This is a genomic window from Microbacterium forte, from assembly GCF_031885415.1.
Lineage (GTDB): Bacteria > Actinomycetota > Actinomycetes > Actinomycetales > Microbacteriaceae > Microbacterium > Microbacterium forte.
Map to the genome: position 1 here is coordinate 171682 of NZ_CP116871.1, position 112121 is coordinate 283802.

Genomic DNA, 112121 nt, shown 5'->3' on the forward strand with positions numbered 1-112121 from the left:
GAGATTCCGGACGGATCGTCCTCGCAGCAGCATCCGCCACGACTCCTGCGAGACGACATGACCTACCCGCGTTCCTCCTTCGGCCCCGCCGCCGACCAGGCTGCCTCCGTCGCACCGAGCCCTCGGTTCCCCCAGATCGAGCGCGAAGTGCTCGACTTCTGGGAGACCGACCAGACCTTCCGCGCCTCGATCGAGCAGCGCGAGGGCAACGACGAGTGGGTCTTCTACGACGGCCCGCCGTTCGCCAACGGCCTGCCGCACTACGGGCACCTGCTCACCGGGTACGCCAAGGATGTGTTCCCCCGCTTCCAGACCATGATCGGCAAGAAGGTCGATCGCGTCTTCGGCTGGGACACGCACGGTCTGCCCGCTGAGCTCGAGGCCATGAAGCAGCTCGGCATCACCGAGAAGAGCCAGATCGAAGAGATGGGCATCGACGTCTTCAACGCGAAAGCGAAGGACTCGGTGCTGAAGTACACGCACGAGTGGCAGGACTACGTCACGCGTCAGGCTCGCTGGGTCGACTTCGAGCGCGGGTACAAGACGCTCGACCTCGGCTACATGGAGAGCGTGCTCTGGGCGTTCAAGACGCTGTTCGACAAGGGGCTCGCCTACGAGGGCTACCGGGTGCTGCCGTACTGCTGGCGCGATGAGACCCCGCTGTCGGCGCACGAGCTGCGCATGGACGACGACGTCTACCAGAACCGTCAGGACCCGTCGGTCACCGTCACGTTCCCGCTGACCGGCGCGAAGGCCGAGGCCCTCGGACTCACCGCCGTGCGCGCGCTCGCCTGGACGACCACGCCCTGGACCCTCCCCACCAACCTCGCGCTCGCCGTGGGACCCGACATCGAGTACGTCGTGCTCCCGGCAGGTCCCGGTGGAGCGGCGGACGTGCACCAGATCGCCGGAACGGCGGATGCCGCAGTCGAGGCGTCCTCTCATCGCTACCTCCTCGCACGCGAGCTGCTCGGCGGCTACGTCAAGGACCTCGGCTACGAGAGCCTCGACGACGCGCTCGCCGCTGTCGACGCGACGGTGCGAGGAGCCGACCTGGAGGACGTCACCTACGACCGACTCTTCGACTACTACGCCGACGCCGAGACCTACGGCACCGAGAACGCCTGGCGCATCCTGGTCGACGACTACGTCACCGTCAGCGACGGCACCGGCATCGTCCACCAGGCTCCGGCCTACGGTGAGGACGACCAGCGGGTCGCCGGTGCCGCCGGCATCCCGACGATCCTGTCGCTCGACGACGGCGGGCGCTTCCTGCCGAACGTCACAGACGTCGCCGGCCAGCTCTGGATGGATGCGAACACGCCGCTCATCCGTCTGCTCCGCGCCGAGGGACGACTGCTGCGCGAGCAGAGCTACGTGCACTCGTACCCGCACTGCTGGCGCTGCCGGAACCCCCTGATCTACAAGGCCGTGTCGAGCTGGTTCATCCGTGTCACCGACATCAAGGACGACCTGCTCGCGAACAACGAGCAGATCACCTGGGTGCCCGAGAACGTCAAGCACGGCCAGTTCGGCAAGTGGCTCGAGGGGGCGCGCGACTGGTCGATCAGCCGCAACCGCTACTGGGGCTCGCCGATCCCGATCTGGAAGAGCGACGACCCGGAGTACCCGCGCATCGACGCATACGGCTCTCTCGAAGAGATGGAGCGCGACTTCGGCACGCTGCCGCGCAACCCCGAGGGCGAGATCGACCTGCACCGCCCCTACATCGACGACCTCACGCGTCCGAACCCCGACGACCCCACCGGCAAGAGCACGATGCGCCGCATCGAGGACGTGTTCGACGTGTGGTTCGACTCGGGTTCGATGCCGTACGCGCAGGTGCACTATCCGTTCGAGAACCAGGAGTGGTTCGACACGCACGCACCCGCCGACTTCATCGTCGAGTACATCGGGCAGACGCGTGGCTGGTTCTACGTCATGCATGTGCTGTCGACCGCGCTCTTCGATCGTCCGGCCTTCACCGGTGTCAGCTGCCACGGCATCGTGCTGGGCAACGACGGCTACAAGATGTCGAAGTCGCTGCGCAACTATCCGGATGTCTCCGAGGTGCTCGACCGCGACGGCTCCGACGCGATGCGCTGGTTCCTCATGTCGAGCTCCGTGCTGCGCGGTGGCAACCTCGCGGTCACCGAAGAGGGCATCCGCTCGGGCGTCCGCGAGTTCCTGCTTCCGCTGTGGAACTCGTGGTACTTCTTCGCGACGTATGCGAACGCGGCCAAGCCGGGCGGCTACGAGGCGACCTGGCGCACGGACTCGACCGACGTGCTCGACAGGTACATCCTGGCTCGGCTCGGCGACCTCGTGCGCGACGTGCGGGCGGACCTCGAGGGACTCGACTCGACGACGGCGTCCGCTCGTCTGCGCGACTTCGCCGAGGTCCTCACCAACTGGTACATCCGCCGCTCGCGCGACCGGTTCTGGGAGGGCTCGAACACCGAGGCCTTCGACACGCTCTACACCGTGCTCGAGACGCTGACCCGCGTCGCGGCTCCGCTCGTGCCGCTCGTCAGCGAGCGCGTCTGGCAGGGGCTCACAGGCGGACGCAGCGTGCACCTGCAGGACTGGCCTGACGCCACCGCGTTCCCCGCCGCCGACGAGATCCGGAATGCCATGGATGCCGTCCGCGAGCTCTCGAGCGTCGGCAACGCGTTGCGCAAGAAGGAGAAGCTGCGCGTGCGTCTGCCGCTCGCCCGCCTCACGGTCGTGTCACCGCTGGCAGGGACGCTCGGCCAGTTCGAGGACATCCTCCGCGAGGAGCTCAACGTCAAGTCGGTCGAGCTCGTCCCGCAGTCCGAGACGACTGCCGCGGACTACGGCATCAGCCACCGGCTCAGCGTCAACGCGCGTGCCGCCGGCCCGCGGCTCGGCAAGAACGTGCAGACCGTGATCAAAGCCGCGAAGGCAGGCGACTGGTCGGAGAGCGACGGCGTCGTCACCGCGGGCGGTATCGCTCTCGAGCCGTCGGAGTACGAGCTCGCGCTCGAGACCGCCGGTCGTCCGGAGGGCGAGGCTCTCGCCCTCGTGCCGACGGGGGGCGTCGTGCTGCTCGATACGCAGACGACACCCGAGCTCGAAGCGGAGGGACTCGCCCGCGACGCGATCCGCGTCGTGCAGGAGGCCCGCAAGAACGCTGACCTCGACGTGAGCGATCGCATCGTGCTCGCGCTCAACGTGAGCCCGGGGGACGCCGAGGCGCTGCAGGCGCATGCGGAGCTGATCGCAGGGGAGACCCTGGCTGTGGCGTTCGCTGTGCAGGCCACCGACGAGATGAACGCTCTCGTGCAGGACGTCACCAGCCCGGGAGGCGGCGTGTTCCGCAGCGGGGCGACCGCGCTGGGCGCCGACAAGCGTCCGATCATCGTCACGATCGACACGAACATCGAGGAGCCGAGCGCATGAGCGCACGTGACAGGGCGGATGCCGTCTACGAGACGCTGCTGAGCCGCGCGGGGGAGCGCTGGGTGCAGCCGCGCAAGGAGCGCACCGCGCGCATCCTCACCTACCTCGACGACCCGCAGCGCACCTATCGCGTCGTGCACATCACGGGGACCAACGGCAAGACGTCGACGGCTCGGATGATCGAGACTCTGCTTCGGGCGCACGGGCTGCGCACCGGGCTGTTCACGAGTCCTCATCTCGAGCGCTTCACCGAGCGGATCATGATCGACGGCGAGCCGATCGAGGATGCCGCTGTCGCCGACGCGTGGGATGAGATCGAGCCCTTCGTCGAGATCGTCGACGCCGAGCTCGAGGCCGCAGGGGAGGAGCCGCTCACGTTCTTCGAGCTGCTCACCGTGCTCGCCTTCGTGGCCGTGGCCGATGCCCCTGTCGACGTGCTCGTGCTCGAGGTGGGCATGGGCGGCGAGTGGGACTCGACCAACACGGCGGACGGCGACGTGGCGGTCTTCGCGCCCATCGACATCGACCACGCGGATCGTCTCGGAAGCACGATCGCCGAGATCGCGACGGTCAAGGCGGGGATCATCAAGGAAGGCGCGGCCGTCGTCTCGGCGCAGCAGCCCGCAGAGGCCGCTGAAGTGCTGCGTCGCGTCGCCGCCGAGAAGAACGCCACGATCGCGTTCGAGGGTGAGGAGTTCGGGCTTGCCGACCAGAAGCTCGCCGTCGGTGGACAGCTGTTGACCATCCGCGGACTCGCCGGCGCCTATGTCGAGGAGTACCTGCCGCAGTACGGTGCTCACCAGGGGCACAACGCCGCCCTCGCGGTCGCCGCCGTGGAGTCGCTGATCGGAGGCGGCGAGCAGCCGATCGCCGCCGACATCATCTCCGAGGGGCTCCAGGGAGCGACCTCGCCCGGACGCCTCCAGCTGCTGGGGATCGCTCCGACGGTGATCGTCGATGCCGCGCACAACCCGCACGGCGCCGCCGCGCTCGTTCTCGCGATGGACGACAGCTTCGACTTCGACGAGTGGGGCGTCGTGCTGGGTGTGCTCGCCGACAAGGACGCCGCCGGCATCGTCGCGAAGCTCGCACCTGCAGCAGCGCACGTCTTCGCCACCGCGCCGGAGTCCGACCGCGCGAGCGACGCGGATCTCATCGCCGACCTCGTCGAGGCGACGGGACAGCGTGCGACCGTCCATCCGACCCTCGCTGAGGCTGCTGATGCCGCACGGGAATGGGCGGCATCGTCCGATCGCCGAGCCGTCGTGATCGCCGGGTCGGTCGTGCTCGCCGGCGAGGCGATCGCCCTCGCCGAGGCAGAGGACTGGAAGTCCGGGTGGCGCGCATGACCGCCGTCTCCCCGTCTGCGCGTCCTCCGCGTCCGCCCCGCACGCTCGTACAGAAGCTGGCGCCGATCGTGCTCGGGTTCGAGTCGATCGTCGTCTTCCTCGCGGGCCTCACGGTCTTCGGTCTGAAGTCGCTGCCTGCCGGCATCCCGCAGTGGTGGGGGATCGTCGGCGGCGCGGTCGTGGGACTCGCCTGCATCGCCGTCGCCGGGATGATCACGAAGCCCTGGGCGATCACCGCAGGGTGGATCCTGCAGGTCGTCATCGCGCTGGCGGCTATCCTGGTGCCCGCGATCCTGCTCGTCGTCGTGGTTTTCGGCGGCATGTGGGGGTATGCGACGATCATGGGGGCCCGATTGGACGCACGACGTCCTGACGGGCCCACGACCGAGACTCAGACAGAGAGTGAATGACATGGCCACCGAAGAAACCCTCGTCCTCGTAAAGCCCGATGGCGTCGCCCGCGGCCTCACGGGCACGATCCTGGCTCGCATCGAAGCGAAGGGATACTCCCTCGTCGACATCCGCCTGGTCGAGCCCGACCGCGACCTGCTGGCCGAGCACTATGCCGAGCACGAGGGCAAGCCGTTCTACGAGCCGCTCCTCGAGTTCATGCTCTCAGGGCCGTCCGTCGCGATCCGCCTCGCGGGCAACCGCGTGATCGAGGGCTTCCGGTCGCTCGCCGGCACGACCGACCCCACCACCGCCGCACCCGGTACGATCCGTGGCGACTTCGGTCGCGACTGGGGCCTCAAGGTGCAGCAGAACCTCGTGCACGGCTCGGACAGCCCCGAGTCGGCCGCACGCGAGCTCGGCATCTGGTTCGACTGACCGATCCGCTCACGACGAAGCCCGCCGCACGAGATCGTGCGGCGGGCTTCGTCGTGTCAGGGGTGAGGACTCAGAAGATGATGCGCGCCATCTCGCCGAGGAAGTCGAGACCCTTCAGCTGAGCCATCACGATGATGATCGCGTAGGCCAGGATGGTCGCCAGCGGAACCCAGACCATGAGCTTGTCCGCACGCGCCTGGGCCTTCTCGCTCTTGGTGAACGTGCCGTTCCGAGTGAGATGCAGCGTGGTTGCGAAGAACGTCGGGATGGTCACGGCCCAGGTCACCATGCACCACGGGCACAGCACTCCGAGGTTCGATGCATACAGGCTCTGGCCGATCAGCCAGCAGACGAGTCCGAATGCGAACGTGATGCCGGCGCCGAACGCAGCCCAGAACCAGCGGGGAAAGCGGGCTCCAGCGAGGATCGCGACCCCGACGACCAACGGCGCCATCCACCCGGTCAGTCCGAGCAGCGGGTTGGGGAAGCCGAAGATCTCGCCCTGCCACGAGCCCAGGTTCTTGCTGCACTGGATGAAGGGGCTGACGTCGCAGGCCAGGGCATCGGTCGGGTTCTCGAGAAGCACGAACTTCTCGACCGTGAGCTGGAAGGCGGCGAACCAGCCGATGACGCTCGCGATGATCAACCACACGGCATAGACGACGGGGCGGGTGCGCTGCTCGCTCATGTCTGGATTCTCTCAGCGATCGCTATGTATCGGGCGTGAGCGCGCCGGAGAAAACGACTCAGTGCCCCGACGATGCCGCGAACCGGCGCACTTGGTGCGATAATGGCCTGTGATGCATCGCTCGATCCTGTCGCGGCGGGCATCGACGCAGACTTCGGGGCCGTATGCCCCTCGTGATCAGAGCCATGAGCCGGTCGCACACCGAATGAGTTCGCGGCACCTGCGGGTGCCGCATGAGAGTTAGCGGAACACGAAGTGTCCGCGCGAGGAGCAAGCCAGAGATGGCCGATGACAACAATGACTACGACGCCCCTACCCTCGACTTCTCTGCGGATGCTGACGCGCCCGCAGAGGTAGTCGCCGACGCTCCGGAGGCCGACGGCACGTCCGATGCTTCGGAGGACGGCGCGGGTTCGACCGCTGAGCCCTCTCCGGCGGAGGAGACTCCTGCTGCGGATGCTCCTGCTGAGGATGCTTCTGCTGCGGATGCTCCTGCTGAGGACGCACCTCCTGCGGAGGCTTCCGCCGAGGCAGTTCCTGCCGCTGAGGCTCCTACTTCTGCCGCTGACGCTCCTGCCGCTGACGCTCCTGCCGCTGACGCTCCTGCCGCTGACGCTCCTGCTGCTGACGCTCCTGCCGTCGACGCTCCCGCGGCCGAAGCCTCTTCTGAAGAGACCGCTGCTGAGCCTGCCCAGGAGAAGCCCGAGGCGCCCCAGCCCCTCACGGCCGTGTCGCTGGGGCTGCTGCCCGAGGTCTTCGTCTCTCAGGTATCGACGCAGCTGCACTTCTACGCTCCCGAGGTCCTTCCGCTCCCGGCCCGTCCGGGCCGCGAGCGTGTGTTCGACCGCATCGCCGAGCGGGAGCCGGAGGAGCCGGCCGGCCGCCGTGGCCGCCGCCGTCGCGGTGGTTCCGACGATGTCGAGCCGCGCGAGCCGCGTGAGCAGCGTGACGAACCTCGCCAGCCCCGCCAGCGCGTCGTCGAGTACATCACCGAGCCCAAGGCGATCAAGGGTTCCACGCGCCTCGAGGCGAAGAAGCAGCGCCGTCGCGACGGACGGGATGCCGGTCGTCGGCGACCGGTCGTCACCGAGGCGGAGTTCCTCGCGCGTCGTGAGTCTGTCGACCGCAAGATGGTCGTCCGTTCCAAGAACGGCCGGACGCAGATCGGCGTCCTCGAAGACGGCGTGCTCGTCGAGCACTATGTCGCGCGCAACCAGGATGCCTCGCTGATCGGCAATGTCTACCTCGGCCGCGTGCAGAACGTGCTGCCGAGCATGGAGGCCGCGTTCGTCGACATCGGCCGTGGCCGCAATGCCGTGCTCTACTCCGGCGAGGTCGACTGGGATGGCGTCGAGACCGGCAACCAGCCGCGTCGTATCGAACTCGCGCTCAAGGCGGGCGACCGCGTCCTGGTGCAGGTCACCAAGGATCCGATCGGCCACAAGGGCGCCCGTCTGACCAGCCAGATCTCGCTTCCGGGTCGCTACCTCGTGTATGTGCCCGGCGGATCGATGAACGGCATCAGCCGCAAGCTGCCCGACAACGAGCGCACGCGCCTGAAGCGCATCCTCAAGGAGGTTCTCCCCGAGTCCTCCGGGGTGATCGTCCGCACGGCGGCCGAAGGTGCCACCGAAGACCAGCTCACTCGCGATGTTCAGCGGCTCACCAGCCAGTGGGAGCACATCCGCAAGCAGGTCGAGAGCCAGCAGGCGCCGGCGCTGCTGCACGCCGAGCCCGACCTTCTGGTCAAGATCGTCCGCGACGTCTTCAACGAGGACTTCACGAAGATGCTGATCCAGGGCGAGGACGCGCAGCGCACGATCCGCGCCTACCTCGAGAGTGTCGCGCCTGATCTGCTCGAGCGCGTCGAGTCGTACGAGGACGAGAGCGATCCCTTCGATGTGTTCCGGATCACGGAGCAGATCGAGAAGGCGCTCGACCGCAAGGTCTGGCTGCCGTCCGGTGGCTCGCTGGTCATCGACCGCACCGAGGCCATGACGGTCGTCGACGTCAACACGGGAAAGTTCGTCGGCTCGGGCGGAAACCTCGAAGAGACGGTCACCAAGAACAATCTCGAGGCGGCGGAAGAGATCGTCCGCCAGCTGCGTCTGCGCGACATCGGCGGCATCATCGTCGTCGACTTCATCGACATGGTGCTCGAATCGAACCGCGACCTCGTGCTGCGCCGCCTGATCGAGTGCCTCAGCCGTGACCGGACGAAGCACCAGGTCGCCGAGGTCACGTCGCTCGGCCTCGTGCAGATGACCCGCAAGAAGCTCGGCCTCGGCCTGCTCGAGACGTTCAGCGAGGCGTGCGACGTGTGCGCCGGTCGCGGCGTCATCGTGCACCACGACCCGGTCGTGAAGCACCGCTCGAGCAGCAACGGCAACGGCAACGGCAACTCGCAGTCCAACCGTCGCCAGCGCGGCGGCAACGGCCAGTCGCAGAACTCGGCGCCCGCCGCGGTGACGACGCACAGCATCCCCGAGGGGGCGAAGTCCGCGCTCGCGCAGATCGCGGCCTCGACGCGCGTTCCGAACGCCGACGAGCCGACGGAGGTCGTCGCTCCCGCCGCGGAGACGACGACGGAAGCCCCCGCCACGCAGGAGCGAGCCAAGAAGCCCCGCAAGAAGCGCGGATCCGACCGCAAGTCGCCCAAGTCCCCGGCTGAGGCGCTGCTCGATTCCGTGCTCGATGCGCTTCCCGAGCCGAAAGCTCCGGGGCAGGGACGCGGTCGTCGCCGTGTCTCCACCGCCGCGCTCACCGGCACGCCCATCTCCGTGAACTCGGAGCCGTCAGCGCCGGTCGCGGGCGGGGACTCGCAGTCCTGAGGCGATCAGTCGCCTGACCAGCTCCTTGCCGCCGACATGCTGTGCGCCGGCGGCGAGGAGCCGGGGGATGAGCTCTTCGGGGACGTCGTAGTGGTCGAGGTCGAAGGCGCGTGCAGGAACGTCGTGCGACCTCGCGAAGGCGTGCAGCTCCTGCAGGCTGTCGTCGCTGACGAGATGGGCCCACAGGCGCCCGTGTGCGGGCCAGATGGGGTCATCGACGAGAACGGTCATTCGTTCAGCGTATGACCGGACACACCAGGCGGCGCGTTTTGCCACAGTGTCCTGCATCCGGTAAAGTAGTCCCTTGGTGCGTATGCCGCGTCGTCCTGGACGGTCGAAGCGGAGAGTCTTGCGTTCGTGCCCGTCGCCCAGCGTCGCATGCAAGCAACAGTCTTCCCGTGAGATATCGGAGCCGCGAGCTCCCCAACGAAACAGGTATGAAGTGGTTTACGCAGTAGTGCGCGCCGGTGGGCGGCAGGAGAAGGTCGAGGTCGGCACGATCGTTCAGCTCGACCGTGTCAAGGCTGCCCAGGGCGAGAAGATCGAGCTGGCCGCAGTGCTGCTCGTCGACGGCGCCTCGGTGACCACCGACGCCGACTCGCTGGCGAAGGTCAAGGTCACGGCAGAGGTCATCGGCAACCTCCGCGGCCCGAAGATCATCATCCAGAAGTACAAGAACAAGACCGGCTACAAGAAGCGCCAGGGCCACCGTCAGGAGCTCACGCGCGTCAAGATCACCGGCATCAAGTAAGACCGAGGAGACCAGGACATGGCACATAAAAAGGGCGCAAGCTCCACCCGTAACGGTCGTGACTCCAACGCTCAGCGACTTGGCGTCAAGCGCTTCGGTGGACAGCAGGTTCTCGCCGGCGAGATCATCGTCCGCCAGCGCGGCACGCACTTCCACCCCGGCGTGAACGTCGGCCGCGGTGGCGACGACACCCTGTTCGCTCTGGCCGCCGGTGCGGTGCAGTTCGGCGCGAAGGGCGGCCGCAAGGTCGTCAACATCGTCGCCGCTGCTGAGTGATCACAGCACGACAGTAGTCATGCGATTCGGGGCGGGCTTCGGCCCGTCCCGAATTTGCGTTTTCGGCGGGACATGTGTTCCCGGCCGAATCGCCGGCCGAACACTCGGTTCCGGCCGAGTTCTTTATTGAGGAGAGAGACATGGTCAGTTTCGTCGACACCGTGACGCTTCACCTGCGTGCGGGCAAGGGCGGCAACGGCTGTGTCTCGGTGCACCGCGAGAAGTTCAAGCCGCTCGGCGGCCCCGATGGAGGCAACGGCGGTGACGGCGGCGACATCGTTCTCATCGCCGACACCCAGACGGGCACGCTTCTCTCGTACCACCACTCGCCCCACCGCAGCTCCGGCAACGGCGGACCCGGCATGGGCGACCACCGTGCAGGGTTCATGGGTGAGGACCTCGAGCTTCCCGTTCCCGTCGGCACCGTGGTCAGGAACGCCGCCGGTGAGGTTCTGATCGACATGATCGAGCCCGGCGAGCGATTCGTCGTCGCGAAGGGCGGCCATGGCGGACTCGGCAACGCCGCACTGGCGACGCCGAAGCGCAAGGCGCCCGGATTCGCGCTTCTGGGCACCCCGGGAGACGAGGGCGATGTCGTCCTCGAGCTCAAGACCGTCGCAGACGTGGCTCTCGTCGGCTATCCCTCTGCAGGCAAGTCCAGCCTGATCGGTGCGATCTCGGCGGCCCGCCCCAAGATCGCCGACTACCCGTTCACCACGCTCCACCCGAACCTCGGTGTCGTGCAGGCGGGGGAGTCGCGCTACACCGTCGCCGATGTCCCCGGACTCATCGAGGGAGCGAGCGAGGGGCGTGGTCTCGGACTGGAGTTCCTCCGCCACGTCGAACGCTGCACCGCACTGCTGCATGTGCTCGACTGCGCGACGCTGGAGCCCGGTCGTGACCCGATCTCCGACCTCGACGTCATCCTCGGCGAACTGGCCGCGTACGAGGTCCCCGAGGGACAGACTCCGCTGCTCGAGCGCCCCCAGCTCATCGCGCTGAACAAGATCGACGTGCCGGAGGCCCGCGACCTCGCCGATCTCGTGCGTCCGGACCTCGAGGCTCGCGGATTCCGCGTCTTCGACATCTCCACCGTCTCGCACGAGGGCCTGCGCCAGTTGACCTATGCGCTCGGCGATATCGTCGACGCACACCGCGCAGAGCTCGCCGCGACCGAGGTCCCGCGTGAGCGCGTCGTCCTTCGCCCGCGCGGCCCCAAGAAGGGCTTCGAGATCCGAGTCGAGGGTGGCAGCTACGGCAACATCTATCGCATCCTGGGCGAGAAGCCCGTCCGATGGGTTCAGCAGACCGACTTCCAGAACGAGGAGGCCGTGGGTTATCTCGCGGATCGCCTCGAGAAGCTGGGCGTCGAAGACGAGCTCTTCCGCCTCGGTGCAGTGCAGGGATCCACCGTCGTCATCGGCGAAGGCGAGAGCATCGTCTTCGACTGGGAGCCGACCATGACGTCTGCGGCCGAACTCATGACGGCGCCCCGCGGAACCGATCCCCGCCTGGCGCCCAACGCCCGTCGCACCACCTCCGAGCGTCGTGAGAACTACTACGAGCGCATGGATGCCAAGGCCGAGGCTCGCGCCGAGGTCGAGGCTCAGCGGCTCGCGGCCTACCGCGAGGACGGGGAGTGACCGCTCGCACGAGGGCGGATCTCGCCACAGCCTCGAGGATCGTCGTCAAAGTCGGGTCCTCATCGATCAGCGGTGAGTCGTCATGGCGGATCCCCGTTCTGGTCGAGGCGCTGGCCGCGGCGCACGCGCGCGGAGCAGAGGTGATCCTCGTCTCCTCCGGAGCGATCGCCACAGGCATTCCGTTCCTGCGTCTCGACGCCCGCCCGACCGACCTGGCGACGCAGCAGGCCGCGGCCGCGGTCGGACAGAACATCCTGGTCTACCGCTATCAGGAGTCTCTGCGTCGCTTCGACATCGTCGCGGGGCAGGTGCTGCTCACGACGGGCGACCTCGAGAACCCGACCTCGCGCAGCAATGCTCGGCGGGCCATGGAGCGACTTCTCGGTCTGCGCATCCTGCCGATCGTGAACGAGAACGACACGGTCGCGACGCAGGAGATCCGCTTCGGCGACAACGACCGACTCGGAGCGCTCGTCGCGCAACTGATCGAGGCCGACGCTCTGGTCCTGCTGAGCGACATCGAGTCGCTCTACACCAAGCCGCCGTCCGACCCGACGGCCGAGCCCATCGACGTCGTCGCCCCCGATGCCGATCTGTCGGGACTCGAGTTCGGATCGACCGTCGTCAACAGCGTCGGCACCGGAGGAGCCGCGACCAAGGTCTCGGCCGCTCGCCTGGCTGCCGCGTCCGGGATCGGCGTGCTCGTGACGAGTGCCGACCTGGTCGACAAGGCCCTCTCCGGGGCCGACATAGGGACCTGGTTCGAACCCGCGCTCTCTTAGACTGGGCGGATGACCGACCAGACCCCCCAGACGCGCCTGGAGCTCGCCAAAGAGGCGTCCCGAGCCACGGCCAGGCTGACCAGCGATGACAAGGCCCGGGCTCTCGAGGCCATCGCGGTGGCTCTCGAGCAGAATGCTGCCGCGATCATCGCGGCCAACGGTCGAGACATCGAGCGAGGTCGGTCCGACGGCATCGGAGAATCGCTGATCGACCGGCTGCGCCTCGACGAGAAGCGCGTCGCCGCTCTCGCCGCGGCAGTCCGCCAGGTCGCGGCCCTGCCCGACCCCGTCGGTCGCGTCGTCGGAGGGCATCGGATGCCCAACGGCGTGGCGCTGGAGCAGGTGCGGGTGCCCTTCGGAGTGGTCGGCGCGATCTACGAGGCGCGTCCGAACGTCACCGTCGACATCGCCGCGCTCGCGCTGCGCTCGGGCAACTCCGTGGTCCTGCGCGGTGGCAGCGCCGCACGAGAGTCGAACACCGTGCTCGTCGAGATCATGCGCGGCGCGCTGCAGGCTGCGGGCGTCACGCCGGAAGCGGTGCAGACGGTCGACGACTTCGGTCGAGACGGCGCCACGGCATTGATGCACGGACGCGGGTTCATCGACGTGCTCGTGCCCCGGGGCAGCGCGGGCCTGATCGAGACCGTCGTGACCGAGGCCACCGTCCCCGTGATCGAGACAGGCGCAGGCAATGTGCACATCGTGCTCGACGAGAGCGCTCCTGACGACTGGGCGCAGGACATCGTGGTGAACGCGAAAGTGCAGCGTCCCAGTGTCTGCAACGCCGTCGAGACGGTGCTCGTGCTCCGTCAAGCCGCACCGCGGCTCGTGCCGCTCGTCGCGAGCGCACTGCAGAGCGAGGGAGTCGCGATCCACGGTGACGACATGGTGGCGGGGCTCGTCTCGAACGTGATCCCGGCGACGGAAGACGACTGGGCGACGGAGTACCTCAGTCTCGACATCGCGATCAAGGTCGTCGACACCCTCGACGATGCGCTCGACCACATCCGTCGCTACAGCACCGGGCACACGGAGTCGATCATCACCACCGATTCGCGCAACGCTGAGCGATTCCTGGCCGAGGTCGACTCGGCGGTCGTGATGGTGAACACGTCCACTCGGTTCACTGACGGGGGAGAGTTCGGGTTCGGCGCCGAGGTCGGCATCTCGACGCAGAAGCTGCACGCGCGAGGACCGATGGGGCTTTCCGAGCTGACCAGCACGAAATGGCTGGCGCGTGGGGCAGGGCAGACGCGCGGCTGAGGGCTAGACTAGGGGGCGCTGTGGCTCTTCGTGAGTCATGCCCGCCAGCCACGAAACGGAGTCAGGATGAACCTCGTCGCACAGATCGCGATGGTCGCTGCCGAAACCGAGCACCACGGCAATGTGCAGCTCGAGACGCTGATCTTCGGCGTGATCGCCATCATCGTCTTCGCCTTCCTCGGCCTGGTCACGCTGTCGTACAAGAACGTCGCCAACCGCCACTCCGCCAAGGCCGACGCCTGGGCGGCGAAGCACGGCAAGGACGGCCACGAGGCAGGGCACGGCCACTAGGCCCGTATGAACGACACGACCTCGCGTCCTGCGCGCATCGGTGTGATGGGCGGCACCTTCGACCCCATCCACCATGGCCACCTGGTCGCCGCGAGCGAGGTCGCCCACTCCTTCGATCTCGACGAGGTCGTCTTCGTCCCCACCGGACACCCATGGCAGAAGTCGGATGTCACCCCCAGCGAGCATCGCTACCTGATGACGGTGATCGCCACTGCATCCAACCCGCAGTTCACGGTGAGCAGGGTGGACATCGACCGTGAGGGGCCGACCTATACGATCGACACCCTTCGCGACCTGAAGGAGAAGCGCCCCGACGCAGAGCTCTTCTTCATCACCGGTGCCGACGCCGTGGCGCAAATTCTCAGTTGGAGGGACCATGATGAACTGTGGGAGTTGGCCCACTTCGTCGCGGTCTCGCGTCCAGGACACGTTCTAAGCACTGACGGCCTCCCCAGCGACAACGTCAGCCAACTGGAGGTGCCGGCGCTGTCCATCTCGTCGACGGCCTGCCGCGTGCGGGTCCGCGACGACGAGCCGGTCTGGTACCTCGTCCCCGACGGAGTCGTTCAATACATCGCGAAGCATCATCTGTATCGGAGCAAGGCATGAGTACATCGGATCAGCAGGGTCACGGTCCGCTGACGCGAAAGCAGCTGCGTGAGATCCGGCTGACGGGTTCCACGCCGGTCATCTCGGTGGAGGAGGCTGCAGCTGCGGCTGCCGTCGCGGCTCCACCCGTGCCGCCGAAGCCAGAGGCGCCCGAGTCGACCACGGTCGAGCCCACCCCGCCGGCCCGGTCAGGCGCGAGCGACACCGAGGGGGAGACCTCCCACGGGACTGTGGGGCTGACACGTCGACAGGTTCGCGAGCGCGAGCGCGCCGCGACGGGATCGGTTCCTGTCGACGAGTCCGATGCTCCTGAGGGATCGGCCCCCGAGAATGCGGCCGAAGAGACGCAGCCCGTCGAGCCCGCATCCGAGCCGAAGACCGAGACTCCCGCGTCCTCTGCATCCGATGATGATGACGAAGACGATGACGACACTGCTGTCGAGGGCCTCCCCGCTCCCGTCAGTGCTTCGACGTCCGTCGAGGCCACGGATGACGACGCTCAGACCGCTCCCGAAGCGGGCGACACCTCTGCGGCCGTGGCCGAACTCGGCATCGACGCAGATCCGGCCGATGCGAACGACGACGTCCTGGCCGATGTGGCCGAGTCCGATGACGTCGACATCGCCGAAGGGGAGCGCCCGACGGTGAACTCCGCCTTCGGGCAGGAGCTGCTCACCGACGGCGCAGAGACCCGCAAGCCCTTCTCACCGTCGTTCGACGAGCTTCTGACCGTCGGTGACTCGACCGGATCGCAGCATCTGGCTCCGAACACGCTCATCTTCAACCCCTCCCCGGGAGACGGGTCGCTGTCTGGCCCGGTCGCCTCCACGGGGGAGATCCTCGTGACCGGCTCGTACGAACTGCCCAAGGGCCTCGGTTCGCAGGGTCACGCGCACGGCACCACAGACGGCAAGGATGTGGACGCCGTGCTGATCGACGGCGAGCTGCCTCCGGCATCGTCGCCCACGCCGATCGCCGCCAGTGCGGCCGTCAGCACCATCAAGCCCGCCGGTGAGGTCATCCGCCCACCCGCCCCCGAAAAGGGCAACAAACTCATGCTCATCCTCGCGATCGTGGCGGGTGGTCTTGCGCTCGCGCTGGGCGTTTCCCTGATCGTCGCCTTCAACTCGAATGTGTTCTAATGCAGTCACCTGAAACCGCCGAAGAGATGCTCCAGCTCGCGGCCGACGCCGCCGTCTCGAAGGGCGGTGAAGATCTCGTCGCCCTCAACGTGTCGGAGCCTCTTCCGCTCGTCGACATCTTCCTGCTCGTCACCGGAAACAGCGAGCGGAACGTCGCCGCCATCGCCGATGAGATCGAGGACAAGCTCATCGAAGCCGGCCACAAGCGGGTCCGCCGTGAGGGTCGTGCGGAGGCCCGCTGGGTGCTCCTCGACTTCGGCGACCTGATCGTGCACGTCTTCCACCAGGAGGAGCGGGTCTACTACGGCCTCGAGCGCCTGTGGAAGGACTGCCCTGTGGTGCCGTTCGAGCTCGCAGACTCCGCTGCAGCAGACCGCGACTGACATGAGCGTCCACCTGATCACCGGTGCCGGTTCCGGCATCGGCTCCGTCGTCGCGCGCCGACTGCTCGATCGGGGCGATCAGGTCGTCGTGCTGGCCCGTGATGCGGGGCGCGCCAAGGAGATCACCGCGGCGCTTCCGGGCGCATCGGCGATCGTCGGTGACCTGGCACAGCCCGGAAGACTGTCATGGGCGCTGTCGAAGCAGGCGCTTCCCGAACGAATCGACTCGCTGATCCATGCAGCGGGCGTCGTCGACCTCGGGCCGGTGGCCGACCTGGCGGCGAACCTGTGGGAGCGTCAGCTCGCCGTGAACCTCGTGGGGCCCGCAGAGCTGACACGCCTGCTGCTGCCGCTGCTGCGTGTCTCCGGTGCTCGAGTGGTGTTCGTCAACTCCGGCGCGGGGCTTCACGCGCACGCAGGCTGGTCGGCGTACGCCGCGTCGAAGCACGGGCTCAAGGCTCTCGCCGACTCCCTGCGGGCCGAGGAGGCCGAGCACGGGGTGCGGGTCACCTCGATCTATCCCGGTCGCACAGCGACGCCCATGCAGGAGCGCGTGCACCAGCAGGAGGGGCGCGACTACGATCCGGAGCGCTTCATCACGGCTGACTCGGTCGCGACGACGATCCTCACCGCACTCGACCTCCCGGACGACGCCGCTCTCACCGACCTGACGATCCGCCCTCGCGGCTGATCCCCTTCCCTGCAGTCTCTCTCGCAGCTGTCAAGCCCCTGTGGGCCTGGGGCGGCACCGTGGATGATGTGCAGTGGGGGAGAAAGTCGTGGAGGGAATCACATGTCCGGAGATCCAGATCCTAGATACGTATTGCATCGTGTCACGCCATCGGAATGGGTGATCAACGACCGACGGTACGAGTCGCACGATCCGCGGCACGTGGTGGCGAGTGTGTACGAATACGCCGACACCGAGGTCGAGGTCGTGTGGCTTCGTGATCTTCCTCTGGCAGTGCGATACGCCACCGCCACCGAAGTCCTCGAAGAGGTCACTCGTGTGCAGGATTCGAGTCGGGCGACGAGGCCCATCGCGATCCCGCACCTGCCACCCCTTCTCTCGAACTGAACAGAGTGCGCGGCAGGACCCGGGGAGGGACCTGCCGCGCACTTCTGCGCCAAGGGGACTCAGGAGTCCTCGCCGAGCGGTCTTTCTGCGGCCAGGCGGTCGGCGGCAGCACCGTCGACCTGGTCGGCATCGGCGTCCGTGTCGAGCACGGGCTCCCCATCGACTTCGCGGTGGGGGACACCGTCGATCTCTCCGTCATCGTCCGGCCGCGGGACGAGCGGGGGTATCGGATTGTTCGTCATCATCGACTCCTCTCGTGGGATGTGAGGGCCACGGTAGGGCGGCTCATCGTCTGAGAGGGAGCGGGTTGACGGATGCAGTCCCGGGGGAGTACCGGGCGCCGTTGCCGACCTTCACAGGCGGACTCAGACCGTCTCGGGGCGCTTCTTGCGGAACGGCTTCGCGGGCGTGTGCGGTCCGTCCCACACGGTGATGATGCCCCAGGCGACGGCGGCGATGGGCACCGAGAGGACCGCTCCCACGATCCCACCCAGGATCGTCCCGGTGGTCAGAGCGAGCAGGATCACGAGGGCATGCAGCTTGAGTGAGCGAGCCATCACGACCGGTTGCAGGAAGTTGCCCTCGAGCTGGTTCACGAGCACGACGATGCCGACCACGATGAGGGCAGCCACCGGTCCGTGTGTGACGAGTGCCACGAGTGCCGCGAGGATCCCTGCCGCGGTCGCGCCGACGAGCGGGATGAACGCCGTGAGGAAGACGATCACGGCGAGGGGCAGGGCGAGCGGGATCTGGAGGATCGCCAGGCCGATGCCGATGCCGAGCGCGTCGGCCGCAGCGACGATCGAGGTCCCGCGGATGTAGCCCCCGAACACATCGACCGTCTTGTCGCCGATGCGGCGGGCGCGGTCGTAGCTGGCTCCGGTGAAGGGACGCAGCAGGAACTCCCAGATGCGCGGTCCGTCCTTGAGGAAGAAGAACAGCACGACGATCATCAGCGCGAGGCCGGTGAAGAAGCTCGCGGTGGCTGAGACGCCGGCCAGCGCTCCGCGTCCGAACGATGCGCTCGTCAGGAAGTCTCCGACGCCGGCCCACACCTCATCGAGGTCGAACGACGCGAGGTTGAACGGCAGGGTGTCGAGCCAGGCCGTCACCTGGGTGATGCCGTCGGTGGCCGAGTCGATGAGGTCGTCCCACTGCGAGCGGACCGTCAGGACGATCACCCAGACGATCCCGCCGAGAATCGCGAGGATCCCGATCAGTGCGATCCACGTCGCCAGGATCGACGGCACCCCGCGACGGCGCATGAGAGCGACGAGCGGGTGGATGGCCGAGGCGAGGATGAGCGCGATCGTCACCGGGATGAACACCAGCGAGAGCTGAGTGATCACCAGGACGCCGACGGCGACCAGGGCGAGCACCGACAGCGTCTGCAGGCTTCGGGTGGCGGCGAGTCCGACACCGCGTGACCAGAGGCCGGGTTCTGCGATCGGCCGCGGGCCGTCTGATGGCGGGGACGACATGATCCCCTGTCGTCGGAACAGTCCCAGCACGTGCGTCCTCCACCTCGTCGAAGACCGTCTCACTGACGAGGACGGCCTGGCCTTTCTATCCGGAGCAGCAGACGATGGCAAGTCCCTGGCGCTCCGCCGCGTGATGACCCGTCTATGACACGCGTTCGCCGAGCCTCCACCGACGCTGAGCAGGGGCAGACGAAAAGAAGGCCCCGCGATTTCTCGCGGGGCCTTCTGTATGTGGACCTGGGGGGACTCGAACCCCCGACCCCCTGCATGCCATGCAGGTGCGCTACCAGCTGCGCCACAGGCCCAGAACTGCTTCCTCAGTGCTCGAAGCAACTTGAACAGAGTACTACACGGATCGCGCGCAACACCAATCGACGAGGGCCTCCCGGGCGCGTCGCGTTAGGCTCGACGGCATGACGACGATCAACGCGATCACACAGGGGGACTTCGACGAATGGTCGGGTCTGTGGCGCGGATATCTGACGTTCTACGGCACCCAGCTCTCGGATGAGATCACGGCTGACACGTTCCGGCGGCTCGTCGAGGATGGGGAGCTGCACGGCGCCGTCGCCCGCGACGATGCCGGACGCGCTATCGGCATCGTGCACTGGCTCACCCACCCGGCGACGTGGAGCAGGTCTGCGTACTGTTACCTCGAGGATCTCTATGTCGATACGGCATCGCGAGGCTCCGGAACGGGGCGGCTGCTGATCGCGCACGTGCGGGGCTGGGCCGCGGAGCACGGATGCGAGAAGGTCTACTGGCTTACTCAGGAGACCAACATGACGGCTCGCGCGCTCTACGACAGCGTGGCGACGCACACGGGGTACACCCACTACCAGATCGCACTCTGAGGCCTGCGGAACAACGGCGCGATCGCGGGTGTTGTCACCACCGTGAGCATCCTGGACAGCGTCGTGATCGGCGCCGGTCAGGCCGGTCTGTCGGCCTCCTTCCATTTGACCCGTCTGGGCATCTCCCATGTCGTGCTCGACTCGGATTCCGAGCCAGGGGGCGCGTGGCGGCACCGGTGGGATGCGTTGACGATGCGCGACGTGCATGGAGTGGCCGAGCTGCCGGGGGAGTCACCTCCTCCGCGTGACGGACAACGCGCCAACGTCGCCGTCCCGGCATACTTCGCCGCCTACGAGCATGCTCACGGTCTGCCGGTGGTCCGACCTGTCCGCGTCGACCGGGTGATCGACGACGACGGGTTCCTTGTGGTCCATGCCGGCGACCGGCAGTGGCGCACTCGCACCCTCGTCAACGCCACCGGCACCTGGACGCATCCGTTCCTGCCGCACTACCCGGGCATGGAGACGTTCCTCGGCGAGCAGCTGCACACGGTCGACTATCCGGGACCGGAGCACTTCGTGGGCAAGCGGGTCCTGGTCGTGGGCGGAGGTGCGTCGGCCGTCCAGTTCCTCGGAGCCCTCGCACCCCTCACCGACACGCTCTGGGTCACGCGTCGCGAGCCGGTGTGGCGCGACGATGAATTCACTCCCGAGGCCGGGGCAGCGGCGGTCGCTCTCGTCGAACAGCGAGTCGCACAGGGGCTGCCTCCGCAGAGCGTCGTGAGCGTGACCGGACTCATGCTGCGACCGCAGGAGCGCGAGGCCGAGCGTCTCGGGGCGTACGCCGCACGCCGTCCGATGTTCGCTCGCATCGAACCGGACGGCGTCCGCTGGGCCGACGGCTCGTTCGAGCGCGTCGACGTGATCCTGTGGGCGACAGGATTCCGACCCGCCATCGCGCACCTCGCCCCGCTGCATCTGCGCAGTGCGGCCGGCGGCATCCAACTCGACCGTGGAGGCCGCGGCACGACAGCGGTGCAGGATCCGCGGGTCCAACTCGTCGGCTACGGCCCATCGGCGAGCACGATCGGTGCGAACCGGGCGGGGCGCTCGGCGGCGAAGGGCGTGCAACGCGCGCTGGCGAGGGAATCCCTGCGCACCTCGTAGAACGGCCGGGACGGGACCGTCTCCCGGGCGCGTGATCGAGCGACACCCCGTCGCTACGCTGAGGGCATGATCCGCATCGTGCTCCTGGTCGTCTGGCTGCTGCTGTCGGCCTGGCTCGTCATCTGGACCGGAGAGGGTCTCTTCGGTGTGAACCAGCGGGAGTCGATCCTCCCGTTCTCGGGAGAGGACACCCTCGGAGGGCCGATCTTCATCGGGGTCGCATGGGGACTGCTCCTCACCTTCGGAGGCACGATGTCGGGCTTCGGTCGCCGCCGGAAGGTGAGGGGCGAGTCACAGATCGGCGTGGGCCGCCTCGTCGAGATCTCGAGAACCGGTCTGACGGTGAACGATGTGCCCCAGTACGACCTGTTCATCCGAGTCACCCCAGGAGTGGGCGAGGACTTCGTCGGGCAGCTGCGGATGCTCGTCGATCACAGCGAGATCGGGGCCCTGCAGGTCGGGCAGCCGATCCCGGTCCGATACAGCCTCAGCGATCAGGACACGGTCGAGCTCGCCGACATCACCGACCCCGCGGTGCGGGACGCGATGCTGCAGTGGCGGATCGAACGGGGTCTGATCGACCCTCGTCTGGTGAGAGCGCGAACGAGTGGCACGCAGGTGCCGGCATCCGTGCTCGAGGTGCGCCCCACCGGACGCCGCCTCGAGGGGCAGAGCGAGCTGGCGCTCAAGGTGCTCATGGCACCGGAGGGCGCCGCGACCTGGGAGGCCGACACGACGGTGTTCGCCTTTCCCGAGGCGATCTCGCGATTCCAGGTCGGCGCGCCGATCTGGGCCTTCTATCGACGCGAGGATCCGCACACCGTGGCCGTGACGGTCGAGAAGGAGGCCGGACGATGAGCGTTCTCGACACTCTGATCTGGCTGATCAACTTCCCGGCCTCGCACGGATACGCGATGGTGTTCATCGCCGGGTTCTCGATCCTCGGACTGTTCGCGATGTCCGCACCCGGTGCAGCGCCCGGCGTCGCGCTCCGACGCCTCCGCGAGCGTGAGGGGCTGCTGCACGGTGAGAACGCGGCGCGGGGGTGGGCAGTTGGCACGGCCCTGCGGATCGTGTTCCGGATCCTCGCGTTCGTGATGGTCGCGAACCTCGTGATCGGCATCCTGAGCCTCACCGGCGTCCCCATCACGCGTGCGTACATCCATGAGCACGGTCAGCCGACGACCGGGACCATCGATGGCGACTGGGTCACCTTCACGACATCTTCGGGCATCGAGTACACGATCGAGAGCAACTTCTTCACTCCTGCGGTCTACCCTGATCGCGACGCGTACCTGCCCTACGGCGAGCCGGTCGTCGTCCGGTATCTTCCCGGGCACCCTCAGGCGTTCGTCATCGACAGCTCGCAGGGGCCGCGCTGAGCGCATGCCCGAGCCGACGTCGGCGCAGGCGCGTAGGGTGAAGACATGTCGCGAATCATCGTCTTCGGCGGCCACGGCCGCATCGCACTCCTCCTCGCCCCGATCCTCGTCGCCCGCGGCGACGAGGTGACCTCGGTCATCCGCAATCCCGACCATGTCTCAGAGGTCGAGGCGACGGGGGCGCACGCGCTCGTCGCGGACGTCGAGACCCTCGACACCGACGCGCTCGCGGAGATCATCCGCGGACACGACGCCGTGGTCTGGTCGGCGGGGGCCGGTGGCGGCTCTCCTGAGCGCACCTACGCCGTCGACCGCGACGCCGCGATCCGCACCATGGATGCCGCCGAGGCTGCCGGTGTGAAGCGCTATGTCATGGTCTCCTGGCTCGGCTCCAAGGCCGACCACGGAGTGCCCGAGAGCGACGGCTTCTTCGCCTACGCCGATGCGAAGTGGGCGGCAGACGAGCACCTGCGATCGACAGACCTCGACGGCACGATCCTCGGCCCCGGCACGCTCACGTTCGACGAGCCCACGGGTCGCGTCGTCCTCGATCCCGAGGGCAAGGGAGAGGTCGCCCGCGCCGATGTGGCAGCCGTGATCGCCGAGGTCGTCGGCAACCCGTCGACCTTCGGCCGCACCATCAGATTCGGAAACGGCACGGACGACACCGCGGTGCCCATCGTCGACGCCCTCAGCGCCTGAGGCCATGCGGCGGCGTCGCTTCGGGGCGGTCGGAGCGGCGGTGATCGCCGGCCTGGCTCTGGCATCCGCACCCGCGTCCGCATCGACGCACGACACAGTACGTGTCGACGACGTCCGGTCGGCTGTCTCCGCTTCGGGAACGAATGACCACGCAGCGGCCCTCGTCTCGGAGATGACGACGGCCGAACAGGCGGCGAGCATCGTGATGGGGCACATTCCTACGACGGATGCCGCAGCCCTCCACGCGTATATGCAGCAGGGCATCGGCGGATTCATCCTGATGGGAGCGAACGTCCCCGCGACGGATGACGAGCTGCGAGCTCTCACGGCCGCTCTCACCGTCGATCCTGCACTGCCGCCGCTTGTCGCGATCGATCAGGAGGGCGGGATCGTGTCGCGCCTCGGGAGCGATGTGTTCCCGGCCTCGACCGGTCTCAAGTCGCAGCCGGTCGCGGACGCAGAGGCGGCCTTCTCCGCCCGGGCCGCGCTGGTGGCGAAGGCCGGGATCACCGTGAACTTCGGCACGGTCGCAGACATCACGGCCGATTCGACCTCGTTCATCTACGGTCGGGCACTCGGAACCGATCCTCAGACTGCCGCAGAGCGGGTCGTGGCCGCCACGGAGGCGCAGGAGCAGGTCATCGCCTCCACGCTGAAGCACTTCCCCGGTCACGGTGCGGCGCCGGGCGACTCCCATCAGGCGATCCCGACGACCGGTGAGACCCTCGACGAATGGCGTGCGACCGATGCGGTGCCGTTCGTCGCCGGTGTGGACGCCGGTGCCTCACTGCTCATGTTCGGTCACCTTGCCTACACGTCGGTGGATCCGGCCCCTGCGTCCCTCTCGGCGCGCTGGCACGAGATCGCCCGGGAGGAGCTGGGCTTCGACGGAGTGATCGTGACAGACGACCTCGGAATGCTGCAGTCCTCGGGGATTCCGGAGTACTCCGACCCGGTGCGCAACGCGGTGTCGGCGGTCGTCGCCGGAACCGATCTCGTGCTCATGATCGCGGGCTCCACGCCCGACACCGCCGGCCAGATCGTGCAGGGGCTCACTGCGGCGGTCGATGCAGGCTCGCTCCCCGCCGATCGCCTCGCCGAGGCGGCGACACGGGTGATGTCGCTGCGCCTGCAGTCGATGTCGGCGACGACGGACTGGGCGCTGTGCCCGGAGTGCGAGCCGGTGGGCTGACGCGTCAGCTCGCGACTGCGGCGGGCTCACCCGAGCCGAGCCACGCGTGCAGGAGTTCGCTGCGAAGACGCGTGCCTCGCTCGGCGAAGACGCGCTGCTGACGCACGTAGTCCGCTTTGCCCTCGGCGGTCTCGATCGGCACGGGCACGATGCCCCACGGTGCCAGATCATAGGGAGCGGCCTGCATGTCGAGAAGGCGGATGTCCCTCGCGAGCTCGAACGCATCGAGCAGCAGATCGCCCGGCACCAGAGGGCCGAGCTTGACCGCCCATTTGTACAGGTCCATGCCGGCGTGCAGACAACCCGGCTGCTCGAACAGAGGCTGGTCGTCGCGGGTCAGCTCTGTGCGGTTGCGCGGCACCGCTTCGGGCGTGAAGAACCGAAAGGCATCGAAATGCGTGCACCTGAGGTCGTGACTCTCGACGACGAGATCGGTGCCCGCCTGTCCGAGACGCAAGGGCACCGGATGCCTGTGTTCGTCGGCACGGTAGACCATCGCCCACTCGTGCAGCCCGAAGCATCCGAACTGACCGGGGCGCGAGGCGGTGCGGCGCAGCATCCGCTCTACCAGATCGGCGAGGTCCGCCTTCTCGCGCGCGAACACGGCGGCATCCGCGATCGCACCGTCTTCGGTCCTGCCGGGGGAGTACCAGCGCCACGTCAGCCGCTCGGGGGCCTGCTCCAGCTCGATCCCGGCGCCCGGGTGCCACCGACGCAGCTGCGCAGGCTTGTAGCTGTAATAGGTGAAGAGGAAGTCCCACACCGGGTGCTTCTCGCCTCGGGCAGCCCGCTCCCTGTGCTCTGCCGTGAGCGCGTCGGCTCTCGCCTGGTGCGCTCGCTCACGCTCCAGCCAGTCGGTCCGCGGAAGCGACGTGATCATGTCAGCGGAGGATGCCGGCTTTGCCGAGCAGGTCACGGAGTCCCGCGCCGTCTTCGGCGCTGACCCACGGGGCGACGCCTTCGGCATGCTGCTCGTGACCGGCGCGTCCACCCGCGAGAACCGCCTCGGCCGGCAGCAGTCGACGGATGGCGACGCCGGCGATCGAATCGGGGTGCTCGTCCATGAACTCCGAATAGATGGACTCGTCGTGCTGGCCGTCGTCGCCGATCAGCAGCCACTTCACGTGCGGGAACTCGGTGGCCAGGCGACGCAGGTTGGTGAGCTTGTGCTCTCGGCCGCTGCGGAACCAACGGTCGTGCGTGGGACCCCAGTCGGTGAGGAGCATGGAGCCTGCAGGGAAGAGGTGGCGCCCGAGGAAGCGCCGGAGCGTGGGGGCCACATTCCAGGCGCCGGTCGACAGGTAGACCATCGGGGCGCCCGGGTACTCGCGCAGCACCTGATCGAGAAGCACGGCCATACCCGGGACGGGGATGCGCGCGTGCTCGTCGACGACGAACGAGTTCCAGGCGGCGATGAACGGACGGGGGAGAGCCGTCACCATCACGGTGTCGTCGACGTCGGAGACCACGCCGAAGTGCGTCGACTCGGCGACGATGAACGCGGTCGTCTCGACCGGATCCTGTCCCTCGACGGAGAACGTGAACGTCTGCCACCCGGGCTCGAGGTCGGCGTGCACGACCGAGTCGATCACCCCGCCTCGGTCAGCGACGACGTAGTGCGTCGAGTCGCCGATCTGCACGGCGACCTTCGCGAAGCTCACCGGGATGCCGACGAAGCTCCGCCAGCCGCGGACGCTCGCCGGCTCGCCGTCTTTCGTGCTCCGCGCGGGCGGGACGATGAGCACGCGTCCGACGACTCGTACCCACCCGGGCCCGCCGTAACCGGGGAAGGGGAGGATGGTCGCGGTACGACCGCGACGGCGCGCTCGTCCCTCGCGCCACACGTGGAGGCGGTGTTCGAGGCGCGCGAACCAGTGGATCCGGGGCGCCGGAGGTGACGAAGCCATTGCTTCAGTCTTTCACGTCGGTCGAGTCCTTCGTGTCGGAGATGTCGAGGTGACGCGACTCGAGGCGCGAGATCACCTTCTTGCCGACGAATACAGCGATGAGGAAGAGCGCGATGATGCCGACGAAGATGTACCCCGCGTAGTGCACCCGGTCGGCGAGCTCATCGAAGCTGCCGGCGGCGAGCGACGTGATGCTCACGTAGGCCGTCGCCCAGAGCAGGCAGGCGGGCGCCGTCCACGCGAGGAACCGGCGGTACGAATAGTGACTCATGCCCACTGTCAGGGGCACGAGAGAATGCAGCACGGGCAGGAAGCGCGAGAGGAAGATCGCGATGCCCCCGCGGCGCGCGAGGTACCGCTCGGCGCGCACCCAGTTCTCCTCACCGACCCGACGACCGACCCAGGAGGCGCGGATGTGGGGGCCGATCCATCGCCCCAGCCAGAAACCGATGCTCTCGCCGATCAACGCGCCGAGCACGACGGAGACGACCATCGCCACGGCCTGAGGGAGGCTGGTGATGCCGATGGATGCGACGAGCACGACCGTGTCGCCGGGGAAGACGAGACCGATCAGAACGCTGGTCTCGAGCATCACGGCGAGCCCCGCGACGAGCGTGCGGGCGACCGGGTCGATGGACCGCATGAAGTCGATCAGCCACGGCACGAACTCGTCCACTCCTTGAGAATACGGGACTCGCCGCGGCCTAGGCTGAGAACGTGCCCGAACCTCTGAGCGCCCGCGTCCTCGGCGACCGGGTGGCGCCCGAAGCGCTCTTCCTCGCGCTCGAGCGTGAGTGCGCAGACGTGTTCTGGCTCGACGCCGGGGCCGATGCGTCCGAAGGATGGAGCTTCATCGGAACCGGCCTTGCGTCGTCATTCCCCGGGGACGTCCGACTGGACGTCGGCACTGCTGCTTCCGACGCGGGCCCGCTGCTGCGGGGAGGGTGGGTCGGGTGGTGCGATTACGAGAGCGGCGCCCGAGCAGCGGGAGCCCCCGTCTCGGAGGCGGCCGACGTGCCGGGCGGGGCCTGGCTGCGGATCTCCCGGCTGGCCGCGTTCGACCATGCGACCGGTGACGTCTGGGTGGCCGCGGCCGAGACGGATCTCGAGGAGTGGGGCGTCTTCGTGACGTACGCCGCGGCGATGACGGCACTCGACGGCGAACCGGCCCTGCATGATGGCGCGTCGAGGCACGTCGAGGCGCGGCACACTCCGACCGAGTACGCCGCACTCATCGAGCGCTGCCGCGAGCTGATCCGGGCGGGAATCGCCTACCAGCTGTGCCTGACCACGCGCTTCACCGTCCCCGGGGTGCACGACGGCGTCGCGGTCTATCGACGACTCCGCGCGGCCACCCCGGCGCATCACGGCGGTTTCATCCGCATCGGCGGTCGCTCGCTGCTCAGTGCCAGCCCAGAGCAGTTCCTCCATGCGGAAGACGGAGTCATCCGCACGCGTCCGATCAAGGGGACGCGACCCCGTGGCCGCGATGACGCGCACGACGCCGCACTCGCGTCCGAGCTCGCCGTCGATGCGAAGGAGCGCGCCGAGAACGTCATGATCGTCGATCTGATGCGCAACGACCTGTCGAGGGTCTGCGAACCGGGGTCGATCCGTGTCGACGCGCTGTGGGCGGTCGAGACCTATCCGGCGGTGCATCAGCTCGTCAGCACTGTCAGCGGCACCGCGGCCGCAGGCACGACGGCGAGTGCCCTCCTCGAGGCATCCTTTCCTGCCGGCAGCATGACAGGCGCGCCGAAGCTCTCGGCGATGACGCGTCTGCACGACCTGGAGGGCGCGCCGCGGGGTGTGTATGCCGGATGCTTCGGGTATATCGGCGATGACGGGGCACTCGATCTCGCGATGGTCATCCGCAGCATCGTCCTTGACGGTGCAGAGGCGGTCGTCGGTGCGGGCGGCGGGATCACGTGGCGATCGGTCGCCGCATCCGAGGTCGCAGAGGTCGCGACGAAGGCGCGCGCACCCCTCTCGGCGCTGGGAGCGGAAATGCCTGCGGCCTGGGCTTCCGATATCCTGAACTGATCCCCTTTTCCCTTCAGATTGGTCGTGCGTTCGTTGTCTGAGAACCTGTCCACCTCTCCCGTCGACGAGGAGACCTCCTCGGCGCACGCTATCCAGGCCAAGTGGCAGAAGTACTGGGCGGAGAACGAGACGTTCCTCACCGGCGGCGATGACGACAAGCGGCCCCGCCGCTACGTGCTGGCGATGTTCCCGTACCCCTCGGGCGACCTGCACATGGGTCACGCCGAGAACTACCTCTACTCCGACATCGTGGCCCGGTTCTGGCGCCACCGCGGGCACAACGTGCTCAACCCGATCGGCTGGGACTCCTTCGGTCTGCCGGCCGAGAACGCGGCGATCCGCCAGGGAGCCGACCCGCGCGAGTGGACGTACCAGAACATCGCCCAGCAGAAGCAGGCGTTCCAGAACTACGGCGTCTCGTTCGACTGGTCGCGCGTGCTGCACACCTCTGACCCCGAGTACTACCGCTGGAACCAGTGGCTGTTCCTGAAGCTGCACGAGCGTGGCCTGGCCTATCGCAAGAAGAGCGCCGTCAACTGGTGCCCGAACGACCAGACGGTGCTCGCGAACGAGCAGGTCGTCGACGGGCGCTGCGACCGCTGCGGCGCCGAGGTCGTGAAGAAGAAGCTGACGCAGTGGTACTTCAAGATCACGGACTACGCCGACCGTCTGCTCGACGACCTGAACCAGCTCGAGGGCTTCTGGCCGCACAAGGTGCTGCAGATGCAGCGCAACTGGATCGGCCGCTCGATCGGCGCCGACGTCGATTTCCGTATCGAGGGACGCGAGGAGCCGGTCACGGTGTTCTCGACGCGGCCTGACACCCTGCACGGCGCGACCTTCTTCGTGGTCGCTCCCGACTCCGACCTGGCGTCCGAGCTGGCGGCGGATGCTCCTGTCGAGGTGCGCGAGCGCTTCCAGAAGTATCTGGCCGATGTGCAGAAGACCACAGATGTCGACCGTCAGGCGACGGATCGCCCGAAGACCGGCGTCTTCCTCGAGCGGTACGCGATCAACCCTGTCAGCGGCGAGAAGCTGCCGGTCTGGGCGGCCGACTACGTGCTGGCCGACTACGGGCACGGAGCAGTGATGGCCGTGCCTGCGCACGACCAGCGCGACCTCGACTTCGCGCGTGCCTTCGACCTGCCGGTCAAGGTCGTCGTCGACACGACGGCTCCCATCACCGGCGCAATGCCGGTCATCGAGGTCGACGAGGAGGGCGTGCCGATCGACACCGGCGCGGCACTCGACGAGCAGAACCCCGCGACCACGGGCATCGCTCTGACCGGCGAGGGACGGATGATCAACTCCGGCCCCCTCAACGGTCTGTCGAAGCGCAACGCGATCGCCCGCGCGATCGAGCAGCTCGAGGCCTCCGGAACGGGGCGTGCGGCGAAGAACTACCGGCTGCGCGACTGGCTGATCTCTCGCCAGCGCTTCTGGGGAACGCCGATCCCGATGCTGCACGCCGAGGACGGCCGGATCATCCCCGTGCCTGAAGACCAGCTGCCGGTGAAGCTGCCCAGCGTCGAGGGACTCGACCTGAAGCCCAAGGGATCCTCGCCTCTCGGCGCGGCCGAGAGCTGGGTGCGCACGGTGGACGCCGCCAGCGGCGACCCCGTGCTGCGCGACCCCGACACGATGGACACGTTCGTCGACAGCTCGTGGTACTTCCTGCGCTTCCTCTCGCCGAACAGCGACACCGTGGCATTCGATCCGGCTCAGGCCGCCCGCTGGTCGCCGGTCGACTCGTACATCGGCGGCGTCGAGCACGCCATTCTGCACCTGCTCTACGCGCGCTTCATCACCAAGGTGCTGTTCGACATGGGGCTGATCGACTTCACCGAGCCCTTCTCGAACCTGATCAACCAGGGCATGGTCCTGCTCGACGGCGCGAAGATGTCGAAGAGCAAGGGCAACCTGGTGCTCTTCGAAGAGGAGCTCGACGCCTACGGTGCCGATGCACTGCGTGTCGGCCTCGCGTTCGCCGGCCCGGTCGAAGATGACAAGGACTGGGCAGACGTCTCGACCACGGGCGCCCAGAAGTTCCTGGCGCGTGCGCTGCGGATCGCCCGCGAGGTGTCGTCCCCGGTCGACGTGGTGTTCGCCGGAGGCGACTCGGCGCTGCGCCGTGCGACGCACAAGCTGCTCGCCGATGCTCCGGCCCTCGTCGAGCAGACGAAGTTCAACGTCCTCGTCGCGCGTCTGATGGAGCTGGTCAACATCACCCGCAAGACCATCGACGGCGCTGCAGGTGCGGCTGATCCGGCTGTCCGCGAAGCCGCCGAGACGGTCGCGGTGATGCTCGACCTGATCGCCCCGCACACCGCGGAGGAGATCTGGGAGATCCTCGGTCACGAGCCCTCCGTCGGTCTCGTCACGTGGCGGTCCGCCGACCCGGCTCTCCTTGTCGAAGACACGGTGACCGCTGTCGTGCAGGTGGGCGGCAAGGTCCGCGCCCAGCTCGAGGTGCCGGCGCGCATCGGCGAGGCCGAGCTCGAAGCACTGGCTCGCGCCGATGAGCGGGTCATCCGTTCGATCGGCGACCGCGAGATCATCAAGGTCGTCGTGCGCGCTCCGAAGATCGTCAGCATCGTCGTCAAGGGCTGATCCCGCGGTTCATCACCGCCGACTCATCCGCTCTGCACATCCGGCCGCCCGCGGGGGTTCTCCCCGATGGGCGGCCGGACGTCTTTCCTCCCTCTGCGGGCCCCTTAGCGTTGTCGGATGCCCGAGTCCCCGTCTGCGTCGACACCCCCGCGACGGCTGAGGCTGGGCGTCGGCGCAGCGATCGTGCTTGCGCTCGTCGTGCTCTCGGCCGCAGTCGGGCTCGGGTTGATGCGGGGCCAGGCCGCACCCACGGAGTCCGTGCCGCTGTCGAGCGGAGGTGAGAGGACCGCAGGCTCATCGGGCGAGCTGTACGTCCATGTGCTCGGAGCCGTCGCGAATCCTGGGCTCTACGTCCTCGACCTCGATGCGCGGTTGGTCGACGCGGTGGCTGCTGCCGGGGGAACGACCGAAGACGCCGACCTTGCCGCGATCAATCTCGCCCGCGTGCTCTCGGACGGCGAGCAGATCATCGTGCCGGTGGTCGGAGCAGCTGCTGCAGACACAGGAGGATCCACGCCTGGCGATGACCGAGTCGATCTCAACACGGCTGATCAGGCAGCGCTCGAGACTCTGCCGCGTATCGGTCCTGCGCTGGCGGAGCGCATCATCGCGTGGCGAGAGGAGAACGGGCGGTTCGCCTCGGTCGATGATCTGCTCGCCGTGCCGGGCATCGGAGAGAAGCTGCTCGCCGGCATCCGTGACGGGGTGCGCGTGTGACGCGCGAGGGATCGCCCCCGGAGCTGGTCGGGCTGCCGCACAGCTCGATCGTCCCGTCGTCGTCGTCGCACGTGGGAGTGACAGACTGAGCAGCCGGAGGGGGAGTCATCATGGCTGCGAAGAACGGGACGAAGAAGAAGGCATCCGCGAGGAAGTCCTCCGGGGGGATCGCCTCCCCGATGGATGCGGAGTCGGTCGAGCTGATCCCGCGTCGCTGGTGGTGGGTGCTTCTCTGCGCCGGGGTGCTCTCGATCGCGCTCGGCCTCGTCATGGCGGCCGTCTACAGCATCCCCTACGCGATCGATGAGCCCGGACGCATGAATCTGCCTTTCGTGGACGAGTACCCCACTGTCGTCGAGATCCTGCTCCGCCGTTCATCGCATTCTTCATCGGAGGAATCCTCACGTTCCTGGGCGAGCTCCTTCGTCGCGGGACGATGATCAAGAACGAGGTCACCAATGTCGCCGTCTTCCGACCGCTCCCTGTCGTCGTCCACGCTGCGTGGATCCTCCCGCCGTTCGTCGCGTGGCTGATCGCGATGCCCTGGGTGCTCTCTCTGCTGGTCCGGCACGCGGATGCGAGGCAGGACGCGATGATCCTCGACGCGGAATCGGATGCCGTGTTCCTCATCGGCGTCTACGGAGGCCTTGCCGCGCTGATGACCGGAGCGGTTGTGGGATCGCTGTTCAAGAAGCTCTGGTTCCTCGCCGTGGTGCGGCGATTCGGTGTTCCCGACTCGTCCTCGGCGTTCTGGTGGAGCTTCTCGTTCTACTGGCGGCTCGATGTATGGCTCGTCGCGCTGGGTGTCCTCCTGCTCGGTCTGGCGCCCCTGCCGTGGCAGCTCACCAGCGCCGGAGGCACAGCACTGACGTTGGGTGGCGGAGCGGCGCTCTTGACGCTCGGCCTGCTGACATGCACGCAGTTCTTCAGAGCGGGTATGCCGTTGGGCGTCGGCGTGTCCGTCACCGGAGGTTACCGATCGCTGCTGACGCCTCGTCGGCCGTGACCGCGAGCTGTGACGTCATCGCACGTCAGCCGTGAAGCGCAGCGGTGCTCCCCGAATACCCCGCGTCAGACAGCACCGCACGCGCGGCACGCTCGCCAGACGCGAGGGCGCCTTGAATCGACGCGGTGTCTCGATGGTCCCCTGCGACGTACAGGCGCTCGGCGTAGCGCGGCGGTCGCGCTGCTCCGAGGGGTGCCGGTTGGGCCGGGAGCGCGTCTTCGATGTCGTCGCGCCGTATCAACTCCCATGTGCTGGTGTCTGCACCCCAGATCTCACTCAGGTGGCGGCGGACTTCGTGCTCTTCGGCCGGATCGCCGCCGCGTGGCAGCAGGCATGTCGCGGCGATGAGGTGGCGTCCGGCCGGCGCGTACGAGGGCACTGTGTGCGTCATCACGACGGTGTTGACGACGGGGCCGCGGTCTCGGCGTCCATCGACGGTGAGCAACGCGGACCCGGTCGGTGGTTCGGCGGCGGCGAACCACCATGTCTGCAGGCCGTTCGTGACGGGAGCGAGAAGTCCGGTGAGACCGGCGACGTCGTCGGGACCGACCGCGACGACCACCCGAGCGGCTCCGACGGAGTCGCCGTCGGCCAGTGCGACCCGGACGCCATCGCCGGGCGCCGATATCCGCTCCGCACGGGAATCCAGACGGATGTCGGCGCCCGCCGTGCGTGCGCGGGCGGCGAGCTGCTCCGGGACCGCAGCTATCCCTTGTGCGGGCAGGCCAGGGCGGCCGAGCGCGAAGTACCGCACGAGCAGCCGGGCGAACGCGTTCGACGTCTCGAACTGGCTCTCCGCCAGGACCCCGGCGAGGAACGGCTCGAGCACGGCGGTGCGGAGCGGGCCGCGGAGCCCCACGGCATCCCAGCCCTCGCGCACCCTGACATCGTTCCGGGCGAGCCGAGAGAGCGGACGCACCAGAGCCGGCGCGGCCCAGCGTGCCAGCGCGACGGCATCCCGACCGTTCACCAGGCCGCTGCGCAACGACGTGCCGATCGACAGCGGGTGCCGCAACGGATGCCGCAGCTCGGCCATCCCATCCGCGGTTCGCACCCCCACACCGACCGGGAAGGTCCCCAGCGCGAGCGCGTCGAGATCGACGCTGCGGCGGAGCGCCGGGTAGGCCGGATTGAGCACCTGGAAGCCGCGATCCAGCCGGAACCCGTCGATGATGTCGGTGCGCTGGCGTCCCCCCACAGCATCCGCGGCGTCGAGGACGACGACATCGAGTCGCCGTGTGGAGAGCAGCCCGGCGCATCGGAGCCCCGCGAGTCCTGCGCCGATCACGATCACATCATGCATTCGCGACTTCCTTCCCTCGGCGGATCGTCGCCGGACCCCGGCCGATCGCCGCGCCCCGGCGTATCGCCGCGCGCCCATCGCCGTCGATTCGATCCAGCGTCCGCTCCATGGCACCAGCGTACGGGGACGCCCAGGCGGGCAGCGTGATTCGGCGTCTTCCGCACATCTGTCCCCCGAACGGCCGATACCGGAGGCTGGGGACGTGCGAGAGGATGAGATCTTCTGAGGATTGCGAGCGACAGGTGGGGCGCGATGAGGGTCACTCGATGACGGCACCCGAGCAGCCGGTGGATGGGCTGTCCGATTTCGCGGAGCTCATGGCGCACGAGCAGGAGTTCAGCGGCGATCGGATCGACCCGGCGGTGCGCAGAAGACGCAGACGACGAGGGCTCATCATCACCGCTGTCTGCCTCGTCGCGCTGCTGGCCGTGACCGGAGGCTACGTCGGGTGGGCACTCACTGCGCCGGTGAATCCGCCGGCGGTGACCACTCGCGCACCGCAGGTCCCGGTCGGGGAGGCTGCTGCCATCGCCACGCATACGGCCGCGGCGTCGGCGATCAGCATCGCCGGCGCCGATGCCTATCTGGGCGAGGGGGCAAGCGGGACCTGGTCGGCGACAGGGACGGGCGAACCGCTTCCGATCGCGAGCATCACCAAGCTCATCACCGCCCTGGTCATCCTCGACGCGGCGCCGCTCACCTCGGCGGATGACGCAGGGCCCACCATCACGTTCGGCAAGGCAGACCACGATCTCTACGACGTGTACTACGTGCAGGGAGCGACCATCGCTCCGATGCCCACCGGCACCTCGATGTCGCTGCACGATGCCCTGGCCGTCATGCTCATCCCCTCGGCGAGCAACTACGCCGAGGCGCTGTCATCGCAGATCTTCGGCTCGCAGAACGCGTTCCTCGCCGCGACGCGCGACTGGCTCGCAGCGCACGGACTCTCTGGAACGACGGTCGCGGAGCCCACGGGCATCAGTCCACGCAACACGAGCACGCCCGCCGACCTGCTGGCCATCGCGAAGCTCGCTGCCGCGCATCCGGCGATCGCGAAGATCGTCGCGACATCGTCGGTCTCGATCCCCGGCGCCGGTCCGCTGCACAACACCAACGATCTCCTCGGCACCGCGGGGATCACGGGTCTGAAGACCGGGAACCTGGGCGAGGGCACGCACAACCTGCTGTACACGGCGACACTCGACGTGGGCGCGGCCGATCCGCTGGCGGTCACCGGCGTCGTCCTCGGGGGATCATCGCACGCAGCGGTGAACGCCACGGTGATCGCCGAGCTCGAGAGCATCCGCTCCGGCTTCCACCAGGTGCCCGTCGCGACCGAGGGCCAGGAGGTCGGATCGATCTCGACGCCCTGGGGGTCTGCCGCCAAGATGGTCATCGCCGAAAGCGCGTCGATCTTCACCTGGTCGGACACGCCGATCGAGCTGACGATGGACATCGACACCCCGCCCACGTACCGCGACGGCACGGTCGTGGGCAGTGTCACCTGGACAGCCGGACCGAATACCGTCACCGCTCCCGTGGAGATCGCGGGGAGCATCGACCAGCCCACCGAGTGGTGGCGGCTCACCCACCCGTCCGAGCTCGGCTCCCTGATGGATGCCGGGGACTGAAGCTGTTCAGCAACACGGGGACTGCAACCATGGCGATCTCGCACCCGATCCTCGTGCTGGGACATTGACAGCAGTGCTGGCTGTGCCGCCTCCCCTCAGCTAGCACCAAGTGCGGCCGCGCACTCCTCGAGGTCGTGCAGGAGCCGCCATGGAGTCGCTCGATGCTTCTGCACACTGCGGCGTCGTCGACGATTGTGCACAGTGTTCGGGTCCATGTCGGCGAGGTTGCTTCGGGGGATCCTAGGTTCTTCTGATGGGAGCATCCGCGACGAGGGCGAGCAGCCGAGGGATGCTCCCTGTGATCCACGACGTCGTGCTCGCGTGAGGCGGGATCTGCGGATGCTGCCCATCGCGGTGGCTGTGTGGACGGTCGCGCTCCTCTGCGTGTTCGTCCCTGCTGCGGCAGGATGGTGCGCGCTGGGGAGCGGATGCGGCGCGATCGTGGTGCTGGGAATCGTGCTGAAGCTCCGGGAACATGCTGCGTCGAGGGCAGGACTGATCGTGGTGCTCCTTGCCGCCGCTGCGGCCGTCTCCATCGCAGTCATGACCGCGATGCCGGCTCGCGACAGCGCCGCGTCTTGGGATGGGCGGGTGGTCGAGGCGACGGGGGAGGTCACGTCGTCGGCATCGGTGGGTCGGGACGGGCGATTGTGGATGGAGGTGCAGCTCACGGGCATCGGGTCACCGGGGTCGGCGCGTGGGGCATCGGCGCCGGTGCGGGTCGGCATCGATCCGGCCGACGGGTTCGATCTCGGTGCGACGATTCGGGTGAAGGGTGAGGCAGCGGCGACGGATCCGGGGGAGAGGGCGGCGCTCGTGGTGTTCGCGAGCACCGCGTCGGTCGAGGTTGCGGCGTCGGGCGCGTTCGCGGTGGCGGCCGATGCCCGGAGCGCCTTCATCGAGCGGTCCACACGTCTCCCTGAACCGGGAGCAGGCCTGCTGCCGGGACTCGCCGTGGGCGACACCCGGGCGGTCTCGACCGAGCTGAACGACGACATGCGCACGAGCGGGCTGAGTCATTTGACGGCGGTCTCCGGAGCGAACTGCGCGATCGTCGTCGGGGCCGTCTTCTGGCTGGCCGCGCTGTGCGGGGCCGGACGTGCGACCCGGGTCATCGCAGCCGCCATCGCGCTCGCGGGATTCGTCGTGCTCGTGACACCGGAACCCAGCGTGATCAGGGCGGCGGTCATGGCCGGCGTCGCGATGCTGTCATTGATGCTCGGTCGGCCGAGCGCGGGGGCCGGAATGCTGGCGCTCAGCGCGAGCGGCATCCTCATCGCCGACCCGTGGCTGGCCTCCACTGCGGGGTTCGCACTGTCGGTTGCCGCATCGGGGGCGCTGATCATGCTCTCGCCGTCGCTCACCCGAGGGTTCGCACGGTGGATGCCGCAGCCTCTCGCTCTCGCGATCGCCGTGCCGACGGCAGCGCAGCTGGTGTGCGGTCCCGTCATCGCCCTGTTCGCCGAGCAGCAGTCGCTCGTCGGTCTGGCGGCCAACCTGCTGGCCGCGCCCGCAGCACCCATCGCCACGATCATCGGTCTGCTCGCATGCCTCGCGGCACCGCTGCCGCTGCTCGCAGATCTTCTGGCCGCCTCCGCGTGGTTGCCGGCCGCCTGGATCGCGCACACGGCAGGCATCACCGCGCGACTTCCGTACGCGCAGGTCGCGGTGGTTCCCGGCATAGCGAGTGCAGCGCTCGTCAGCATCGTGAGCGCGGCGGTCGGGGTGATTCTGACCGGCGCATACCGCACTGTCCCGCTCGTCAGAGGCGCTTCAGCATCCGTCATCGCAGTGATGCTCGCTCTGGGCGGCGCCCACGTCGCCCTGAATGGGCCGCTCGCCAGCGCCACCAGCCCGGATGGCTGGTCGATCGCCGCCTGCGACGTCGGCCAGGGTGATGCGCTGCTCGTCAGGTCGGACAGCCGGATCGCGCTGATCGACACGGGCCCGGAGCCCGAACCCCTGGCAGCGTGCCTGCGCAGTCTCGGCATCGAGCACATCGACCTGCTCGTCCTCACACACTTCGACCTCGATCACGTGGGCGGCGTCGACGCCGTGCAGGGGAGAGTCGGGGCGGTGCTGCACGGACCACCGGGGGAGAGCGGCGATGAGCGGATGCTGCAGCGGTTGGCTGACGGCGGCGCGGCGGTCACCCTCGCGACGGCGGGGACGCAGGGCGAGCTGGGCACCGCATCGTGGCAGGTGCTGTGGCCGCAGCGCGGATCCGAGGTGTTCCCGCCAGGAAACGATCAGAGCGTGGTCCTCGAGGTCGAAGGCGGCGGTGTGCCGCGGGCTCTCTTCCTCGGTGACCTGTCGGCAGAGGCTCAGCGGATGCTGGTGCGCACGGCGCATCTCAGGGGCAGCTACGCCGTGGTCAAGGTGGCGCACCACGGCAGCGCCGACCAGGACTTCGCGCTCTATCAAGACCTGCGTCCGGTCGTCGCCCTGTTCAGCGCCGGCATCGACAACGACTACGGGCATCCGCGCGCAGAGTCGCTCGCGTCCCTCGAGGCGGCGGGAGCGCGCGTGCTGCGCACCGACCAGGAGGGCCGACTCCTCGTCGGTCTCGACGGGGACGAGCTGCAGCTCTGGACGGAGAGGCAGCCGCCCTGACCACGAGGGCGACGTCTGCGGCCCCCGGTAGTCTTGAGGCATGGCTGCTTCTCGTACCCCCTCCCGCGGCGGAGCGAAGGCAGCCAAGATCGCGCAGGTCTCCTGGCGCGAGCCGCGCCCCGCTCCCGTGGTGCTCGTGTTCGGCCCCGAAGAGGTCTGCGCAGAGCGTGCGATCGCCGGGGTCCGCGATTACCTCCGCACCGAAGACCCTGCGCTCGAGGTGACCGATGTCCGCGCTGACGACTACGCGCCCGGCACCCTCCTCTCGTTGACGTCGCCGTCGCTGTTCGGCGAGCCCCGTCTCGTGCGCGTGTCGGGTGTCGAGAAGTGTTCGGATGCCTTCCTGCAGGAGGCTGTCTCCTACCTGGATCACCCCCAGGAGGGAGCGACGGTCATCCTCCGGCACACGGGCGCGAGCGTTCGAGGCAAGAAGCTGCTCGACGCTGTGCGCGCCGGCACGGGCGACGGCATCGAGATCCCGTGCCCCGCGGTCAAGCGCGACAGCGATCGCGTCGACTTCGCCGCAGGGGAGTTCAAGGCGGCCAAGAAGCGGATCGCACCGCCCGCGCTGCGGGCCCTGGTCTCGGCGTTCGCCGATGACCTCACTGAGCTTGCGGCGGCATGCCAGCAATTGATCGTCGACGTCGAGGGCGACATCACTGAGGACGTCGTCACGAAGTACTACGGCGGGCGCGTCGAGGTGTCGGCCTTCGTCGTCGCCGACACGGCGATCGCCGGACGCTACGGCGAAGCCCTGGTCGCGCTGCGCCATGCGCTCGCATCTGGCGCCGACCCGGTGCCGATGGTCGCCGCCTTCGCGATGAAGCTGCGTACGATGGCACGCGTCGCCGGCAACCGCGAACCCAGCCGTCAGCTCGCCCAGCGGCTCGGCATGAAGGACTGGCAGGTCGACCGCGCGCGGCGCGACCTCGCCGGGTGGAACGAGCGATCACTCGGCATGGCCATCCAGGCGACGGCGCGCGCCGATGCCGAGGTCAAAGGCGCGGCGCGCGACCCGATCTTCGCGCTGGAGCGCATGCTCACCGTCATCGCGACACGTCAGCCGTTCGGCGAGTGAGCGTCATCGCGGCGGCGCGGCACCGTCGCTGACATCTGTACTCCGCGCGACGTCGCACGAGCGCTGTCGCGCCTGCCCGACGTGTCGCGTGGGTACCTGCGCACGCGAAAGAGCCCGCCCCGCGAACGGGGCGGGCTCTTGTCACACCGTCAGGCGTGGAATCAGCTCAGAGAGCGGAGACCTGCTTGGCGATGGAGGACTTGCGGTTCGCAGCCTGGTTCTGGTGGATGACACCCTTGCTGACGGCCTTGTCGAGCTTGCGGGAGGCTGCCTTCAGAGCCTTCTCGGCTGCAGCCTTGTCACCGGAGATGACAGCAGCGCGCGTCGCGCGGATGTGCGTCTTCAGCTCGCTCTTCACGGCCTTGTTGCGCTCGTGAGCCTTGTCGTTGGTCTTGTTGCGCTTGATCTGCGACTTGATGTTTGCCACGTGTGGACGCTTTCTGTACGGAGTTGTTAGGAAATGCCGGCAGAAGAAGAGGGCTTCCACTCGGCGGTCGTGAGGGAAGAACCCACACGCAAGCCAAGAACCAACTCTACCAGCATCGGGGCGGTTCGCCCTAAACGGGGGCCGCGTCTTCTCGTGCAGGATGCGGCATCGGGGCGTGCGGGTGCACAATCATCAGTATCCCGACACTCGCGTCGCGAGATCGACGTCAAGGAGCGACATGAGCCCCGCCGTCCCCGCTGTCTCGCCGATGCCCAGCTTCCGCAGGGTCGGGCCGCGATGGATGACCGTGTTCACCCTCGCCTGGCTGGCCATCTGGACCGTGCAGCTCACGCCCGTTCAGCTTCTGCTGCCACTCCAACTCGACACCGCGGAGGACGACTGGATCAGCGGCGTCATCTCCTCGGGGTTCGTGCTCGGCATCGGCGGTCTCGCCGGCATCGTCGCAGGCCCGGTGGCCGGCGCTCTGTCAGACCGAGCACGAGTCGGACGCCGACGCCGGCGCCCCTGGGCGATCGGGGGCGTGCTCGTCACCGCGGTCTTCCTCATCGTCACCGGCTTCAGCGAAGGTCCCTGGGCCGTGGGCGCCGCGTGGGTCGGGGTGTCTATCGGCGTCTCGGTGTCGTCGGCCGCCTTCACCGCACTCATCGCCGATCAGCTCCCGACGACGCAACGGGGCGCGGCAGCCGCGGCCGTGGGATCGAGTCAGGCGGTGGGGATCGTCCTGGGGGTGGGTCTCGTGGTGCTCCTCGGCCTCGGCATCCGCGACGGCTACCTTCTGCTCGCCGCGGTGATCGCGGCCGTGGGAACGGCCGCGGCGCTGCTTCTGCCCGACCCGCCGGCGCTCGTCCGCACCCAGCCCGGCAAGAGCGATCGTCGTCTGCTGGCATCGCTGCGCGATCGGGACTTCGCCTGGATGCTGTCAGGCCGCCTCGTGACCAACATCGGCAACGCGCTGGGCACCGCGCTGTTCCTCTTCTTCCTGCTTCACGGCCTGCACCAGGAGACGACGGTGGCGCAGGACAACCTGCTGCTCCTGATCGTGGTCTACACGCTGTTCGTGGTGCTCGCGTCGGTCTTCACCGGCGTGCTGTCCGACCGCACCGGCAACAGACGCACCCTCACCATCCTGGCCACGTTCGTGCAGGCGGCCTCGGGCATCGTGATCGCCCTGGTCCCGACGTTCGAGGCGACGATGTTCGCGGCGGCGCTCATGGGGCTCGGCTACGGCGCGTTCTCCACCGTCGGACTCGCCTTCGCTGCCGATCTGCTTCCCGACGAGAAGGACCACGCCCGCGACCTCGGCATCGTGTACGTCACCGCCGCCCTCGGCCAGCTGATCGGCCCTGTGCTCGGCGCAGGCCTCGTGGCGCTCGTCGGCGGGTTCTGGCTCGTGTTCGTCGTCGCCGCCGTGCTGTCGCTCGTCGGCGGCGGGCTCACCGCTCTCGCGAGGCAGCCTGCGCGGGATCCGCTGCCGCAGCCGTAGCTTCGGACTCGATGGTCGCGACGGCCAGTCGCAGGACGATGTTGAAGATCTGCGGACGCATCGCGGTGACGAGGTGGGTGGTGCGAGGCACGACGATCAGCTCGGCGTGCGGCGCGAGCCGTCGGAAGAGGGCTTCGTTGACCCGCAGCTGATCCCACTGCCCGTTCACGAACCACAGCGGCACCTCGATGCGAGAGACGGCGGTCGCGAGGTCGAGGGTGGCGAGGTTCCGAAGAGCGGTGTCCTGCGTATCCAGGGCGTAGCCTCCCGCGGCGAAGTCTCCGCGCGTCTCGATCGGGATCGTCGCGGCGAGGAACCGCCTCGTGAGCCACATCCCTCGATCCGGCAGACGGTCGACGGCCCGGGCGATCGCACGATACGCCGCAAGCCCCGCGCCGCGGGGGAGCGAGGTGCAGGACGCGGCCACCAGTCCGGCGACTCGCGGTGTCTCGGCGCCTCCGACATAGGCGAGCGACAGCAGGCCGCCCATCGAGTGTCCGACGAGCAGCACGGGCCCGCGCGTCGCGGCGTCGCGCACCGCGACGTCGATCGTGTGGAGCGCCTCGTGCAGGGTGAAGTCCTCGTTCATCCGCGTGCCGTGGCCGGGAAGATCGACAGCGACGGCAGGGATGCCCTGGTCGGCGAGGAACTCGAGTTGCGAGCGCCACATCGTCGCGGACGTGCGGATGCCGTGCACGAAGACGATCTGGACGCTCACGCCTTCAGCATAGAGAAAGGCGGGGCCGGTGGATGAACCACCGACCCCGCCGCGAAGCCCTGATGAGTCAGGCTCCGAATGGATTACTTCTCGTATCCCACGTTCTCCACCGGCGTGATGCCGAAGAGGTCGAGGCCCACGTAGGGCTCGGGCGTGAGGTTGGCGAGACCCTCCTTGACGGTCCAGATCTCCGGGCCGTTGAGAACCGGGATGACGCCCCAGGTCTTCGCGAAGATCTCGGACTCCATCTCCATGGCCTTCTTGGTCTGCTCGACCGGGTCGGAGATCGTCTCGAGCTCATCGTGGATCATCTTGTCGATCTCCTCGGTGCCGGTGCCCGAGAGGTTCAGGCCGCTGTCCGAGCAGTACAGCTGGCAGAACCAGGCAGCACCGAACGGGTCGGACGACGTGAAGTTGAGGAAGAAGATGTCACCGTTCTGCGTGGTGTAGTCCTCTGCGAAGTCCGCCGACGGACGCTGGTCGATGACGACCTCGACACCGACCTCCTTCAGCTGAGCCTGAACCGCGAGCGTGCGGGCACGAGCGGTCTCGGTGTCGGAGTGGTTCGGGAAGACGAGCGACAGGCGCTGGCCGTCCTTCTCGCGGATGCCGTCGGCACCGGCGACCCAGCCGGCCTCATCGAGGAGCTTGTTGGCGCCCTCGGTGTCGCCGTCCTTGCGGCCGGCCTCTTCCAGCGCGTTGATGTAGTTCGGCTGGAACGAGAACAGCGTGAGGGAACCGGCGGGCTCCTCCGTGTAGTTCAGACCGTTGAAGACGATGTCCTTGACCTGCTCGATGCTGATGGCCTCGAACACGGCCTTGCGGACCTCGAGGTCGGCCAGCACGGGGTTGGTCGAGTTCAGCGTGAAGATCGCGTTCGCGGTGGCCTGGCCCTTGTAGGTCTTGACACCTTCGAGGCCCTCGACCTGTGCGAGCAGCTCGGCGCTGCCGGTCTCGGCCATGTCGACCTCGCCGTTGCGCAGTGCGTTGACCGCCGCGGTCGGCTCCATCTGGATGAAGGAGACCTTGTCGAGCAGCGGAGCGTTGCCCCACCACTTCTCGTTCGGGACGAGGGTGACGACGCCGCCGGTCTTGTCGAAGTTCTCGACCGTGTAGGGGCCAGCGCCCCACTCCGGGTGCCAGTCGCCGAGGAAGGCGGTGTTGAAGAGTTCAGGCGTGTTGACCGCCGGGTGCAGCAGCTGCGAGTAGACCATCTCGGGCCAGGCGAACTCGCCCTTGAAGGTGACGATGACGTCGCGGTCGTTCTCGCCGGCCTCGACGGACTCGATCTCCTTCCAGCCGTCGGTCGCGTTCGGCTGGTACTCCTCGTTCTCGCCGTTCTGGGCTTCCCAGGTGGCCTTGAACGCGGTGACGTCGATCGGCGTGCCGTCGTTCCAGACCGCCTTCTCGTTGACCTTGAAGTGCAGGACGGTCTTGCCGTCCTCGACACCGAAGGAGTAGTCGTCGAGGTACGCGTCGTTCTTCTTGACGGTGCCGTCAGGATCCATGAGCAGGATCTGCGGGCGGAACCACGTGCCGACCTGCGTGACGCGCGCGTCGCCGTCGCTGTGGAAGTAGTTCAGCTGCTCGGCGATGTTCGAGATCGGGATGCGGAGCTCGCCACCCTCTGCGAGGTTCTCGCGGGGCTGCGGGTTGTAGTCCGCGCCCTCGACCGTCTGAGCTTCGCCTTCGCCGCTGTTGCCGCCGCCGTTGCCTGCCGGTGCACACCCGCTCATGACGAGTGCGAAGGCGGCGCCGAGAGCAGCGATGCCCATCAGCTTCTGATGCCGTTTCATGGTACTCCTTAGTGCCTGTCGGCCTTACTTGGGATAGGGGCAGACTAACCCCGCAACTCGCGGGCGAAACCCCAGGGACACGGAACCGTTACCGGACTGTGCACATCGGTAAACAGGTCAGCTGGCGGCGATCGCCTCGGCGTCGAAGCCTTCGACCGGGAGGATGATCCGCTCGCGGGTGCGCTCGATGTCAGGGTCGGGAATCGGGATCGCCGACAGCAGCGCCTTCGTGTACGGATGCTGTGGATCGTCGAACACCTGATCGACATCACCGTGCTCGACGAACGATCCCTTGTACATCACGGCGACCCGGTCGGCGATGTGCCGCACGACCGCGAGGTCATGGGCGACGAACAGATACGACAGGCCGAGCTTGGCCTTCAGCTCGTCGAGCAGGTTGATCACGCCGGCCTGGATCGAGACGTCGAGCGCCGAGACGGGCTCGTCGAGCACGACGATCTTGGGGTTCGTCGACAGTGCTCGTGCGATGCCGATGCGCTGACGCTGGCCGCCCGAGAACGCCTGGGGGAATCGATCGCTGTGCGCGGGGTCGAGACCGACGAGCCCCATGAGCTCTTCGACGCGGTCGAACACATCGTCCTTGCTCATGCCGATCGCGAGCATCGGCTCGGCGATGATGTCCCAGACGGTCATTCGAGGGTCGAGTGCCCCCATCGGATCCTGGAACACGATCTGCAGGTCGCGGCGGAGCTTGCGCTCCTCTGCACGGTTCTTGATGTCGGCGACGCTGGTGCCGCCGATCCGGATGTCGCCGTCCTCCTGCTCGACCAGGTCCATGATCTGCAGCAGCGTCGTGGTCTTGCCGCTGCCGGACTCGCCGACGATCGCGAGGGTCTCACCCTGGCGGATGTCGAAGCTGATGCCCTTGACAGCGTGCACCTCGCCGACCTTGCGCTTGAAGAATGCGCCCTTCATCAGCGGGAAGATCTTGTTGAGGTTGACCGCCTCCAGCGTGATCGGGCGATCCTCGCGCGGCACCTTGGCGAGCGTGCTCTCGGGGATCTCGGGGATCGGGAACACCGGCAGCCCGCCGATCTTCCCATCGTCGTCGATGTCGTTCGCGCGGATGCAGGCGACCGAGTGATCGGTGTGCCCGCTCGTGGTAATCGGCAGCAGGTCGGGCTCACGCTCACGGCACGCATCGATAGCGATCGGGCAGCGCGCCGCGAACGGGCACGCATCCGGCAGGTTGATCAGCAGCGGAGGGTTGCCCTTGATCGGGATCAGCGGCACCTTCTCGGTCTTGTCGACGCGGGGGATGGCTCCGAGCAGGCCGATCGAGTACGGCATCCGGGTGCGGTAGAACAGTTCGCGCACCGGTGCGTGCTCGACGGGCTTTCCCGCGTACATCACAAGCACGTCGTCGGCGGTCTTCGCGACGACTCCCATGTCGTGGGTGATGATGATCATCGCGGCGCCGGTCTCCTCCTGCGCCTTCTCCATGAGCTCGAGGATCTGCGCCTGGATGGTGACGTCGAGCGCGGTGGTCGGCTCGTCGGCGATGATCAGCTTCGGATTGTTGGCCATCGCGATGGCGATCACGACGCGCTGGCGCATGCCGCCGGAGAACTCGTGCGGGAACGCCTTCATCCGGCGCTCCGCCTCGGGGATCCCCACGAGCTTCAGCAGCTCGACCGAGCGGTCCCAGGCATCCTTCTTCGACAGTCGACGGTGCACGGTGAGCGCCTCGATCAGCTGGTCGCCGATCGTGAAGACCGGAGTGAGCGACGTCAGCGGGTCCTGGAAGACCATGGCCATGCCGTTGCCGCGGATCACCGAGAGCTGCTTGTCGGACTTGCCGAGAAGCTCCTGGCCGTCGTAGACGATGGAGCCGCTGACCTTGGCATTGTCGTCGAGCAGGCCCATGATCGCGAGCGAGGTGACGGACTTGCCGGAGCCGGATTCGCCGACGATACCGAGCGTCTTGCCCGCTTCGAGATCGAAGGAGACCCCACGCACGGCGTCCACGCGACCAGCTTCGGACGGGAAGCTGACCTTGAGGTCTCGGACCGAAAGAACAGTACTCATGCGCGACCTCCAGCCGCCGAGGTCGGATCGAGGGCGTCGCGCAGACCGTCGGCGATGAGTGCCATCGAGACGGTGAGCAGCGTCAGCGCCGCCGCGGGGAAGTAGAACAGCCACGGCGCACTCACGAGCGTGCTCGAGCCGTAGCCGATGAGCGCACCGAGTGAGACGTCGGGCAGCTTCACACCGAACCCGAGGAACGACAGGGCGGTCTCGGTGAGCACCGCCGAGACGACGCCGAGGGTGAAGTTGATCACCAGCAGTGAGCCGATGTTCGGCAGCATGTGGCGGATCACGATCCGCATGCCCGACAGACCGGCGTAGCGGGCGGCGTGGACGTACTCGCGCTCGCGGATCGACAGCGACAGCGTCCAGATGACGCGCGCGGGGAAGAACCATCCGACGATGAAGATCATCACGAGCGAGATCACGAGCCAGTTTCCGCCGGCGTCGTTCGAGATCATCGCGAGGATGAGGAAGTTCGGCACGACCATCATGAAGTGGATGATGGCGAGCATGATGCGCTCGTAGCGTCCGCCGAAGTACGCGGCCGTCGCACCGACGATGGCCGAGACCACGGTCGTGCCGATCGCCACCAGCGCAGCGATCATCATCGAGCGCTGGAGGCCGACAGCGACCTGCGCGAAGTTGTCGTTGCCCGATCCGTTCGTCCCGAACCAGTGCTCGGCCGACGGCCCCGTGCGCAGCGCGAGGAAGTCGAGGTCGGTGTGCGAATAGGGCGAGATCAGCGGACCGACGATCGCGAAGACCACCAGCAGAGCGAGGATGACGACGCCGATCAGCGCGCCGCGGTTGCGCATGAAGCGACGCGTGTACAGCGTCAGCATCGAAGTGCGCTTGCGGTTCTTCGGCTTGTCTGCGATTTCGGGGGAGACCCCGATGCTTTCCAGAGCCATCAGCTCACCCGCACTCTCGGATCGAGGACGACGACGGCGATGTCGGCGAGGATCGCGCCGATCGCGGTCATCAGGGCGCCGAATGCCGCGACCGCGACGACGCCGTGGATGTCGTTGTTGTTGAGGGTCTGGATGAAGTAGCGCCCCATCCCGTTCCAGTTGAAGATCGTCTCGGTCAGCACCGCACCCGTGAAGACGGCCGGGATGGTGAATGCGACCTGCGTCGTGACGGGGATCAGCGACGTTCGCAGAGCGTGCTTGCGGATCGCCTGCTGCTTGGTCAGCCCCTTCGCCCGTGCGGTGCGCACGTAATCGGCCTTGATGTTGTCGAGCAGCAGCGAGCGCTGGAGGAAGTGGATGCCGGCATACCCCGTGAGTACGAGGGCCAGCGTGGGGAGGGTCAGATGCTGCAGCACATCGACGAGTACGGGGAAGAAGCCCTCCACCCCCTGACTGGACGAACCCACCACGTAGAAGACGGTCGTGCCGACCGCGTTGTTGAAGTTGATCGCCAGAAGGACCAGAGCGAAGCCGGCGACGACGGTGGGGATGTTCATCGTGATGATGCTCGTGCCCTGACCGATGCGGTCAGCGAGCTTGTACTGCCGCGAGGCGGTGTACACGCCGAGGGCGATGCCGAGGATCGTCGTGATGATCGTCGCACCGAGCACGAGCTCGGCACTGATCCAGACGCGGTAGGCGACCTGCTCGTTGATCGACTCGCCCGTCGGGCTGAGGCCCCAGTTCCAGTGGAAGAGGATGTTCGAGAACCAGGTCCACCACCGCTCGATGAGAGGCACCGACTCGCTGAGGTTGCGAGGACCCAGCAGATTGTCGATCTGGTCGGCGGAGAGAGGAGGACGCCGTCCGACGTAGTTGTTCTCAGGGTCGAGGTACAGCCACGCGAGGAAGTAGGTGATGTTCGTCGCGATGACGATCATCAGCACCCAACCCAGCAGGCGGCGCAACAGATACTTGATCAAGGTGATGATTCTTTCTCTTTTACAGACGCACGCGGGATCCGCCGACGCAACGCTGAGCCGGGAAGACAGTCAATCACCATCAGCCGATCTGCGCGACACGACGCCTCCACTTGGTCTGTGACGGAGTCTTGTCGCTCACGGGATCCGGTGTCACGGATGGCTCCCGGGCAACCTCGGCAGAATATCACCGGATCGGACGAAGCGGGCATTAGTCGCGCCTCACCGTAGAATCGTCAGGACATGTCACCACGCGCCCTCACTCCGCTTCAGCCTGCCGCGACGCCTTCGGCGCAGATCCGCAATTTCTGCATCATCGCGCACATCGATCACGGCAAGTCGACCCTCGCCGACCGCATGCTCCAGATCACCGGCGTGGTCTCGGACCGTGACATGCGCGCGCAGTACCTCGACCGCATGGACATCGAGCGCGAGCGCGGCATCACCATCAAGAGCCAGGCCGTGCGGATGCCGTGGGAGATCGACGGCGAGACCTTCGCGCTCAACATGATCGACACCCCGGGGCACGTCGACTTCACGTACGAGGTGTCACGTTCTCTCGCCGCGTGCGAGGGAGCGATCCTGCTCGTCGACGCCGCCCAGGGCATCGAGGCCCAGACGCTCGCGAACCTCTATCTGGCGCTCGAGAACGATCTGCACATCATCCCCGTGCTGAACAAGATCGATCTGCCGGCGGCCGATCCCGACAAGTACGCCAAGGAGCTGGCATCGCTCATCGGCGGCAAGCCGGAGGACGTGCTGCGGGTTTCGGGCAAGACCGGTGTGGGGGTCGAGGAACTGCTCGATCGCCTGGTCAAGGAGATCCCGGCGCCCGTCGGCGATGCCGATGCCCCGGCCCGCGCCATGATCTTCGACTCCGTCTACGACGCCTATCGAGGCGTGGTCACCTACGTCCGCATGATCGACGGAAGTCTGTCCCCGCGCGAGCGCATCCAGATGATGTCCACGGGTGCTACCCACGAGGCGCTCGAGGTCGGCGTGTCGAGCCCGGAGCCGGTGCCCACCAAGGGTCTGGGTGTCGGCGAGGTCGGCTACCTCATCACCGGCGTGAAGGACGTGCGGCTCTCCAAGGTCGGAGACACCGTCACGACGGCGCGCAGGCCCGCGACCGAGGCCCTCGCCGGCTACACCGACCCGAAGCCCATGGTCTTCTCGGGCATCTACCCGATCGACGGCAGCGACTATGCGGAGCTGCGCGAAGCGCTCGACAAGCTGAAGCTCTCCGACGCCTCGCTCCAGTACGAGCCCGAGACGTCGGTCGCCCTCGGGTTCGGATTCCGATGCGGTTTCCTCGGCCTGCTGCACCTCGAGATCATCACCGAACGTCTCGAGCGCGAGTTCGGTCTCGACCTCATCACGACCGCGCCCAGCGTGATCTACGAGGTGCTCACCAGCGACACCGGCGAGACCGTGACGGTCACGAACCCGAGCGAGTACCCCGACGGGCGCATCGGCTCCGTGTCCGAGCCCATGGTCAAGACGGCCATCCTGCTGCCCAAGGACTACGTCGGCACCGTCATGGAGCTCTGCCAGTCCCGCCGCGGCTCGCTTCTGGGCATGGAGTACTTCTCGGAGGAGCGCGTGGAGCTGCGATACATGATGCCGCTCGGCGAGATCGTCTTCGATTTCTTCGATCAGCTCAAGTCGAAGACTCAGGGTTATGCGTCGCTCGACTACGAGCCCGCCGGACAGCAGGAAGCGGACCTCGTGAAGGTCGACATCCTGTTGCAGGGCGACAAGGTCGATGCGTTCAGCTCGATCGTGCATCGCGACAAGGCCTACGCGTACGGCACGCTCATGACGGAGCGACTGCGCAAGCTGATCCCTCGCCAGAACTTCGAGGTGCCGATCCAGGCCGCCATCGGCGCCAGGATCATCGCCCGCGAGACGATCAGAGCGCTGCGCAAGGACGTGCTCGCCAAGTGCTACGGCGGTGACATCAGCCGTAAGCGCAAGCTCCTCGAGAAGCAGAAAGAGGGCAAGAAGCGCATGAAGATGGTCGGACGGGTCGAGGTCCCCCAGGAGGCGTTCATCGCTGCACTCTCGGGAGATGTCGAAGGCAAGGAAAAGAAGTAGGAGCTCTGCGGGTCGGGCGGTTCCGGCGCGTACAGGGTGATCCTCCAGGGAACGGGAAGTAGGCTCGAAAACATGCGGCGCGGGACTTTCCGAGACGACACGGTGGACTATGCGGCCGTGGGTGCGACCCACGCGCCCGACCTGATGCAGTACCCGCCGGAGCGCAGCATCCCTGCGGAGAACTCCTGGCGGATCGGCAGCGGTGTCGAGCGGTTCCGGTCTGCGGGCGAAGCACTCCTCACCTGGACGGCGCAGCGCGCATCAGGTCTGAGCGTCGATGATGTCCGTCCGGCTCCCGGCCCCGCGTACGCAGGTGTGAGCTTCGATGCCGAGGGAAATCCGATCGCCCCGAGCAAGAACGACGTCGAGCAGCGTTTCGATGCCGAGGGAACTCCGTTCGCAGGGCCGGGGATGACTCTTCGTCTGCATGGGCGTGTGAGTGGGATGCGAGCGGATGCCGAGCTCCGCGTGATCTCGGTGACCGAGGAGAAGCGACGGATCGGCTTCGTGCTCGGCACCGTCGGCGGGTCGGTCGTGCGGGGCGAGGAGTCGTTCGACATCGACTGGCGCGAAGACAACGACGAGGTCTGGTTCACGGTGCGGGCGTTCGACGCCCCCAACTCCCTGCTCTACCGCGTCATCCCGCCTCTCGTGAAGCGTCGCCGACGTGAGCTCTTCGCGCGCTATCTGCGGGCGATCTCGCCGCTGTACGCGACCCCCGTCTGATGGCCGCACCTCTCTGATGGCCGGCCCGCTTCCTCTCGGCGATCCGGCACCGGCCGACGGCCGTCTTCCGTCCGATCTGCCGATCGATCGCGCCGTGCCTTTCTCGGCCTATCTGCACGTCCCGTTCTGCCGGGTGCGCTGCGGCTACTGCGACTTCAACACCTACACGTCCGGCGAGCTCCGAGGCGCGAAGCAGGAGGACTACGCCTCGACGCTGATCACGGAGATCGACCTCGCGAGACGCGTCCTCGCGGACGCGGGCGCGCTGCGCCCCATGGACACGGTGTTCTTCGGCGGAGGCACGCCCACCCTGCTGCCGGCCGGTGACCTCGCCCGCATGCTCGATGCTGCGACAGATGCGTTCGGGCTGGTCGACGGCGCAGAGGTCACGGTGGAGGCGAACCCCGATACGGTGACGCCGGACGTCGCTCGAACCCTCGCGGATGCCGGGGTCACGCGGCTGTCGATCGGCATGCAGTCGGCCGTTCCCCATGTGCTCGCGGCTCTCGACCGCACCCACCGGCCCGAGAATGTGACGACAGCCGTCGCGGCAGCGAAGGATGCGGGTCTCGCGGTCAGCGTCGACCTGATCTACGGAGCGCCGGGGGAGTCGCTGGCCGACTGGGAATCTTCGATCGAGGCGGCGCTGGCGCTCGACTCCGACCACATCTCGGCCTATGCGCTGATCATCGAGGACGGCACCAAGCTCGCCCGGCAGATCCGCCGGGGCGAGGTGCCGTCGCCGGACGACGATCTGCAGGCCGACATGTACGAGCTCGCCGATGCGCGTCTCGCGGCGGCGGGCTTCGACTGGTACGAGATCAGCAACTGGTCTCGCAGCGTGGCCCAGCGCTCGCGACACAACCTCGCATACTGGCGGGGAAGCGACTGGTGGGGGTTCGGCCCCGGCGCGCACAGCCATGTCGCTGGTCTGCGGTGGTGGAACGTCAAGCACCCGGCCGCCTACGCTCAGCGTCTCGCGGCCTCGGAGTCGCCCGCGGCGGGCACCGAGCGCCCCGACGAGGAGTCCACGATGCTCGAGCGGGTCCTGCTCCTGAGCCGGATCCGCGAGGGGATCGCGGTCGCCGACCTCCAGGCAGACAAACGCACCAGGGTCGCCGGCCTGATCGCGGACGGACTCGTCGACCCGGCCGCCGCAGTGCGCGGACGCGTTCAGCTCACTCTGCGCGGTCGGCTGCTCGCCGACGCCGTGGTGCGCGAACTCACCGACTGAGCAGAGACGCGCGCTACGGAAGCAGGTCGAGCGCGTCGGTCCGTCGCTGCGGCACCGTGGCGCTGTCGGTGTCGAACAGGCGGGTGGTGCGCTCCGCACCGAAGACCGGCCAGCCGGGGTCTCCGGTCTTGATGAAGGAGACCCACGCGGAGTGCATCTCATCGGCGAGCCCCTGCGGCGCCTCAGCGCCTGCGAGGCGCTTCGCCTCGGGGTCGCCGAGGCGATCGAAGACGAACCCCAGCTCGAGCGCGTGCGCGGCACGCAGGTCGCGGACGGGACTCCGCCACGCGAACTCGTAGACGTAGGTCGGTGCCGTGCGGGCCCTCGCCAGCGTCGTCAGCGGCCCTCGCAGCATGATGTCGGTCGCGAGCTGGCCGAAGATCTCGCCCGTGGTCGCGCCGGGAAAGGCCGAGCGATAGGCGGCCACCGCTCGGCGGGGGATCCGCAGAGCGAGTCGTCCGAGCAGCAGCTTCATCTCGCTGATCCGGGCGAGGGCTGCGGGTGTGAACCAGAGCCGGTACTCGTCGGTGTTGCTCCCGATGAGGAGCGGCACGTCGGCGCCGGCGAGGACCTCGTGCGGAGAACGCGGCAGAGACCCGGCATCCACAGCGAACTGGAATCCTGGGGCTCCGCCGAGCGGAGATGACCCTGCGGCCTGCTGGCGCCGTGCCTCCAGCAGCTGCTCGGGGGAGACCGTCGCGAAAGCCGCTCGGTCGGCGGCGACTCCGAGCCGCTTGGCGAGCTGCGCCGTGACGCGGCCGGCCTTCTTCGCCGTCTGCGCTTCGAGCGGCCCCGACTCGATGATGGCCCGCGCGATCCGCGCCCGGGACGAATCGTTCGCGAGGAGCCCCGCGACGATCGCACCGCCCGCGGACTCGCCCATGACCGTGATCTGCTCCGGTTCTCCGCCGAAGGAGGCGATCTCGCGGTGCACCCAGGCGAGTCCCGCTGCTGCATCCTGCAATCCGAGGTTCCGGGGAGCGTCCTCGAGAACGGAGAATCCCTCGGATCCCAGGCGGTAGTTGATCGACACGAAGACGATCCCGGCGCGTGCGAAGCCGGCGCCGTCATACAGCGGGATCGCTGCGGTGCCTCGTTCGAGCGCGCCACCGTGGATCCAGACGACGACCGGGGCGCGGTCGGCGTCCTGAGGCGTCCAGATGTTGGCGGAGAGGATGTCGTCGCCGGGAATCTCGACCGAGCCCAGCAGCTCGCCGGTGGCACCGGGGTAAGGAAGCTGAGGCGCGGTCGGCCCGAACGCCGTGGCATCCCGGATGCCGTCCCATGAAGGAGCCGGCTGGGGCTCGCGGAAGCGATTCGGTCCGAAGGGCGCCGCCGCGTACGGGATGCCGAGGAAACGCCGAACACCATCGACCACCTCGCCGCGCACGATTCCGGCGGAGACCGCGACCTGTGGGGCGACACTCATACCCGTCATCGTATGGCGATCAGCATGTGGTCGGAACGGGCGGGTAGAATTGGCACTCGTAGCCAGTGAGTGCCAAAGGGAGGGAGTTGCGATGGTCAGTGAAAGAGGCCTCCGGGTTCTCCGCGCGATCGTGCAGGACTACGTCGAGACCCACGAGCCCGTCGGCAGCAGGTCGATCGTCGACCGCTACTCCTTCGGTGTGTCGGCTGCGACGATCCGCAACGACATGGCACTCCTCGAAGACGAAGAGCTGATCGCCGCCCCGCATACGTCGTCCGGTCGCGTCCCCACCGACAAGGGGTATCGCGTCTTCGTCGACCACCTTGCGCAGCTGCGACCGCTCTCCGTTGCCCAGCGCACGGCGATCGAGTCCTTCCTCACCGCTCCCTCTGATCTGGACGACCTGATGGTGCGCACCGTCCGGGTGCTCACGCAGCTCACGGGTCAGGTCGCCCTCGCGCAGTACCCGTCGTTCGCCCGCGCGCACCTGACGCATCTCGAGCTCGTGGCGCTCGCTCCCAATCGGCTGCTCATCGTGCTCGTCACCGACGCGGGCGGCGTCTCGCAGCGGATCGCCCCCTTGCCCGTCGATGTGGATGATGCCGACATGGCGCTGCTCCGTGCGCGCCTGTCTGCGCTGATCACCGGGCGGGCGGTGAGCGATGCGGCTGAGCGGCTGCAGACGCTGCTCACCGACGATGAGCATTCGCACGACATCGTGCTTCGCGCACTCGCGACCATCGTCATCGACGAGCTCGGCGCGTTCCGTCAGGAGCGCCTGGTGATGGCGGGTGCGGCGACCCTCGCGAAGCGCGAGCAGGACTTCCGCGGCAGCATCCATCCCATCCTCGAGGCGATCGAGGAACAGGTGACCCTGCTGCGCCTGATGAGCGAGATGGAGGCGGACTCTCATGGCCTCGCAGCCAGCATCGGCACCGAGAACGCGTCATTCGGACTCGGCGAGGCATCGATCGTCGCCAGCAACTACGCCGCCCCCAGCGGCACGGCGCGCGTCGGCGTGATGGGGCCGACGCGCATGGACTATCCGAGCAATCTCGCGGCGGCACGGGCGGTTGCCCGCTACCTGTCGCGGATGCTCGACGAAGACGAGGCGGCCCGCTGACGCGGCCGCCCAGATGACAGCACACGCAGAAGGGCCATTGTGGCAGACCACTACGAGGTACTCGGCGTCTCTCGCGACGCCTCCACCGATGAGATCAAGAAGGCGTACCGGCGCCTCGCCCGTCAACTCCACCCCGACGTGAACCCGGGTGAAGACGCCGCTGAGCGGTTCAAGCTCGTGACGCACGCCTATGACGTGCTGAGCGACGACGACTCCCGCCGCCGCTACGACATGGGCGGGGGCGACGGAGCGGCGAACGACTTCGGCGGGTTCGGCGGCTTCGGAGATATCTTCGAGACGTTCTTCGGCGCAGGCCAGGGCGGCGGGCGCGGAGCGCGTCCGCGGTCGCGGCGCGAGCGCGGCCAGGACGCCCTGGTGCGCGTGACCCTCGATCTCGGCGACGTCGTCTTCGGCGCGCACCGCGACATCGAGGTCGACACGGCCGTGCTGTGCGAGACGTGCAACGGCTCGTGCTGTCAGGAAGGAACGTCGCCCGTCACCTGCGACATCTGCGGCGGTTCCGGTCACGTTCAGCGTCAGGTGCGGAGCCTGCTCGGCAACGTCGTGACGTCTCAGCCCTGCGGCACCTGCGAGGGTTACGGCACCACCATCCCGTACCCGTGCGGCACGTGCGGAGGACAGGGTCGGGTGCGCTCACGCCGCACCGTCTCCCTCGACATCCCTGCCGGCGTCGAGACCGGACTCCGTCTTCAGCTTCCCGGCTCCGGCGAGGTCGGCAAGGCCGGCGGCCCGAACGGCGACCTGTACGTCGAGGTCTCCGTCAACCCGCACCCCTCCTTCAGCCGCGACGGCGACGACCTGCTCGCCACACTCGAGGTGTCGATGCCCGATGCCGTCCTCGGCACCGAGACGACCATCCAGGGGCTCGACGGCGAGGTCGATCTCGAGATCCGCTCGGGCGTGCAGTCGGGCGACGTCCTGACCATCAAGGGCCGCGGCATCACTCCGCTGCGAGGAAACCAGCGGGGCGACCTGCGTGTCGGCGTGCAGGTGGTCACCCCGACCAAGCTGGACTCTGCGCAGCGCGCGCTGATCGAGGACTTCGCGAAGAAGACGAAGGCGCCGGGTCCGCAGCTGGCGCAGTTCCAGCAGGGACTGTTCTCGAAGCTCCGCGACCGCTTCCGTTCGCACTGATCCGGACGGCGATCATGGCACTCCACTTCCTCGTCGAGAACTCCTCGGATGCTGCGGTCGGCGACCTCGTGTCGCTCACCGGGGCTGAGGCCAAGCACGCCGCGGTCGTCCGGCGGCTCCGCGTCGGCGAGGCGGTCACGGTCGGCGACGGTGCAGGGGTGTGGCTCACCGGCGTCGCCGAGGAGGTGTCACCGTCTCGCGTCGAGGTGCGCGTGTCGGCCCGATCCGAAGAATCCGCACCGCATCCGCGGATCGTCCTCGCACAGGCTCTGGCGAAGGGCGATCGCGACGAGCTGGCGGTGCAGGCGGCGTGTGAACTCGGGGTCGACGAGATCGTCCCGTGGCAGGCCAGCCGCAGCGTGTCCCGTTGGGAGGGGCCGAAGGCCGTCAAGGGGCGCGAACGCTGGTCCTCGATCGTCCGAGAGGCGGCCAAGCAGGCGCACCGCGCCTGGGTTCCCGAGGTCTCTCCTCCGGCGACGACGGCAGATCTCGCGGTGCGTGCAGCGTCTCAGCGCCTGCTGCTGCTGGATCCTGGCGCATCGACGCGATTGTCCGAGCTCGAGCCGGACGGCCGCGACATCGTGCTGGTCGTCGGCCCGGAGGGCGGGATCTCCGATGAGGAGCTCACGAAGCTCTCCGACGCCGGTGCGGAACGGGTCCTCCTCGGGGAGACGGTGCTGCGCACCTCCACCGCGGGTCCTGCGGCGATCGCCGTGCTCTCGGTGGCGCTCGGCCGCTGGTGAACGAGGGGACGGGCCGCGCCGGGCTGCGGTCAGTAGACTGAGAGCATGTCCGAGCCCTCGATCTTCACGCGCATCCTCAACGGCGACATCCCGGGTGAGATCCTGCTGGACACCGGCCGGGTGTTCGCGATTCGCGACATCAACCCGCAGGCACCTCTGCACGCGCTCGTGGTTCCCAAGACCGAGGACTACCGAGACGTCACCGAGCTGGCTCAGGGCGACCCGGGGCTTCTCGCCGAGATGGTCGCCGCGGCCATGCAGCTCGCCGCAGAGCATGCGAACGGCGAGTACCGCCTCATCTTCAACAACGGCGCGAGCGCCGCCCAATCCGTCTTCCACGTGCACGCCCATGTGCTCGCCGATATCGAGGAGAACAAGCTCGTTGGCTTCTGACGAAAACGACCCTGTCACCGCATCCGACACCGCTGTCGAGAAGATCTATGCCGACGGCGTCGCCATGGTGCAGCTGCTCGGACCGCAGGACCGCTTGCTGCGGATGCTCGAGAAGGAGCACCGCGACGTGCAGGTGCTCGTCCGTGGCAACGAGATCACGCTCACGGGCACGTCGGACGCCGTCGCGAAGGCGAAGAGTCTCGTCGACGAGCTGATGACCATGACCAAGGCCGGCCACGACCTCGCTCCCAGCGACGTCACGAGCTCGGCGCGCATGCTCCGCAACGACGGAGGACCCCGCCCGAGCGAGGTGCTCGGCGAGGCCATCCTGTCGACTCGCGGCAAGGTCATCCGGCCCAAGACCCTGGGCCAGAAGGAGTACGTGGACGCGATCGAGGAGAACACGATCGTGTTCGGCATCGGTCCGGCCGGAACGGGAAAGACCTATCTGGCGATGGCGAAAGCCGTCCAGGCGCTGCAGCGCAAGGAGGTCACCCGGATCATCCTGACGCGCCCCGCTGTCGAAGCAGGGGAACGTCTCGGCTTCCTCCCCGGCACTCTCACCGACAAGATCGACCCGTACCTGCGTCCGCTCTATGACGCGCTCAACGAGATGATGGACCCCGAGATCGTCCCTCGCCTGATGGCGACGGGCACCATCGAGGTCGCGCCGCTCGCGTACATGCGCGGCCGCACGCTGAACGACTCGTTCGTGGTTCTCGACGAGGCGCAGAACACGACGCCCGAGCAGATGAAGATGTTCCTCACCCGTCTGGGCTTCGGCTCGAAGATGGTCGTCACCGGTGACATCACTCAGGTCGACCTCCCGCAGGGATCCTCGGGGCTCCGCCTCGTGACCCGAGTGCTCGACGGCATCGACGACATCCACTTCGCACGACTCACGAGCGACGACGTCGTGCGGCATTCGCTCGTCGGACGCATCGTCGACGCGTACAGCGAGTACGACGAGCGCCGCACTGCGCAGCGCTTCGAGCGCGAGCAGGCCGCGGAGTTCGCCAATCGCGCCGACCGCCGAGGCGCACAACGACCAGGACCCCGGGACCGGATGCCGAAGCGAGGCCTCTCCTGATGAAACGAGCACAGTCATGATCGAGATCAACAACGAGTCGGCGATCGACGTCGACGAGACCGTGCTGCAGCGGCTGACCGACTTCAACCTGGCGCAGATGCACGTGAGCCCGGATGCCGAGGTCGCGATCGTCCTCGTCGACGAGGGCGCCATGGAGGCACTTCACGTGCAGTGGATGGACGAGCCGGGTCCGACCGACGTTCTCAGCTTTCCGATGGATGAGCTGCGCCCCGGCACCGAAGATCGCCCCACGGCACCAGGGCTGCTCGGAGACATCGTGCTGTGCCCTCAGGTCGCCGAGGCCCAGGCGCAGGCAGCCGGCCACACTCTGATGGATGAGCTGATCCTGCTCACCACGCACGGACTGCTGCACCTCCTCGGTTTCGATCACGCCGAGCCCGAAGAGGAGCGCGAGATGTTCGGTCTGCAGAAGGAGCTCATCCAGGGCTTCGCCGCGGCTGAACGTCGACGATGACCGCCGCTCTCCTGCTCGCAGGCGCTGTTCTGCTCGTCGCATTCGGCGGGCTCATGGCGGCGATCGACGCGGCCTTCGGGGTCACGTCGCGTTCGGACATCGAGGAGATGGGCGCCGAAGGGCGCAACGGCAGCCAGCTGGTGCGGATCGCGGCTGACCCGGACGCACACGTCAACGCCGTCGCGTTCATCCGCGTGCTCGCCGAGACGGCCGCCGCCGTGCTCGTCACGGTCGCGTTCAGCATCCTGTTCGACAACATCTGGTGGGCGATGCTCGCAGCGGCTCTGCTGATGACGGGCATCAGCTTCGTGCTGGTGGGGGCGAGCCCGCGTTCCTTCGGCCGGCATCACGCCGAAGGCATGCTCCGCGCGAATGCGCGGATCGTCCGCGGGCTTCGCATCATCCTCGGGCCGCTCGCCCAGGGACTGGTGCTGCTCGGCAACCGGGTCACCCCCGGCCGCGGCCGCAGCTCGTTCACGTCCGAGGAGCAGCTGCTCAGCATGGTCGACGAGGCCGCCTCGAACGACCTGATCGAGGCCGACGATCGCGACCTCATCCACTCGGTGTTCGACTTCACCGACCAGTTCGTCCGTGCCGTGATGGTGCCCCGCACCGAGATGGTGACGGTCGATGCGACCGCGACGACGAGCGAGGCCATGACGCTGTTCCTGCAGCGTGGTGTGTCACGCATGCCGGTGGTCGACGACGACGCCGACGACGTCGTCGGCGTGCTGTACCTGAAGGACCTGGTGCTGTTCGCCTTCCGCGATGAGAACGCCTGGCGCACGGCGTCCATCCGCCCCATCTCGCGTCCGGCGACCTTCGTGCCCGAGTCCATGCGCGCCGAGACGCTGCTTCAGCAGATGAAGCGCGACGCCGTGCATGTGTGCCTCGTGATCGATGAACACGGAGGCATATCGGGCCTCGTGACCCTGGAGGACCTCATCGAGGAACTCGTCGGCGAGATCTCCGACGAGTACGATCAGGTATCAGCTGAAGTCGTCGAACTGGGCGACGGACGCTACCGCGTGAGCTCCCGACTCTCGCTGGAGGACGTCGGCGATCTGTTCGGTCTCGAACTCGAGGACGAGGACGTGGACTCTATCGGCGGTCTGCTGGGCAAGGCACTGGGCCAGGTTCCGCAACCGGGATCGACGGCGACGGTGGAGGGGCTGACCCTCACCGGCGGCGCGTCTCGAGGGCGCGGCCGCGGAATCGCGACCGTGTTCGTCGAACGCGCGGCAGACGACGCGGATAACGCCGCAGATGAGAGAGACGGAAACGATGACTGAGCAGACGCGAAGCGGGTTCGTGACCTTCGTGGGGCGCCCGAACGTCGGAAAGTCGACTCTCACGAATGCGCTGGTCGGCGAGAAGATCGCCATCACGAGTGAGAAGCCGCAGACGACCCGCCGCGCGATCCGCGGGATCGTGAACCGCCCCGCGGGGCAGCTCGTCATCGTCGACACCCCCGGCATCCACAAGCCCCGCACGCTTCTGGGCGAGCGCCTGAACGACCTCGTCGAGCAGGTGCTCGGCGATGTCGATGTGATCGGCTTCTGCGTGCCGGCGACCGAGAAGGTCGGACCGGGCGATCGCCGCATCGCTGCCTCGCTCGACGGATACCGTCGCGCCAAGAAGATCGCCATCGTCACCAAGACCGATGCCGCGGACCGCGACGAGATCACCGAGCGTCTCCTGGAGGTCGATGCACTGCGCGAGGACTGGGATGCGGTGATCCCGATCTCGGCGCTCACGAACGACCAGCTCGAGGTCCTCGCGGATGAAGTCCTCTCCCTCATGCCGGTGGGCCCCGCCCTCTACGGCGAGGGAATCACGACCGACGAGTCGGAAGAGGATCGCATCGCCGAGATGATCCGCGAGGCGGCGCTCGACGGGGTCCGAGACGAGCTTCCCCACTCGATCGCGGTCGTGATCGACGACATCGCCCCCCGCGAAGGAACCGATCTGACCGATGTGCATGCGTCGATCGTGGTGGAGCGCGACAGCCAGAAGGCGATCATCATCGGTCACAAGGGCAAGCGTCTGGCCGACGTCGGACGCCGTGCCCGTGCCGGCATCGAAGAGCTCCTCGGCACGAGGGTCTTCCTGGGCCTGCACGTCAAGGTCGCGAAGGAATGGCAGCGCGACCCGAAGCAGCTCGGCCGCCTCGGCTTCTGACATGCGACTCCGAGACGCGACGCGGATCGGGTGCTCCGGCGGACGAGAGAGATGAGCGCCCGCGGTGAGAACCGTGAGACCCAGAGGGACGAAGCCTTCACCCGGCTCTTCGACGCCAACTGGGCGGCGGTCAGGCATCATGTCGAAGGCGTCGTCGAGGACCCCGCTGAGGTGACGGAGATCGTCTCCGAGATCTTCCTCCTGGCATGGTCCCGGCTCGTTCCGACGAAGCCGATGGATCGGATCTGGTTGATCCGCGCGGCCGATCGGGTGCTCGGAGGGCGATCGGGTCGGTCGACGCTGCGGCGCACGGCCATCGACGCGGTGCACGGTGGTGTGTCCGGAGAGAAGGACCCGCCTGCCCTGGCCACTCGCGCGAGGGTGCTCGCAGCTCTAGGTGTCCTCACCGGGCGTGAGCGGCGTATCATCATGCTGACGTACTGGGATGGGCTCGCAGTGGGGGAGATCGCCGAGTTGCTGCGCAGCCCGCGTGTCCGGGTACGGAAGACGCTCTCGCGTGCGCAGGCGAAGTTGTGTGCGGAGCTCGGACTGGAGGGGCGGAGGGATCATGACGGATGACCATGCTCTGCTCGAACGCGTCCTGACGGAGGCCGATCCCGCCCGGACGCCACGCGATGCGAAGCCGGACCCCGCGGCGGAGCGGACAAGGGATCGGATCATCCGCACCGCTTCGAAGCCTCGGCCTCAGCGGAGGCGTGCTCTCGGATGGGCTTCCGGCATCGTGATGGCGGCCGCGGCCGTGGTCGTGGCCGTCGCCGTCCTGGTTCCCCAGGGGGCGGCGGTCGCAGGCTCGCCCGCACCCCTGGACTTCGCTGCGGGGGAGGGCACGGCAGAGACGCTCGACACGGCGCAGGCGACACTCAGCGCGACGCCTGGACCTGCCGATCCGGAGCGCGTCGTGAGGTCGGCGACATGGGGGCTGGACATCAACGGCAGCACCGGGGCGACGAAGGTGGTCCCGCAGCTCAACACCCTTCGCTGGGAACCCGACCTCTCGGGGCGGATGGTCTCGGTGAGGGGTGTGCCGTATGACCCGACCGACGCGTCTGCGAACGTCGGCGCGGAGATCAGCAGCTCGGGCGAGGTCGTCGTAGACCTGCCCATCGAGCCCGGTCAGTTCTCCACTCCCGTTCCCGACGTCTTCGGTGATTCCCGCGAGGACGTGTCCGCGGCCCTCATGGCGTTCGGTATGCCGTCGGATCCGACCGGGTCCGAAGTCGTCGCCGCTGCGACATCGGTGCTCGAGCAATGGACCCTCACGAACGCTCAGGAGTCGCAGGTGCTCGACATCCTCGCGGATGCGGACGGAGTGGAGGCGCTCGGCACGACTGCCGACCGCCTGGGACGGCAGGCCGCAGGACTGCGCGTGATCACGGCGGACGGGGCTGCGAGCGACGTCGTGCTCCTGTCTCTCGACACCGGGAGGATCATCGGCGTCGAGCGGACCAACCTCATCGCGAACGATCTGATGGCCGGTGGCGCGATCATCTCGTACACGATGTGGGACGTCGATGAGGATCTCGTGAGATGAGACGTCGGGGGGTGCTCGCCGCAGTCGTCGGCGGATTGCTCAGCGTACTGGTGCTCGGCGCACCGGCATTGGCGGACGCCGCAGCCGACACGGGCGAGAGCATCGACCCGCTGATCCTCGCCGTGATGGCGGAGGTTCCCGGCGGAGTGATCGTCGATGCGCAGCATGCCGTGTGGCCCAGGCTGGGGATGGATCTCGTCGTGCTGGAACAGCGCAGCGCTGTCTCGGCGGCTTCGGTGGGCAGCTGCGCCACAGGCACCGTGTGCGTCTACACCGGATCGTCGTTGAGCGGCGCGAAGTTGAGCTGGAGCATCTGCGGGATACTCTCGATCCCGTCGTCGTTCTCGGCGAAGTCGATCGCGGATGCGCGGTCGGCGGGCTATGCCCAGGCACGCAACGACTCCACGGTGCTCGCCACCGCACCCGCAGGAGGGTGGGCCAACATCGCCGGAACGGCGTCCAATGTCCGATGCGTCTTCTGAGGGTAGGGTCGCGACATGACAATCGCCGAGCATTGGATCGCGTCGTCGTGGGGCGCCCCTGACACATGGGAGTTCGTCGAGCACGAGGTCTCACCCCCGGGCCGCGGGGAGGTCACGATCCGGGTGCACGCGGCCGGCGTGAATCCGGCGGACGCCAAGCATGTCGCGTCCGCCCGCTCCGGGGCGCAGCTCCCGGTTCCGATCGGCTACGAGGTCTCCGGACGCATCAGCGCGCTCGGGCCGGACACCCGTATCGGATCCGGTGACGCGGCCGTGGGCGACGACGTCGTCGCTTTCCGGGTGCGCGGGGGCTATGCGACCGAGCTGACCGTCCCCGCCGAGAAGGTCTTCGCGAAGCCGACGACCCTCACTCACCCGGAGGCGGCGAACCTGCTGCTGGCCGGAACCACGGCGGCCGAGATGCTCTGGGTCACGGGTTCTGCCCCGGGCGAGACGATTCTGCTCCACGGCGCATCAGGTGCGGTCGGGGTGAGCGTGCTTCAGCAGGCGGCGCTCCGCGGCATCCGCGTGATCGGCACCGCGAGTGCGAAGCGATTCGACGTCGTCGAGCGCTTCGGCGGCATCCCCGTCACCTACGGCCCGGGGCTGGCTGACCGCGTGAGAGCGGCAGCGGCCGGCGGCGCGGTGGTCGCGGCGCTCGACGCCGTCGGTACCGATGAAGCCATCGACGTGTCCCTCGAACTGGTCGACGAACGCCGTCGAATCGTGACGATCGCCGCGCCCCAGAGGGCTGGCACCGACGGCATCCAGGTGATCGCAGGATCCATGCGTGAGAGCGCCCGGTTCCGCGACGACATCCGTGCCGAGCTGGTCGCGCTCGCGCAGAACGGCGACCTCGTCGTCCCCATGGCGCGCACCTTCCCGCTCGACGAGGCGCCTGCTGCACTGCGGCTGCTCTCCGGCGGTCACCCCGGCGGCAAGCTCGCGCTGATCCCGTCGTCCTAGTCGATCTGGCGCAGAGCCGACGTCACGAGGACGACTCCGTCGCCGTATGCCTCATCGACGGCATCCTGCAGCGTGCCGTCGTCCCAGACGACGCTGACCCAGACATAGCCGCGCTCGGTCCAGAGGGTCAGGGCATCGCGTCCCAGTGAGGCCGACAGGTCATCCTGTACTCGCATCAGGTCGGCCTCGGAGCTCGTGCCGTCGACACCGTTCGCCGGGTCTTCCGGGCGGACGGGATCGTAGAGCGCGAGCATGATGGGCGGGTCGGTGACGGTGTACCGCTCGCCGTCGAAGGTGCCGTAGACGGCGTAGGTGCCCCACGTCGTGTCTCCGCTGGTCTCGCTGCCGTCGACACCCTCCCACGTCCAGCCATCGAGCGGGATCCCCGTGCACTGAGGCGGGTAGGACTCGGCGACGACTCCGAGACACAGCTGCGCCTCGCCGGCGGCGTCGAGAACAGTGCCCGTGCCGATGACGCGGCCCTCCGGCGGTGCCGCGTTCGCGGCATCCCACGTGGGCGATCCCGAGCTCGTGGGCACGGGGGAGGAGCCGATGCCGGCGGTGCACGCGGCGAGGCCGAGTGCCCCCACGAGTGCGACGACGGCGAGAAGCATGCGACTGCGCGATGTGCTCATGTCTGACAGTGTCTCGTGTCGGTGGATCGTCTCAGCAGCGAGTCGGACGACCTCCGGATCCCTGCTACCATGGCCGCATGCCTTTCGGCGGTCTGCTTCTTCTTAGCTGCCGCGACGAGTCCTAAAGCTAGGGCCTTCCTCGTCGCGGCGCTTGTGTTGGCCCGTTCACATTTCTGACGAAGAGAAGAAGCCCCATCATGCAGAACACTCAGCGCCCGTCCGCGATGCCGATCCACAAGTACCGGCCGTACCACGAGCAGATCACGGTCAACCTGCCCGACCGCACCTGGCCTGACGCCCGGATCACCGAAGCTCCTCGCTGGTGCGCGGTCGATCTCCGCGACGGAAACCAGGCGCTCATCGACCCGATGTCGCCCGAGCGCAAGCGCGTCATGTTCGAACTGCTCGTCAGCATGGGCTACAAGGAGATCGAGGTCGGGTTCCCCTCGGCCAGCCAGACCGATTTCGACTTCGTCCGTCAGCTCATCGAAGAGAACCTGATCCCCGACGACGTGACGATCCAGGTGCTGACGCAGGCTCGCGAGCACCTGATCGCGCGCACCTACGAGTCGATCGCCGGCGCGAAGCAGGCCATCGTGCACCTCTACAACTCGACCAGCGTGCTGCAGCGTGAGGTCGTGTTCCGCACCGACAAGCAGGGCATCATCGATATCGCGCTCGAGGGTGCACGTCTGTGCCGTCAGTACGAGAAGACGATCCCTGACACCAAGGTCTACTACGAGTACTCGCCCGAGAGCTACACCGGCACCGAGCTCGAGTTCGCGGTCGATGTCTGCAACCAGGTGATCGAGGTCTTCGAGCCGACTCCCGACCGCAAGGTGATCATCAACCTCCCCGCCACTGTCGAGATGGCCTCGCCGAATGTCTACGCAGACTCGATCGAGTGGATGAGCCGCAACCTCGCACACCGCGAGAACGTCATCCTCTCGCTGCACCCCCACAACGACCGCGGAACCGCGATCGCCGCCGCTGAGCTCGGATACATGGCCGGCGCCGACCGCATCGAGGGCTGCCTGTTCGGCAACGGCGAGCGCACCGGCAACGTCGACATCGTGGCGCTGGGCATCAACCTGTTCACGCAGGGCATCGACCCGCAGATCGACTTCAGCGACATCGACCAGGTCAAGCGCACGGTCGAGTACTGCAACCAGCTGCCGGTGCCTGAGCGCAGCCCGTGGGCCGGCGACCTGGTCTTCACGGCGTTCAGCGGATCGCACCAGGATGCGATCAAGAAGGGCTTCGAGGCGATGGCCGCCCGGGCCGAGGCCGAGGGCGTCACGGTCGACGACATCGAGTGGGCCGTGCCGTACCTGCCCGTCGACCCGAAGGATCTCGGCCGTTCGTACGAGGCCGTGATCCGCGTCAACTCGCAGTCCGGCAAGGGCGGTGTCGCCTACCTGCTCAAGGCCGACCACGCGATCGACCTGCCCCGCAAGCTGCAGATCGAGTTCTCGGGTGTCGTCCAGACCAAGACCGATGCCGAGGGCGGCGAGGTCACGAGCGAGCAGATCTGGTCGATCTTCAACGACGAGTACCTGCCGGCGGCCGATGAGGCAGCCAAGTGGGGTCGCTTCGAGCTGCTGGCCACGCAGACCCGCAGCGACATGTCAGGAGATGTGGTGCTCGACGTCGTGCTCCGGGACGACGACCAGCAGGTGGCCGTCGCCGGCAACGGCAACGGTCCGGTCGCCGCGTTCGTCGAGGTGCTCCGCGGACAGGGCTTCGACATCACGGTCTACGACTACGTCGAGCACGCTCTCAGCGCCGGTGGCGATGCGCAGGCCGCTGCCTACGTCGAACTGCAGGTCGGCGACCAGCGCCTGTGGGGTGTCGGCATCGACGGTGACATCTCGACGGCGTCGCTCAAGGCGATCGTCTCCGGCGTGAACCGCTCGATCCGCACGCGTCAGCAGGAGCTCGCAGCCGTCTGATCCTCGGCTCGAGGGGGCACCTGCTGCCGGTATGCGTGCGTGATACCGGCAGCAGGTGCCACCTCTGTGAGAGGGGATCACCTCGACCTGACACCGGCGGTCGGAATACGGGGTCGATTCCGACCGGAGGCGCCCACTCGACGACGGCGCAGCAGACGGGCGTCAGTCCGCGCTCGGCTTGACGACCTGGATGACTCCGGTCTCAGCGGCGACCTTGCGACGGTAGAGCCGCCTCTGCTCGGGCAGGGACACGTCGAAGCTCACGGCGAGCACGCGGATGACAGCGGTGACGATGATGCCCAGCACGGCGGCGAGGGTGATCGACATCCCCAGGCTGTTCGCGGTCGCGATGAAGACGCATCCGGCACCGGCGGCGACGGCGTAGAGCGAGCCGACGTGCATGATCGACGTCGGGAGTCCCATGAGCATGTCTCGCAGCACACCGCCTCCGACGGCCGCGCAGACGCCGATGAAGACGGCGGGCACGGGAGGGATGCCGAACGCGATCGCCTTGCTCGTGCCGAACGCACCGAACATGCCGATCACGACGGCGTCGAGCACCACGATCACGGTGTTCAGTCGATTGAAGAGTCCCGCGAGCAGCATCCCCAACAGCGACGCGCCCGTGGCCGTCAGCAGATACCAGTTGCTCTGCAGCGTCGCGGGGGTCTGGCCGAGAAGGATGTCGCGGATGAGGCCGCCCCCCATGCCGATCATGATCCCGATGATCGCGACTCCGAGCCAGTCGAGGCGTCGCTGGCCCTGGAATCCCGAGGCGAACATCGCGCCCTGGACTCCGCCGAGGCCTACGCCGAGCAGGTCCGCCCAGAGCGGAATGATGAAGAGCGGTTCGGTCACGCCTCTATTCTCCTGCACGGAGGATAATCGAACGGTGCCCACCTACCGAGACGAAGCGGTGATCCTGCGCACCCACAAGCTGGGTGAGGCCGATCGCATCGTCACCATGCTCTCTCGGCGACACGGCAAGATCCGCGCAGTCGCGAAGGGCGTGCGACGCACGTCGTCGAAGTTCGGGTCGCGTCTCGAGCCTTTCATGGTCGCCGATGTGCAGCTCTATCAGGGGCGCACTCTCGACATCGTCCAGCAGGCCGAGTCGCTCGGCTCGTACGGATCCGACATCGCGGCCCACTACGACCGATTCACCTCTGCGAACGCGATGGTCGAGACTGCCGACCGGCTCAGCGACTCCGAGGCGACGCCCGATCAGTACCTCCTGCTGGTCGGTGGCCTGCGTGCGCTGTCTCGGGGCGAGCATTCGCCCCGCAGCATTCTCGACTCCTATCTGCTTCGGGTCATGGCGCTGTCGGGGTGGGCTCCGTCGCTCGGCGACTGCGCGCGATGCGCCAGCCCGGGGCCTCACGCGCATTTCGTCGGGCAGCTCGGCGGGGCCGTCTGCCCGAACTGCGCGCCGGCGGGCAGCCCGAAGGTCGCGGAGAAGACCCTGTCGCTGCTGCGGTCGCTCATGGCCGGTGAATGGGAAGCGATCGACGCTGCTCCGCACGCCGACAACGCCGCAGCATCCGGCCTCGTCGCCGCCTACGCCCAATGGCATCTGGAGCGCGGCATCCGCTCACTCGAGCACCTGGTGGCAGACATCCCCCGAGAAGGAGCACGGTGAGTCCCAAGCCCTACACGCACAAGGATGCCGTCGCGTATCGCCCGCTCGACTGGACGGGCGTCTATCCGCCGAGCTTCCGATCGGTTCCTGAGCACGTCGCGATCGTCATGGACGGCAACGGTCGCTGGGCCAACCGTCGGGGACTCAGCCGCGTCGAAGGGCACAAGGCAGGGGAGGAAGTGCTTCTCGACGTCGTCGCCGGTGCGATCCAGGCCGGCGTGAAGCACCTCTCCGTCTACGCGTTCTCCACCGAGAACTGGGCGCGCTCTCCTGACGAGGTGCGCTTCCTCATGGGATACAACCGAGATGTCCTGCATCGCAGACGCGATCAGCTCAACGAGTGGGGCGTGAGAGTCCGATGGGCCGGGCGCAAGCCACGGTTGTGGGGCAGCGTCATCAAGGAGCTGCAGTACGCCGAGCAGCTGACCAAGAACAACGACGTCCTCACACTCACCATGTGCGTGAACTACGGCGGCCGCATCGAGCTCGTCGACGCGATGCGCTCGATCGCCGCCGAGGTCGCGGCCGGTCGGGTGAAGCCGAACGCGATCTCCGAGAAGATGATCCGTCGCAACCTCTACGTGCCTGACATGCCGGACGTCGACCTGTTCCTGCGCAGCTCGGGTGAGCAGCGCACCTCGAACTTCCTGCTGTGGCAGGCGGCGTATGCCGAGATGGTGTTCCTCGACACTCTCTGGCCAGATTTCTCGCGCGAAGAGCTGTGGCGCGCGATCGGGGTCTATCTGTCGCGTGACCGTCGCTTCGGTGGAGCGATCGACGCGCCTGACGCCTCTGCCTGAGCGCGCAGCCATCTCTCCGTCTCGCGGGGATGCCGCAGCCGCACGATCGTGAGGTGCGGGAATCGTTCCTGCTTCTCAGGCATCTGAGTCGTCCAGAACATCCGCGTCTTCGACTGCCAGGAGAGGATGTTGCGCTCCGCATCCCGCGTGGCCAGCAGATGCCAGATGGGTTTCTCGACGTTCCCGTTGTACATCTCCGTTCGCAGGATGCTGCGGCTGAGAGTGCGTCGGACAAGCCGGCCGCGGACGACCGGCCAGGGATAGTCGAGCCAGACAGCCAGCTGCGCGCGAGGCGTCATGATCTCGTCGGTGCCCTTGCTCGTGTACTGCCACTCGGTGACCCAGCGGTCCGTGGCGGCGAACTCGCGGACGTCGTCGAGGAAGGAGGGACGCGGGGTCCAGTTCTCGCCGTGGAACAGTCCGTCGATCTCGATGTGTCGAAGCTGCCACAGCTCGGCAACGCGCCGCGCGAGCGTCGTCTTGCCCGACCCGGTGACGCCCGCGATCAGAACGCGCGCAGGCCGGAACGGCAGCGGATCGACGGCGGAGAGCATCTGAGAATCCTAACGACGGAATAGCCCATAGGTGCATACGGTTGGATGTCAGTGTGAGTGAAGCCATCTCGATTGACATCTGGTCCGACATCGCCTGCCCCTGGTGCTACATCGGCAAGCGCAACCTCGAGAAGGGGCTCGAAGCCGTCGCCGGCGACGAAGACGCCCCACAGGTGAACATCACCTTCCACTCGTTCGAGCTCTCGCCCGACACTCCCGTCGACTTCGACGGCGATGAGATCGACTTCCTCGCAGGTCACAAGGGGATGCCGCGCGAGCAGGTCGAGCAGATGCTCTCGCACGTCACCGGCGTCGCCGAGAACGCCGGTCTCGCGTACCGCTTCGACCTGCTGCAGCACACCAACACCGTCAAGGCCCACGAGCTGCTGCACTTCGCCAAGGCGCAGGGACTGCAGCACGAGATGGAAGAGCGGCTCATGTCCGCGTACTTCACCGAGGGCAAGCACGTCGGCCGCATCGACGACCTGGTCGAGCTCGCCGTCGAGGTGGGTCTCCACCCCGATGACACCCGCGAGGCCCTCGTCTCCGCCCGTCACCTTGCGGATGTCCGACAGGACCAGGCGCAGGCTCAGGCCTACGGCATCCAGGGTGTGCCGTTCTTCGTGATCGACGGGCAGTACGGCATCAGCGGCGCGCAGCCGCCTGCCGCATTCGAGAACGTACTACGCGACCTCTGGGCCAAGCGCGGCGACGCCGAGGCCGAAGCCGTCTAGCGGGTCAGCGCGGCTTCGATCGCGCCGACGATCTCGGGGTCGTTCGGCTTCTGCTTCGGGCGGAACCGGACGACCTCGCCGTCGGGTAGAACGAGGAACTTCTCGAAGTTCCACTCGACGCGGCCGGCCTTGCCTCCGGCATCCGGAGTCTCCTTCAACGTCTTGTAGAGGTCGGTGGCGTTCTTGCCGTTGACCTTCACCTTGTCGTTGATGGGGAACGTCACCCCGTAGGTGGTGGAGCAGAACTCGAGGATCTGGTCGACCGAACCGGGCTCCTGACCGAAGAACTGATTGCACGGGAACCCGACGACGCTGAACCCGCGGTCGCCGTACAGACGCTGCAGTTCTTCGAGCTGCTCGTACTGCGGAGTGAGGCCGCATTTCGAGGCGACATTCACGACGAGCACCACGTCGGCGCCGAGATCGTCGATCGTCTTCTCGTTGCCGTCGGCGTCGATGAAGGGGATGGAACGCACTGCGGGATCGGTCATATTCACAGCTTAGATCGGTGCGCCGATACCGGCTCCGGGTCTGGGAGAATGGAGGGGATATGACTGTCGCCACCGCATCCGCTCGCACCCTCAACATCGGCCCGATCGCTCTCGACGTGCCGGTCGTGCTCGCACCCATGGCGGGCATCACCAACACCGCGTTCCGTCGCCTCTGCCGCGAGTACGGTGCGGGGCTCTATGTGAGCGAGATGATCACGTCGCGGGCGCTGGTCGAGCGCAACGAGACGACGATGCGGCTGATCCGCCATCACGAGTCCGAGACCCCGCGGTCTATCCAGCTCTACGGCGTCGATCCGCACACCATCTCCGAGGCCGTCCGGATCATCGTCGCCGAAGATCACGCCGACCACATCGACCTGAACTTCGGATGCCCGGTGCCCAAGGTCACGCGCAAGGGCGGGGGAGCAGCCCTGCCGTGGAAGAGCTCCCTGTTCTCGCAGATCGTGACGCAGGCGGTCAAGGCAGCGGGCGACGTGCCGCTGACCATCAAGATGCGCAAGGGCATCGACCCCGACCACCTCACCTTCCTCGATGCGGGTCGTGCCGCCGAAGACGCGGGTGTCTCGGCGATCGCGCTGCACGCACGCACGGCGAGCGAGTTCTACTCCGGCTTCGCCGACTGGAACGCGATCGGCGAGCTCAAGCAGGCCGTCACGAGCGTTCCGGTGCTCGGCAACGGCGACATCTGGTCGGCCGACGACGCCGTGCGCATGATGCAGCAGACCGATTGCGACGGAGTCGTCGTCGGTCGCGGATGCCTCGGCCGTCCGTGGCTCTTCGGTGAACTCGCCGAGGCCTTCGGTGCGGAGTCGCACCCCGTCGATGCGACCCTCGGCTTCGTGGCCGATGCGTTCCGTCGTCATGCAGAACTCCTCGTCGAGTTCTTCGAGGACGAGGATCGAGGATGCCGCGACGTCCGCAAGCACGTCGCCTGGTACTTCAAGGGCTACCCGGTGGGCGGCGACATCCGCACCGGGCTCGCGACGGCATCCAGCCTGGCTGAGATCGACGAGCTGCTCGGTCAGCTCGACCACACGGCGCCGTATCCCGGTGCGGATGCCGAGGGCCAGCGCGGTCGGTCCGGACGCCCGAAGCGACCGGCGCTGCCGGACAAGTGGCTGGAGTCGCGCGAGCTCGCGGCATCGGCATCCGAGATGATGCGAGGGGCGGAGATCGAGAACAGTGGCGGCTGATCCTCAGGCACACCCGGCGCGCGGTCGCTCGGACGGATACGACCCGCGCGATGCCGAGCGATTCTTCGCCGAGACCCATCGATCCGAACGCGACGACTTCGCCCGCGATCGCGCGCGCGTGCTGCACTCCGCGGCGCTTCGACGCCTGGCGGCCAAGACACAGGTGCTCAGCCCCGCGAGCACAGCGGATTTCGCCCGCAACCGTCTGACGCACTCGCTCGAGGTCGCTCAGGTCGGACGCGAACTCGCGACCGCGCTGGGAGTCTCGGCCGACGTCGTCGACACGGCCTGCCTCAGCCACGACCTCGGACACCCTCCGTTCGGTCACAACGGCGAGCGTGCGCTCAACGAATGGGCGGAGCCGATCGGCGGTTTCGAAGGCAACGCGCAGTCGCTTCGCATTCTGACCCGGCTCGAGGCCAAGGCGATCGACGACAACGGGCAGTCGGTCGGCCTCAACCTGACCAGGGCGAGCCTCGACGCGACCTGCAAGTACCCGTGGACCGTCGACAGTCCGGTTCCTGACCCGGGCGGGCGCCTCAAGTTCGGTGTGTATCCCGAGGACGAAGCCGTGTTCCGCTGGATGCGCGACGGCGTTCCCGGGCGTCGACGCTGCATCGAAGCCGAGATCATGGATCTGTCCGACGACATCGGCTACTCCGTGCACGACTTCGAGGATGCGATCCTCAACGGCTACGTCGACGTCTCCCAGCTCGCCGATCCGCAGGCGCACGATGCGCTGATCGATCGCATCCAGCAGTGGGTGGGCTACGACTTCACGCGCGATGAGCTCGCCGACGCGCTCTACCGGCTGGCATCGCAGCCCATGTGGCTGCAGTCCTTCGACCGGTCGCGGCGAGATCTCGCTCGACTCAAGAACCTCACGAGCGACTTCATCGGTCGCTTCGCGCGGGCAGCCGTCTCGGCCACGCGCGAGGCGTATGCCGGCCCTGCGCTCGTGCGCTACAACGCGCACGTCGTCGTGCCGCGCGTCATCGAGGCCGAGATCGCCGTTCTCAAGGGCATCATGGGGCAGGCGATCGTCACCATCGAGGCCCGCAAGGGCGTCTACAAGGAACAGCGCCGTGTGCTCAAGAGACTCGCCGACGCGCTGTGGTCCACAGACACCCTCTGGTCGGCAGGCGCGGATGTGCTCGAACCCGCCTTCTCCGCCGACTTCGTCGCCGCGACGACGGATGCCGAACGCGCACGCGTGATCGTCGATCAGATCGCGAGTCTGACGGATCAGAGCGCCATCGACTGGCACAACAGGCTGGTCGGCGAGATCGACCCCGCAGAAGTTGGCATCTGGACGCCACGACACGCGCGACCGGGTGCGCGGGAGCACACGCCGCGGCAGGCGGTCGTCGAAGGGGCCGGCTGATGCCCCGCATCCGCCAGGCCGACGTCGACGAGGTCAAGGCGCGCATCAACATCGCAGACATCGTCGGGGAGCGCGTCGCGCTCAAGTCCGCAGGCGTCGGCTCGCTCAAGGGCCTGTGCCCTTTCCACGACGAGAAGAGTCCGAGCTTCCACGTGCGGCCGCAGGTCGGCTACTACCACTGCTTCGGATGCGGAGAGTCCGGCGACGTCTACTCGTTCCTCCGCGAGATGGACCACGTCAGCTTCACCGAGGCCGTCGAGCGTCTCGCAGGCCGCATCGGATACTCACTGCACTACGAAGACGGCGGGTCGGCTCCGGAGACGAGTGGGCGCAGCCGTCTGTACGCCGCCAACACCGCTGCCGCGGAGTACTTCCGGGCGCAGCTGCTCACCGCCGACGCCGAGGCAGGACGACGTTTTCTCGGCGAGCGAGGATTCGACGCGGGTGCCGCCGCGCATTTCGGTGTCGGCTTCGCACCGCGCGGGTGGGACAAGATGCTGAAGGCTCTCACCGCGCAGGGGTTCACCCGCGACGAGCTGAGTGCCGCCGGTCTGGTGTCGACGGGGCAACGCGGCGTCTACGACCGCTTCCGCGGTCGCCTCGTCTGGCCGATCCGCGACGTGTCCGGCCAGACCATCGGGTTCGGCGCGCGCAAGCTGTTCGACGACGATCAGGGCCCGAAGTACCTGAACACTCCCGAGACCCCGATCTACAAGAAGGCGCAGGTGCTGTACGGGCTCGACCTCGCCAAGCGCGACATCTCGCGGGGTGACCCTCGTCGGGTGGTGGTGGTCGAGGGGTACACCGACGTCATGGCCTGCCACCTCGCGGGCCTCACGACCGCGATCGCGACCTGCGGCACCGCGTTCGGAACCGATCACATCAAGGTGCTGCGTCGCGTCATGGGCGACGACAACGCCTCGGGAGAGGTCGTCTTCACGTTCGACGGCGATGAGGCAGGCCAGAAGGCGGCTCTTCGGGCCTTCACCGAGGACGACCGCTTCAACGCCCAGACGTTCGTCGCGGTGGCGCCCGACGGGCTCGACCCGTGCGACCTCAGGCTGCAGCGCGGCGATGCCGCCGTGCGCTCGCTGATGGAGACGAAGCAGCCGATGTTCGAGTTCGCGATCGACAGGAAGCTCAGCGGCTTCGACCTCTCGACGGTCGAAGGTCGTGTCGGCGCTCTTCGCGCGGCAGCGCCGATCGTCGCCGAGATCCGCGATCGGCTGCTGCGACCCGGTTATGAGCGCGTGCTGGCTCGGCGCCTGGGTATGGACCCCACCGAGGTGCGCAACGAGGTCGAGCGTGCCGCCCGAGGGGGATCGCAGTCGTCGAGACACGAGCCGACCAGGCGCGAGAGTGCGAGTGACTCCGCATCCGGTGTTCCAGGGGTGACTCCGGTCACCCTCGCGAGCCTGCCGCGCACTGCCGATGCCGCCGTGGAGCGCGACGCTCTGATGGGCGCGCTTCAGTACGGACATCAGATCGATCAGGCGCTGCTCACGCGGGCCCTCAGCGCGCCGTTCCGCACACCGGGGCTGGACGCCGTCCGCGAGGCCGTCGCGTCCGCGCCTGATCGGACTCGAGCCGGATGGGTGACGGACACCGTGAACTCGGTGCGGGAGCCCTACCGATCGCTCGCGGGCGAACTGCTGATGACCCCCTTCCCGGCGCGCAACGAAGAGGGCGCCGTCGCCTCGACGACCGACCTGGCCAAGCGACTCATCATGCGCATTCTGGAACACGAGAAGCAGGAGCTCCTCGGAGCGGTGCAGCGGGTTCCCGCGGATTCCGACGGCGGGCGTGCTCTGCGCATGCGCCTTCGCGACATCGACGTCGAGCGTCAGCGGTTCGCCGAGTCGTAACGGCGGCAGTCAGGCGCGGCAGGGCAGGATGGAGGAATGTTCTCTCGGCCCGAATCGACCAATGCGATCGACAGCTCAGATCTGGTGATCGACCGCATCGGGCACAGCGGCCCGACCCGCGCCATCGACGGGGTCAGCTTCTCGCTCGCGCCGGGCGAGCTCATCTGCGTCGCGGGTCCGACCGGTTCGGGCAAGTCCACCCTGGTCGCCGCCCTGGCGGGTTCGACCGACCCGTCCGTGCGCGTCGTGGGCGGCAGTGCGCAGGTCTGTGGAGTCGACATCCGCCGCCCGGGGCGCAAGCATCGCCTGCTCACCTATCGCACGGGCTTCGTGCCGCAGGGGGCCGGTGCCGACCTCCCTCCGCAGCTCACGGTCAACGAAGTCATCGCCGAGCCGATCCTGATCCGTGAGAAGCGGGTGAACACCAAAGCCCTGTCCATCCGAGTCGCGACGCTTCTCGACGAGCTGCACCTGCCTCTCGGAACAGCCTCGAAGTTCCCGTATGAGCTCAGCGCCGGAATGCGCCAGCGCGTCGCGATCGCCCGGTCGTTCGTTCTCGAGCCCCGGGTGCTCATCGCCGACGAGATCCTCGCCAACCTCGACCTCGAGGTGCGACCAGTGGTCTTCGACGCGATCACCCGCCGGCGCAAAGAGCAGGGGATGGGTGCGCTGCTGGTCACGAACGACGCCGATTTCATCCGCGAGCTCAACGCCGAGACCCTGATGCTGCGCGGTGGTCATGTGGTTGCCCGCGGCGTCGGCAAGGACCTGCTGTGGGCTCCCAATGCCGAGGCGGATTCCGGGCACTGACGGGGTCGCCGGCGACACGCCCGACCTGCGGCCGGTGTCACGAGCAGGGTCCGGAGTTTGCTAGGATTGACGAGTTGCCCGCGCAGCGGAGCACATTCCTCGGTAGCTCAATTGGCAGAGCAGCCGGCTGTTAACCGGCAGGTTCTTGGTTCGAGTCCAAGCCGGGGAGCAATCCCCCATCAGGAGAAGTCCCACCATCGTGTGGGGCTTCTCCTGTTTCCAGCCACGACACGGGATATCCGGTCGCCAGCGCGAACGCGACGAGGTCGCGACGACGTGGCTTGTGCCGTCCGTTGATCCAGCTCGATACCGCATTGCGCGATACCTGGATGCGCTCGGCAAGCTCCTGCACTCCCAGTCCTGAGTGACGCACGGCCTTCGTCATGCGGTCGGACAGGTCGAGTTCGAAGCGGGGGTCTGCAACGGGATTCATCGACATATGCACAGTCTCGTGCATACGCGTCAACTTGTGCAAGCCACGGACACGCCCACTCAGCTAACTGGCAGATTGCGCTAAGTAGTGCAATGTTGCACTCGTGACAATCGACCTGATCGGAACCGCCGAAGCCGCGAAGATGCTCGACATCGACCGTAGCTCGCTCGTACGCCGCGTGCGCTCGGGCTCCATCGAGCCGTTTCAGAAGCTCCCGGCAGCCACCGGCGCTTACCTGTTCGACCGCGCCGAGATCGAGAAGGCGGCGGGCAACGCGTGAGCATCGAGTCCGTGGCGATCGCGCTGCACCATTCCAAGGCGACAGGCACCGCGAAGCTGGTGATGATCGGTATCGCGAACCATGACGGTGATGGCGGCGCGTGGCCGTCTGTCAAGACGCTCGCGAAGTATGCCGGCGTCGATCCCCGCAGTGTGCAGCGAGCGATCGACAAGCTGGAGAAGCTTCACGAGATCCGTCGATTCGTGCAGGCCGGCGGTGATCACCGGTTCGCCGATCACGAGCGCCCGAACCGCTATCAGGTACTCCTGCGATGCCCCGTCGATTGCGACCGTTCGTCGCAGCACCGGGTGCCCTCCGACAGCCCCGCCACGCTCCCGATTGAGGAGTTTTCCACACGGGTGACACTGGCGTCACCCGGTGACAGTGGAACCAGGGGAGGGGTGACACAGGTGTCACCCAAACCGTCCCCTAACCATCCCAATACCACTGAGAAGAAAACTCACGTTGGTAACCGCGCGAGTTCCGGCGCGTGCGGACACCCCCTGATCGATGACCGCCACTGCGAGCGCGGCTGCGCTCCGTCACAGGTACTCAAGGAGATCGCATGACCGCCACCGCCCCCACAGACAACCGCATCGGCTTCGCAGACCGCCTCGCACTCTCCGCGAAGCTCTGGGATGCATCCGACGCATTCACCATCGAATCGACGCTCTGGACAGGCCAGGCGCAAGCCGACTGCCGCCGCAGCGCACGACAGCTCGCCACGACCGCGCGCTACATCCTCTCGGGAGCGATCAGCGTCGCCGAGGCGGAAGCGTTCACCGAAGCATCGAGGAAGGCGCTCGGCCAGGTCGCCGGGGCACGTCGCCTCCGCGATTCGCTCAGAGCGCCGCAGAAGCGACAGAACGGCTCGACCGATGCATGACTACATCCCGACCGTGATAGGCCTTCCTGCCGCTGCCCTGGCCTGCCTCTGGCTCTGGTGGCTCGAACGCCGAGACGCCCGAACCGCCAACGAAGAGAACCGGAGAACGCGATGACAACGCTCCCGATGTTCACCGCTCCTATCGAACGCACAGAGACCGACGAACGCTACACCCCGCGCTGGGTATTCGACGCGCTCGGCGAGACGTTCGATCTTGATCCCGCCAGCCCCGTCGACGCCGAGACGAAGGTGCCGGCGCTCCGTCGTTTCACTCGCGTCGACGACGGCCTCGCTCAGCAGTGGGAAGGGTTCGTCTGGTGTAACCCACCCTTCTCGAACACCACACCGTGGGCCGAACGGATGCTGGCGCACGACAATGGCATATTCCTCGGCCCGTTTGCGAACGCTCGCTGGACGCAATGGATGCTCGGATCGGCCCGCGTCACCTGGCTCATGCGCGATTTCGCCTTCGACCACCCCACCCACGCCGGGAAGCGCTCGAGCATGCCGCTCGCCATGTACGCGCTCGGTCGCCGCGCTGAGGTTGCCGTGAGACGCGCTGCGAGATCTCTGCCCGAGGCGGGCCGACTCGTGCAGATCGCCCGCCCTGATCGGGAGGAGGGCCGGTGACCGAGTCGCAGACCCGCCGCGCGTGGGCCACCCCGGAACAGCTCGCCGAATGGCTCCAGCTCGGCGCTCAGGGTGCCCGCAAGCTGCGCACGATGCGCCGAGACGGCACCGGCCCGAAGTTCCTCACCGTAGGCCGCGAGATCCGCTATGCATGGGTTGACGTGCACGCCTGGTGCGCCGCGAGGCGCGACCGTGGGTAGGCGCGGCGGGCGCGCGTCTCAGAGCCTCACCCGGCTCGTGCTGGAGACGTACGGCCCCGTCTGCTGGCTCAAGCTCCCAGGGTGCACCGGCATCGCGACGACGAAGGATCACGTCATCCCGCACGCCGCCGGCGGCCCGGACACGCTGGAGAACATGCGCCCCGCGTGCAAGCCGTGCAACAGCAAGCGGCAAGACCGCGTGATCAGCGGCTATGGTGCCGCCGTCATCGTCGTCACCGGCCCGCCGGCGGCAGGCAAGACCACGCACGTGCTGGAGCACGCACGCCCCACCGACGTGATCATTGACATGGATCGCATCGCGCGCGCCCTCATGCCCCTCGACCCCGACAGCTCACACGACTACCCCGAGCACGTCCGACACGTGGCGATCGCAGCACGCAAGGCAGCCATCCGCCGAGCTACCCGCCTGCGCGAGCGCATCACCGTATGGCTCATCCACGCCATACCCCAGCCCGACGACCTCGCCGAGTACCGAGCCCTAGGGTGGCGCATCGAGACCATCGACCCAGGCCGCGCCATCGTAGAGCAGCGCGCCCGCACCATGCGCCCCGCCTCGATGATGCACCACGTCGAGCGCTGGTACGCCACCCACCAAGACCCCGAGGTATCAGTAGCAGCCATGCTCGCCACGCCTCAGGCCCCATCAGCAGGCGGTGACTGGTGAGCGACGTGCGCGAGGTGTCCGACTACCACGAATGGATGGCCGGCACAGTGGCCGGCGCGGGCGAACGCCTCGATGGTGCGCTGCGCGAACTGTTCGAGCCCTTCGCCAAGGCTCTCAGTGCAGCACTCGACGCTGGTCTGCTCCAGTTGGAGGCCCGTTTTTCCGACCGAGAACGCACGGAAGCCCCGCGACCACCGTCCCCATCCCCCCAGGTCACGCCAGAAAAAAGAAAGCGAGCGAGGCCATGAACTCGACGCTCCCAGGCCTCGAAATCGAGGGGCAAAACGCGCCGAATCAGCATGGTTACGGCCAAGGCGCGACCGAATCGGAGACACGCGCAGCGATCGCCGAGATATCCGAGACAATCCCGCTCGCCGGCATCCGGCGCACCCTCGCACAGTCCGCGATCGCCCTCGCCATCAGCATCGACCGCGGCAACAACAAGGGCCGATCGGTCGCGAACGATGTGCAGCAGCTCGTCGCGATCATGATGCAGCTCGCGCCGGTCGAAGCCGGCGATGACACCCACGACGATTCAGCGCTCAGCCCCGACACCAGGAGACTCCTTGACGCCTTTGCAGCTCCCGCACGGACTGACGACGCCGCGGAAGGTGACGCCCCGGAACTTTGAGCACGCGACCCACGGCCCCAAGGTCGCCGCGGTCGCAGCCGAGATGGGGCAGCCGCTCATCCCGTGGCAGCGCTACGTCGCGGACGTTGGCCTGGAGGTCGACAGCTTCGGGCAGTTCGTGTACTCGATCGTCGTCGTCACCGTGCCTCGCCAGGCCGGCAAGACGACCCTTGACCTATCCGGCTCGATCCAGAACTGCCTGATGGGGCCGCGCCGGCGCACGTGGTACACCGCGCAATCCGGCCAGCACGCCACCGAGAAGTTCCTCGAGATGGCCGAGCTCTGGGAGGCATCCGCCATCCGGCAGCTCGCGCCGAACGTCCGCCGTTCGAACGGTTCGGCAGCGCTCCAGTTCGTCAACGGATCCAAGTTCCGGCCGTTCGCCCCCGTCGAGGGCGCTCTCGACGGCAAGCAATCCGACCGCACGAGCCTCGATGAGTTCTGGTACTGGTCAAGCGCGCAGTACGCCGTGCTGCGCGCATCGTTCGCCGCCACGCAGACCACGCGCCGGCTCGTCACCGGCCAGCGCCCGCAGACCTGGATCTGGTCGACCGAGGGCACCGTCGAAAGCACCGCCCTGAACGAAATGCTCGCCGAGCTGCGCAGCGGCGATCACGACCCCTCGATCGCATTCTTCGACTTCGGTATCGACGAGGACGATGACCCGTTCGACCTCGATCGCGTCTACGAGCGGCACCCCGGCGCCGGCTTTCTGTTCACCCGTGAGGACATGGATGGTTTCAAGGCGCAGTTCCAAGACTCGCCCGGTGAGTTTGCCCGCGCCTACGGCAATCGTCGCACCGGCGCGACGGAACGCGTCATCCCGCTCCAGCCCTGGAAGGACGCCGCCTGGAACGACGAGACGCCGCCGGCACCCGGCCGCGTCTGCTTCGCAGCGGCCGTCGGCGTCGATGGCGTCGACACGACGATCACCGCGACCCAGCTCCACGGCCCCGGCACGCTGTCGGCCGTCGTCAAGGGCGGCTGGATGGAAAGCACTTATGGCGCGCTCGACAAGCTCCGTGAGATGCGCGCGAAGTACCCGGATGCCGGCTTCATCATCGACCCCTATGGGCCGTCCGCCGCGCTCCACGACGAGGCCGAACGCGACGGCTTCGAGCTGATACCCCTCACGCCGAGCGATGCCGTCGCCGCCACTCAGGCGACCGTCGCCGGCATCAAGAACCCCGCCGGCCCCACCTGGCGCTATCGACCGCATCCCAAGCTGAACGACGCCGCCGAGCTTGCGACGAAGCGATTCGCCGGCGACGGAACGTGGCTATTCGGCCGGCGCGCATCTGTCGGCTCCATCAGCGCGATCGAGTCCGCCAATCTCGGCAGCTACGGCATTCATCACCTGCCGGCCGTGCGCGCATTCCAGCTCGGCTGAGATCGGTCACGACCGGTCACGAAATGTCGTGACCGGTCGCCGGCGGTCGCGATTCTTGGGACTCGTGATCGCTCGCCGCCACAGTCGTGGTCATGTCGTTCATCAACACAGTCCGCGAGAAGGTCACCAAGGCCATCGAGTGGCTTAACGAGGTGCCGGATGCCCCAGCCGGCTACCCCGCGGACGTGTTCCCCGATGGGCGGCAGCGGCAGGCGGCGGTGACGACGGAACGTGCCCTCTCACTCTCGACTCTCTACAGCGGCATTCAGATTCACGCGACCGCCGCCTGCCAGCTCTCGATCTCCGTCGAGCGCGACGGCGAGATCATCCCGACGCCGCAGCTCGTCCTGCAGCCTGACGTGGACGACACCCGATCGGCATTCATCGAGTACACCGTCGTGTCGCTCTACATCGACGGAAACGCGTTCTGGCGCATCATCCGCAACGCCGAGGGCCGCGTCGTCAATCTCGTGCCCCTGAACCCCAACGAGGTCACGGTTTACGTCGAGTACGACGCGAACAACGTCGAGACGATCAAGTACGGATGGCGCGGACTCACCCTCACGCGCCGCGATATCAAGCACCTTCAGCTGCTCCGCGTGCCCGGCCTTCGCCGCGGGCTCGGCCCGATCCAGGCCGCGCAGATCGAAGTGCGCGGCGCGCTCGACGCCCGCGACTACGGCGCATTGTGGCTCTCGGATTCCAGCATCCCGGACGGCGTGCTCTCGACCGATCAGGAACTTGCACCCGGCGACGCCGCGAAGTACAAGAACGTCTGGTACGGCCGCAACCCCGACGGCACCGCACCGACCGCGACCGACTCGAAGTCGAAGGTTCGCGAGCGGCTGCGCGTGCTCGGCAAGGGACTCACGTACAGCCCGCTGCTGCTCAAGCCGTCCGACGTGCAGTTTCTCGAGTCGCAGCAGTACTCGACCATCCAGATGGCCCGTCTGATCGGTGCGCCGGCCTCGCTCATGCTCGTGGCCGTCGAGGGCTCCAGCGAGACGTACAGCAACGTCGAACAGGAATGGATCGGGTACGCCCGGTTCCGCCTCATGAAGCCGCTGCGCGAGATCGAGGAAGCCCTCACGTCGCTGCTACCCGGCAAGCAGACGGCGCGATTCAAGATCGACGCGCTGCTGCGCTCCGACACCAAGACCCGCTACGAGGCACACGCGATGTCTCTCGACCCCCAGAAGGGCTGGGCTCTCCTCGACGAAGTTCGCCAGCTCGAAGGGCTCCCCGCCCTCACCACCGAGCAGCGCGCCGAGCTGGATGCACGCCGCGTCACCAAGACCCCCGCCCCGACCCCGGAGAACGCGAATGCCTGACCTGACCACCGCCCGCGACCGCTTCGCCGCCCTCGCCGCCCGCACCCCCTCGACTTTCAACCTCACCACCGACGAGGACACCCGCGCGGCCACCGTGCATCTGTACGGCGTCGTCGGCGGCTATTGGGGCGGCATCGACGCCGACGAGCTGGTGCCGGCTATCCGCTCGCTCGACGTGGACACGCTCCAGGTCTACGTGAACAGCCCCGGCGGCGACGTGTACGACGGCATCGCGATCCGCAACGCGCTGCGCCAGCACAAGGCGCGCATCGTCGTCAACATCGACGGCCTCGCCGCGTCTGCCGCGTCGTTCATCGCGTGCGCCGGCGATGAAGTCGTGATGGGGGAGAACGCCGAGATCATGATTCACGACGCATGGTCGTACGCCGTCGGCAACGCGGAAGACATGCGCAACAAGGGTGCCGACCTCGATCGCGTGAGCGACAACATCGCCGCGATGTACGCAGCGAAGGCCGGCGGCGATGCCCCCGCCTGGCGCGAGCTGATGAAGGCCGAGACGTGGTACTCGGCGAGCGAGGCGGTCGCCGCCGGCCTCGCAGACCGCCTCGACAGCGACAGCGACGAGGACGACGACGCAGACGCAGCCGTCGAGAACGTGTTCGACCTGACCATGTACGCCCATGCGGGCCGCGCCGCGGCATCCGCGCCCATCTCCGTCGCCGCCCTGGCGTCGAACCGAAAGGAACGCCCCATGCCCGAAATCACGCAGGACTACCTCGACCAGGCTCTGGCCGACCACCAGGAGGCGCAGAACCGCGTGCTCGAAACCCGCCTCGCCGGGATCTCGAACGCCGCCGGCACCCCTGGCCCCACCTGGCCGACCTTCGGTCACTTCATCAAGGATCTCATCGGCGGCTCTGCCGACGCGATGGCGTTCTACGAGACCCACGCGGCGTACGACGGTTCGACCACGGCCGACGACAAGCAGCCGAACACCTGGATTCGCGATGCCATCCACCTGATCCGCCGCACGCGCAAGATCATGGGCGAGTTCTCCACGCAGCCGCTCCCCGCCGACGGCATGACGCTCGAGTACCTCCAGCTCGAATCCAACAGCATCGCCGTCGCGAAGCAGACCGCCGAGGGTGCCGATCTCGTCAAGGGCAAGGTGTCGCTGAAGAGCGATTCCACCCCCGTCGAGACCTACGGCGGCTGGACCGAGCTGACCCGTCAGCAGATCGACCGCGGCAGCGCCGCATACATCTCGACCGCGAACACGGCCATGACGCTGGAGTACGCCCGCGCGACCGAGGAAGTCATCCGCGATCTGCTGCGCGAGATCATCGCCTCGAAGATCGCCGGCAACCCGGCGCTCTCGATCGCGGCCGACGCGACCGCGTACGAGTGGCTGGATCTCATCGTGGACGCCGCCGGCCTGTTCGATGACCTGTCGTTCAACCTCGACGGCGGTCTCGTCTCGAAGGACGTGTTCAAGCGCCTCATCCGCCTGGAGGACACCAACGGAAACAGCCTCATGCGCGTGTGGGGCACCGGCATGAACCAGATTGGCGAACTCGACCTCCGCGAGATCACCGGCGACCTGGCGAGCGTCCAGTTCAAGATCCTCCCCGGCGCGACCGCCAACACCGTCGAGTTTCACGACCGCCTCGGCATCACGACCTGGGAAAGCCCCGGCGCACCGTTCCGGCTCCAGGACTCGAACGTGGTCAACCTGACGGAAGCGATCTCGCAGTACGGCTACCTGGCCGCTGCATCGCAGTTCCCCGACGCCATCCAGGCCGTCGAGGTCACCCCCGCCGGCGCTGCTCGCATCGCGGCTGACGACGACGAGCTGCTGGCCTAAGCATGCCCGAGACGACGCCCGCCACCACCCTCGAATGGTACGTCCAAGCCGTCACGGCCGACGCGGCATTCGCGAAGGAATCCGAGGAGGTTGCAACGCAGATGGTCACCGATTTCATCGGTGCCGGCAACCCCTTCAAGGTTCCGGAAAAGGTGGTGGCGCGCGCCGTGCTCGAAGTGGGCGCAGACCTCTACTACCGGAAGGCGAGCCGTAACGGCGTCGTCACGATGGAAGGCGTAGAGCCGCAGATGTTCCGACTGAACCGCGATCCGATGGCAGCGGCCTACCCGCTGCTGCGCCGCTATCTCGTGATGGGACTCTGATGGTCGCCCCGCGCATCGTCCAGGCCAACGCGAAGGCCGGACAGCTCCGCGCCATGCTCGCCGAGGCCGGCCTCGATCAAGTGACCGTGACCCTCGACGCGCGCGAGATCGCGTCCGCCGCTCGACATGGCGTCATCGTGATCTCGCCGCCCGATCTCACCTTCGTGACGTTCACGAGCACCGAGGCGACCTACGAGCTGTCAGTCATCGCCGGCCCGGCGGACAACCTTCTGCACGCGTGGGAAACGCTCGACTCGATCATCGAGGCGCTGCGCGCCGGGCAGCTCGACATGACGACCGCCCGCGGGGAGATGTTCGCCCCGGCCAGCTCGGCACCCCTGCCCGGCTACACGATCAACCTCAATCCCGACACTCTCATCGACGACTGAAAGCAGGAACCATGGTCAAGGCCCCCACTGTCGGCCCCGGCAGTTTCACCATCGGCGCAGCTGACGCCCTCACGAATTTCTCGAGCCAGATGCGCGGCGGCAAGCTCGTCCCGAACGTCACCAAGGGCGACCCCATCGACGTGCTCTCCGGCGAGCAGGCCCCCGGCGATCGCACCGAAGAGAACACGCTCGTCGTCACGCTCCAGTCCGACTTCGGCTACACCGGTTCGAACGCGGAATGGCTCTGGGAGCACCGCGGCGAGCAACACCCGTTCGAGTACGTGCCGAACAGCACCCTGGAGCGGAAGATCAGCGGTGTCATCGTCGTGGAGCCGATCGAGATCGGCGGCGACGTGAAGACGAAGCCCAGCGCCGAGGTCACGTTCGACGTGATCGGCGATCCGATCTTCAGCGATATCGCCTGACATGTCGTCGCCGGTCTACAAGGTCGAGGGCGGGCGCGAGCTGCGCCGCACCCTTCGGCAAGCCGGCGACGACTTGCAAGACCTCACCAAAGCCCACCGCGAGGCCGCCGAGATCGCCGCCCGCGCATCAAGCGCCCTCGCACCGGTCAAGAGCGGCCGGCTGCGCGACACGATCCGCGCAGCCGGCACCAAGACCGCCGGCATCGTTCGTGCCGGCTTCGCCCGCGTTCCGTACGCAGCCGTCATCCATTGGGGGTGGGGCCGCCGGCACATCAAAGCCCAACCGTTCATCTCTCGAGGCGCACAGGACAGCGAAGGCAGCTGGATCCGCGTCTACGAGGACTACATCGAAACCACGATCCAGAAAGTCAAGGGAACAACATGAAGCGCATGACGCTCGCCGTCGAGCTGGAGCAGCCCGGCACCGACGACACCATCGAATACACCGTGGAGGGTGACAACCGCGACATGGTGAGGTTCGACCTCATCCGCGCACGCAAAGGATGGCCGGGCTCGTCCGATGCGCCGATCCTGTGGGCGACCGTCGTCGCGTACTTCGCCCTTCGCCGCTCTGGCGAGGTTCCGGAGTCCGAGACGGTCGAGCAGTTCATCGATCGCGCGGTGCACGTGACGTACCTCAAGGATGGCGAGCCGGTCACCCCGGAGGACGCTCTCGCCGGCGAAAGCGGCGATGACGTGGACCCTTCCCAGCCGGGAGTCGCGCCCGGCTACTGATCGAAATCGCGATCGAGACCGGGCAGCAGATGCCCTACCTGCTCGACGCACCCGACGAGGTAATCGAGACATTCGTGACGCTGCTCAACGAGCGCGCCGAGGCCAGGAAAGTGAGGTGACCTGATGGCCGGCAAGAGTGCAGTTCTCGCCATCCGCATCATCGCGGACGGCAAGCAGGCGGGCCGCGAGTTCGCCGAGACGAACAAGCAGGTAGCGGCCTTTGACGACGGCATGGGCAAGGCCGCCGGCGGGGCGGCCATCCTCGCCGCCGGCATCGGCGCGCTCGCCTATCAGGCCGGCCAGAGTGCATCGAACCTCCAGCAAGCCACGGGCGCGATCGAGTCCGTCTACGGCACCCACGCCAACGAGGTCAAGAAGATGGCCGACCAGGCGGCCGAGAACGTCGGGCTCGCCGAGTCGCAGTACATGGAGCTGTCATCCGTCATCGGCTCGCAGCTCAAGAACATGGGCGTACCCATGAACGACCTCGCCGGCCAGACCGACGATCTCGTGTCTCTCGGCGCGGATCTCGCCGCGACGTTCGGCGGCTCGACCTCCGACGCCGTGTCGTCGCTCGCCTCGCTGCTGCGCGGTGAGCGCGACCCGATCGAGAAGTACGGCGTCTCGATCAAGCAGGCCGACGTGAACGCGCAGCTCGCCGCGATGGGCATGGCAGACCTGGAGGGCGAAGCCGCGAAGGCCGCCGAGACTCAGGCCGTGCTCGCACTGCTCACCAAGCAGACCGCCGACGTGACAGGCCAGTTCGCTAAAGAGTCGGACACCGCCGCCGGCTCGCAGCAGATCGCCAACGCGAAGTACGAAGACGCGATGGCCGTGCTCGGCGAACGTCTGCTCCCGATCATGGCCGAGTTCTCGACCATGCTCGCCGACGTCGCCGGATGGGTGAGCGAGAACACCGAACTCGTGACCGGCATCGCCATCGTGCTCGGCACGTTCGCCGGCGCGATCCTCATCGCCAACGGCGCGATCTCGGCGTACCGCACCATCGCCGCGATCGCCACCGCGGCGCAGATCGCCTGGAACGTCGCGATGAGCGCGAACCCGCTCGGCCTCATCATCCTGGCAATCGCCGCGGTCGTGGCCGCCATCGTCTTTCTCATCACCAACTGGGAAGAAGTCGGCCGCATCGCCGGCGAAGTGTGGGACAACATCGTGGCGGCGATCGACAACGCGATCGGCTGGATCAAGGACGCGATCGGCTGGATCGGCTCACTGTTCGGTGCAGCCGAGGACACCCCGCGCACGCACCGCGGCGGCGGCGGGAACGGCGGCGGCGGCCCCGAGATCGCGCCCGCCGTGATGGAGTTCTCCGCCCGATCGATCGCGCCGGCGTCGTCCAGCGAAAGCGCCGGCGGCTTCAGCTCGTGGTCGACCAGCTCGGCCCCAACGATCCGCGAGGGCGACACGAACGTCACGATTCAGGGTGCGATCGACGTGGAGGGCACCGGCCGCACCATCGAGAAGGTACTGAACAAGCGTGCAGAGCGCACCGGCCGCACGCCCGCATTCGCCGGCGGTGATACCGCATGGCGCTGACGGATGCCCCCACGGTCACGCTCGACGGCGTGCAGCTCGCGTCTTCGTGGTCGCTCTCGCAGCGCATCGCGCTCGGCGGCCTCGCGATCACGTGGGGCCGGCAGAACCACCTACAGCCCGCCGAGCCCGCATCACTCAAGCTCGAAGTGCTCGACACCGACGGCCAGATCGCATCGTCTGCCGGCCTGATCGGCAAGCGCGTCACCGTCGTACGCGCAGACGGCCGAACGATCTACCGCGGCCGCGTGGACGACTTCGAGATCGATCACGTCGAGATGAACGATCCAAAGCTGAACGTCAAGCGCCGCGTGTGGCGGCTCATGCTCATCTGCTTCGACACCATCGCCGACCTCGCGAAGATTCACCCGCGCGGCCCCGGTAACGAGGCCGTCGGCGTGAACGTGCTCGGCCCGGACTATTGGTTCATCGAGCGCCCCGCGAACCGCATCGCCGCGCTGCTCGCCGCCGGCGTCCCCGTCCCCTCGATCGAGTGGGCCGACCCCTACCCGGTCACCGAGGGATCGCCCGGCCTCGCCCGCTGGCGCACATCGTCGGACAACTTCAGCGCGCTTAACCACGTCGAGGGGATCTACAACGCGCACCCGCTCGCCTACGTCCGCCACGACCCGCACACGAACGGCCTGACGATCGGCCGGCCGGCGGCGACCGCCGGCGTGGAACTCACGTGGGACGGCGACACGCTCGACGTCGCCCTCGCCGATGGCGCGACGGTTCCCGCTCGCATCGTCGCGATGCCGGAAGGCTACAAGGCGCGCACCGGCGCAGCCGATGCCATCGACGTCGTGCAGATCATCAGCCCCAGCCCCACCGACGCGGGCAAGAACGACCCGCTCAGCAGTGTCGACGCGACGACCGAGGCGCACACCGATCGCTACAACTTCATGGCGTCAGGACGCCGCGAGCACCGCGTGATGAACGAGATCCTGACCACGCTCGCCCCGGAGGTTTCCGAGTCGTTTTCATGGCCGTTCCCGCTCGCCTACGTCACGAGCGAGTACGGCTACCGCGCGTCAGGATTCCACGAGGGCATCGACCTCTCAGGCGGCCCCGCCTCGAGTGGCGAGCCCATCCCGTCCGCCGGGGCCGGCACCGTCGTCACGTCCGTCACGCTCCACGAGGGATGGGGCAATTACGTCGTGGTCGACCACGGCACCGACGCCGATGGCAACAACCTTCGGACGCTCTACGCGCACATGATCGAACCCGGCGTGCCCGTCGGCACCGTGGTCGACCGCGGCGACACGCTCGGCCGCGTCGGCAACACCGGCAACAGCTACGGCGCACACCTGCACTTCGAGACGTGGGTGAACGGCGCGCACATCAACCCCCGGATCTTCATGGATAAGTATTCGACCGGCGCACCCGCGCCCGTCGAAGGGGGAGTGTGGCAGCGCCGCGCAGCAGACGACACCGCCGCGACCCTCAACCAGCTCAACGGCAAGGTGAACCTGCCTCGTATCCGGATCGATTGGCGACACTTCGACTACCCGCCGGCGATCGATGCGGCCTTCATCGACGGCACGTCTCACGGCTTGCCTCTCTATTTCCCCGGCAGCGTTTTCGCCCCGGTCTACGAGGCCGCCACCGAGCACGAGATCATCGGCGGCACTCTCGTCTATTTCAAGGGCTGGACGCTCGACGCGACCCTCGCCCCCGCCATCCGCACCCGCGCCGGCATCACCATCAACCAGCTCGTCACGATCGACGCGCCCCTCATCTCCGACTTCGACGACGACATGCTCATCGCCGATCTCGGGAACGTCACGAAAGGAGTGACCGCCTGATGGCTGGAGTCACCCCCAACAACATCCGTTACCCGGACGGCGCGAGCAAGGCGAAGAATCTCGGCCCCGAGCTGCAGCAGATGGCCGAGGACATTGACCGGTTCATCGATGAGCAACTCGACCCCACAGGCCCGCTCAAAGACGTGGTCGAGGACATTGTCGAAGACTTCGTGCCAGGCGCGGTTGAGGACGCGCTCGACGCAACTGTCATCCGACTCGTCAAGTGCGTGCACCTTGAAGCCGGGAAATGGGTGTGGGACGGCCCCGCAGCGCCCGCCGCGACTCACTACCTCATCCCCGACGAGAACGCCGCTCTCGTCGCCCGCGCAACACCATTCCCGACCCCATCGGCGTCCGCGCCGGAACTCATCTGGTAGGAGACCAGCGACATGGCTGAGAAGAACAAGACCCTCGTAACCCGCGCTGAGATCGACAGCAACGTCAACACCGGCGTGGGCCGTGCGCAGCTCCTTTTCGACGGGCAGGCATCCGATGCCGCGTCGTTCACCGGCGTCCGGGATATCACCGGACTGATCACTCCCGGGCGCATCGCGTCGGGCCGGCTGCTCATGATGCGCGAGGGGTCCGATGTTGACTGGATCTTCGACAAGATCGTTCTTCCTCCCGAGGCCGCGGGGCTCTCCTGGCAGCTTTTCTCGCGAACGGATCTTGCACCGTTCCGCCCCTTCTACACGACGACTCATGACTACCGGATCAACACCGGCGGCAACATCGTTCGTCTGTCAGTGAATGACTCTGTGGCCGTCTTCGTGCAGTTCGCCATTGCCGGCCTGCCGATCAGCACCGTCCTGCAGAGCAAGACGCGTGCGGGCTGGCCGGCGGCACTCCCCGGCGTGGCGGATGGTCAGCCTGTGGTGATCGTCCCGTGACTTACTTCCTTACCCTCACCGATGCGCTTGCGCTCGACGAGACGGGCCGCCGGGCGATCGCGAAAGACTTCGTGTCGCGCACTGAGGTATCCCGCCCCGGTGTCACCGCGACGTTCAAAGCGCCGGTGTTCAACGCCGAGAGCCCCGCGCTGCTCACCATTCGCCAGAAGGTGATGCGCGCCATGCTCGGACGCGACACGTGCTCGCTGCTCGTCACCGCCGATTCCAAGTCTTCCGAGTACCTGGGAACGGTCGTGTCATGGCCGACGCAACTGCGCCGGCTGCTCGACGCGCTCGAAGGTTTCGTTCAGGCCGACAACGGCGTGATGGACGCTCGATGGACGTCCGCCGGCATGTCGCCGAGCCCGACGACCTCGATCGGTCTCCAGCCGACGACCGCCGGCTCGACCGCCACCAAGTCGGTCACGTTCACGGGCACCGTCACCGCATCCGGCGCCAAGCTGCTCGCGCGCATTCCCGGCGGCGGCGCGGCCACACTCACGATCAACGGCACATCACAGGCAATCACGATCCCCGCGGTATCCGGTTTCCATGCCATCGATCTCGCCGGCATCGCACCAGGGCCGCTGACGGTCACGATCGCAGCGACAGCCGATCTCTACGTCGCCGGCATCCGTCTCTCGTACTCCACGCCGGGACTCATCATCAGCAACCCCGCGCGCCCGTCGTCCGCGGCGTCGGACTGGTCGCCAGGAGGCAGCACGGGGCGATGGTCTACCATCGTCGCCGGCCCCGCCACTGATCCCGATTTCGTCATCAGCGCGCTCGGCACCAACGAGATAACCAACCTATTCGCCATCACGACCTACTACGACGCTCTCGCGGCCCGAGGCGTCCCCGTCATCATCGTGAACCCCGGCGGACTGGGAGGCGCACGCACGCGCGTCGAGGCAGAGGCGCTATCCGCTCATCTGTACTCGATCGCCCAGGCGCGCGACTGGCCGCTGATCGACTTCGAGGCGGTGATCGGCACCTACGACCAAGCGCTCGCACACCTGCTCATGCTCGACACGCTGCACGAGAACAGCCGTGCCGCGCTGCTCGAAGCTCTCGCCGTCTACGCGCTCATCTTTGGAGGTCTGACGTGACCACTCAAGTTGATCTTGGCCACGGGCGTGGCTGGGCGTCTCCCGCGGCGGCAGCATCCATCCTCCGCATCGATCGCCAGCTCGGTCGCCTCGCCGACATCAACGAGGCCGGCAGATCGCCCGAGAAGGCCAACGAGAACCGCCGCAAGTGGCTCGCCTACGAGCGCTACCTCAACGGCGGCCCGTGGGCGCCCAAAGCGCCGTTCGCGCTCGGCGCTGAGGACTCCGTGCACTGCTCAGGCGACGCCGCCGACTCTGACGACTGGTACGACCCCGCAGCCGCCGCCGTATGGCGAGCCAACGGATGGCGACAGACCGCGCTCTACCCCCACAACCTCGCCAAGCACGAGCCCTGGCACGGCGAGTACTTCCCCCATCTCGACACGCGCCGATTCGACCCCGCGCCGGCAGGCGGCGCTCTCACGACAGAACAGGATGAACTCACCATGACCTCACCCATCTGGAACGTCGTCGCCAAGATCGGCGACGCACCCGAGAGCGGCACCCTCTACTACGGCACCGAGAGCGGCAAGATCGAGAAGCTCACCGGCTACTCGCGCGCTCTCGTCTCCGTCGCATTCTTCGGCGCACAGCCAGCCGCCAACGGCACGATCCCCGACCTCATCCCGACCATCGCCGACCGTGGCGGCGACTGGACTCGTGTCCAGGCACTGCACAAGGCGATCAAGGGCCGGCCACGTGAGTGATGCCGTCATGGTCGCCTGCATCACCGGCGTGCAGGCGATCACCCTCGCCGTCCTCGGCATCCTCGCCAAGCGCGTCGGCAACGTCCGCCGCGAGACGACAGCCGTCCGCCGAGACACCGCGGCCACGCGTGAGCAGGTTGTGAACCACCACGACACCAACATGCGCGAAGAGAACGACAGCCGCCATTCAGAAACGCGCGGATGGTTCAACGACCTCCGCCGCGATATCGGCGGCATCCGAGAGGACGTTCGCGGACTTCGCACCGATCACCGCGCCCTGACCCGCGACCACCGAGCACTGACCGCCCGAGTAGACACCATCCAGAAGAAAGGCCATACCGATGATGAGTGAGACAGCCCCCACCCGAGCCGCGCGCCGAGCCGCAGCGCGCGCCGCCATCGAGACGGACGAGTACCGTCCTACCGTGCCGGTCAACGTGCGTGACGCGGTGTACTGGGCGACGCTAGGAACCGCCGCCGCATCCGCGCTCGCATCAGGCGTCGCCGGCATCTGGTTTCCCGAGATCGCCGGCCAGGTGCTCGCGACCGGCGGCGTCGCCACGACCGTCATGGGCATCATCGGCGGCGGCGTCGGTGTCGTCTACCGTCCGGGCTCGCTCGCACGCTGACGACGGCATAGACTCCCTCGCATGGGAGAAACGAAGTCGCTGCTTGCTCAGGTGATCGCCATGCGCGACGATCAGACGATGGATCCCGATTTGCGCCCGTGGGCGGCGATCGAGTTGCTTGCGCAGCGGCTGGACGAGCTGAGTCCCGATCAGTTCGAGGAACTGATCGGGACTCGCACGGTCGATAAGACCGGCCCCGGCAAGGTCGAGATCTGGTGGGGTAAGCCGCCGGCGACGACGACCCCTAAGCCGCCAGCGACGAAGGCGGCCGGATGATCGTTCCCGCCGCCGCAGCGCGCCGCGCAGCATCGTCGAGGTGTAGGTAGCGCTGAGTCGTGAGCAGCGAGGCGTGCCCGAGCATGTCTTGCACGGCCCTGAGATCGCCCGTCGCCCGGTAGGCCGCCGTCGCGCCGGCGTGGCGCAGCGCGTGCGGATTCCAGCCCGTGAGCCGCTTGATGATCTTGTGCACCGATTGCGGATGCATGTGCCCGTCGGTGCCGCCGGGAAAGTAGAAGCCGCGCGGTTGCTCGAGTTCGATCCGCGTGAGCGCGTGCGCGAGATCGTCGTTCACGTACACGATGCGTTCCTTGTTGCCCTTGCCGAGCACGCGCAGCAGATCGCCGTCGCGATCGCGCATGTGGAGCGTCGAGATCTCCGTGAGCCGCAGACAGGCGTAGCGTCCGAGCATCACAAGCCCGCGATCGCGCGGCGTCGAGCCCTGGAGCGCCATCAGTATGTCCCGATCGCGTGCCACGCGCGGCATCCGTACCGGAACGGGAATGCTCTCCAGCTCGGCTGTCGGATCGGCCATGATGAACCGCTTGGTGACCGCCCAGCCGTAGAACAGCCGCCAGCTCGCCAGCATCGAGTGTCGTGTCTCCGTGGACAGGTGCCGGCAGTCGCCGAGGACTTCCTGTAACTGTCGTTCGCGCGCTAAGGCTAGAGGTAACCGACGAGCGAGCGCGCGCACGTGGCGCATCCGCAGTTTGATCGTTCCGTCGCTCCGTGAGCTCGCACGCAGCCACGTTTCGTAGGCGGACAGGATCTTGTCATTCTTCATCGGTACATCCATAGATCCATTGAATGCACGTTCAAGGATGCACGCGGCAACTTATGCAGCCTCGGCGTCCTCATGTCGCTCAGTCGTTATATATCGGATCGGTGCCACGGCCGCGATCGACTCGGAACCGGCAGGTTCTTGGTTCGAGTCCAAGCCGGGGAGCCAATGAAAAGCCCCTCTTCGGAGGGGCTTTTCCCTTTGCGTGGCATGTCCTCGGTCGCGTCCATCGAGCGGGGCGAAATGCCGCCTCCATGAACGCGAACGAGGCCCCGTCGAGTTGACGGGGCCTCGTTGTGCGAATCCGAGTCAGATCAACGTGCAGCGCCCTTGAGCGAGCCGGTGGTCTGGCCAGCGGGGTCGGAGATGACACACTGGACGACGCGGTCGTTCAGCTCGTCCCAGGTCTGCTGGGTCGGCGTGATCGGGTAGACCTCGAGCACGGAGTCGTTGAACGCGATGCCGACGAAGCTCGTGTAGGCGTCGCCGATGCACTCCTGCGAAGCGGCGTCGATGTTCTCCTCCGAGAACTCGCCGTCGTCCATCGTGATCTCGTAGTAGACCTCTTCGTCGTGCGGCTGGTCGCACGGCACGACGTCGGCGTCCTCGATCAGGCCGGTGTCGCTGGCCATCTTGCAGTCACCGAGCTTCAGCGAGAAGATGTCGATGTTCGCGCTCTCGGTGACCTGGCCGGATTCCTCGTCGCGGTCTGCGTCGCCGGAGCCTCCGCCCAGAATTCCGTTGAGCGCGCTACAGCCGGTCAGTGCGACCGACAGCGCTACGGCAGAACCTGCCAGCGCCAGTGCGCGTCGCGTGCGCATCTTCATCATTTCGTCCCCTCCAGAGCCTTCGTGAGCGGGCATATCGATATCCCGCCTCAAGCACGCTATCCGGCTCCGAGTCTGTGATGCAACTCCGAGAACGCTTTGACTGGGCTGAAAGGTTAGGTCAGCCTTCCAGATCGTCGATGCCGGGGACCCAGCTGGCGCCGGGCTTGCCCCATCCGCGCTTCTTGGCGATCTTCTGCACGGTCTTCCAGTCGCCGTCCGAGAGGCGGTCGATGTAGAGGATGCCGTCCAGGTGGTCGAACTCGTGCTGCATGATGCGCGCACGCCAGCCATCGACGGAGATCTCGACAGGCGAGCCGTCGAGATCGGTTCCTATGACGCGCACCCGTTCGGAGCGACGCAGCGGGAATCGCTCGCCGGGGAACGAGAGACACCCTTCCGATTCGAGGTCGTCGTCAGGCTCGCCGGGCTCCAGCGGCACCATCCAGAGTTCGGGGTTGATGATGACTCCGCGCCACGGCTGGTCGTCGTCGTCGACGTATGCGTAGGTGTAGATGCGCAGGGGCACGCCGACCTGGGGCGCGGCCAGACCGACGCCGGGAGCGGTGTCCATCGTCTCGAACATGTCGGCGACGAGCGTTCGGATGTCGTCGGTGATGTCCTCGACGACGGATGCGGGGGAGTGCAGGACGGGATCGCCCATGATGCGAATAGGAAGAACAGCCACGCCATAACCCTACTCGGCGCGCATCGCCGGGTAGGGTCGAAGCGTGAGCATCTCCGTATGGACGACTGGGGCGGAAGACGTCACCGACCAGTTGGTAGGCGCGTTCCAGAACCCGGGACTGCTCCTCGGCATCCCCCTCGCACTCGCGGGTGCGGTCTTCATGTCGCTCGGTGCGCAGTATCAGCATCGCGGCGTGGAGAAGATGGAGCGACTGAGCGGCGCGGACGGCGCATCCGGCCTTTCGATGGCCCAGGTCCGCGGGTTGCTGACGCGGCCGTCGTGGCTCGTAGGGACGCTGATGCTCGGCTTGGCCATCGTGTGCCAACTCGCAGCTCTCACTGTGGCGCCCCTGATCGTCGTTCAGCCGCTCGGTGCGATCGCTCTCGTCATGACGACGCTGCTCAACGCCCGCATCTCGGGGCACTCACCGACCAAGCAGTCGATCACCGCGATCGTCTGCTGTGTAGGTGGAATCTTCCTCTTCGTCTTCTTCGCGGCGATCTTCGCCACCGAGAAGGAAGTCACCGACACCGAGCTGTTCACGATCCTGGCGATCCTGTTGGTCGTGATCATCATCCTCGGCGCATGCTGGCTCGTCCTTCGTCACCGCATGCGCGCGCTCTTCTACATCGTCGGTGCGGGCATCCTCTACGGATTCGTGGCTACGCTCGCGAAGGTCGTCATCAAGCGCGTCCAGGCGGGCAACTTCGACTGGATCACCATCGTGTGTGTGATCGCTCTGATCGCCGCTGCGGCTGTCGGAGCCTACTTCGTGCAGACCGCCTACAGCTCGGGCCCGCCGGATCTCGTCATCGCCGGCCTCACTGTCGTCGACCCTCTGATCGCCGTGCTCATCGGCATGGTCGTCCTCGGTGAGGCGGCCGCCGCGCCGCCGTGGGTTCTCGTGATCTTCGCGATCGCGGGAGCTATCGCCGTGTGGGGCGTCGTCGGACTGGCTCGCTATCACCCTCAGGTGCTCAGCGACAGCCAGGACCTCGGTATCACTCGCGGAAGCGACGACAGCACGGGCAGTGGGTCGAAAGACGCCTGAGATCGTTCGCTGGCCGGTCAGGCTCAGTAGGCGGGATCGATCAGGTCGGGTGAGACCTCTGAGGCCGCGGCCTCGTCGACGAAGAACACCGTGCGCTTGCGACCCTTGGCGCCGGCTGCCGGGACGTTCGTGTAGCTCGCACCGGCGAGGGCGAGGCCGAGCGCCGACGCCTTGTCTGCGCCCGTGAGAACGAGCCAGACACGCTTCGAGGCGTTCAGCACCGGTCGCGTCAGTGTGACTCGCTCAGGCGGCGGCTTGGGGGAGTCACGCACCGGCAGAGCGGCGGCATCGGTCACCGTGACCTCGGTGCGATCGGGGAAGAGCGAGGCGATGTGGCCGTCAGGACCCACGCCGAGGAAGCAGACGGCGAACGATGGCCACGGGTGGTCCTCGGTGCCGTAGCGTGCGAGCTCCGCGGCATAGGCGGCGGCAGCCTCGTCGAGGGTCAGACCCTCGCCCGCGGCTGCGACCTCGTGCACGTTCTCCGCAGGAACCGGGATGTGGTCGAGGAGAGCCTCCCGCGACTGCACGGCGTTGCGGTCGGCGTCGTCGCGAGCGACGAAGCGCTCATCGCCCCACCAGAAGTGCACCAGCGACCAGTCGATCTGAGCCGACCGAGCGTCGTCGCGCGTCGCGCGTAGGACCGCGCCGCCCATCGAACCGCCCGTGAGGGCGATATGAGCGATGCGGCCGTTGCGCGTGCGGGCACGAAGGCGCGTCAGGAATCGGTCGGCCACGCTCGCGGCGAGTGCCGCCGGCGTCGGTTCGACCACGACCCGCTTCTCAGCGGATGCTGTCTGCGTCGACATCATTCTCCTGTCTCGGGCGGACCCAGCTTCTCCCAGCCCTCGGTGATCACTCGACCGTACAGGACGTCAGGGTCGAGGCGACGCAGCTCCTCGGCGAGGCACTCGCGCAGCGTGCGGCGGGGGAGGTGCAGATCGTGGTCGGGCTGATCAGGCTGCGTCAGCACCGCCACGCCGGGCGTCGGGCGCTCGAGCAGGATGTCTCCGGACGAGCGGTGCAGCCGCACCGACTTGATGCCCTCTTGCCAGTGCTCCGGGTCTTCGTACGACCACTTGACCGGCACGTCGAGGGCCATCTGCAGCCATGCTGCCAGCAGCGCGGTCGACGGCGAGGCGGATCCGCCACGCACCTCGACTGCGGTCACCTCTTGGAACGGCGGCTGATCGAGCACGGCTGCGAGCTGCTCGCGCCAGTGTGTCAGACGCGTCCAGGCGAGGTCGGTGTCTCCCGGAGCATGCGTCTCGCCGAGCTGCGCGAGGCGTTCGCGCACGTCGGGTGCCGTCGCGGCATCCGTGATGCGTCGCTGCGCGATCTTGCCGAGCGGCGACGCGGCGGGCGACGTCGGTGCCTCTTCGGGCCACCAGGCGACGACAGGGGCGTCGGGCAGGAGCAGTCCCGTGACGAGGCTCTCCTCGTTGCTCGCAGCGTCGCCGTAGGCGTGGAGGACGACCACCTCGGATGCTCCGGCGTCGCCGCCGACGCGGATCTGCGCATCGAGTCGCGATTCTCCGTCGCCCGTGGTGAGCACGATGACGCGCATGGGGTGCTCGCGCGAGGCGTCGTTGGCCGCGTCGATCGCGGCTTCAGCCACGCCGTTGCGGGCCGAGATGATCAGCGTGAGCACACGGCCGAGCGCGACGGCGCCGCCTTCTTCGCGCACCTTGACGAGCTGCTTGGCGACCTGGCTGACGGTCGTGTCGGGAAGGTCGATGATCATGGGCGTCTCCAGACTCGTCCGTCACGGGCAAGGAGGTCGTCGGCGGATGCCGGACCCCATGAACCGGGTGCGTACTGGTCGACCGGGCCGCCCTCGGCTGCCCAGTACTCCTCCACGGGGTCGAGGATCTTCCAGGAGAGCTCGACCTCCTCGTGGCGCGGGAACAGCGGCGGATCGCCCAGGAGGACGTCGAGGATCAGCCGTTCGTATGCCTCGGGGCTCGCCTCGGTGAACGCGTGGCCGTAGCCGAAGTCCATCGTGACGTCGCGGACGTTGGTTCCGTTGCCCGGCACCTTCGAGCCGAAGCGGATCGTGACGCCCTCATCGGGCTGCACGCGGATCACGAGCGCGTTCTGGCCGAGCTCCGACGTGTTCGAGCGGCCGAACAGATGCTCCGGAGCCTTCTTGAACACGACGGCGACCTCGGTGACACGTCGACCGAGACGCTTGCCCGTCCGGAGGTAGAACGGGACACCGGACCAGCGACGGGTGTCGATCTCGAGCTTGATCGCGGCATATGTCTCGGTGGCGGATTCCGGGTTCATCCCGTCCTCGTCGAGGAAGCCCGTGACCTGCTCGCCACCCTGCCAGCCGCCCGCGTACTGACCGCGGGCCGTGGCGAGTGCGAGGTCCTCGGGAACGTGCACCGCCGCGAGCACCTTCTCCTTCTCGGCACGCAGGTGCTCGGCGGACAGACTGATCGGCTCTTCCATCGCGGTGAGCGCCAGCAGCTGCAGCAGGTGGTTCTGGATGACGTCGCGCGCCGCGCCGACTCCGTCGTAGTAGCCCGCACGGCCGCCGACACCGATGTCCTCGGCCATCGTGATCTGCACGTGGTCGACGTAGTTGCGGTTCCAGATCGGCTCGTAGAGCTCGTTCGCGAAGCGCAGCGCCAGGATGTTCTGGACCGTCTCCTTGCCGAGGTAGTGGTCGATGCGGAAGATCGAGTCGGCCGAGAACGCCACTTCGAGGGCGGCGTTGAGCTCGCGCGCCGACTCGAGGTCGTGGCCGAACGGCTTCTCGATCACCACACGGCGCCAGCGCTCGTCGTCATCGTCGTTCGCCCCGACGAGGCCCGAGTCCTTGAGCTGCTTCGCGACGAGAGGGAAGTCCTTCGGCGGGATCGACAGGTAGAACGCGTGGTTGCCCATCGTGCCGCGTTCGACGTCGAGCTGGTCGACGGTCTCACGGAGCTTGCGGAACGACTCGGGGTTGTCGAACTCGCCCGAGACGAACCGGATGCCCTGGAGCAGCTGCGCCCACGTCTCCTCGCGGAACGGCGTGCGCGCGTGCTGCTTCACGGCGTCGTAGACGACCTGGGCGAAGTCCTGGTCCTCCCAGTCGCGTCGGGCGAAGCCGACGAGAGCGAACCCGGGTGGCAGGAGCCCGCGGTTGGCGAGGTCGTAGACGGCGGGCATGAGCTTCTTGCGTGACAGATCTCCGGTCACACCGAAGATCACGAGAGCGCTGGGCCCTGCGATCCGGTTGAGACGGCGATCATCGGGGTCACGCAGCGGGTTGTGCCCGCGCGAGATGGGAACAGACATCAGTGGGGGATTCTCCTGGCTGTTACTTCTGTGCGGCTTCGAAGAGGGTGAGGACGTCGGCCGACGAATCGGTGATCGTCAGGGAGACGACCGGGCGGCCGTGCTCGGCCAGGACGCCGGCATCGCCGGCCGCCTGTGCCTCGATGAGCTGGCCGAACGTGAACGGTCGCTCGGGGATCTCGAGATCGACGTCGGTGCGCTCCAGGATCTGCAGGAACACGCCCTGCGCCGGTCCGCCCTTGTGATACTGGCCGGTGGAGTGCAGGAACCGGGGTCCCCAACCGAAAGTCGTCGGCCGACCGGAGTCCGCGGCGACGAGCTCGCGGAGCCCCTGCAGCTGCGGGACGTCGAGCCGGTTGACGTATGCCTGGATCGACACGTATCCATCTTCCGGCAGTGCCGCCCACAGCGCGTCGAGCACGCCCTCGACGGTTCCGGACGCCGCGAGAGCGGGGTCGGATACGCGAACCTCGACGCCGTTCTCGACGAATGCGGGAGCGGTCGGCGCGGGACGGGCGTCGAGCAGGCCGCGAGCCGCCACCTTGGCGGACTCGACGTCGGGCTGGTCGAAGGGGTTGATGCCGAGCAGGTAGCCCGCGATCGCCGTCGCGTACTCCCACACGACGAGCTGAGCGCCCAGCGATCCGCTGACCAGGATCTCGCCCTCGTGCCGTTCGCGGAGGTGGAACTCGTTCGCGTCGTCGACCAGACGCACGATCTGCAGGTCCGACGGCTTCGCGTCGAGCTCGGGCGACACAGGCAGGAGGACGACGGGCAGGATGCCGGTGCTGTCCTTGCCGGTGGATTCGGCGATGAGCTGCTCGATCCAGTCGGGCAGGCCGTTGATGTGCGTGCCGTCGGTGATCAGACCCAGCTTGTCGCGGCGAGGCGACGTGGCGGAGATCGCGGCAGCGAGCCGCAGAGCCGGGTTGTCGGCGGAGTCGATCGCGACCTCGAGGAGCGAGGCGTCGGCCTCGTTCAGGAGCTCGTCGATGTCGGCTCCGGCGAGCCCGGACGGGACGAGACCGAAGGCGGTGAGCGCCGAGTAGCGTCCTCCGACGTTCGGGTCGGCGTTGAAGACGCGGTACCCCGCCTCGCGAGCCGAGACATCGAGCGGCGAGCCCGGGTCGGTGACCACGATGATGCGCTCGAGCGGATCGATGCCCACGTCGCGGAACGCGGCTTCAAACGTGCGACGCTGCGAGTCGGTCTCGACGGTCGAGCCCGACTTCGACGACACCACGAGTGCGGTGTTCTGCAGGCCCTCGTCGAGCGCGGCGAGCACCTGGCCGGGGGCGGTCGAGTCGAGGATCGTCAGCGGGACACCGGCGGTCTGGGCGATCACCTCGGGGGCGAGCGACGATCCGCCCATGCCCGCGAGCACGACGCGCGTCACGCCTTTCGCCTGCAGGTCGGCGCGCAGGGCGGCGATCTCGGCGACCAGGGGCCGCGAGACGGACACCGCCTCGACCCACCCCAGGCGGATCGACGCCTCCGATTCGGCTGCCGGGCCCCACAGGGCCGCGTCGCCGCCGGTCACACGCGAGGCGACGAGGTCGTGGACGAGAGCGGGGACCGTCTCGTCGATCGCGACCCGAGCCGCGCCGGAGGCGTGGATCGCAAAGGTCATCGCTGCGCCTCGAGGCCCTCGGCCACCTGCGTCAGCAGGTCGTGCCACGAGTCGATGAACTTGGCGACGCCCTCGTCCTCGAGCACCTGGGTCACGTCGGTGAAGTCGATTCCCAGAGCCTCGAGGCCGGCGAACACCGCTCGCGCGTCCTCGTAGCCACCGGTGATGGTGTCACCGGTGACGACGCCGTGGTCGAAGGTCGCTTCGAGCGTCTGCTCGGGCATCGTGTTGACGACGTCCTTCGCGACGAGCTCGGTGACATACAGAGTGTCGGGCAGCGCCGGATCCTTGACACCGGTCGAGGCCCAGAGCGGACGCTGAGTGTTCGCGCCGAGCTTGATGAGGTCCTGCGCGCGCTTCTCGGCGAACTTCTGCTCGTAGAGCTCGTAGGCGAGACGCGCGTTCGCGAGTCCGGCCTTGCTCTTGAGCGCCTCGGCCTCGTCGGTGCCGATCGCCGAGAGGCGCTTGTCGGTCTCGGTGTCGACGCGCGAGACGAAGAACGAGGCGACGGAGTGGATGCTCGACAGATCGAAGTCGGCGCTGTGCGCGCGCTCGAGTCCGGTCAGGTAGGCGTCGATGACCTCGGCGTAGCGCTCGAGGCTGAAGATCAGGGTGACGTTGACGCTGATGCCCGCCGCGATCGCCTCGGTGATGGCCGGCAGGCCCGCCTTCGTCGCGGGGATCTTCACGAGCAGGTTCGGGCGGTCGACCTTGGCCCAGAGCTTCTTGGCCTGCTCGACGGTGCCCTCGGTGTCATGTGCGAGGTCGGGGGAGACCTCGATCGAGACGCGGCCGTCGACGTGACCCGACTTCTCCCACACGGGGCGGAAGATGTCGAGCGCGGCGGCGACGTCCTGCGTCGTCGCGGCGAAGACGGCTTCTTCGGCCGTCGCGCCGGACGCAGCGAGCTCGGTGACCTGTGCGTCGTACGAGGTGTTGTTCTTGTCGGTGATCGCGTTGGCGAAGATCGTCGGGTTGGTCGTGACGCCGACGACGTTGCGGGTCTCGATCAGCTCGGCGAGGTTGCCGGAGGAGATGCGGGTGCGTGACAGGTCGTCGAGCCAGATGCTGACACCGGCTGCTGCGAGGTCTGCGGTGGGGGTGCTCATGCGTTCTCCTTGATGGTCTCGCGTGCGGCCGCGATGACGGCCTCGGTGGTGATGCCGAACTTCTGGAACAGGGTCTTGTAGTCGGCGGAGGCGCCGAAGTGGTCGATGCCGACCGAGCGGCCACGGTCGCCCACGATGCCGCGCCAGCTGAGCACGGAACCCGCCTCGACCGAGACACGCGCCGTGACGGCCTTCGGCAGGACCGACTCGCGGTATGCCTCGTCCTGCTCCTCGAACCACTCCAGGGACGGAGCGGAGACGACGCGCACGTTGACGCCCTCCTCGGCGAGTGCCGCGCGGGCGTCGACGGCGAGCTGCACCTCGGAGCCCGTCGCGATGATGATCACGTCGGGGGTGCCGTTCGGAGCCTCGGCGAGCACATAGGCGCCCTTAGCGACGCCGTCGGTCGATGCGAAGACATCGCCCTCCGCTGTGCCCTGTCCGCGCTCGAACACCGGGATGTTCTGTCGGGTCAGGGCGATGCCGGCCGGGCCCTCATGCCGACGGAGGATCTCGAGCCATGCGGCTGAGGTCTCGTTGGCGTCGGCAGGGCGCACCAGGGTGAAGTTGGGGATGGCGCGCAGCGTCGCGATCTGCTCGATCGGCTGGTGCGTGGGCCCGTCTTCGCCGAGTGCGACGGAGTCGTGCGTCCAGACGAAGATGCTGGGGACGTTCATGAGAGCGGCCAGACGCACCGGCGGGCGCATGTAGTCGCTGAAGATGAGGAACGTGCCACCGAAGGCGCGAGTCGGACCATGCAGCACGATGCCGTTGACGATCGCGCCCATGGCATGCTCGCGGATGCCGAAGTGCAGCACACGGCCGTAGGGGTCGCCCGACCACTCGTGCGTCGACCACTCGGCGGGGATGAAGGACTTGGAGTCCTTGATCGTGGTGAGGTTCGATTCGGCGAGGTCGGCCGAGCCGCCCCAGAGCTCGGGAAGCTCGGCGGCGAGGGCGTTGATGACCTGCCCTGACGCCGCGCGGGTCGAGACGTCCTTGCCGCTCTCGAACACGGGGAGCGCCGAGGCGATGTCGGCCGGCAGCTCCTTGGCCTCGAGGCGGTCGAGGAGGGCCTTGCGCTCGGGGTTCGCGGCGGCCCACGCATCGAACGACTGCTGCCATGCGGCACGGCTCTCGGCGGCACGCTCTGCCAGGCCGCGTGTGCGGGCGAGGACGTCGTCGGCGATCGCGAACTGCTCGTCGGCGTCGAATCCGAGGACCTTCTTGGTCGCGGCGAGCTCGTCGCCACCCAGTGCCGATCCGTGGATCTTGCCGGAGTTCTGCTTGCCCGGCGACGGCCAGCCGATGATCGTCTTCAGGATGATGAGCGACGGCTTGGAGGTCTCGCCCTTGGCGGCCTCGATGGCGGCATGGAGCTCGGCGACGTCTTCGACGTACTCGCCCGACTTCTTCCAATCGACGGTCTGTACCTGCCAGCCGTAGGCCTCGTAGCGCTTCGCGACGTCTTCAGTGAAGGCGACGTTCGTGTCGTCCTCGATCGAGATCTGGTTGGAGTCGTAGATCGCGATGAGGTTGCCGAGCTCCTGGTGGCCCGCGAGCGAGGACGCTTCGCTGGTGACGCCCTCCTGGAGGTCGCCGTCGCCGGCGATCACGTAGACGAAGTGGTCGAACGGGCTGGTGCCCGCGGCCGCCTCGGGGTCGAAGAGACCGCGCTCGTAGCGAGCGGCGTAGGCGAAGCCCACCGCGGAGGCGAGTCCCTGGCCGAGCGGGCCGGTGGTGATCTCGACGCCCTTGGTGTGGCCGTACTCGGGGTGCCCGGGGGTGAGCGAGCCCCAGGTGCGCAGCGCCTTGAGGTCGTCGAGCTCGAGGCCGAAGCCGCCCAGGTAGAGCTGCACGTACTGGGTGAGGGAGGAGTGTCCGACCGAGAGGATGAAGCGGTCGCGGCCGAGCCAGTCGGTGTCGGTCGGGTCGTGACGCAGCACCCGCTGGTAGAGGAGATACGCGGCCGGAGCCAGGCTCATCGCGGTGCCGGGGTGGCCGTTGCCGACCTTCTCCACGGCATCCGCAGCCAGAAGACGCGCGGTGTCCACCGCGCGTCGGTCGATCTCATCCCACTGCAATTCCGACACTGTGAAGCCCTTCTGCAACTGTTCGAGAGCGCCCGGATTGCACGATCGCAGTCCGCAACGCTACGGAAGGGTGTGTGATGTGCGCTGGGCGCGCGAGTCATTTCAGCATAGCGCCGAGGTCCGACCCATTACCCCCCTTTACAACGCTCCGCCCTTCCAGTAATTCCATGGATCTGTGGTGGCTTCTGCAGCACGGTGGGACTGGGGATCATCGTTCCTGGAACGCGATTCCGTGACGGCCGCGTGAGGCGGACGCAGAGCGTGAACCGGGGCTGACGCCCGGACGGCGGGCGAGCCCATCGTCCCGCGTGCTCTAGACTGGGGAACGCTGTCGTGACGCGTGTGGAGGAGGCGATCGAGATCTCGACGATGTCTGATCAGACCGTTGTGAAGAAGTCCATCGGTCGCACCGTGAAGGCGTACGTCGCCCTCACCAAGCCGCGCGTCCTCGAACTGCTGCTGGTGTCGACCGTCCCGGTGATGTTCCTCGCCCAGGGCGGACTGCCCGACATGTGGCTGGTCCTCGCCACCGTCATCGGCGGATCGTTGAGCGCGGGCTCCGCCGCGGCGTTCAACATGTACCTCGATCGCGACATCGACGCCCACATGCACCGCACCGAGAATCGTCCGCTCGTGACGGGAGAGATCACGCCTCGCGGCGCGCTGATCTTCTCGTGGACCCTGGCCGTGGTCTCGACCGTGTGGCTGTGGTACACCACGAACTGGCTGGCGGCCACGCTGTCGGCATCCGCGATCTTCTTCTACGTCGTGATCTACACGATGATCCTCAAGCGCCGCACCGAACAGAACATCATCTGGGGCGGTATCGCCGGATGCTTCCCGGTTCTCATCGGCTGGGCGGCTGTCACCGGTTCGCTCGACTGGCCGGCGCTCATCCTCTTCGCGCTCATCTTCCTCTGGACCCCGCCGCACTACTGGCCGCTCTCCATGAAGTACAAGGACGACTACGAAGACGTCGACGTGCCCATGCTCGGTGTGACCCGCAACGCCTCGCAGGTCGGTCTCCAGGTCATCCTGTACGCCTGGGCGACCATCGCCTGCTCGCTGCTGCTGATCCCGATCGCGAACATGGGCCTCGTCTACACCGTCTCCGCCCTCGTGTTCGGAGGGTGGTTCATCTATGAATCACACCGTCTGTACAACCAGGCGGTGCGGGGGAACGAGGCGCGGCCGATGCGCGTCTTCCACGCCTCGATCACCTACTTGACGCTGATCTTCGTCGCCGTCGCCGTCGACCCGCTGCTGCCGTTCTGAGCCTCGTCGTCCTCGGCGATCTGCTCGGCATCCGCGTGGGTCGAGCTGTTCTCGACCATCGTGGTCTCGTCGTCGGCGGCGTCTGATTCGGTGTCGCCGTCGATCGGCTCGACGACGACGGGAGCGGGGGAGGGCAGAAGCGCCTGCACGGCGCTCAGCGCCACCGCGACGAGGATTCCGATGACGCCCGCGCCCAGGAGTGCGGCGCCGACGACGACGAGCGACTGCCCGACGTAGACCTCGATGCCGGTGGCCGTGCCGTCGAGCAGAGTGCTCGTCATGGTGCCGATCTGACCGGCGATGAGCCATCCGCCCACGCCAGCCGAGGCGAGCGAGAGCACGAGGAGGAGCCAGAAGCCGATGCTGCGTGTCAGTGACTTTTTCATGTCGGCCACGATGCACGACCAACTGATGAGCCTCTGATGCCTCAGCTGTGCATCCACTGTGCCGAGGGCTCGGAGCGCGCCGACCTCACGGCCGGGTTCGTCACTCCCTGGGCGCGACGGGCTTCTTCAGATGCAGCACCACGACCGTGTACGTCGCCGCCGAGAGCGACGCGAGCACCATGTGGATGCCGACGAGCAGTGGAGGGAGGCCCTCACGCGCCTGCCAGATGCCGACACCGACCTGCACGAGGATCGCGAGCACGAGCACGAGCAACCACTTGCGGGGTTCGAGTCGCAGCACCCATGCGGAGATCGTGAGCGTGGCGACGAGCGCGGCGAGGATGTATCCGGGCCATGCGTGGACGTGCGCCAGCACGGTGGCGTCGAACCCGTGACGGAGCACGTCGGCATCACCAGAATGCGGGCCCGAACCGGTGGTGAGCACACCGAAGACGATCGTGACGGCGAGAGCCAGGCCCGTGACGTGGCTCAGGATCGCGAACCACTTCGGGACCGCGCGCTCCCTCGGACCCGGCTGCCCGTACAGGCGCACCAGGAACGCCGCGGTGACGCACACCAGCAGCAGGGAGGAGACGTAGTGGAACCCGACGATGAAGGGGTTCAGGCCGGTGAGCACGGTGATGCCGCCGACGAGCGCCTGTGCGACGACTCCGAGCAGGACGATCCAGGCGAGGACGACGAGATCACGACGGTCGGTCGTCAGACGGAAGGATCGCACCATCGCCGCGATCACGGCGATCAGCAGAGCGCCCATGGCGAATGGAGTCGCGGGAAGCGAGAACAGCGACACGATCACGAAGGTGATGACGGCCGCGAGAATGCCGGCGCCCGCGAAACGCAGGGCGGAGAAGACCAGCAGTCGGCCGCCGACACGTGCGAGCACGAGCAGCAGGACGGCGAGGGCGATGATGCCGACGACGCCCGTCATGACGCGGTTGCCGAACTCGATGATGCCGTGGATGCCCTGATCGGCATATATCGGCACGAGCGACTCGGGGGTGCAGAGCGGCCATTCCGAGCACCCGAGGCCGGAGCCCGTGAGGCGCACTGCGCCGCCGGTGCCGATGATGATCGTCTGAGCCAGGAAGGACAGCCAGGCGAACACGCGGAGAGCTCGTCCCCAGAGGATCGCATGAGCCGAGGCCGGTGCGTTCACGGGGGAGGAGATCGAGGGCTGGGGCATAAGTCTTCTCCGAACCGCCCGGACACGGCGGGCGGCCCTGTCTTCAGGCGGAACCTGTAGAATCGGATTGTTGTGATGAGCGCTTACCGCGCTGAAGCATCACTAACAGTTTAGGCGCGATGGATGCGCCGGTGATGAGGGCCCACCAACGGCACCCGCTCCCGCAGACTCGACGGGGATCAGGTGTGTCGGGGCGGATGACACCGTTTGGGACCTGTGAGGAGAGTGTGTGATGTCGGATGTGCTGATCGACCGCCCGGAGCTTGACGGCCTGGGGGTGTACGAATTCGGATGGCATGACGAAGATGCCGCCGGAGCCATCGCCAAGCGTGGAATCTCCGAAGAGGTGGTTCGCGGGATCTCGGCGCTCAAGCACGAGCCCGAATGGATGCTGAAGACCCGTCTCAAGGGGTATCAGCTCTTCGGACGCAAGCCGATGCCGACGTGGGGTGCAGACCTCAGCGAGATCGACTTCGACAACATCAAGTACTTCGTGCGCTCCACGGAGAAGCAGGCGCAGTCCTGGGAGGACCTCCCCGCGGAGATCCGCGAGACCTACGAGCGCCTCGGCATCCCCGAGGCCGAACGCCAGCGCCTCGTCGCGGGCGTCGCCGCCCAGTACGAGTCCGAGGTCGTCTACCACCAGATCCGCGAGGACCTGGAGGAGCAGGGTGTCATCTTCATGGACACCGACACCGCTCTGCGCGAGCACCCCGAGTTCTTCGAGGAGTACTTCGGCTCGGTGATCCCGGCCGGTGACAACAAGTTCGCCGCCCTGAACACCGCCGTGTGGTCCGGAGGCTCGTTCGTCTACGTCCCCAAGGGCGTGCACGTCGAGATCCCGCTCCAGGCCTACTTCCGCATCAACACCGAGAACATGGGTCAGTTCGAGCGGACGCTGATCATCGCCGACGAAGACAGCTACGTCCACTACATCGAGGGCTGCACGGCTCCGATCTACAAGTCGGACTCGCTGCACTCGGCCGTGGTCGAGATCATCGTGAAGAAGAACGCCCGCGTTCGGTACACGACGATCCAGAACTGGTCGAACAACGTCTACAACCTCGTCACCAAGCGTGCGGTCGCGCACGAAGGCGCGACGATGGAATGGGTCGACGGCAACATCGGCTCCAAGGTGACGATGAAGTACCCGTCGATCTACCTGATGGGCGAGCACGCCAAGGGCGAGACGCTCTCTGTCGCGTTTGCAGGCCCGGGGCAGCACCAGGACGCCGGCGCGAAGATGATCCACATGGCGCCGTACACCCAGTCGTCGATCGTGTCGAAGTCGATCGCCCGTGGTGGCGGTCGTGCGGGATACCGCGGCGAGGTCCGAGTGGACGCCAACGCGCACCACTCCGCCAACACCGTGCGCTGCGACGCCCTGCTGGTCGACACCAAATCGCGCTCCGACACATATCCCGCGATCGACATCCGTGTGGACGACGTGCAGCTCGGCCACGAGGCGACAGTCTCGAAGGTCAGTGAGGAGCAGCTCTTCTACCTGCAGTCTCGCGGCATGCCCGAGGACGAGGCGATGGCGATGATCGTGCGCGGCTTCATCGAGCCGATCGCACGGGAACTGCCCATGGAGTACGCGATGGAACTGAACAAGCTCATCGAAATGGGCATGGAAGGATCGGTCGGCTAAATGGCGGCCTCGACGACAGCGCCCAGCGAGGCGCAGCACACGAACGCGCACATCGACCCCGCAGCACAGGTCTCCTCCGCCGGATTCGTCCCGGTGCAGACCCGCTCGGAGCGCCCCCACTCCTTCGACCCGGATGACTTCGGTGCTCCCACCGGTCGCGAGGTCAACTGGAAGCACACCCCGGTCGCCAAGCTCTCGCCTCTCTTCGAGGTCGCGGGAGCGGGCGATGGCGTGAGCTACTCCTTCAACTCGGGAGAGCAGTACGTGTCGGCGCCGCTGGCCGCCGGCGACGCACCGCGCGGGGAGGTCTTCCTCGCGGAGGACATCACCGCCGCGATCGCGTGGCAGGGCGCAACCGAAGCGCTCCACATCCGCATCCCGCGTGAAGAAGAGGTCGCTGAGCCGGTCTTCCTCGCGATCGACGGACTCGGTGCAGATCGACGGGCCGACGCCCACATCGTGATCGAGGCGCTCGAGCACAGCTCCGCGACCGTCGTGCTCCAGCACACGGGCGCGGCGCAGTACTCGCAGAACGTCGAGATCATCGTGCGTGACGGTGCGAAGCTCACCGTCATCAGCCTGCAGCAGTGGCAGGACGAAGCCGTGCACACGTCCGCTCACCAGGCTCGCGTCGACGCGGATGCCACGCTCAAGCACTTCGTCATCAGCTTCGGCGGCGGCGTCGTCCGTGTGAACCCGAGCGTCGAGCTCGCGGGTGCGGGCTCGGAGGGATACCTCTACGGCCTCTCCTACGCCGATGCGGGCCAGCACCTCGAGAGCCAGGTGTTCCTGCACCACAAGGGGCCGCACACCAAGGGCGACGTCCTCTACAAGGGTGCGCTCCAGGGCCAGGGCGCGCACAGCGTCTGGATCGGCGACGTGCTGATCGGCGCCGACGCGAACGGCACCGACTCGTACGAGGCGAACCGCAACCTGGTGCTCACCGAGGGCGCTCGCGCCGACTCGATCCCGAACCTGGAGATCGAGACCGGAGACATCCTCGGCGCGGGCCACGCCAGCGCCACCGGTCGTTTCGACGACGAGCAGCTGTTCTACCTGCAGGCCCGAGGGATCAGCGAAGAGGAAGCGCGCCGCCTCGTCGTGCTCGGCTTCCTCACCGACATCGTCCAGCGTCTGGGGATCCCCGCGCTGGAGGCCGAGCTTCTCGCCGCGATCGAGACGGAGCTCGCCGAGGTGAACGCATGACCGCAGAGCGCGTCTGCGGCGTCGCCGAGCTCGAGCAGGACATGCCGCTGCGTGTCGAGCCGAACGGCGTGCCGATCACCGTCATCAAGGACTCCGAAGGCGTCATCCACGCCATCGGAGACACCTGCACCCACGGTGACATCTCACTCTCCGAGGGCTTCGTCGAAGGAGAGACAGTGGAATGCTGGGCCCACGGCTCCGCATTCTCGCTGCTCACCGGCAAGCCCCAGAATCTCCCTGCTTATGAGCCCGTTCCGGTCTACGTCGTCGAGATCGACGGCGACGACGTGCTCATCGACCCGACTGTGACGAAGGAAGTCTGAATGTCTGTTCTCGAAATCCGCGACCTCTACGTGACGGTCGAGACCGAGGCGGGAATCACCCCGATCCTCAACGGAATCACCCTCACGATGAACACGGGTGAGACGCACGCGATCATGGGCCCCAACGGCTCAGGCAAGTCGACGCTCGCTTACACGATCGCCGGTCACCCGAAGTACACGGTGGCTTCCGGCTCGATCACGTTCGACGGCCAGGACGTCCTCGCGATGAGCGTCGACGAGCGAGCTCGTGCGGGCCTCTTCCTCGCGATGCAGTACCCGGTCGAGATCCCCGGCGTGACGGTGACGAACTTCCTCCGCACTGCCAAGACCGCGATCGACGGCGAGGCGCCGGCGATCCGCGGGTGGACGAAGGACGTCAAGACGGCCATGTCCAACCTTCGTATGGACCCGAAGTTCGCCCAGCGCAACGTCAACGAGGGCTTCTCCGGCGGCGAGAAGAAGCGTCACGAGATCCTTCAGCTCGAGGTGCTCAAGCCCAAGTTCGCCGTCCTCGACGAGACCGACTCCGGCCTCGACGTCGACGCGCTGAAGATCGTCTCCGAGGGCGTCAACCGCGCCAAGGAGGCCACGGGTCTCGGCGTGCTGCTGATCACGCACTACACCCGCATCCTCCGCTACATCCGCCCTGACTTCGTGCACGTGATCGTTGCGGGCAAGATCGTCGAAGAGGGCGGCCCGGAGCTCGCCGACCGGCTCGAGGACGAGGGATACGACCGTTTCCTCGACCCCGCAGCCCCGATCGAGGCGTAGGCTGATTGGCATGACAGCCACCCTCACCGACGAGAAGTACGACGAGGTCACCGAGGCTCTCAAAGACGTCATGGACCCGGAACTCGGGATCAACGTCGTCGACCTCGGCCTCATCTACGATCTTGCGTGGGATGACGAGAACGATGCCCTCGTCATCCACATGACGCTCACCAGCGCAGGCTGCCCGTTGACCGACGTGCTCGAGGACCAGACCGCTCAGGCTCTGGACAGCGTCGTCGATCGCTTCCGCATCAACTGGGTGTGGATGCCGCCGTGGGGCCCCGAGAAGATCACGGACGACGGGCGCGACATGATGCGCGCTCTCGGCTTCGCCATCTGAGGATGCTCGAGGTCAAGGCCCTGCCTCTGGCAGAGCTTCGCGAGCGCAGCAGCGAGAAGTGGCGGGAGTATCCCGCCGATGTCCTGCCGCTCTTCGTCGCGGAGATCGACTTCCCGTTGGCGCCGGCGATCTCCTCGGCTCTTCGACGCGCTGTCGACACCGGCGACACCGGATACATCGCATCGCGGACGCCTCTTCCCGAGACCTATGCCGCCTTCGCGATGCGTCGCTACGGCTGGCATGCGGATCCGTCGCGGATGCGCACGACCGCCGATGTGAGCATGGGGATCGTCGAGATCCTGCGCCGCGTCACGCAGCCGGGGGAGCGCGTGGTCGTCACCACACCGGTGTACCCACCGTTCTTCGACCTGGTCTCCGAGGCCGGGGCAGAGGTCGCGCGGGTGCCGCTGCTCGACACCGGCACGGCGTGGGAACTCGATCTCGACGGCATCCGCGCGGCTTTCGAAGACGGCGCCACAGCCATGCTGCTCTGCAATCCGCACAACCCGACCGGCACGGTGCACAGCCGCGACTCGCTAACCGCTCTCGCCGAGATCGCCGATGAGTTCGGTGCTGCGGTGATCTCGGATGAGATCCATGCACCGCTCGCGCAGCCGGGCACCGGGTTCACGCCCTTCCTCGACACGGGCGAAGCTGCGGAGCGCGTGGGCTACGCCGTCGTGAGTGCGAGCAAGGCCTTCAATCTCGCGGGTCTCAAGTGCGCGCTCATGGTGACTGCGTCCGATCGCACCAGCGCCATCGTGCGCGGGCTTCCTATCGAGGTCGAGTGGCGCACCGGGCAGTTCGGGCTCCTCGCGGCTGTGGCCGCATTCTCCGAGGAGAGCGACGAGTGGCTCGATGGGCTGCTCAGAACGCTCGACGAGAATCGCGTGCTGCTCGAGGATCTGCTGGCGTCGAAGATCCCTGCCGCGCGCTATCGGATCCCCGATGCCGGATACCTGGCCTGGATCGATCTCTCGGGACTGGAATGGGGAGACAACCCCGCGCGACGGATCCTCAAGGAGGCCAGAGTCGCCCTGCATTTCGGCCCCGCCTTCGGCGAGCCGGGCAGGGGTTTCGTCCGACTGAACTTCGGCACGAGCCCGGAGATCATCACCGAGGCCATCGAGCGCATCGCGACGCTCGTGGGCCGATGACGACCGAGCAGCGGCCGACCGCCTCGATCTGGGACCGAGAACGACTCTGGGTCACTGCCGGCGCGGTCGCGCTGATCTTCCTCGCCGCGATCGAGGCGCTGGCTGTCACGACCGTCATGCCGAT

119 protein-coding genes and 2 tRNA genes (1 of these 121 running past the window's edge) are annotated in these 112121 nt (G+C 67.4%); 89 read left to right on the forward strand and 32 right to left on the reverse strand.

Translation table 11 applies throughout. The features are described from left to right. Positions 1-57: 57 nt before the first annotated feature. From ileS to ndk, 4 genes are read left to right on the forward strand one after another with little or no spacing between them, the layout of a single operon-like run. Positions 58-3423 (forward strand): isoleucine--tRNA ligase, encoded by a 3366-nt coding sequence (gene ileS, locus OB895_RS00845; protein ID WP_311878627.1) that lies wholly within the window; start codon positions 58-60, stop codon positions 3421-3423. Then, the gene (locus tag OB895_RS00850; RefSeq protein WP_311878628.1) at positions 3420-4772 is read left to right on the forward strand and encodes a bifunctional folylpolyglutamate synthase/dihydrofolate synthase; all 1353 of its coding nucleotides are present in this window, start codon (positions 3420-3422) and stop codon (positions 4770-4772) included. Before ileS ends, OB895_RS00850 begins: the two co-directional genes overlap by 4 nt. After that, positions 4769-5182 carry a DUF4233 domain-containing protein gene (locus tag OB895_RS00855; RefSeq protein ID WP_056377690.1) on the forward strand — a complete coding sequence of 138 codons (414 nt, stop codon included), beginning with the start codon at positions 4769-4771 and terminating at the stop codon, positions 5180-5182. Before OB895_RS00850 ends, OB895_RS00855 begins: the two co-directional genes overlap by 4 nt. Before the next feature lies 1 nt (position 5183). Next, the gene (gene ndk / locus OB895_RS00860; protein ID WP_042537730.1) at positions 5184-5600 is read left to right on the forward strand and encodes a nucleoside-diphosphate kinase; all 417 of its coding nucleotides are present in this window, start codon (positions 5184-5186) and stop codon (positions 5598-5600) included. Positions 5601-5670: 70 nt separating this feature from the next. On the opposite strand, the gene OB895_RS00865 is transcribed toward ndk, so the two are convergent. Then, complete coding sequence (locus tag OB895_RS00865) at positions 5671-6288, reverse strand: vitamin K epoxide reductase family protein (RefSeq protein WP_311878632.1); 618 nt, start codon at positions 6286-6288, stop codon at positions 5671-5673. A 281-nt stretch (positions 6289-6569) separates the two neighbouring features. Between OB895_RS00865 and OB895_RS00870 the strand changes: the two genes are divergently transcribed. Further along, a complete protein-coding gene (locus OB895_RS00870; RefSeq protein WP_311878633.1) occupies positions 6570-9119 on the forward strand; it encodes an Rne/Rng family ribonuclease in 2550 nt (849 codons plus the stop codon). On the opposite strand, the gene OB895_RS00875 is transcribed toward OB895_RS00870, so the two are convergent. Continuing rightward, positions 9084-9350: a DUF4031 domain-containing protein gene (locus OB895_RS00875; protein WP_079113029.1), complete on the reverse strand. Its 267-nt coding sequence runs from the start codon at positions 9348-9350 to the stop codon at positions 9084-9086. The genes OB895_RS00870 and OB895_RS00875 overlap by 36 nt on opposite strands. Before the next feature lie 211 nt (positions 9351-9561). Here OB895_RS00875 and rplU point away from each other — a divergent pair, with 211 nt between their 5' ends. From rplU to OB895_RS00930, 11 genes are all read left to right on the forward strand, one after another. Next, positions 9562-9870 carry a 50S ribosomal protein L21 gene (gene rplU / locus OB895_RS00880; protein WP_072591411.1) on the forward strand — a complete coding sequence of 103 codons (309 nt, stop codon included), beginning with the start codon at positions 9562-9564 and terminating at the stop codon, positions 9868-9870. An 18-nt stretch (positions 9871-9888) separates the two neighbouring features. Further along, complete coding sequence (rpmA, locus tag OB895_RS00885; RefSeq protein WP_028501603.1) at positions 9889-10146, forward strand: 50S ribosomal protein L27; 258 nt, start codon at positions 9889-9891, stop codon at positions 10144-10146. Positions 10147-10286: 140 nt separating this feature from the next. Further along, positions 10287-11789 carry a GTPase ObgE gene (gene obgE / locus OB895_RS00890; RefSeq protein ID WP_056377318.1) on the forward strand — a complete coding sequence of 501 codons (1503 nt, stop codon included), beginning with the start codon at positions 10287-10289 and terminating at the stop codon, positions 11787-11789. Beyond that, positions 11786-12571, forward strand: a complete 786-nt coding sequence (gene proB, locus OB895_RS00895) for a glutamate 5-kinase (protein WP_042537714.1) — start codon at positions 11786-11788, stop codon at positions 12569-12571. The genes obgE and proB overlap by 4 nt, the downstream gene beginning before the upstream one ends. 9 nt (positions 12572-12580) lie before the next feature. Continuing rightward, complete coding sequence (locus OB895_RS00900; protein WP_042537711.1) at positions 12581-13834, forward strand: glutamate-5-semialdehyde dehydrogenase; 1254 nt, start codon at positions 12581-12583, stop codon at positions 13832-13834. A 66-nt stretch (positions 13835-13900) separates the two neighbouring features. Continuing rightward, a complete protein-coding gene (locus tag OB895_RS00905) occupies positions 13901-14125 on the forward strand; it encodes a hypothetical protein (protein ID WP_042537709.1) in 225 nt (74 codons plus the stop codon). 6 nt (positions 14126-14131) lie between these two features. Beyond that, the gene (gene nadD / locus OB895_RS00910; RefSeq protein WP_042537707.1) at positions 14132-14734 is read left to right on the forward strand and encodes a nicotinate-nucleotide adenylyltransferase; all 603 of its coding nucleotides are present in this window, start codon (positions 14132-14134) and stop codon (positions 14732-14734) included. Further along, entirely contained in the window at positions 14731-15876 is a 1146-nt protein-coding gene (locus OB895_RS00915; protein ID WP_042537706.1) for a hypothetical protein, read from the forward strand. The genes nadD and OB895_RS00915 overlap by 4 nt, the downstream gene beginning before the upstream one ends. Beyond that, positions 15876-16259: a ribosome silencing factor gene (gene rsfS, locus OB895_RS00920; RefSeq protein ID WP_042537705.1), complete on the forward strand. Its 384-nt coding sequence runs from the start codon at positions 15876-15878 to the stop codon at positions 16257-16259. The genes OB895_RS00915 and rsfS overlap by 1 nt, the downstream gene beginning before the upstream one ends. A gap of 1 nt (position 16260) precedes the next feature. After that, positions 16261-16950: an SDR family oxidoreductase gene (locus OB895_RS00925; RefSeq protein WP_042537702.1), complete on the forward strand. Its 690-nt coding sequence runs from the start codon at positions 16261-16263 to the stop codon at positions 16948-16950. Between the two features lie 159 nt (positions 16951-17109). Further along, positions 17110-17337: a hypothetical protein gene (locus tag OB895_RS00930; RefSeq protein WP_309689262.1), complete on the forward strand. Its 228-nt coding sequence runs from the start codon at positions 17110-17112 to the stop codon at positions 17335-17337. 59 nt (positions 17338-17396) lie between these two features. On the opposite strand, the gene OB895_RS00935 is transcribed toward OB895_RS00930, so the two are convergent. The 3 genes from OB895_RS00935 to OB895_RS00945 form a co-directional block, all read right to left on the reverse strand. Beyond that, positions 17397-17579 (reverse strand): hypothetical protein, encoded by a 183-nt coding sequence (locus OB895_RS00935; RefSeq protein ID WP_042537784.1) that lies wholly within the window; start codon positions 17577-17579, stop codon positions 17397-17399. A 123-nt stretch (positions 17580-17702) separates the two neighbouring features. After that, positions 17703-18818, reverse strand: a complete 1116-nt coding sequence (locus OB895_RS00940) for an AI-2E family transporter (protein ID WP_153302212.1) — start codon at positions 18816-18818, stop codon at positions 17703-17705. Between the two features lie 232 nt (positions 18819-19050). Next, a tRNA-Ala gene (locus OB895_RS00945) sits at positions 19051-19123 on the reverse strand. Positions 19124-19231: 108 nt separating this feature from the next. On the opposite strand from OB895_RS00945, the gene OB895_RS00950 reads away from it, so the two are divergent. From OB895_RS00950 to OB895_RS00975, 6 genes are all read left to right on the forward strand, one after another. Further along, entirely contained in the window at positions 19232-19672 is a 441-nt protein-coding gene (locus OB895_RS00950; RefSeq protein WP_079113027.1) for a GNAT family N-acetyltransferase, read from the forward strand. 42 nt (positions 19673-19714) lie between these two features. After that, positions 19715-20779 (forward strand): NAD(P)-binding domain-containing protein, encoded by a 1065-nt coding sequence (locus tag OB895_RS00955; protein ID WP_079113026.1) that lies wholly within the window; start codon positions 19715-19717, stop codon positions 20777-20779. Between the two features lie 66 nt (positions 20780-20845). Further along, complete coding sequence (locus tag OB895_RS00960) at positions 20846-21637, forward strand: hypothetical protein (RefSeq protein ID WP_079113025.1); 792 nt, start codon at positions 20846-20848, stop codon at positions 21635-21637. Beyond that, on the forward strand, positions 21634-22161 hold the full coding sequence (locus OB895_RS00965; protein ID WP_079113024.1) for a hypothetical protein: 528 nt from the start codon (positions 21634-21636) through the stop codon (positions 22159-22161). The genes OB895_RS00960 and OB895_RS00965 overlap by 4 nt, the downstream gene beginning before the upstream one ends. A gap of 45 nt (positions 22162-22206) precedes the next feature. Beyond that, complete coding sequence (locus OB895_RS00970; protein ID WP_042537688.1) at positions 22207-22863, forward strand: SDR family oxidoreductase; 657 nt, start codon at positions 22207-22209, stop codon at positions 22861-22863. A gap of 4 nt (positions 22864-22867) precedes the next feature. Continuing rightward, entirely contained in the window at positions 22868-24055 is a 1188-nt protein-coding gene (locus OB895_RS00975; RefSeq protein ID WP_228385525.1) for a glycoside hydrolase family 3 N-terminal domain-containing protein, read from the forward strand. A 4-nt stretch (positions 24056-24059) separates the two neighbouring features. Here the strand turns inward: OB895_RS00975 and OB895_RS00980 are convergent, their stop codons facing one another. Genes OB895_RS00980 through OB895_RS00990 form a run of 3 tightly spaced genes read right to left on the reverse strand, consistent with a single transcriptional unit; the run spans position 24060 to position 26638 of the window. Continuing rightward, positions 24060-24935, reverse strand: coding sequence for a hypothetical protein (locus OB895_RS00980; RefSeq protein WP_042537683.1), 876 nt, complete (start codon positions 24933-24935; stop codon positions 24060-24062). 1 nt (position 24936) lies between these two features. Continuing rightward, positions 24937-25962 carry an App1 family protein phosphatidate phosphatase gene (locus tag OB895_RS00985; RefSeq protein WP_042537681.1) on the reverse strand — a complete coding sequence of 342 codons (1026 nt, stop codon included), beginning with the start codon at positions 25960-25962 and terminating at the stop codon, positions 24937-24939. A 4-nt stretch (positions 25963-25966) separates the two neighbouring features. Continuing rightward, positions 25967-26638: a DedA family protein gene (locus OB895_RS00990; RefSeq protein ID WP_042537680.1), complete on the reverse strand. Its 672-nt coding sequence runs from the start codon at positions 26636-26638 to the stop codon at positions 25967-25969. A gap of 41 nt (positions 26639-26679) precedes the next feature. Here OB895_RS00990 and OB895_RS00995 point away from each other — a divergent pair, with 41 nt between their 5' ends. From OB895_RS00995 to OB895_RS01015, 5 genes are all read left to right on the forward strand, one after another. Then, on the forward strand, positions 26680-28005 hold the full coding sequence (locus tag OB895_RS00995) for an anthranilate synthase component I family protein (protein WP_052492850.1): 1326 nt from the start codon (positions 26680-26682) through the stop codon (positions 28003-28005). Positions 28006-28038: 33 nt separating this feature from the next. Then, positions 28039-30615 (forward strand): leucine--tRNA ligase, encoded by a 2577-nt coding sequence (gene leuS, locus OB895_RS01000; protein ID WP_042537777.1) that lies wholly within the window; start codon positions 28039-28041, stop codon positions 30613-30615. A 117-nt stretch (positions 30616-30732) separates the two neighbouring features. Next, a complete protein-coding gene (locus OB895_RS01005) occupies positions 30733-31332 on the forward strand; it encodes a ComEA family DNA-binding protein (RefSeq protein ID WP_042537679.1) in 600 nt (199 codons plus the stop codon). Positions 31333-31442: 110 nt separating this feature from the next. Then, on the forward strand, positions 31443-31772 hold the full coding sequence (locus OB895_RS01010; RefSeq protein ID WP_042537678.1) for a hypothetical protein: 330 nt from the start codon (positions 31443-31445) through the stop codon (positions 31770-31772). Then, positions 31769-32338, forward strand: coding sequence for a hypothetical protein (locus OB895_RS01015; RefSeq protein WP_042537677.1), 570 nt, complete (start codon positions 31769-31771; stop codon positions 32336-32338). The genes OB895_RS01010 and OB895_RS01015 overlap by 4 nt, the downstream gene beginning before the upstream one ends. Positions 32339-32363: 25 nt before the next feature. Here the strand turns inward: OB895_RS01015 and OB895_RS01020 are convergent, their stop codons facing one another. Then, on the reverse strand, positions 32364-33641 hold the full coding sequence (locus OB895_RS01020; protein WP_311878641.1) for an FAD-dependent oxidoreductase: 1278 nt from the start codon (positions 33639-33641) through the stop codon (positions 32364-32366). Positions 33642-33907: 266 nt separating this feature from the next. Between OB895_RS01020 and OB895_RS01025 the strand changes: the two genes are divergently transcribed. The 3 genes from OB895_RS01025 to holA all read left to right on the forward strand — a co-directional run bounded on the left by OB895_RS01025 (position 33908) and on the right by holA (position 38966). Then, on the forward strand, positions 33908-35275 hold the full coding sequence (locus tag OB895_RS01025; protein ID WP_079113996.1) for a D-alanyl-D-alanine carboxypeptidase family protein: 1368 nt from the start codon (positions 33908-33910) through the stop codon (positions 35273-35275). A 339-nt stretch (positions 35276-35614) separates the two neighbouring features. After that, a complete protein-coding gene (locus OB895_RS01030) occupies positions 35615-37888 on the forward strand; it encodes a ComEC/Rec2 family competence protein (RefSeq protein ID WP_311878644.1) in 2274 nt (757 codons plus the stop codon). Positions 37889-37928: 40 nt separating this feature from the next. After that, positions 37929-38966, forward strand: a complete 1038-nt coding sequence (gene holA, locus OB895_RS01035) for a DNA polymerase III subunit delta (RefSeq protein ID WP_042537674.1) — start codon at positions 37929-37931, stop codon at positions 38964-38966. A 166-nt stretch (positions 38967-39132) separates the two neighbouring features. Here the strand turns inward: holA and rpsT are convergent, their stop codons facing one another. Next, positions 39133-39393 carry a 30S ribosomal protein S20 gene (gene rpsT / locus OB895_RS01040; protein ID WP_042537672.1) on the reverse strand — a complete coding sequence of 87 codons (261 nt, stop codon included), beginning with the start codon at positions 39391-39393 and terminating at the stop codon, positions 39133-39135. Between the two features lie 238 nt (positions 39394-39631). Between rpsT and OB895_RS01045 the strand changes: the two genes are divergently transcribed. Continuing rightward, on the forward strand, positions 39632-40897 hold the full coding sequence (locus tag OB895_RS01045; RefSeq protein WP_237049531.1) for an MFS transporter: 1266 nt from the start codon (positions 39632-39634) through the stop codon (positions 40895-40897). Here OB895_RS01045 and OB895_RS01050 read toward each other — a convergent pair. The 5 genes from OB895_RS01050 to OB895_RS01070 form a co-directional block, all read right to left on the reverse strand. Beyond that, positions 40848-41615, reverse strand: a complete 768-nt coding sequence (locus OB895_RS01050; RefSeq protein WP_079112966.1) for an alpha/beta fold hydrolase — start codon at positions 41613-41615, stop codon at positions 40848-40850. The genes OB895_RS01045 and OB895_RS01050 overlap by 50 nt on opposite strands. A gap of 83 nt (positions 41616-41698) precedes the next feature. Further along, positions 41699-43411 (reverse strand): ABC transporter family substrate-binding protein, encoded by a 1713-nt coding sequence (locus OB895_RS01055; protein WP_042537665.1) that lies wholly within the window; start codon positions 43409-43411, stop codon positions 41699-41701. A gap of 117 nt (positions 43412-43528) precedes the next feature. After that, on the reverse strand, positions 43529-45460 hold the full coding sequence (locus OB895_RS01060; protein ID WP_079112965.1) for an ABC transporter ATP-binding protein: 1932 nt from the start codon (positions 45458-45460) through the stop codon (positions 43529-43531). Continuing rightward, positions 45457-46374 (reverse strand): ABC transporter permease, encoded by a 918-nt coding sequence (locus tag OB895_RS01065; protein ID WP_042537660.1) that lies wholly within the window; start codon positions 46372-46374, stop codon positions 45457-45459. Before OB895_RS01065 ends, OB895_RS01060 begins: the two co-directional genes overlap by 4 nt. Continuing rightward, positions 46374-47357 (reverse strand): ABC transporter permease, encoded by a 984-nt coding sequence (locus tag OB895_RS01070; RefSeq protein ID WP_042537659.1) that lies wholly within the window; start codon positions 47355-47357, stop codon positions 46374-46376. The genes OB895_RS01065 and OB895_RS01070 overlap by 1 nt, the downstream gene beginning before the upstream one ends. Positions 47358-47597: 240 nt before the next feature. Here OB895_RS01070 and lepA point away from each other — a divergent pair, with 240 nt between their 5' ends. From lepA to hemW, 3 genes are all read left to right on the forward strand, one after another. Beyond that, positions 47598-49451 carry a translation elongation factor 4 gene (lepA, locus tag OB895_RS01075; RefSeq protein ID WP_079112964.1) on the forward strand — a complete coding sequence of 618 codons (1854 nt, stop codon included), beginning with the start codon at positions 47598-47600 and terminating at the stop codon, positions 49449-49451. A 72-nt stretch (positions 49452-49523) separates the two neighbouring features. After that, on the forward strand, positions 49524-50177 hold the full coding sequence (locus tag OB895_RS01080; protein ID WP_079112963.1) for a DUF1990 domain-containing protein: 654 nt from the start codon (positions 49524-49526) through the stop codon (positions 50175-50177). A 16-nt stretch (positions 50178-50193) separates the two neighbouring features. Further along, positions 50194-51411 (forward strand): radical SAM family heme chaperone HemW, encoded by a 1218-nt coding sequence (hemW, locus tag OB895_RS01085; RefSeq protein WP_079112962.1) that lies wholly within the window; start codon positions 50194-50196, stop codon positions 51409-51411. Between the two features lie 13 nt (positions 51412-51424). Here hemW and OB895_RS01090 read toward each other — a convergent pair whose 3' ends face one another. Continuing rightward, positions 51425-52840 carry a carboxylesterase/lipase family protein gene (locus OB895_RS01090; protein WP_228385517.1) on the reverse strand — a complete coding sequence of 472 codons (1416 nt, stop codon included), beginning with the start codon at positions 52838-52840 and terminating at the stop codon, positions 51425-51427. A gap of 91 nt (positions 52841-52931) precedes the next feature. Here OB895_RS01090 and hrcA point away from each other — a divergent pair, with 91 nt between their 5' ends. From hrcA to OB895_RS01150, 12 genes are all read left to right on the forward strand, one after another. Further along, the gene (hrcA, locus tag OB895_RS01095) at positions 52932-53963 is read left to right on the forward strand and encodes a heat-inducible transcriptional repressor HrcA (protein ID WP_042537651.1); all 1032 of its coding nucleotides are present in this window, start codon (positions 52932-52934) and stop codon (positions 53961-53963) included. Between the two features lie 39 nt (positions 53964-54002). Continuing rightward, a complete protein-coding gene (gene dnaJ, locus OB895_RS01100) occupies positions 54003-55118 on the forward strand; it encodes a molecular chaperone DnaJ (protein WP_042537649.1) in 1116 nt (371 codons plus the stop codon). A gap of 14 nt (positions 55119-55132) precedes the next feature. Further along, complete coding sequence (locus tag OB895_RS01105) at positions 55133-55861, forward strand: 16S rRNA (uracil(1498)-N(3))-methyltransferase (RefSeq protein WP_079112960.1); 729 nt, start codon at positions 55133-55135, stop codon at positions 55859-55861. Between the two features lie 45 nt (positions 55862-55906). Then, a complete protein-coding gene (locus tag OB895_RS01110; RefSeq protein WP_311878652.1) occupies positions 55907-56254 on the forward strand; it encodes an HIT domain-containing protein in 348 nt (115 codons plus the stop codon). A 64-nt stretch (positions 56255-56318) separates the two neighbouring features. Beyond that, positions 56319-57344, forward strand: coding sequence for a PhoH family protein (locus OB895_RS01115; protein ID WP_228385705.1), 1026 nt, complete (start codon positions 56319-56321; stop codon positions 57342-57344). 16 nt (positions 57345-57360) lie between these two features. Next, entirely contained in the window at positions 57361-57819 is a 459-nt protein-coding gene (gene ybeY / locus OB895_RS01120; RefSeq protein ID WP_042537641.1) for an rRNA maturation RNase YbeY, read from the forward strand. Beyond that, a complete protein-coding gene (locus tag OB895_RS01125; RefSeq protein WP_042537638.1) occupies positions 57816-59111 on the forward strand; it encodes a hemolysin family protein in 1296 nt (431 codons plus the stop codon). The genes ybeY and OB895_RS01125 overlap by 4 nt, the downstream gene beginning before the upstream one ends. After that, complete coding sequence (gene era / locus OB895_RS01130; protein ID WP_311878655.1) at positions 59104-60000, forward strand: GTPase Era; 897 nt, start codon at positions 59104-59106, stop codon at positions 59998-60000. The genes OB895_RS01125 and era overlap by 8 nt, the downstream gene beginning before the upstream one ends. A 51-nt stretch (positions 60001-60051) precedes the next feature. Continuing rightward, a complete protein-coding gene (locus OB895_RS01135; protein WP_042537635.1) occupies positions 60052-60579 on the forward strand; it encodes an RNA polymerase sigma factor in 528 nt (175 codons plus the stop codon). Continuing rightward, the gene (locus OB895_RS01140) at positions 60569-61552 is read left to right on the forward strand and encodes a hypothetical protein (RefSeq protein WP_079112958.1); all 984 of its coding nucleotides are present in this window, start codon (positions 60569-60571) and stop codon (positions 61550-61552) included. Before OB895_RS01135 ends, OB895_RS01140 begins: the two co-directional genes overlap by 11 nt. Then, positions 61549-62034 carry a hypothetical protein gene (locus OB895_RS01145; RefSeq protein ID WP_079112957.1) on the forward strand — a complete coding sequence of 162 codons (486 nt, stop codon included), beginning with the start codon at positions 61549-61551 and terminating at the stop codon, positions 62032-62034. The genes OB895_RS01140 and OB895_RS01145 overlap by 4 nt, the downstream gene beginning before the upstream one ends. Before the next feature lie 15 nt (positions 62035-62049). Continuing rightward, a complete protein-coding gene (locus OB895_RS01150; protein WP_079112956.1) occupies positions 62050-63000 on the forward strand; it encodes a quinone oxidoreductase family protein in 951 nt (316 codons plus the stop codon). Here the strand turns inward: OB895_RS01150 and OB895_RS01155 are convergent. Continuing rightward, positions 62997-63635, reverse strand: coding sequence for a hypothetical protein (locus OB895_RS01155; RefSeq protein WP_079112955.1), 639 nt, complete (start codon positions 63633-63635; stop codon positions 62997-62999). The genes OB895_RS01150 and OB895_RS01155 overlap by 4 nt on opposite strands. 197 nt (positions 63636-63832) lie before the next feature. On the opposite strand from OB895_RS01155, the gene leuA reads away from it, so the two are divergent. Beyond that, positions 63833-65587 carry a 2-isopropylmalate synthase gene (gene leuA / locus OB895_RS01160; RefSeq protein ID WP_042537624.1) on the forward strand — a complete coding sequence of 585 codons (1755 nt, stop codon included), beginning with the start codon at positions 63833-63835 and terminating at the stop codon, positions 65585-65587. 162 nt (positions 65588-65749) lie between these two features. Here the strand turns inward: leuA and OB895_RS01165 are convergent, their stop codons facing one another. Further along, entirely contained in the window at positions 65750-66445 is a 696-nt protein-coding gene (locus tag OB895_RS01165; protein ID WP_042537622.1) for a trimeric intracellular cation channel family protein, read from the reverse strand. Between the two features lie 34 nt (positions 66446-66479). Here OB895_RS01165 and recO point away from each other — a divergent pair, with 34 nt between their 5' ends. Continuing rightward, positions 66480-67226, forward strand: a complete 747-nt coding sequence (gene recO / locus OB895_RS01170; RefSeq protein ID WP_079112954.1) for a DNA repair protein RecO — start codon at positions 66480-66482, stop codon at positions 67224-67226. Continuing rightward, the gene (locus tag OB895_RS01175) at positions 67223-68026 is read left to right on the forward strand and encodes an isoprenyl transferase (protein ID WP_079112953.1); all 804 of its coding nucleotides are present in this window, start codon (positions 67223-67225) and stop codon (positions 68024-68026) included. The genes recO and OB895_RS01175 overlap by 4 nt, the downstream gene beginning before the upstream one ends. Here OB895_RS01175 and OB895_RS01180 read toward each other — a convergent pair. Further along, positions 67966-68580, reverse strand: a complete 615-nt coding sequence (locus OB895_RS01180; protein ID WP_079112952.1) for a P-loop NTPase family protein — start codon at positions 68578-68580, stop codon at positions 67966-67968. The two genes, OB895_RS01175 and OB895_RS01180, sit on opposite strands and share 61 nt — an antisense overlap. Before the next feature lie 53 nt (positions 68581-68633). Between OB895_RS01180 and OB895_RS01185 the strand changes: the two genes are divergently transcribed. Next, on the forward strand, positions 68634-69314 hold the full coding sequence (locus OB895_RS01185) for a DsbA family oxidoreductase (RefSeq protein WP_079112951.1): 681 nt from the start codon (positions 68634-68636) through the stop codon (positions 69312-69314). Here OB895_RS01185 and OB895_RS01190 read toward each other — a convergent pair. Beyond that, positions 69311-69805 carry a glutathione peroxidase gene (locus tag OB895_RS01190; RefSeq protein WP_042537613.1) on the reverse strand — a complete coding sequence of 165 codons (495 nt, stop codon included), beginning with the start codon at positions 69803-69805 and terminating at the stop codon, positions 69311-69313. The two genes, OB895_RS01185 and OB895_RS01190, sit on opposite strands and share 4 nt — an antisense overlap. A 59-nt stretch (positions 69806-69864) precedes the next feature. Here OB895_RS01190 and dusB point away from each other — a divergent pair, with 59 nt between their 5' ends. From dusB to OB895_RS01215, 5 genes are all read left to right on the forward strand, one after another. Continuing rightward, positions 69865-71019, forward strand: coding sequence for a tRNA dihydrouridine synthase DusB (dusB, locus tag OB895_RS01195; RefSeq protein ID WP_079112950.1), 1155 nt, complete (start codon positions 69865-69867; stop codon positions 71017-71019). Then, positions 71009-72403, forward strand: coding sequence for a deoxyguanosinetriphosphate triphosphohydrolase (locus OB895_RS01200; RefSeq protein ID WP_042537611.1), 1395 nt, complete (start codon positions 71009-71011; stop codon positions 72401-72403). Before dusB ends, OB895_RS01200 begins: the two co-directional genes overlap by 11 nt. Further along, on the forward strand, positions 72403-74268 hold the full coding sequence (gene dnaG / locus OB895_RS01205; protein WP_042537609.1) for a DNA primase: 1866 nt from the start codon (positions 72403-72405) through the stop codon (positions 74266-74268). The genes OB895_RS01200 and dnaG overlap by 1 nt, the downstream gene beginning before the upstream one ends. A gap of 36 nt (positions 74269-74304) precedes the next feature. Next, positions 74305-75078, forward strand: a complete 774-nt coding sequence (locus OB895_RS01210; protein ID WP_042537607.1) for an ATP-binding cassette domain-containing protein — start codon at positions 74305-74307, stop codon at positions 75076-75078. Positions 75079-75174: 96 nt separating this feature from the next. Then, positions 75175-75247: transfer RNA gene (locus OB895_RS01215), tRNA-Asn, on the forward strand. Here OB895_RS01215 and OB895_RS18225 read toward each other — a convergent pair. Continuing rightward, the gene (locus OB895_RS18225; RefSeq protein WP_376708832.1) at positions 75209-75535 is read right to left on the reverse strand and encodes a helix-turn-helix domain-containing protein; all 327 of its coding nucleotides are present in this window, start codon (positions 75533-75535) and stop codon (positions 75209-75211) included. The genes OB895_RS01215 and OB895_RS18225 overlap by 39 nt on opposite strands. 79 nt (positions 75536-75614) lie before the next feature. Between OB895_RS18225 and OB895_RS01220 the strand changes: the two genes are divergently transcribed. The 25 genes from OB895_RS01220 (at position 75615) to OB895_RS01340 (ending at position 92214) form a co-directional block, all read left to right on the forward strand. Continuing rightward, positions 75615-75791 (forward strand): helix-turn-helix domain-containing protein, encoded by a 177-nt coding sequence (locus OB895_RS01220; protein ID WP_311878660.1) that lies wholly within the window; start codon positions 75615-75617, stop codon positions 75789-75791. Beyond that, the gene (locus tag OB895_RS01225; protein ID WP_311878662.1) at positions 75788-76360 is read left to right on the forward strand and encodes a helix-turn-helix domain-containing protein; all 573 of its coding nucleotides are present in this window, start codon (positions 75788-75790) and stop codon (positions 76358-76360) included. Before OB895_RS01220 ends, OB895_RS01225 begins: the two co-directional genes overlap by 4 nt. Further along, positions 76357-76677: a hypothetical protein gene (locus OB895_RS01230; RefSeq protein WP_311878663.1), complete on the forward strand. Its 321-nt coding sequence runs from the start codon at positions 76357-76359 to the stop codon at positions 76675-76677. The genes OB895_RS01225 and OB895_RS01230 overlap by 4 nt, the downstream gene beginning before the upstream one ends. A gap of 111 nt (positions 76678-76788) precedes the next feature. After that, positions 76789-77307, forward strand: coding sequence for a DNA N-6-adenine-methyltransferase (locus OB895_RS01235; protein ID WP_311878664.1), 519 nt, complete (start codon positions 76789-76791; stop codon positions 77305-77307). Next, positions 77304-77507, forward strand: a complete 204-nt coding sequence (locus tag OB895_RS01240) for a DNA-binding protein (RefSeq protein ID WP_311878665.1) — start codon at positions 77304-77306, stop codon at positions 77505-77507. Before OB895_RS01235 ends, OB895_RS01240 begins: the two co-directional genes overlap by 4 nt. Further along, on the forward strand, positions 77500-78192 hold the full coding sequence (locus OB895_RS01245; RefSeq protein ID WP_311878666.1) for an HNH endonuclease: 693 nt from the start codon (positions 77500-77502) through the stop codon (positions 78190-78192). The genes OB895_RS01240 and OB895_RS01245 overlap by 8 nt, the downstream gene beginning before the upstream one ends. Then, positions 78189-78440, forward strand: coding sequence for a hypothetical protein (locus OB895_RS01250; RefSeq protein ID WP_311878667.1), 252 nt, complete (start codon positions 78189-78191; stop codon positions 78438-78440). The genes OB895_RS01245 and OB895_RS01250 overlap by 4 nt, the downstream gene beginning before the upstream one ends. Then, on the forward strand, positions 78437-78823 hold the full coding sequence (locus tag OB895_RS01255; protein WP_311878668.1) for a hypothetical protein: 387 nt from the start codon (positions 78437-78439) through the stop codon (positions 78821-78823). The genes OB895_RS01250 and OB895_RS01255 overlap by 4 nt, the downstream gene beginning before the upstream one ends. After that, positions 78804-80213 carry a terminase large subunit domain-containing protein gene (locus OB895_RS01260; protein ID WP_311878669.1) on the forward strand — a complete coding sequence of 470 codons (1410 nt, stop codon included), beginning with the start codon at positions 78804-78806 and terminating at the stop codon, positions 80211-80213. Before OB895_RS01255 ends, OB895_RS01260 begins: the two co-directional genes overlap by 20 nt. 92 nt (positions 80214-80305) lie before the next feature. After that, positions 80306-81544 carry a phage portal protein gene (locus tag OB895_RS01265; RefSeq protein WP_311878670.1) on the forward strand — a complete coding sequence of 413 codons (1239 nt, stop codon included), beginning with the start codon at positions 80306-80308 and terminating at the stop codon, positions 81542-81544. Continuing rightward, positions 81537-83369, forward strand: a complete 1833-nt coding sequence (locus OB895_RS01270) for a head maturation protease, ClpP-related (RefSeq protein WP_311878672.1) — start codon at positions 81537-81539, stop codon at positions 83367-83369. The genes OB895_RS01265 and OB895_RS01270 overlap by 8 nt, the downstream gene beginning before the upstream one ends. 2 nt (positions 83370-83371) lie before the next feature. Beyond that, positions 83372-83692 (forward strand): hypothetical protein, encoded by a 321-nt coding sequence (locus tag OB895_RS01275; RefSeq protein ID WP_311878673.1) that lies wholly within the window; start codon positions 83372-83374, stop codon positions 83690-83692. Next, positions 83692-84081 (forward strand): hypothetical protein, encoded by a 390-nt coding sequence (locus OB895_RS01280; protein ID WP_311878675.1) that lies wholly within the window; start codon positions 83692-83694, stop codon positions 84079-84081. Before OB895_RS01275 ends, OB895_RS01280 begins: the two co-directional genes overlap by 1 nt. An 11-nt stretch (positions 84082-84092) precedes the next feature. Continuing rightward, entirely contained in the window at positions 84093-84506 is a 414-nt protein-coding gene (locus OB895_RS01285) for a hypothetical protein (RefSeq protein ID WP_311878677.1), read from the forward strand. Between the two features lies 1 nt (position 84507). Continuing rightward, positions 84508-84891: a hypothetical protein gene (locus OB895_RS01290; protein WP_311878679.1), complete on the forward strand. Its 384-nt coding sequence runs from the start codon at positions 84508-84510 to the stop codon at positions 84889-84891. Then, positions 84888-85241 carry a hypothetical protein gene (locus tag OB895_RS01295; RefSeq protein ID WP_311878680.1) on the forward strand — a complete coding sequence of 118 codons (354 nt, stop codon included), beginning with the start codon at positions 84888-84890 and terminating at the stop codon, positions 85239-85241. The genes OB895_RS01290 and OB895_RS01295 overlap by 4 nt, the downstream gene beginning before the upstream one ends. A 123-nt stretch (positions 85242-85364) precedes the next feature. Next, positions 85365-86798, forward strand: a complete 1434-nt coding sequence (locus OB895_RS01300; RefSeq protein WP_311878682.1) for a phage tail tape measure protein — start codon at positions 85365-85367, stop codon at positions 86796-86798. Next, positions 86789-88603 (forward strand): M23 family metallopeptidase, encoded by a 1815-nt coding sequence (locus OB895_RS01305; protein ID WP_311878683.1) that lies wholly within the window; start codon positions 86789-86791, stop codon positions 88601-88603. Before OB895_RS01300 ends, OB895_RS01305 begins: the two co-directional genes overlap by 10 nt. Then, complete coding sequence (locus OB895_RS01310) at positions 88603-88980, forward strand: hypothetical protein (protein WP_311878684.1); 378 nt, start codon at positions 88603-88605, stop codon at positions 88978-88980. The genes OB895_RS01305 and OB895_RS01310 overlap by 1 nt, the downstream gene beginning before the upstream one ends. 12 nt (positions 88981-88992) lie before the next feature. Continuing rightward, on the forward strand, positions 88993-89493 hold the full coding sequence (locus OB895_RS01315; protein ID WP_311878685.1) for a hypothetical protein: 501 nt from the start codon (positions 88993-88995) through the stop codon (positions 89491-89493). Continuing rightward, positions 89490-90602 carry an SGNH/GDSL hydrolase family protein gene (locus OB895_RS01320; protein ID WP_311878686.1) on the forward strand — a complete coding sequence of 371 codons (1113 nt, stop codon included), beginning with the start codon at positions 89490-89492 and terminating at the stop codon, positions 90600-90602. The genes OB895_RS01315 and OB895_RS01320 overlap by 4 nt, the downstream gene beginning before the upstream one ends. Continuing rightward, positions 90599-91309 carry a M15 family metallopeptidase domain-containing protein gene (locus OB895_RS01325; protein ID WP_311878687.1) on the forward strand — a complete coding sequence of 237 codons (711 nt, stop codon included), beginning with the start codon at positions 90599-90601 and terminating at the stop codon, positions 91307-91309. The genes OB895_RS01320 and OB895_RS01325 overlap by 4 nt, the downstream gene beginning before the upstream one ends. Further along, entirely contained in the window at positions 91302-91661 is a 360-nt protein-coding gene (locus tag OB895_RS01330) for a hypothetical protein (protein WP_311878688.1), read from the forward strand. Before OB895_RS01325 ends, OB895_RS01330 begins: the two co-directional genes overlap by 8 nt. Next, complete coding sequence (locus OB895_RS01335) at positions 91651-91938, forward strand: hypothetical protein (RefSeq protein WP_311878690.1); 288 nt, start codon at positions 91651-91653, stop codon at positions 91936-91938. Before OB895_RS01330 ends, OB895_RS01335 begins: the two co-directional genes overlap by 11 nt. A gap of 21 nt (positions 91939-91959) precedes the next feature. Continuing rightward, complete coding sequence (locus tag OB895_RS01340) at positions 91960-92214, forward strand: hypothetical protein (protein WP_311878692.1); 255 nt, start codon at positions 91960-91962, stop codon at positions 92212-92214. On the opposite strand, the gene OB895_RS01345 is transcribed toward OB895_RS01340, so the two are convergent. From OB895_RS01345 to def, 3 genes are all read right to left on the reverse strand, one after another. Continuing rightward, on the reverse strand, positions 92183-92998 hold the full coding sequence (locus OB895_RS01345; protein ID WP_311878693.1) for a tyrosine-type recombinase/integrase: 816 nt from the start codon (positions 92996-92998) through the stop codon (positions 92183-92185). The genes OB895_RS01340 and OB895_RS01345 overlap by 32 nt on opposite strands. A 311-nt stretch (positions 92999-93309) precedes the next feature. Then, a complete protein-coding gene (locus OB895_RS01350) occupies positions 93310-93825 on the reverse strand; it encodes a septum formation family protein (RefSeq protein WP_042537605.1) in 516 nt (171 codons plus the stop codon). 118 nt (positions 93826-93943) lie between these two features. Beyond that, complete coding sequence (gene def / locus OB895_RS01355; RefSeq protein WP_079112949.1) at positions 93944-94510, reverse strand: peptide deformylase; 567 nt, start codon at positions 94508-94510, stop codon at positions 93944-93946. A 49-nt stretch (positions 94511-94559) separates the two neighbouring features. Between def and OB895_RS01360 the strand changes: the two genes are divergently transcribed. Next, complete coding sequence (locus tag OB895_RS01360; protein ID WP_153302303.1) at positions 94560-95561, forward strand: DMT family transporter; 1002 nt, start codon at positions 94560-94562, stop codon at positions 95559-95561. A gap of 23 nt (positions 95562-95584) precedes the next feature. Here OB895_RS01360 and pgl read toward each other — a convergent pair whose 3' ends face one another. From pgl to tkt, 6 genes are read right to left on the reverse strand one after another with little or no spacing between them, the layout of a single operon-like run. Continuing rightward, entirely contained in the window at positions 95585-96370 is a 786-nt protein-coding gene (gene pgl / locus OB895_RS01365) for a 6-phosphogluconolactonase (protein ID WP_194285928.1), read from the reverse strand. After that, positions 96370-97305, reverse strand: coding sequence for a glucose-6-phosphate dehydrogenase assembly protein OpcA (locus OB895_RS01370; RefSeq protein WP_079112947.1), 936 nt, complete (start codon positions 97303-97305; stop codon positions 96370-96372). Before OB895_RS01370 ends, pgl begins: the two co-directional genes overlap by 1 nt. Beyond that, complete coding sequence (gene zwf / locus OB895_RS01375) at positions 97302-98852, reverse strand: glucose-6-phosphate dehydrogenase (protein ID WP_042537594.1); 1551 nt, start codon at positions 98850-98852, stop codon at positions 97302-97304. Before zwf ends, OB895_RS01370 begins: the two co-directional genes overlap by 4 nt. A 22-nt stretch (positions 98853-98874) precedes the next feature. Continuing rightward, positions 98875-100482 carry a glucose-6-phosphate isomerase gene (locus OB895_RS01380; RefSeq protein WP_042537592.1) on the reverse strand — a complete coding sequence of 536 codons (1608 nt, stop codon included), beginning with the start codon at positions 100480-100482 and terminating at the stop codon, positions 98875-98877. Then, positions 100479-101591 carry a transaldolase gene (gene tal, locus OB895_RS01385; protein ID WP_311878695.1) on the reverse strand — a complete coding sequence of 371 codons (1113 nt, stop codon included), beginning with the start codon at positions 101589-101591 and terminating at the stop codon, positions 100479-100481. Before tal ends, OB895_RS01380 begins: the two co-directional genes overlap by 4 nt. Then, on the reverse strand, positions 101588-103684 hold the full coding sequence (gene tkt / locus OB895_RS01390) for a transketolase (protein WP_079113991.1): 2097 nt from the start codon (positions 103682-103684) through the stop codon (positions 101588-101590). The genes tal and tkt overlap by 4 nt, the downstream gene beginning before the upstream one ends. A gap of 360 nt (positions 103685-104044) precedes the next feature. On the opposite strand from tkt, the gene OB895_RS01395 reads away from it, so the two are divergent. After that, positions 104045-104959, forward strand: coding sequence for a heme o synthase (locus tag OB895_RS01395; protein ID WP_376708833.1), 915 nt, complete (start codon positions 104045-104047; stop codon positions 104957-104959). On the opposite strand, the gene OB895_RS01400 is transcribed toward OB895_RS01395, so the two are convergent. Next, entirely contained in the window at positions 104905-105345 is a 441-nt protein-coding gene (locus OB895_RS01400) for a hypothetical protein (protein ID WP_194285927.1), read from the reverse strand. The genes OB895_RS01395 and OB895_RS01400 overlap by 55 nt on opposite strands. Before the next feature lie 100 nt (positions 105346-105445). Beyond that, positions 105446-106549: a COX15/CtaA family protein gene (locus OB895_RS01405; RefSeq protein WP_311878696.1), complete on the reverse strand. Its 1104-nt coding sequence runs from the start codon at positions 106547-106549 to the stop codon at positions 105446-105448. Between the two features lie 232 nt (positions 106550-106781). Here OB895_RS01405 and sufB point away from each other — a divergent pair, with 232 nt between their 5' ends. The 7 genes in view from sufB to OB895_RS01440 are tightly spaced (at most 10 nt apart) and all read left to right on the forward strand, a layout consistent with a single transcriptional unit that may run on beyond the window. Further along, positions 106782-108200: a Fe-S cluster assembly protein SufB gene (gene sufB, locus OB895_RS01410; RefSeq protein ID WP_042537589.1), complete on the forward strand. Its 1419-nt coding sequence runs from the start codon at positions 106782-106784 to the stop codon at positions 108198-108200. Beyond that, positions 108201-109406 (forward strand): Fe-S cluster assembly protein SufD, encoded by a 1206-nt coding sequence (gene sufD / locus OB895_RS01415; protein ID WP_042537587.1) that lies wholly within the window; start codon positions 108201-108203, stop codon positions 109404-109406. Then, positions 109403-109729, forward strand: a complete 327-nt coding sequence (locus OB895_RS01420) for a non-heme iron oxygenase ferredoxin subunit (protein WP_042537584.1) — start codon at positions 109403-109405, stop codon at positions 109727-109729. Before sufD ends, OB895_RS01420 begins: the two co-directional genes overlap by 4 nt. Continuing rightward, positions 109730-110500, forward strand: a complete 771-nt coding sequence (sufC, locus tag OB895_RS01425; protein WP_042537582.1) for a Fe-S cluster assembly ATPase SufC — start codon at positions 109730-109732, stop codon at positions 110498-110500. Positions 110501-110510: 10 nt separating this feature from the next. Beyond that, positions 110511-110840 carry a metal-sulfur cluster assembly factor gene (locus OB895_RS01430; protein WP_042537580.1) on the forward strand — a complete coding sequence of 110 codons (330 nt, stop codon included), beginning with the start codon at positions 110511-110513 and terminating at the stop codon, positions 110838-110840. Between the two features lie 2 nt (positions 110841-110842). Further along, complete coding sequence (locus OB895_RS01435) at positions 110843-111997, forward strand: MalY/PatB family protein (RefSeq protein WP_311878699.1); 1155 nt, start codon at positions 110843-110845, stop codon at positions 111995-111997. Next, positions 111994-112121: the start of an MFS transporter gene (locus OB895_RS01440; RefSeq protein WP_311878701.1), read on the forward strand. 1246 nt of this gene lie beyond the right edge of the window; 128 of the gene's 1374 nt are visible here — the first part of the coding sequence; the start codon lies at positions 111994-111996; the stop codon falls past the right edge of the window. The genes OB895_RS01435 and OB895_RS01440 overlap by 4 nt, the downstream gene beginning before the upstream one ends.

Bases quoted from the DNA above. Each gene is read 5' to 3' on its own strand.
- OB895_RS00850 (WP_311878628.1), top strand. From the start codon at position 3,420: ATGAGCGCACGTGACAGGGCGGATGCCGTCTACGAGACGCTGCTGAGC.
- OB895_RS00935 (WP_042537784.1), bottom strand. From the start codon at position 17,579: ATGACGAACAATCCGATACCCCCGCTCGTCCCGCGGCCGGACGATGAC.
- OB895_RS01400 (WP_194285927.1), bottom strand. From the start codon at position 105,345: ATGAAAAAGTCACTGACACGCAGCATCGGCTTCTGGCTCCTCCTCGTG.
- OB895_RS01280 (WP_311878675.1), top strand. From the start codon at position 83,692: ATGGTCGCCCCGCGCATCGTCCAGGCCAACGCGAAGGCCGGACAGCTC.
- OB895_RS00905 (WP_042537709.1), top strand. From the start codon at position 13,901: ATGAACCTCGTCGCACAGATCGCGATGGTCGCTGCCGAAACCGAGCAC.
- OB895_RS01025 (WP_079113996.1), top strand. From the start codon at position 33,908: ATGACGGCACCCGAGCAGCCGGTGGATGGGCTGTCCGATTTCGCGGAG.
- OB895_RS00940 (WP_153302212.1), bottom strand. From the start codon at position 18,818: ATGTCGTCCCCGCCATCAGACGGCCCGCGGCCGATCGCAGAACCCGGC.
- OB895_RS01060 (WP_079112965.1), bottom strand. From the start codon at position 45,460: ATGAGTACTGTTCTTTCGGTCCGAGACCTCAAGGTCAGCTTCCCGTCC.
- OB895_RS01030 (WP_311878644.1), top strand. From the start codon at position 35,615: ATGCTGCCCATCGCGGTGGCTGTGTGGACGGTCGCGCTCCTCTGCGTG.
- OB895_RS01305 (WP_311878683.1), top strand. From the start codon at position 86,789: ATGGCGCTGACGGATGCCCCCACGGTCACGCTCGACGGCGTGCAGCTC.
- OB895_RS01275 (WP_311878673.1), top strand. From the start codon at position 83,372: ATGCCCGAGACGACGCCCGCCACCACCCTCGAATGGTACGTCCAAGCC.
- hemW (WP_079112962.1), top strand. From the start codon at position 50,194: ATGGCCGGCCCGCTTCCTCTCGGCGATCCGGCACCGGCCGACGGCCGT.
- OB895_RS01270 (WP_311878672.1), top strand. From the start codon at position 81,537: ATGCCTGACCTGACCACCGCCCGCGACCGCTTCGCCGCCCTCGCCGCC.
- pgl (WP_194285928.1), bottom strand. From the start codon at position 96,370: ATGTCGACGCAGACAGCATCCGCTGAGAAGCGGGTCGTGGTCGAACCG.
- leuA (WP_042537624.1), top strand. From the start codon at position 63,833: ATGCAGAACACTCAGCGCCCGTCCGCGATGCCGATCCACAAGTACCGG.
- OB895_RS01350 (WP_042537605.1), bottom strand. From the start codon at position 93,825: ATGATGAAGATGCGCACGCGACGCGCACTGGCGCTGGCAGGTTCTGCC.
- OB895_RS01140 (WP_079112958.1), top strand. From the start codon at position 60,569: ATGACGGATGACCATGCTCTGCTCGAACGCGTCCTGACGGAGGCCGAT.
- OB895_RS01295 (WP_311878680.1), top strand. From the start codon at position 84,888: ATGAAGCGCATGACGCTCGCCGTCGAGCTGGAGCAGCCCGGCACCGAC.
- zwf (WP_042537594.1), bottom strand. From the start codon at position 98,852: ATGTCTGTTCCCATCTCGCGCGGGCACAACCCGCTGCGTGACCCCGAT.
- OB895_RS01045 (WP_237049531.1), top strand. From the start codon at position 39,632: ATGAGCCCCGCCGTCCCCGCTGTCTCGCCGATGCCCAGCTTCCGCAGG.
- OB895_RS01255 (WP_311878668.1), top strand. From the start codon at position 78,437: ATGAACTCGACGCTCCCAGGCCTCGAAATCGAGGGGCAAAACGCGCCG.
- OB895_RS00870 (WP_311878633.1), top strand. From the start codon at position 6,570: ATGGCCGATGACAACAATGACTACGACGCCCCTACCCTCGACTTCTCT.
- OB895_RS01420 (WP_042537584.1), top strand. From the start codon at position 109,403: ATGACCGCAGAGCGCGTCTGCGGCGTCGCCGAGCTCGAGCAGGACATG.
- OB895_RS01370 (WP_079112947.1), bottom strand. From the start codon at position 97,305: ATGATCATCGACCTTCCCGACACGACCGTCAGCCAGGTCGCCAAGCAG.
- OB895_RS01155 (WP_079112955.1), bottom strand. From the start codon at position 63,635: ATGAGCACATCGCGCAGTCGCATGCTTCTCGCCGTCGTCGCACTCGTG.
- OB895_RS01405 (WP_311878696.1), bottom strand. From the start codon at position 106,549: ATGCCCCAGCCCTCGATCTCCTCCCCCGTGAACGCACCGGCCTCGGCT.
- OB895_RS01115 (WP_228385705.1), top strand. From the start codon at position 56,319: ATGGTGCAGCTGCTCGGACCGCAGGACCGCTTGCTGCGGATGCTCGAG.
- nadD (WP_042537707.1), top strand. From the start codon at position 14,132: ATGAACGACACGACCTCGCGTCCTGCGCGCATCGGTGTGATGGGCGGC.
- OB895_RS00960 (WP_079113025.1), top strand. From the start codon at position 20,846: ATGATCCGCATCGTGCTCCTGGTCGTCTGGCTGCTGCTGTCGGCCTGG.
- OB895_RS00965 (WP_079113024.1), top strand. From the start codon at position 21,634: ATGAGCGTTCTCGACACTCTGATCTGGCTGATCAACTTCCCGGCCTCG.
- OB895_RS00855 (WP_056377690.1), top strand. From the start codon at position 4,769: ATGACCGCCGTCTCCCCGTCTGCGCGTCCTCCGCGTCCGCCCCGCACG.
- OB895_RS01135 (WP_042537635.1), top strand. From the start codon at position 60,052: ATGAGCGCCCGCGGTGAGAACCGTGAGACCCAGAGGGACGAAGCCTTC.
- OB895_RS01190 (WP_042537613.1), bottom strand. From the start codon at position 69,805: ATGACCGATCCCGCAGTGCGTTCCATCCCCTTCATCGACGCCGACGGC.
- OB895_RS01310 (WP_311878684.1), top strand. From the start codon at position 88,603: ATGGCTGGAGTCACCCCCAACAACATCCGTTACCCGGACGGCGCGAGC.
- OB895_RS01080 (WP_079112963.1), top strand. From the start codon at position 49,524: ATGCGGCGCGGGACTTTCCGAGACGACACGGTGGACTATGCGGCCGTG.
- tal (WP_311878695.1), bottom strand. From the start codon at position 101,591: ATGAGCACCCCCACCGCAGACCTCGCAGCAGCCGGTGTCAGCATCTGG.
- OB895_RS01230 (WP_311878663.1), top strand. From the start codon at position 76,357: ATGACCGCCACCGCCCCCACAGACAACCGCATCGGCTTCGCAGACCGC.
- OB895_RS01345 (WP_311878693.1), bottom strand. From the start codon at position 92,998: ATGAAGAATGACAAGATCCTGTCCGCCTACGAAACGTGGCTGCGTGCG.
- rpmA (WP_028501603.1), top strand. From the start codon at position 9,889: ATGGCACATAAAAAGGGCGCAAGCTCCACCCGTAACGGTCGTGACTCC.
- OB895_RS00865 (WP_311878632.1), bottom strand. From the start codon at position 6,288: ATGAGCGAGCAGCGCACCCGCCCCGTCGTCTATGCCGTGTGGTTGATC.
- OB895_RS01020 (WP_311878641.1), bottom strand. From the start codon at position 33,641: ATGCATGATGTGATCGTGATCGGCGCAGGACTCGCGGGGCTCCGATGC.
- OB895_RS01005 (WP_042537679.1), top strand. From the start codon at position 30,733: ATGCCCGAGTCCCCGTCTGCGTCGACACCCCCGCGACGGCTGAGGCTG.
- OB895_RS01210 (WP_042537607.1), top strand. From the start codon at position 74,305: ATGTTCTCTCGGCCCGAATCGACCAATGCGATCGACAGCTCAGATCTG.
- OB895_RS01290 (WP_311878679.1), top strand. From the start codon at position 84,508: ATGTCGTCGCCGGTCTACAAGGTCGAGGGCGGGCGCGAGCTGCGCCGC.
- OB895_RS18225 (WP_376708832.1), bottom strand. From the start codon at position 75,535: ATGCACGAGACTGTGCATATGTCGATGAATCCCGTTGCAGACCCCCGC.
- sufC (WP_042537582.1), top strand. From the start codon at position 109,730: ATGTCTGTTCTCGAAATCCGCGACCTCTACGTGACGGTCGAGACCGAG.
- OB895_RS01435 (WP_311878699.1), top strand. From the start codon at position 110,843: ATGCTCGAGGTCAAGGCCCTGCCTCTGGCAGAGCTTCGCGAGCGCAGC.
- ndk (WP_042537730.1), top strand. From the start codon at position 5,184: ATGGCCACCGAAGAAACCCTCGTCCTCGTAAAGCCCGATGGCGTCGCC.
- OB895_RS00925 (WP_042537702.1), top strand. From the start codon at position 16,261: ATGAGCGTCCACCTGATCACCGGTGCCGGTTCCGGCATCGGCTCCGTC.
- OB895_RS00950 (WP_079113027.1), top strand. From the start codon at position 19,232: ATGACGACGATCAACGCGATCACACAGGGGGACTTCGACGAATGGTCG.
- era (WP_311878655.1), top strand. From the start codon at position 59,104: ATGACTGAGCAGACGCGAAGCGGGTTCGTGACCTTCGTGGGGCGCCCG.
- OB895_RS01145 (WP_079112957.1), top strand. From the start codon at position 61,549: ATGAGACGTCGGGGGGTGCTCGCCGCAGTCGTCGGCGGATTGCTCAGC.
- OB895_RS01055 (WP_042537665.1), bottom strand. From the start codon at position 43,411: ATGAAACGGCATCAGAAGCTGATGGGCATCGCTGCTCTCGGCGCCGCC.
- OB895_RS00915 (WP_042537706.1), top strand. From the start codon at position 14,731: ATGAGTACATCGGATCAGCAGGGTCACGGTCCGCTGACGCGAAAGCAG.
- dnaG (WP_042537609.1), top strand. From the start codon at position 72,403: ATGCCCCGCATCCGCCAGGCCGACGTCGACGAGGTCAAGGCGCGCATC.
- OB895_RS00875 (WP_079113029.1), bottom strand. From the start codon at position 9,350: ATGACCGTTCTCGTCGATGACCCCATCTGGCCCGCACACGGGCGCCTG.
- ybeY (WP_042537641.1), top strand. From the start codon at position 57,361: ATGATCGAGATCAACAACGAGTCGGCGATCGACGTCGACGAGACCGTG.
- OB895_RS01010 (WP_042537678.1), top strand. From the start codon at position 31,443: ATGGCTGCGAAGAACGGGACGAAGAAGAAGGCATCCGCGAGGAAGTCC.
- OB895_RS01335 (WP_311878690.1), top strand. From the start codon at position 91,651: ATGATGAGTGAGACAGCCCCCACCCGAGCCGCGCGCCGAGCCGCAGCG.
- OB895_RS00985 (WP_042537681.1), bottom strand. From the start codon at position 25,962: ATGGCTTCGTCACCTCCGGCGCCCCGGATCCACTGGTTCGCGCGCCTC.
- dusB (WP_079112950.1), top strand. From the start codon at position 69,865: ATGACTGTCGCCACCGCATCCGCTCGCACCCTCAACATCGGCCCGATC.
- OB895_RS01380 (WP_042537592.1), bottom strand. From the start codon at position 100,482: ATGACCTTTGCGATCCACGCCTCCGGCGCGGCTCGGGTCGCGATCGAC.
- OB895_RS01090 (WP_228385517.1), bottom strand. From the start codon at position 52,840: ATGAGTGTCGCCCCACAGGTCGCGGTCTCCGCCGGAATCGTGCGCGGC.
- sufB (WP_042537589.1), top strand. From the start codon at position 106,782: ATGTCGGATGTGCTGATCGACCGCCCGGAGCTTGACGGCCTGGGGGTG.
- OB895_RS01315 (WP_311878685.1), top strand. From the start codon at position 88,993: ATGGCTGAGAAGAACAAGACCCTCGTAACCCGCGCTGAGATCGACAGC.
- OB895_RS01125 (WP_042537638.1), top strand. From the start codon at position 57,816: ATGACCGCCGCTCTCCTGCTCGCAGGCGCTGTTCTGCTCGTCGCATTC.
- OB895_RS01065 (WP_042537660.1), bottom strand. From the start codon at position 46,374: ATGGCTCTGGAAAGCATCGGGGTCTCCCCCGAAATCGCAGACAAGCCG.
- lepA (WP_079112964.1), top strand. From the start codon at position 47,598: ATGTCACCACGCGCCCTCACTCCGCTTCAGCCTGCCGCGACGCCTTCG.
- OB895_RS01300 (WP_311878682.1), top strand. From the start codon at position 85,365: ATGGCCGGCAAGAGTGCAGTTCTCGCCATCCGCATCATCGCGGACGGC.
- OB895_RS01265 (WP_311878670.1), top strand. From the start codon at position 80,306: ATGTCGTTCATCAACACAGTCCGCGAGAAGGTCACCAAGGCCATCGAG.
- OB895_RS01285 (WP_311878677.1), top strand. From the start codon at position 84,093: ATGGTCAAGGCCCCCACTGTCGGCCCCGGCAGTTTCACCATCGGCGCA.
- rsfS (WP_042537705.1), top strand. From the start codon at position 15,876: ATGCAGTCACCTGAAACCGCCGAAGAGATGCTCCAGCTCGCGGCCGAC.
- OB895_RS01235 (WP_311878664.1), top strand. From the start codon at position 76,789: ATGACAACGCTCCCGATGTTCACCGCTCCTATCGAACGCACAGAGACC.
- OB895_RS01110 (WP_311878652.1), top strand. From the start codon at position 55,907: ATGTCCGAGCCCTCGATCTTCACGCGCATCCTCAACGGCGACATCCCG.
- OB895_RS00900 (WP_042537711.1), top strand. From the start codon at position 12,581: ATGACCGACCAGACCCCCCAGACGCGCCTGGAGCTCGCCAAAGAGGCG.
- ileS (WP_311878627.1), top strand. From the start codon at position 58: ATGACCTACCCGCGTTCCTCCTTCGGCCCCGCCGCCGACCAGGCTGCC.
- OB895_RS01180 (WP_079112952.1), bottom strand. From the start codon at position 68,580: ATGCTCTCCGCCGTCGATCCGCTGCCGTTCCGGCCTGCGCGCGTTCTG.
- OB895_RS00970 (WP_042537688.1), top strand. From the start codon at position 22,207: ATGTCGCGAATCATCGTCTTCGGCGGCCACGGCCGCATCGCACTCCTC.
- holA (WP_042537674.1), top strand. From the start codon at position 37,929: ATGGCTGCTTCTCGTACCCCCTCCCGCGGCGGAGCGAAGGCAGCCAAG.
- hrcA (WP_042537651.1), top strand. From the start codon at position 52,932: ATGGTCAGTGAAAGAGGCCTCCGGGTTCTCCGCGCGATCGTGCAGGAC.
- OB895_RS01150 (WP_079112956.1), top strand. From the start codon at position 62,050: ATGACAATCGCCGAGCATTGGATCGCGTCGTCGTGGGGCGCCCCTGAC.
- OB895_RS01015 (WP_042537677.1), top strand. From the start codon at position 31,769: ATGATCAAGAACGAGGTCACCAATGTCGCCGTCTTCCGACCGCTCCCT.
- sufD (WP_042537587.1), top strand. From the start codon at position 108,201: ATGGCGGCCTCGACGACAGCGCCCAGCGAGGCGCAGCACACGAACGCG.
- OB895_RS00980 (WP_042537683.1), bottom strand. From the start codon at position 24,935: ATGATCACGTCGCTTCCGCGGACCGACTGGCTGGAGCGTGAGCGAGCG.
- obgE (WP_056377318.1), top strand. From the start codon at position 10,287: ATGGTCAGTTTCGTCGACACCGTGACGCTTCACCTGCGTGCGGGCAAG.
- OB895_RS01105 (WP_079112960.1), top strand. From the start codon at position 55,133: ATGGCACTCCACTTCCTCGTCGAGAACTCCTCGGATGCTGCGGTCGGC.
- OB895_RS00975 (WP_228385525.1), top strand. From the start codon at position 22,868: ATGCGGCGGCGTCGCTTCGGGGCGGTCGGAGCGGCGGTGATCGCCGGC.
- OB895_RS01340 (WP_311878692.1), top strand. From the start codon at position 91,960: ATGGGAGAAACGAAGTCGCTGCTTGCTCAGGTGATCGCCATGCGCGAC.
- OB895_RS01430 (WP_042537580.1), top strand. From the start codon at position 110,511: ATGACAGCCACCCTCACCGACGAGAAGTACGACGAGGTCACCGAGGCT.